Raw genomic sequence first — 115,343 nt, forward strand, 5'->3', positions numbered from 1 at the left:
GAACAAATTATACCACGAAAAAAGGTTTGTTTTTAATGGCTAATGTTAAAGATTTAGGTTTTATCTGGTGGCGCAGCAATACCCAGCGTACTACGATAAATCGATCGAAACTGATTGAAAACCTGGAAAATAATCAATCGAATACCAATCAGGAAATAAAGGATATCTTTTTACTGGCAGAGCAACCTAAGAAGTTTTTGGCCCCTACCAACGCTAAACTGGATGTTTATATGTCTAAACGTTATGGTTTTTACAAACCCGCATTGGCCGCTTCTAAAAACCTGTTTTACAAAGGTGGTGATGTTGCTTTTGTAAATACTTTCATTGCCAACAATTTTTCAGGAAGCGTAACACCTTTGTATAATTTAAACGGTGTGTTTATGGTTGGCCTGCAAGGCAAATACCAAACCCCTAATTTCGAACTGTTTTTAGGTACCGATAATTTAGTTGCAACCAGTTTCCAAACCCTCGGAACACTTAAAAATGATGCTACTGTAGGTAGCGGACCTAATGGCGCCTCTTTTTATATGGGTGTAGGCATTAAATTTGGCAATGTGGTTAACCATCCACAATTTGCTGATGTGATACCGGGAATTAATGACAAAAGTGACGGTGGTAGCTTCTTTAAAAGCCTGTTTTCGATTTTTAAGAGAAAATAAGCTTAACCCTGCGCCTGTTGCTTTTTAGATTGGGTAACCACAAAATCTTTCAGGTAAAAAGGCTCAAAATAAGCTACATCTTCAAAATTACCTTTATCGAAGGCTTGACTGGCTAATTTCGACATGTATGAGGCAGAATTAAAATTAGCGGCATCGAACCTTGCATTTGGATGAGTTAAAACTTCAGCGCATTTGGCAGCTCCGTCGCCCAAAAAGGTAATGGTTTGTTGCGAAAGGAAGTCGTTAAAACTCATTTCGTCGATAATTTTAGCTTCAGTTGGCAATAATATATTTAATAAAGGATCAAAAACTGTAGTGTAAACCTCCATCCTTCGGGCATCTATCATCGGACAGATGAAACCTGAATAATCAGGATTTTCAGACAAGAAGCCCGCAGCCATCATTTCTAAAGTTTCAATGGCGATCAAAGGTTTATCTAAGGCATAACAAAGTCCTTTGGCGGTAGAAACACCGATCCGCAGACCCGTGTAAGATCCCGGGCCTTTACTTACGGCGATGGCATCCAATTCTGAATAATTTAATCCAACAGTTTTAATTACCTCATCTATAAACAGCGTTAAATTTGCCGCATGCAGGTTTTGACCTTGCTCTTCTTTAAATGAAATTGTTTCGCCGTTAACAGATAATGCCACAGAACAAAATGCTGTAGCCGTTTCTATTTGAAGTATTTTAGCCATAGGGCAAAGATATAGTTTTTAGTCTGAAGTCGGCAGTCCGAAGTCTGGAGTCCATTAAGGAATTTAAATAATTAACAACAAATATTTCGTTAGTGATTTGCTTTACCAATGAACTAATGACCTGTGAACCAATAAGCCTCGCTATGGAACCGGATCATGCCCGTGTTTACCCCAGGGATGACAACGGCCAATGCGTTTTAACGCCAGCCAGCCACCTTTAAACGGACCGTGTTTTTTAATCGCTTCTATGCCGTATTGAGAGCAGGTTGGTGTAAAACGGCAATTTGCGCCAAGCATAGGTGAAATGGCGTACTGATAAATTTTGATCAAACCTAAAAAGAACCAGCCGAAAATTTTATTGATGAATTTCATTGGGCTGGATTAAATTATGGAAACGCTTGAAGGTAGCGATCAGTTTTTTCTCGATAAAGGCAAATTCATATTTATCCTTACCAACAAACTGGATGGAAAACAAAAGCAATCCTCTATCGGTAGGTAGTGGAAGGTATAATTTATCTTGTTTATTTAAGCGATAAGCTTCGCGGATGCGGCGTTTGAGCAAATTACGGTCAACTGCCCGTTTATATCTCTTTTTAGGAACATTGATGACCACCTGGGCCTGCACATCAGCCGGTTGATCGACAAAAAGATAGGAAACCCTAAAAGGGTATAATAAAAAAGAAGAACCGTTTTTAAACAACAGGTCTAAATGTTTCCTGCTGCATAACCGTTCTTCTTTCCTGAATGTGTACATATATTTTTGATTGATAACTGCAGATTTTGATCTGCCAATTCCGGGTTAATGGAAAAGCAATCAAAAATTATGCTTTATGCTTGCGTTCGTCAGAAACTGTTAATCTTTTTCTTCCTTTAGCACGACGTGATGCTAATACTCGTCTGCCGTTAGCTGTTGCCATTCTTTCGCGGAAGCCGTGTTTGTTTCTTCTCTTTCTTTGCGAAGGTTGGTATGTTCTTTTCATGACTGTATATTATCTATTGTAAAATTAAGAGGTGCAAATATAAAGCGATTTCTCTACAAATGCAAGAGTGATTAATTATTATTTTTTCTATTTAATGCAAATGTAAAAAATCTTTTGAAAAATAAGGCCAATGGTTCGTTTATAAATGATTGTTTTTAACGAAACGTTCTTACGGAACGAAAATATGCCTATTGCATTTTTTCTACCTATGATTCGTTCCAATGGAACGAAATAAGCAATTCTTCTTTTTTACAATCCCAACGCCGCTTTCAGTTTTACATAGCCAGTTTTACTAACCGGCAACCAGATATCCGATTTTAACAACACCACATAGCTATCTTTCTCTTTTAACTCTATTTTGGTTACCTGTGCCAGGTTAATAATATAAGAACGGTGTATGCGGATAAACTGGCCGGTATCAAGCGTCTGTTCGAAATAGGCCATGGTTTTATTTTTGAAGAATATACCATCAACCGTGCTTAATTTCACATAATCATCATCTGCTTCCAGATAATTGATATCGGCAACTGGAATAATTTTGATTACACCATCTTTTTTAACCACTACCCTATTGTTTTGGGCCGGACTTAAGGCTGCTGCATCTAAAACCGCTTCGGTATTTTCTGTCTGGTTTAATTTGTTCGGTAGCTTTTTAATGGCTGCATCAAAACGCGATTTATCAATCGGTTTAAGCAGATAATCTACAGCATTAACCTCGAATGCCTTAATGGCGAACTCGTCGAAAGCTGTTGTAAAAATTACGGCAGGTTTATCTTCCACGAGTTCGAGCATTTCGAAACCGCTTATTTTGGGCATCTGGATGTCCAGAAAAATCAAATCGGGTTTATGTAGGGTAATTGCTTTTAATCCTTCAAATCCATCGCCACATTCGGCTACAATCTCTATTTCTGCATGATCTGAAAGGTAATATTTTACAATATCTCTTGCTAAAGGCTCATCGTCAATTAGTATTGTTCTGATCATTTTTTTGTGGAATTTTTAGGGTGGTAATATATAAATTATTTGCTTCAATATCGGTCTGTAACAGATGTGTATTCGCAAACAAAAGATATAACCTGCGTTTGATGGCACTCAAACCAAATCCGGTTCCTCCGGCAGCCTTCATTTCAGGATCGAATGGGTTTTGTACCCTTAGTTGTAAAATATTATGTTCTACCGTAACATCTACCTTAATCGTAATCCCGGCTGAAGTATTGTAAAGCCCGAATTTAATCGCGTTTTCTACAATAGGCTGCAATAAGGTTCCCGGTAAGCAAAGGTTTAAAGTATCTTCAGCTACGTTTACTTCAATATTTAACCTATGGCTAAACCTTACTTTTTCGATATCGAGGTACAACTGGATATATTCCATTTCTTCCTCAACCGACACCCATAATTCGTCATCGCGCTTTAAGGTTCCACGGAGGAAAGAAGCCAGTTTCGTAATCATCACCCCTGCCTCTTTCGGGTTAACCATGGTGAGGGCAAATACTGAATTTAAGCTGTTAAAAAGAAAGTGTGGCTGTAATTGGTGCCTTAATTTGTTCAGTTCGGCCTCTTTTGCCAGACTTTTTGCTGCAGAAAGCCGCTCGTGTGTTTCCGACTGCTCCTCCAGCCTATACCATAAAATATTGGCAAGGGCACACCAGGCCAAACACATAAAAGAAATCAGTCCGCGGAAAGCAAAAGAGAAATTATAGAAATCTTTGTACTCTTTATAATCGGCAAATATATAGAGCATTGAATATTTAGCGACATAAATAATTACAAATGTGAGGGCAAGGGTAATAATGAGTACATACAGGATCCGCTCATTTTTAGGCTGGTAATAACCCAGCATATTGCTGATCCCAATACAGGCCAAAGCCAATAAAAAATTATTGATCAGACTATCTGTTACAGATATCCACCATGAAAAATTTACCACATAATGCAATCCAATGCCACACAATACAGTCCACACTATTGCTAGTGCAAGCGATGTTTTTTGTATCTGTGGAACGGATAAAGGTCTAGTTGTCAAAACGGTTTTTGATTAGTTAATGATTTATTGCGGTGTTTTAGCTTCTCCAGGTACTTGTTTACCGATTTCGGTTCAACAATTCTCGAACTTACTTCAACACCATCAGCAGGTTCTTCAACTGCCGATATTCCTCCTACACCTATAAACTTCCATACTACCTTATCGCCTTTACAGTTATCAAACGGCGGATTAAAGTGTACGGCATTCAATTTTGCCTTATCTAAGGCCTGGGCTATGTCTTCTGCCTTTATTAAACGCGTTTGCTCATTAAACTGAGGCGTGTGCTTTCCTTCACCACAAATTACCTGATAGATACAATTTACTGCAAACCATTTCATAGGCGATGTTTATTATATGTTTAGAAACTTTTGATCTCGATCCCCCCAAATAATGCGGTACCATCCAAAATCAATGTTTTTGTCATTTCTGACACGGGCATTAAATGAGACCTTTTATCTTCTACACTACCAAATAATGCAGTTACGTTCGACTTTATAGCCCAGTTTTGCGGAACAATTAATTTAATCCCTCCAAAAACAGCAGTTACGTCGAGCGATACTGTTTCAGGAAAATCGGCCTGGGTCATCACGATATCAGCTCCACCAAAAATTGCCATAATATCACCTCCTTTGAAGTTTTTGGAATAAACCGTTTGCGTACTTCCGCCAAAAATGGCTGTTACATCAATAATGTCGTTATTATTTGCCGTTTTATCATCAGTTGCTCCCTCGAAATCAAATTTTGCTTTTTTCCTGTCTTTACGTCTCCTGCCGAATAATTCTGAATCTTTTGGCCTGAAGATCAAAAACCCACCGATTATCACCAAACCAACACCTAAAGCGTATTTGGAAGGATCAAAATCAAGATTCATATTATCCAAAGTATTGTAAGCACCGACTAAAATCAGGATTAACCAGGCTACACCTTTAAAGTTACGACGAACGCCGATAAATACACCAATTAAGATTAAAAAATTAGACCAGCTTAATATCCATCCAGGGATATCTAAATGCATGTTATTTAATAAAAGTGCGATCCCGATGATTGCTATGATGAAACCACTTAAAGCCCTCCCAGAATTTTTAGTGTTGTTATTATCGTTATGATTGAGATTATCCATGTGTGTAATATTTAATAATCCAAAAGTATGGATAAGTGTTTATGCATAATATATACCAGGCGCAAGAACTGGGTAAAAGGCGGTAAGTAGCGTTATTTTATCGGTGAAAATTATTTTCTTATTTTGAGACCATGAAATTTTTCCTATTAATGTTGGGTTTAAGCATTTCTTCGGCAGTATATGCGCAGGAAATTAGCAATCATTACAAAATATATGATGTAAAAAAGCAAAAAACCGTCACAATTGATGATATCGTTTCGGATATGAATGTTAATGATGTACTATTTTTTGGTGAAGACCATAACGATTCCATCGGGCACTACCTGGAGGCCGAAATATTTAAAAAACTCAACATTGCATATCCACAAAAAACGGCCTTGTCATTAGAAATGTTCCATACTGATGTACAACCTGAAGTAGATGAATATTTAGCGGGGCTGATTTCCGAAAAGAATTTCATTAAAGAAGGAAGGGCCTGGGGGAATTACAAAGATTACAAACCTTTGGTAGAATACGCCAAACAGCACAATTTGAAAGTGATTGCGGCCAACGCTGCAACCCGATACAGCAATGCGGTTACCATGGGCGGATTAAAAGCCCTGGAAAACTTCCCTAAAACGTCATTTAACTTTTTACCGCCATTACCAATCGATACTGCTCGGGGCAGGTATTATGACAAATTTATAGAAACTTTAGGTGGCCATAACATGGGCTCAATGAAGATTTACCAAACTCAAAATTTATGGGATGCTACCATGGCCTGGTCGATAAATAAATTTACGAAGGCAAATAAAGGAATAAAAGTTTTACAACTCAACGGCCGTTTTCATAGTGATGAAAAACTGGGTACTTTGGCCCAACTGGCGCGGGTCAATCCAAAATTAAAAATCCTGAATATCTCATCCTTTTCTGATGCAAGTTTTTAACAGCCCGGATTGGGACAAATTCAAAAAGCTGGGCGATTACATTATTATTACCGACCCTTCGGTAAAAAGAAGTTATTAAAAAAGCTCCGCAGTTGGGATCAGTCTGCGGAGCTTTTTTATTATGCTTTTGCTTTTAATAAATCTCTGATTTCGGTTAAAAGCACTTCTTCTTTTGTCGGTACAGGAGCTACAGCTGGAGCCGCTTCTTCTTTCTTTTTCAAATTATTGGCTGCTTTAATAATCAGGAAAAGAACCAACGCAACAATAATAAAGGAAATTACCTGCGAAAGGAAATTACCATATTTAATAGCCGTACCTGCAATGGTAAGTTTACTGAGGTCTTCTAATCCTGCAGCCTTTAATGCAGGACCCAAAACTGCGGGGGTAATAATGTCTTCAACCAATGAGCTTACAATCTTACCGAAAGCTGCACCAATAATTACACCGACAGCTAAATCGAGTACATTTCCTTTAACTGCAAAATCTTTAAATTCTTTTACAAATCCCATATTTTTTTAATTTTAGTTTATTTATTCACTAAAATAGCAAACATTAAATTCAATCCAAACGTTTAGCAAATAATTTTAAAAAACCGAACATATCGATAGCATTTAGATCAATTGCAAAGAATATCTGAAATCTATTGTTTATTTTTGCCCCATTCTTTTATATTTAATATGCTAAAGCAACACCTACAACAAAAATTATTACAAAAGTTATCACCACAGCAAATACAGTTTATCAAACTGTTACAGGTGCCAACTGTTGCTTTAGATACGCGGGTAAAAGAAGAACTTGAAGAAAACCCGGCACTTGAAGACCCGAGTTTAATGACGCAGGACGAGCCTAAAAGCGAGTACGACGATTTAAATGATGGTCCCGACGATTACGAACAGTCATCAGAAGACACGAGTATGGATGAATTTAATGTGGATGATTATCTGCAAGACGATTCTACCAACGACTATAGCACCAATTACAACAATGGAGATGACGATGAGGAGAAGAAAGAAACCCCAATCGCCATTGAAAGTACATTTTTCGAAAGTTTACAGGAACAATTAGACCTTATTCCCCTATCCGACCAGGATTTTATTATCGGTAAACAGATTATCGGCAGTTTAGACGATGATGGTTATTTACGCCGTCCGTTAGGCTCTATGATCGATGATCTTGCATTCTCTCAGAATGTAATGGTGGAGGAAGAAGATGTATTGGAGATGTTAAAACTGATCCAAAGTTTTGATCCTCCAGGCATTGGTGCAAGAGATTTAAAAGAATGTTTGCTTATCCAGTTGAAAAGGAAAGATCCGGGCAATCCCATTATCATTAAAGCAATGAATGTGGTAGAAAACTACCTGGACGAGTTTACACGCAAACATTATGATAAATTAGAAAAAAGCTTAGGTTTAGATAGCGAAGAATTGAAGGAAGTGGTAAATGAAATTCTGCGTTTGAACCCGAAACCGGGCGATGCCAACCAGGTGACTACTAAACAGATGCAGATTATCCCTGATTTTCATATCAGCAATAACGACGGCATACTTATTTTAACGTTAAACTCGAAAAATGCCCCAGAACTTAAAGTAAGCAGATCTTACCAGGAAATGTTCGAGCATTACGATAAAGCTTCATCAAAAGATAAAAAACTGAAAGAAGCCGTTCAGTTTGTAAAACAGAAACTAGATTCGGCGCGTTGGTTTATCGATGCGATTAAACAAAGACAGCAAACTTTGTTAAAAACGATGAACGCCATTATGCACTACCAGTACGAATATTTTTTAACGGCTGATGAGCGTAAAATGCGTCCGATGATTTTAAAGGATATTGCCGATAAAATCGATATGGATATTTCAACCGTATCGAGGGTGGCAAACTCTAAATACGTACAGACCGAATTTGGTACTTTTCTGCTTAAATCTTTCTTCTCGGAAGCCATTCAAACCGAAAATGGTGAAGAAGTTTCGAATAAAGAGGTTAAAAAAATATTGGAAGACTGCATTGGCAACGAAGATAAACGCAAGCCGTTAGCTGACGAAAAATTAACCGAAATATTGAAAGAAAGAGGTTATAACATTGCCAGAAGAACCGTTGCCAAATACCGCGAGCAAATGAATATCCCTGTAGCAAGGTTAAGAAAAGAACTATAATTCAGTTGGCAGTTTACAGTTAGAAGTTTACAGTTGGTTAATTACTACTAAAAGTATAGATCTGCTTACCACGGCATAAAACTAGCCACTGTAACTATAGAATTGCCGACTGAAAATTGCCAACTATCAACTGAATTACCACATTTTAATATACGATGGCACTTTGTAAACGTTATTGAGCAATACGCCCAACACAATTTCGTGACTGCCATTACTTACCTGATTTAATTGAGAAGTAGTAAAATCGTAAGAATAAGTTAAGTTAACCATTTTGCCGATATTAAAACCGGCCATTGCGGCAAAAGAATCATCTTTACGATAACTTCCTCCCAACCAGACTTTATCCTTAAAGGCCAGTTTCATGTTTAAATCAAAAGAAACAGGTGCCGGCGATACATATTTTACCATTATCGAAGGGATAGCTGAAATCTCGTCATCTACAAAGAATTTATAACCTCCCGTAGCAAAATAATGCGGTGCTTCTTTACCTAAATTATAGGTATTATCGCCTGTAAAACTTAATTTTTGTGGCAAAATCTGCTGTACCGATAAACCTGCGAATACCCGTGCACCGTACAACCATAAACCGATACTTAAATCGGGTTTTACCTGGTTAATCAGTGCCCTGTTCATAATCGGATCAATCGGGGTATCAAAAGTAAGTGCATTAACATCCAATGAAATACTCGAAATCCCGGCAGCAACACCTGCCGATAGATTAAAATTATTACTCAATTGTAAATGGTAAGCATAGGTAACATTAGCATCCAATCGCTTGATAGGTCCGGTTTTATCCAATACAGCCGTTACCCCCATTCCATGGTGCGACGGCGACGACATATAGTTCTGCATATAATTCCGGTCCATTGGATTACCCGTTTGCTCAGGAAAAGAGGTCAGCGCATTGCTCCATAACTGGTTATCGCCCAACGCCCAATTTGCAGATACAAAAGACGTTTGAGGGGCATCGGTAATACCCGACCATTGTTTACGGTAACCGGCTTTAAAATCTAGGTAATTTTCAATGCCTGAAAGTGCAGGATTTAAGAGGTACTGGTTAAAAATATATTGCGTGTACTGTGGTTTTTGCTGCGCAAAACCATTAAAAGTTATAAAAAGCGTAAATATAGCTATGATCTTTTTCAATTCTATCTGATTATTGTGAGAGGTCCTGTTATAGTTTTTCGTCCGTTTTGCGGATTAATAATGTAGTAATAAACGCCAACCGGAAGCGGTTCATTCTGGTAAGTTCCATCAAAGGGAACTTTATACCCTTTGCTAGAAAATACTTTAAGTCCATTTCTATTGAAAATATCCACAGTAGCCTTAGGATATGATTCTAAATATTTGATAATCCAGGTATCGTTTACGTTGTCGCCATTTGGTGTAAAGGTATTGGGTGGATTTAACATCTGCAACACTTTTACCAAAACTTTAGAAGTAGCTGCACAACCATCGGGCTGAGTAGTTGCCGTTAAGGTATATTCGGTATCCTGTTCGGGCGAGGCAATAGGGTTTAACACATTCGTTTTGTTTAATCCGGTTGCCGGCGACCATTCGTATTTTAAATTGGTTCCTTCAGCAGTTGCAGGGATTTCGATCTGTCCTCCAGCCAAGATGTAGATTAAATTACCAGCATCGGCTACCGGCGATTTGTATACTATTATATTCTTACTGATTGAAGAAGAGCATTCATTACCTCCCTTAAAAGTATAAGTGATCGTATGTTCCCCAACCCCAGCAATTTTAGGGTTAAAGGTCCCGTCAGGCTTCATGCCATCCCCAGCATATTCGCCACCACCTCCGGTTACTTCTTCTTCGGTTTTCTGCCTCGCCTGTGTAATGAGTACTGTTCCGTCGGCTTCACAAACAGCAGGCATATCATCAAACTCCAATTGCGGCTCTGGTTTTACGGTAACTGGTTTATCTACGGGTTTAAAACAACTTTCACCTGAATAAGCCACAAGCCTAACATTAAAGCTACGATCTGTGGTACCTCCAAAAGTATTGTACTGAATCTCTATATCGCTGTCATCGGGATAAGGAATGGTTTTATAAATGCTGGTTTCATTTGGATAGTCCCTATAAATCTCAATTTTCGTAATCTTGCCCGCAAAAGTAGTTGATGTATTTTTTATGATAATCTTATCGCTTACACAAACGTTATTTTTTACAATATCAAAATCGGCAGTTTTAACCGCCCCATTAACCGTAAACGTGAGCGTTTTTGACATTTCACAGCCATCTCCATTTTTAACAATTAAAGCCACACCATAATCACCAGTAACAGTAGGTGAAAAAGAACCGTCAAAATCAGTTGAGGTTGCTACAGTATTATTATTAAAGGTAAAAGTCCACTGAGCGGTTAAATCAGTAATGCTCCCATCTGCATTTTTAGAGGTATTTTTAAATTTGGCTACGCCATCATCCAGGCAAAAATCAGGAAGGATAAAATCAGCTTGCTGAGGATTGATTATGATTACCGTTTTAGATTTCACCTCACTTACACATCCTTTATCACTTACGGTGGTTAAAGTAATGGTATAAGAACCTGGGGCACCATATTGATGAACAGGAATTTGATTGGTATCATCAGCAGAACCGTCGCCAAAATTCCAGGTCCATTTTACAATTTTTCCCGGATTTTCTATCGTTGATTTTTCAATTATTTTGATCGGTTTGCCGGTGCATAATCCACTTACTTCAAAATCGGATACCGGTTGAGGATTGATCAGAATAGGATATTCTTCAGATACGTCAGAACATTTAGAATCAGTTGTAGCCGTTAAAATTACTTTAAATGATCCCGCTTTTTTAAAAATATGAACCGGGTTTTGTTCTGTTGAAGTTTCCCCATCTCCAAAATCCCATAACCATTGTGTAATACTCCTCGAATCGGAATTGGATTTACTTTGATCGGTGAACTGGGTACCACTGGCCTGACAACCTGTTTCAGGGACCACCGCAATAGCCGAAGGTTGATTATCAACCGTAAAATCAGCAGTTAATTCTTCAACATTCCCACATTCATCTGCAGTAGGCTTGGTGGATATTACCTTAAACTGGTAATCCCCAGGCTGATCATATTTAATTTCTTTAGGGTATAAATAGGTATAATAAACAACTTCGTTATTGGTAAACGTACCCTGAGCAGTTGGTGTTGTTTCAGTTATTGCACCATCACCATTATGTACATCCCAAATTAATTGGGTTGGTTGATAGGGCAGATTAATTTTTAATTTTATGATTTCGCCTAAACAGCCGCTGGTTACATTCTTGCCCGTAGCCTCATTTAATGGCTGAAAAGTGAAATTCTGAATATTTGCACCAGCGAGATAGGCATAAGATTCAACAGAGCCATAACCATAGGCAATAGCTGAAAAACCACCTGCAGCAGATAAGCGGTGCTGTGCCTGCTGACTTAAACTTACATCAACAATTGCATAACTATACTCGCCATTTATCGCAACAAAATTTGAAACAGGATTTCCATCTAAGCGAAATGAGGGAATATCAGCAGTTTTAATGATTACATTAATAAAAAATTTATTGATGTTCGTAATCACATTATCAAGCCTAGAATAAACAGTAATATTACTTAAAGTCTGTTCAACCGGGTTAAGTACCGTTATTTCTGGATCACCAACATAGGGATCATTTGCGTTTGGTGTTGTCCGGTTATTTAAATTACAGGTTTGAGAAGTTTGATACTGGGCAACCGAAATAGGTTTATTGGCCGATATGACATTAGCCGAAGTAGAAAAAAAAGTAACGATCGAACCCTTTTTATATGGATTACTCAATGTAGAACCATTAGCATCTGTAGTGCTGCCATTTACAGTTAAAACCGTATTATCTTCTGAAACGATTACCCGAAAAACATCCGTATTGCCATGTGTTGTATTGTAAAAAGGTGCAGTTACAAAGTTTTTTCCCCATGCCGTAACCGGAAACAGCTGCTGATAAAGGTTATCGCCACCACTTGGATTTCTGCTACTTCCCTGCTCACAAAATGATGCCCAGGTATTGCCAGAATAAACCGCAATAGATTTACATCCCTTAGTAGATTTAATGTGGCTACCTGATAAATCATTTGTAGCCTGATATTGATAAATCTCACCCTTATTTAATGTTTTTGTAAAGGTTTGATTGGCCTGGTGAGCCGCGTTGCCACTTGTAGGCGTGATTTCTATTTCGGTATCATCATCTACAGCAATGATGGTAAATTCTGCATAATTGCCATTAGTATTAGCGCTTTGATAACTATAAGTATAATACTCTTTACCTAAAGTATTGGTAGGAAGTACCATAGTACCGCCAGTACGGGCCTGATAGGCAATTACACTATATAAAGAAATTGGATTATCGCTTGTGGTTACATGAATAGCCTTATTACTTTCTATCACATCATTTGTACCGATGTAAGCATCGCTGGTGGCAACATTCGGATCAATAATTACGGGCAAACAGGTATTGGCAGGAATTGTACCTGACGAAACCACATTATTACCCACAGTAACCTGGTATTTAGTTGCCCTATCGGCAGATAAGAATAAAGTTAATCGTGTTTTTTTTCCATCAACATGCCCGGCATATGTTACATAAAAATCTTTTCCCTTGTTGGATGTATTTTGTGCATAAGATAAAGATGATGCAAAGAGCAAAAAAAATAAAACCAATAACCAACGCCTGTTCATTACTTATCAGCTTATTTTGAAAACGTTATACATGTTTGTTTGATAATAGATATGCAATATACCATTAATCAAATCACATGGAAAAAAATTAACATTTTTTAGGGAAGAAAATCGCGTTTCGTGTAATAAACTATAGAGAGTGGTGTAAAAATTTTGAAGAACTTAATATTATTCCTATCAGATTAAAGAATAAATATTCAGTTATTGCCTTCGTCGGATTGATCACCGCTTCCGTATTTTTCTGAGAAATCTTTTGCTTTTTCGTCGGCGATGCTGTTGTTTTGATCTTCAGGCTCCAGATTTTCATCCAAACGATCATTCCAGTTGTTCAATCCTTTTTCAGGATTTTTTTCGTTTTCTTTAATGAAATCGGATTTTGATTTGGCCTGATCGTGTTTTTGATTTTCCATTGTTGAAGTGTATTTGAACTAAAAACAGATCCGGTAAGCAAATGTTTTATAAACAGCAATTATTTAACAGGAGGCTCATTTTTGGCATCTTTAAATTCCTTTACGCTCTTCCCTATCCCCCGCATTAATTCAGGTAGTTTCTTACCACCGAAAATCAACAGGATTACCACACCGATCAAAATAATTTCTATTGCAGACATAATATTAATTTTTGTACAATATAGGTAGAAAAGTTCATTGGTTTATTAGTTCATTGGTCACTAGTTCATTAGTAACTTCAAACTGCCAATTGTAAAACGGTTATGGTTAATTGTTTAAATCGGTTAATCGATGTAAAACGCTCAACTCAAAAGCCAAAAGGTTAGTTGTTGGATCTGATAGCTATTGGATCAGAATTGTAAAATGCAACAAGAAAAGATCTCTACTACTTTATCATAAACAGACTCTATTAGCACTTCCGTCATCCGATAGCTATCGGATCCCGCGCAGGCGGGAATCTTAAAGCGCATGCTCGTAGCGATCATTGTAAGATTGCTTCCCCGAAATTCGGGGTAGGCTGTCGCTGAAAAAGCCTTCTCGCCATGACAATTCTTCGCAGCCTGTCACTTCGCTAAAATCCTCTGATATCCATATTAATTTTTATAAACAAATTAACCTTTAGGATGATATATCGCTTTGAACAAATATCCTTTAAACACTAACCGCTGGCGCCAATCACTCACCGCCTACACCAAAAGCGCATCCAGTTTCCTTGTTTTAATTTTTGGTACGGCACCATGGCGCATAAATTCTGCAAAGCCTTTTAACTGTTTAATTGATTTAATGGCTTCATACCCCTCGTATGTTGTTCTTATTTTGTTCAGTAACATGGTATCCGTTTTAAACAGATCACTTTCAACCAATAAACCCTTATCCAAAAATTTCTTGATCAGCTCTGCTATTTTCCCGTTGGCATAAAGATGGAGCGGCAATTTAAATACTTCGTTGTTCAGCTTTTCGAATGCCTCGTTAATCCATGCTACTTCAGCTTCATTATTAACCGCAATTTTTCCGTCTTTTAAAACTACAGCAGTCAAAAATTCGCGTGCCCGCTGACGTGAAATAATGCCACCATGAACGCCATCACGCAGGGTATAATCTAAACGATCGGCACAAAGTGCGGGTAAAGACTGCTCTAAAATATCGAACGTACCATAAAGAATCTGATTGATGTTATAGCCATATTTTAATAAAACATCTGGAATTTCAGATTTACACAAAATTTCGGCAAAAACTTTTTCATGGTAATCTTCATCCGTATTGCCGAAAACATAATCGCCCACATGAGAAAAGGCAGTATGCGAAATATCGTGCAATAAACCGGCAATCTGCTCAAGTTCCGAACCACCCAGCATTCTGATCAACATGGTTACCCCAATGGCATGCTCCAAACGCGAATGGGAAATATCAGGGTTAACCAAAAATATCGCACCACTTTGATGTATTCCCGCTAACCTTTTTAAAGCGTCAGTATCTAACAGATCAGAAAACACTTCTGGCAATTCCATTTTGCCATATAAAAAATCATTTAACTGGATCATATTATCTTGCTTTAATTAGGGAACAATCGAACACAAAAATACTAATTATTTTAGTTTTATTTAAAATAATTATCCACAATTCAATCAGCTTAAAACTAAGTAAATTAGTCAAAAACCAACTTTCAAATATTTTGAAAGCTATTATTACATTTTTATGATCGACAAAAAAGCCGCGTTGAAAACAAGCAAATAAATTAAACGTTATACTTGTAAAAAACAGCTATATGGCAACCGCTCAACAAATCAGAAAAGCATATTTAGATTATGTTTTAACCAACAATGAAAAACCAAAATCGGTTTATGTTTTCGTCAAAAAGCTTAAAATTACCGAGGCGGATTTTTATCAGTTTTTTTCTTCTTTCGAAAGCATAGAGAAAACCATCTGGTTCGAACTTACTTTCGAAACGATCAGTAAAATCAAAGAACAGGAAGTTTGGCTACAGTACACTGCCAGGGAAAAAATGCTTTCTTTCTTTTACAGCTATCTGGAAAACCTGAAAAACGAAAGAAGTTTTGTGATCTATAGTTTAAAAAATCACCGTGGAAAATTTTCTACACCAGATGTACTCGCAGGAGTAAAACCGATTTTCGAAAACTTTGCACAGGAGATTATTGATGAAGGTTTAGACAGTGGTGAGCTTGCTGAACGCCGTTTTTTAACTAAAAGATATAAAGATGCGTTGTGGGTCCAGTTTGCTTTTATTGTTAATTTCTGGATCAATGATGACAGCGAAGGTTTTGAAAAAAGCGACGAAGCGATAGAAAAAGGGATCAATGTTACTTTTGATCTTTTTCAGCACTCGCCAATCGATAACTTATTAGAATACGGCAAGTTTTTATCAAGAAATGGCAAGCTTGCAGATAAGATGAGGTTTTAAGGATTAGATGAAAACACAAAAAAGTATTCCGACTACGAAGGTAGAGCGTTCAGCGAAATTTGTTAAAACCGGTATCCAGATCGGCGGCAATTACATCAAACATTATTCTAAAAAACTGTTCAACCCCGAAATGGACCGCGAACAGCTTAATGAAGATAATGCGACCGATATTTATAAATCGCTAAGCGAATTAAAAGGCAGTGCCTTAAAAATTGCACAGATGCTGAGCATGGATAAAAATATCCTGCCAAAATCTTATGTAGATAAATTTACCCAATCGCAGTACAATGCCCCGCCCCTTTCGGGTCCGCTGATTGTACGCACTTTTACCAAGAATTTCGGTAAAACACCAGAAAAGATTTACGACAGCTTTAACTTAACATCAAGCAATGCGGCTTCCATTGGCCAGGTACATCAAGCTACACTTAATGGTAAAAAACTTGCTGTTAAAATTCAATACCCTGGCGTGGGTGATAGCATTTCTTCTGATTTAAAGCTAGTGAAACCTTTTGCCTTCCGTTTGTTGGGCATGTCTGAAAGGGAACTGAGCATTTACATCAAAGAAGTTGAAGAACGTTTATTAGAAGAAACTGATTATGAACTGGAAGTGAGGCGTTCGATCGAGTTTTCTGAAGCCTGTAAAAATCTCGATCATGTGGTATTTCCTAAATATTATCCTGAATTATCCGGAAAACGGATTATTACCATGGACTGGGTTGAGGGTCTACATTTAAAGGAATTTTTGCAAACCAATCCTTCACAAGAGCTAAGGAATAAAATCGGGCAAGCATTGTGGGATTTCTATAATTTCCAACAGCATGAATTAAGAGCGGTACATGCCGACCCACATCCGGGCAATTTTATGATTACTCCGGACGAAAACCTTGGTGTAATTGATTTCGGTTGCATTAAAGAATTACCAGATGATTTTTATCAGCCGTTTTTCTCTTTGATCTCAACCGATGTGATTAACGATAAAAATAAAACCATTGATGCGTTTAGGAAACTAGATATGATCCATGCAGACGATTCGCCTGAGCAGGTTGAGTTTTATTATAAATCGTATCGTGAAATGATCAGTTTGTTTGCCAAGCCTTATACCAGCTCAACATTTGATTTTAGCAAGCCTGATTTTTTTGAGCAATTGTATATGTATGGCGAAAAAATTTCGAAAATGCCGGAATTTAAACAGGCACGCGGGGTAAAACATTTTATTTATGTAAACCGGACAAATTTTGGGTTGTATACTATTTTACATGAGCTGAAGGCAACGGTTAAAACGGATACTTTTAAGCCTCATGTTAGTCTGTAAGTCGTCATTTCGACCGCAGTGGAGAAATCTTTAAGTTAAATTGATATTAATATTTCCAACAGATTTCTCCATTTCGCTATTTCGATCCGATAGCTATCGGATCGAAATGACGATTATCTTATTAAATACACTTTAAACGTTTTTCTTTACCACATCAACCATATGATCGATGTCAAATGGTTTTTCGATATAATCATCGGCATTGCAATCTTCTGCCTGTTGGGGTAAGTTATTTGATGTTGAGGTTAACACGGCCGATACATCTTCTGTTTCAGGATCAGATTTAAGTGCTTTAATGACTTCTGATCCTTTCTTTTTCCCCTTGATGTGATCATCAACAATTACCAGGTCAGGTTCAATTTCATCTATTTTTTCTATCGGTTCAGTTGTTAACGATGCGGTAACATCGAAACCTTCCTCTTCTAATACCTGGTCCATAATATCTAAGATATCTTTATTATCCTGAACAAGTACAACCTTTTTCTTCATAAATAAGCAGACTAAAATCTGTTTAAAGATAAATAAAAAGAATAACGGAATAATGGATCTTAAAATATTTTACAATTCAAATGTAAATGTTGCAGGTTTTCGTCTTGAATTAAAGCCTGTTGGTCGAGTATTACCCATTGATTGTATAAAAGGCTTAAATGTGCTGCAACGTTTTCCAATTGATGGCGTCTTATCTACAAAACATAAACAAAAATACTTAAACATTTAAATAACAATTAATTAACATTTAATTTTTAAATAAAAATATTATGAAAACCTCAATCAAAACCCTAATCGCAACATCCTTAACAGCAATCGTTTTATCTTCTGCTGTATTTACAACAAGTGTATCGGCAACTGAAAAAGAGCCTGTAACGATTTCTAAAATATCGGCTTTTAAAAGAATTTCTGTAAAAGGAAATGTAGAGCTTACTATTATTCAAAACAATAACCCAAGTGTATCTTATACTGACGATAACACCGGAACTGCAAAAATTATGCAGGATGGTGATAATTTAAAAATCACCTCGACCAGCACCGATAAAACTAAATTAACTGTTTATGTAAACGATATTTACAGAATAGAAGCTTCAGAAAACGCAGTGGTTAAAACTGAAGGGAAATTAAGAACAAAATACTTACAGATCTTTTTAAAAGGAAACGCACATGCCGAAATCAATACGAGCACTGAAGGTTTGTACACTGTAATTGCTGATGAAGCGGATTTGAAATTAAGCGGCTCTACCGATAACCATACTTTGGTAATGGGTAACTCGCAAAAATTAACGATAGACAGGTTTGCAGCTCTAAAAACCAACATCAGTTCAGTAGAAACAATTGCGGTAGAAAAAGAAATTGCAGCAATAAAATAATATAAAACACATAAATGAAATAAGGCTTTCTGATCGGATCAGAAAGCCTTTTGTTTTTAAATTTGTTCTAGATTTCGAATTTCTTTAGTTCAAATTTCATTTTCTGCTGTTTCCGGTTTACCTGCAATTCAATATTATTTTTGGCTAAAACGCGCAACTGTTGTGTGATCTGATCAACTGAAATGGGATTAATCTGGTTAATCGTAATTAATTCATCACCTGTTCTTAAACCGGCTTTATAGGCCAGGCCTTTCTCGTCTACATGCGTAATCTTAAATATTGATCCATCTTGCACAAAACCTAAACCCAGGGCATATAATGGCACCATTGGCATTGAAAATGTTTTATTTGGCGAAATGGCAATATAAGCCAGGTTATAGTTGAATGTAAAGTTGAACCTGCCAAGTAGCGACATGCCCAATAAACCATGGCGATCGAAACCATAAGCTGGTTGTTCTTTTGGTAAGTCTAAAGAGATTGCGGGGTTGTTTAGGCTAGCACCAGCGATAGTAATGGCATCAATGGTACCCATTTCAGATTTGCTTACATTACCGCTCAGGTCCATAGCGGCTGATGCCATTTTATTTTTCATCTTATCAGTTAAACCATTGGTATAGGCATTTAAAAAATAATTGCCCGAAATGGCACCAGCTGCTCCAGTATCGAAAAGCAAGCGGGTTTTATATTCAATTCCATCCACTTTAAGATTTGCTTCAATTTTTGGAATATTATTGGTCAGTTTTACAGGAAGAAGACTTTTTCCGTTCGCCTCCAAATAACCAAAATTATAGATGCTCATCTCACTATTATCTAAATTGATGGCTACCTGATAATCTTTTAACAAATCAAAACCTATAATACCGTCCATCGGGCGACCGATAACCTTTTGCAGACCTTTTAAATCTGCTACCACAAGTTGCTTCCCTTTTACATTTAATCCACCGATGGTTAAATCCAAAGTATCTATGGTTTTAAACTGGCCGCCATTTCCAGCGGTTTTAATATCTATTGCTTGCTGGTTTACTTTTAAACCTAATTTCTTTGCTACATCTTCACTTAAAGAGGTGGCTCCAGCACCACTATCAAACATAAAGCTGTAAACTTCGCTACTTCCTTTAATCTTCACTTCAATAAACATTAAGGATGAGGAACGCTTAATGGCTGTTTTAGAAAGTAATTTAGCTGGCTGCAACTCTTGTCCAATAGGATCTGGCATACCCATTAGCTGTTCAAAATGACCAATGCGATCGAACATTAAATAATTGTTCATCCTTACCCAGGAAATCATTTTTGGGCCTTGATGCGGAACCGCAATCTGCCTCGCATAAATGCGGTTGTTTTTTTTAACAATGTTTTCGTAATAAACGGTATCCAGAATTACCGGATTGATTACCTGTGGCAATACATTGGTTAAATCGCGGTCGCGATATTCGGCAATGTGGAAGGTTTCATCCAATACCGTAGCAATATCTTTTACATTGTGTTTTTTCAGGTTCTGTCCGAACAATTGCAATGCATATTTTATCTGAACATCAGTTGGTTCCTGCTGGGCAAAAACTGCTTTAGTAATCAGGAATAAACTTATAAATAATACTTTTTTCATTTTATTTGGTTGATTTTGATTGTTGATCGGCCAGTTTTAATGCCTGATAAGCATTTACAATTCCGCCAGAAACCGATATATGCTGTAATTTTTGCTTTCCCTGCCATTCTTCAGGCACAATGGTTACCGTTTGCATTAAAATACTTTTTACTTCTGTAGCAGATAATTTTGGGTAATATGAACGCAGTAATGTAGCTACACCACAAACTACAGGCGAAGCCATACTGGTACCATGCATACCTGAGTAAGTATTGCCAATACCAGTTGAATAGACATCAAAACCCGGGGCAAAAAGATCAACTGACTTTTTTCCGTAATTGGAAAAGCCCATAATCTCACCAAAAGGACTTGTAGCGCCTACCGTTATTACATTTGTTGCTTTTTTCCCGTTTGCATAAAACTGCGAGGGGTAAAAAACATATTGATCGGTATCTTCGGTAAAATTACCACCTCCACGAACAATTAGCACATCTTTCTTTTCGGCATATTTAATGGCATCATCTACCAGTTGTTTTTGAGGTGAAAGGCGTTTCCCAAAGCTCATATTAATTACCGTGGCACCATTATCAACGGCATAACGGATTGCTTTTGCTACGTCTTCATCGTATTCATCACCTTGTGGTACCACCACTCGGATGGGCATAATTTCTATATTGTCGGCGATACCATCCATGCCAATACCATTACCCCTAACTGCAGCAATGGCTCCTGCTACATGGGTACCATGATCGGAATTTTTAAAACTCAATTGATTGTTGCCCCAGTTTTGTCCGGGTTTTAATCCGGCCATCACCACAGCCCTGCCATCTTTTGATGAAGAAACAAATTGTGATTGAAGATTATTCTCTGCACTGTTTACCATAAATGGCGAAATTTTATAAAGCACATTTATAGGAAGATCTGGACTGTATTTACTGGCCTGTGCACGCATTTTTAACAGTTCGTACATTAAAATGAGTTCTTTATCTTTTTCAAATTCAGGTTTTGTATCGTACAAATTTTGAATGGTAACTACTTTATTTGGAAACGTTTTTTTAAAATACCGGTCAATTGAATCAACCTTTGCGGCTAAATTTATTGCGGCTTCCAATGAACGTTTTGATTGAGCCAAAGCCGATTTACGCTTTACCAGGTTAAAGTATTTTTTATCGGCAGCCTTCAGTTTTGTGGTATCGATATGTTCGTAAAGTTTACTTAAACGCAAATACTCACGGTCATCTTCACTGGTTGCAAATTCGATATTGGTTTTACCATCGGCACTGCCTAAAAAATTCCAGCCGTGGATATCATCAATATAACCGTTATCATCGTCATCGATACCATTGCCTGGAATTTCCTTTTTATTGGTCCAGATGATTGATTTTAAATCTTCATGGTCGATATCTACACCAGCATCAATTACTGCAACAAGCACCTTTTTAGCTGTTTTGCCTTTAAGAATTTCGGCATAAGCCTTATTTGCCCCGATACCATACACGCTATCCTTTTCGAAAGAGAGCATGTGCCAGTTTTGGGGATGATGCGTAAATAAATCCTTCTTTTTCGAATCCGTTAAGCCTTTATTTTGCTGAGCGTTAAGGCAAAGCGGTAGCATGAAGACCCCAAAAAGGCCTAATAATTTTTTCATCTTTAATGATTTTGGTTCTTTTAAATCTTTGGAGCTTATTTAGATTTTAAGGCAGTTTCAAGTAATTTTTCAAATGCTGGTTCTGATGCCTGTGGCGCATGATCTTCGATGATTTTCCCTTCCTGATCAATTAAAATATATCTGGGAATACCTGTAATGTTATATGCTTTTTCGAAGGCTGAAGCCTTTTCATCGCCTGCATGAAGTTCTATACCGTTCATGCTTTTCGATTTAAGGAAATTAAGCCACTTATCTTTTGATTTTGAATTATCAGTAGAAATGGAAACGAACACAACATTTGGATTGTCTTTATATCTATCGCGAAGTTTCAAAAAATAAGGTAGTGAGTGCATACAGGGAATGCACCAGGTTGCCCAAACATCTATCGCCACAACTTTGCCTTTAAAATTGCTCAGGCTTACCATTTTACCAGTTGCATCAGGAATAGAAAAATCTGGCGCCACTGCATTTTTTGAAACCTTACTATATTTTTCGCGTAAATCGCTGAGGTTTTTCTTTACTGCGGGATCAGTGCTTTTTTCCATTGCGGCAAGCATTATTTTATCCAGATAAGCATCCCAACCACTTATCGAAAGATGGTAAATGATAATCTGACTCAATTGTTCGTTAATCAATCTTTCATTACTTACCTGTTTAACTAGAAGTTCCATTTTTCCAACAGAACCATTATCAGCTAAATCATCTTCTTTAATATCTATACCCTGGCTAACTTTCAGAAAAGTATAATAGTTGGTCACAAATGATCTCAATCCGATCGCTTTTAATGAATTTACAGCAGGATTATTCAGCGAGATTTTATCGAGAATATTGTAGTAACTTTTATCAACTTTAGCGGCCTGATGATTGCGTAAATATTGTAATTTCACTTCCATATAGCGCATATCGTTGTAAAAACGCGCAGTTGAAACCAAACCCGGTTCTTTAGATTTGCTGATTAATTTTACCTCATTTGAATACTGCTGATCGATATCTTTGATGGATAGCGTTTCTTTTTTTTCTTTAATTAAATCTGCCCAGGCTACATGAATCTCATTAATCAACAAGTTATCAATTTCTGATTTTCCTTTGATTTTGATATTGCTTTCTACCAGCATCGCAGGGGTGGCAGCTTTTTGATCTGCTGGTCCGCCGATTACAAATGCACCCGACTGACGGGCTGGTAAAACAATATCCAGATGCTGGTTTGGCAAAACGTAAACCGGAAAATTATCAATGCAGTAAACCAAAGCTTCATTTGTGGGGAAATCCAAAGTGAATTTCCCGTTTTCATCAAACTTTAGTGATTTAAAAAGTATCCTGCCCTTTGCAGAAAAAGCCTCCACAAAAAAACCTGAAGATTTTTCATTTGCTCCTATCCTGCTTCCACTAATGGTAGCAGAAAATGCAGAACCAAAGAGAAATATTAAAAGTAAACTCAATAATTTCGTTTTCATAAGCCATTAAATTACACCTGCATTGCCTATGGCCTGCAAATCGATATTGTATTTAGTTTTATAATAGTTAATGATGATATCGTATTTCTTTTTGATCAATCCGGCAGTATCATTTGATGGCTTTAAAATGGTGGCATCTAGTTCGGTCTTAGTTTTTGAAGTAATTAAAGCGATATAGGACAGAAAATCTCTTGTCGGCCGGTTATCTTGAAGGGAAACAACATAAGAGACATAACCATAAGTATAAAAATTGATTGCTGTAACGCCAGTTTGAGTGTAATTGGTTACCGTTAAAAAATCTGCAGGAATATCAAGTTTTCCGCGACTGTTTATAAAGTTAAAAAATTCTACATGCAGGTTATTTACATAGGTTTTTTTCTGGGCATCTGTCATACTATCAAACGAAGCAGAGAAGTTATTCAGGGTGATTTGGTTATAGCTCGATAGCACCGTGTAAGTTGTTGTTGGGGTTATTTTGCTTCTTAAATTTTGTCCAAGCAAAACTTTAAATGGCAAATTGGTTTTCAAAAACCCATCAGAATAATAGTTTAACCAATTCTTTTGTACAAAGCTTAACACCTTACCTACGTAAGCTTCATCTGCAATGTCTACAGCGTAATTGCTGCCAAAATTCGATGAGCTATAAACGGGTGTTGCACCAAAATCTATAGCACTAAATTTATACAGGAAAAAGGAGCCGTATTTTTTGTTCAGTTCAACTAAAGCAGGATCGTAATCGTGGTTTCCCTGTGGTAATTTATATTGCACTTCGATATCTGATGGTGCTAAAGCCGCTTCTTCTTTATTACATCCTATAAACACTAAACAAAGTGCGAATAGAAAGCTTAAATGTTTTAATGTTTTCATCTTCTTTATTTTCATGACTATGGATTTTGAATCAAATTTGGGTTTCTGCTTAGCGCCTCTGTTGGGATGGCCAAAGTATATCGTGCATCATTTTTCTGAAGCGTTTCTACCTGCGAGGAACCGGATGTTAATTGAAAGTTATGCTTTAACTCGGGCATTCCCCATCTACGCAAATCGAACCAACGGCTATCTTCTAAACACAGTTCTCTTCTTCGCTCCGCCTTATAAAAGGTATAAAGTTCTTGAGGGTCTGTTATCGTTACCGGTACATAAGCCGAAGTAGTAATCCTGTTCAACCTTAGTAAATTAATATCGGCTAAAGCTTTGCTCACGGCTGATGCATCACCCGCCAATGCCTTTTGTATATAGGCCTCTGCCCTGTTGAGGTAAGCTTCTGCAGTACGGAACGCTTTTCCATTGGTATTACCAGCTACAAATTTTGCCGATCGGCCTTTGTAAGTATTAATGGTAGTGGTAAGATAAACAATACTGGTAAAGCTATATTTAAGCCTTAAATCGGAATTTGCGTAGCTATTTCCCAGGTCATCCGAAACAAAATATGCAGCTTTAGCTACAGATTGTCCTCCGCCAAAAGGCATTATCGATAATTCTGCATTAAAACCATATCCCCAGATTACCTCTGGTGATGAAACTGCAGATGAAATACCGAAAGTGGCCGTTGCGATTTCATTCATCTGTTTCAACGAAGATTTCTTCTGCAATGTAGCGTCAGCATATCTTATACAGGCATCCCAATTGCCCATATATAAATAAATACGTGACAAGAGAAACCTTGCAGAAGTTCCGTTAAATTTGTAGATGTGGTTTCCGGTACCATTGGCATCCAAAAGCGGAATAGCCTCCAAAAGATCCTTTTCTATTTGACTGTATACTTCCTTAACAGTAGATCTGCCTACCGGTTGGTCGGTAACTGCTGCCGTTAAGATTAAAGGCACACCAAGATCAGTTTCGGGGTTGGCGTTTGCACCATAATAAGGTTTTCCAAAATAGTTCACCATCATCAGGTAATAAAAAGAACGTAAGGCCAAAGCTTGTCCGCGGAGGTTCTGCTTTTCTGATTCTGTTCCGTTCACCTGGTCTACATAATCGAGCACAACGTTGCAACCTTTGATCCGCGCATAATAGTTATACCAAATATTTGAGTTTGTGGCCGTATTTTCTACCAACCTATCAATCATATTTTTCTGCCAGGTAAAAGCAGGTGCATACTTATTTAATGCAGAAACTACTGTGGCATTTGCATTATACTCTGATTGAACATCATCGGTTAATAGCTCTGTAAAATCTGTTATAACATTATTTAGCGGATATGCTTCACCCGTCATTAACTGGTTTAATGCTGCTGTTGTGGTTGGGCGAACCAAATCCTGACTGCTTTCTTCCAAAAAGCCTTTTTTGCATGACAATACACTTATTAATAAGCAAATAAGGGCAATGTATTTTAAATATCTTTTCATAATCTGCTTGTTATATACCAATATTAAGTGATAAAGAATAAGTTCTCGGGATAGGCAGGCTATTTCCATTAACCTCAGGATCCTGTCCATTCAATCTCTTATCAGCGATATAGAATAAGTTGGAAACAGAAGCCTGAACTTGGCAGGATTTCAGTCCAATTCGTTTGATTTTATCGCTTGGTACAATGTAACCTAAGGCTAAATTTCTTAGCCGGACAAAACTTGCATCAACAATCCTGGTGTTGGAATAATCGTACAATTGGTACGGAGAATATGTTCCTGTTGACCCAGGTACCGGAATTTGGTTTAAGGCTACCGAATTTGCAGTTGGCAATGATGGTATTACAGTAAAGGCTTCATCACCAGGCTGACGCCAACGGTTGTTTAATTCTGCAGATAAATTTTGAAATGGATATGGGGCAGATGTAGTTGCCCGAATAGACGTATACAACGGTGCCAGTCTTTTTACATTGCCAGTACTGATGTAAAGAAACGTATTTAAGGTAAATGATTTATAGCGGAAATTATTGCCTAAACCACCTGTAAATTTTGGATCTATCTGGCCAGAATATACCAAAGCCTTGGTAACATCGGTTGCAGCCTCCGGATTAGTAGCCACATTTAAACTATTAAATAAGGGTCTTCCTGTTTGCGCATCCAAGCCTGAAAAATCGAACGACCATATTCCGGTGGCTGGAAAACCTTGTTTATACAAACCGCCAGAAACAGCAGCCTGCCAGCTGGTTAACGATATAGCACCAGATTCTTGAACATTGTTAACCACTTTTGCGGTGTTGAAGTTGATGCTCCAATCAAAGTTTCTTGTTTTTATCGGGAAGAAATTTAAGGAAAGCTCGAAACCTTTATTGGTAATGTCACCTGCATTAATCGGCATGGTTAACAGTCCATACTCTAATGGAATTGTTTTTTGGACAATCACATCAAAACCTGCTTTTTTGAAATAATCAATACTACCCGAAATGCGGTTTTTAAGGAAAGCAAAATCTAATCCAAGATTTAAGGTTTTGTTGCGTTCCCAACGCAAATCTTTATAGGCCAAACTTTTGATCATTAATATCGGATCTCCTGAAATTGGATTTACGGAAGCAGCTCCGGTTGGGATCTGAGCAACAAGATCGGGACTAAAATTTTCTGCCACATTACCCTGAAAACCAAAACTTACCCTTGCAGAAAGCTGGTTTAACCAATTTAGATCATCAAAAAAGTTTTCTTCTGCAATATTCCATTTACCACCGATAGACCAAACAGGTAAAAACCTATGGTTCGCATATTGGCCAAACCGATTTGATGCATCGGTGCGGATATTGGCGTTGACCACGTATTTTTGGTTAAAATTATAAGTTGCCGTACCAAAATATGATACATAATTAGAAACCCGATCGGTAATGGTTGGAATGGCATTTTGAAGTAAACTATTTACAAAAGTAACGCCGGTATTCACTACAGTTGGTGGAAGTTGGGCAAAAGACTGTCCCCTATCCGGTAAATAACCATAATTGAGCTGTTTTAATCCGTCATATTTCGAACTTCGTATTTCCTGCCCAACCATTACATTTAAACCATCTTTATTTCCCCTTAAACTTTTATTAAAAGCTAAAGTATTTCTGAAAGTTGTGGTTTGGTTGCTCACGGAAAAAGAGTTGTAAATTCCGCCAACCGGTATCCTTGATGCAAGATAATCTATCGAATTAGGCACTGCAGTGCCATACTCAAAACCACGTAACTGTGTTACCGAATTTGTGCGTTCTGTAGAATAAGTTGCGCCATTGGTTTGGTTATAGCCATAACCCAATAACGATTGAAAAGTAAATAGCTTTAAAAATTTATATTCAAGGTTTGCCGATGCATTAATTGTGGCTAACTTATTGGTATTGCCACTTTCTGCCAGCTCATTTAAAACATTGTATTTGAAGGCTCCGGCGCCAGTGTTTGGACTGGTATAAAAGTAAGGTAAACCATCATCGCCGTAAGCTGGGATTGTTCTACTGGTATTAAAAGCATAATTAAATGGATCTACCCCATAAAAACCATCAGTTTTACTTTTTGCTCCATTTAACTTAAAGCCAACTTTAAAATGATCGTTCAGTGTGCTGTTAACATTAACCGATGCCGTATAGCGGTTTTGTTCGTTTCCTTTGGTATTACCCCTATCATTTAAGATACCAATGGAAGTATAATAAGTTGTTTTATCAGAACCACCAGATAAACTTAAACTGTGTGTTTGACTAACCGGTGCCTGAAACAACAGGGCAAACCAATCGGTATTATTGGTTTCGAGTTTATTAACGCCGGCAACAAACTGTTCCTGCGTAATTTTCTTATCAAATAAATCTGCAGATAAACCTTCGTAAGAAACTGGATCTGGTGTAACTTCAAATTGTAATCCCTTTGCATAAATCTCTCTGGAAACATCGATCCTTTCTTTCGAATTCATCAGGTTAAACTGTCCATAATTTGGTCTTGCTGATGTAGTAAAGTTGGTAGAATAGTTAATTGAGGTTTTACCAACCTTACCTTTTTTGGTCGTAATTACAATTACCCCATTGGCTGCCTTAACGCCATAGATAGCTGTGGAGGTAGCATCTTTTAAAACGGTAATGTCCTGAATATCGTCAACATTTAAAAAGGCTACTGTACTGCCTACCAAATTTTTAATGGCATCGTCAGAACTTCCCGGGGTTAGCGAATTAAGCTGCTGGTAATCGAAGGGGATTGGGTCTTCCTGAATAATTCCATCAACTACCCAAACTGGTTCCTGGTTACCCAATAACGTAGATGAACCACGCACCCTTATCTTTGGTTTCGAACCTACCAAACCCGATGTGTTGCTTACCGCAACACCTGGCAATTGTCCCTGTAATAATTTATCGATCTGGTTGGTACCGGCAACTTTAATGTCTTCCATTTTAACTGAAGCAATAGAACCTACAAAATCCCTTTTGGCGATGTTCTGATAACCAGTAACCACTACATCATCAAGCCCCTGTGCCGATTCTTCAAGTTTCATATTCATCACCAGAAACTCAGTTGTGGCATTTACTTTAACAGCTTTAATTTCTGATTTATAACCTACATATTGATAACGTATGGTACTATTATCGTTAACCAAAAGCACATAATTTCCATTTTCATCAGATGAAGTGGCATTTTGCTGCCCGATTTCCTGAATCGAAACACCTGGTAATGCGATATTCTTTTCATCAGTAATTTTACCCGTAAGCCTGATCTTTTTCTGGGAAAGTGATGGCCCGCCTGATGTTGAAACGGCTTTAGTTTTAAAGATTACCACATCCTTGTCGATTACAAAAGTGATGTCTGTTCCGTTTAAAAGAGCATTTAGAACAACACTTAAACTTTTGTTTTTTAAGGATACCGTTACGCGAGGGTTTTTATCCAACTGATCGGCGTTGTAAAAGAACTGCATTTTCGCCTGCCTGCTCACCTGTTTAACCGCATCAGATAGTTTTGCGTTTTTAACGCTAATGCTGATGTTGGCTGCGGTTTGTGCTTGTAGGGATGGGTTAAAAATTATAATCGCACAGAGTGTTGCACTTAAAATTTTCGTAAAAAGGCGGAATTGAGGCGAAAAATAATTTTGTAAATATTTTTTCATTTAGTTTTGAAATAGTTTGGTTGATTTTTTGATTCTGGTTTGGTTAGATGTTTCGTTTAACGTTGATCTACATATATCCTCCTGTTTTTAATGCTGAACCTCACACCACCGGTTTGTTCGATAATGTTTAGTATTACTTTTATATCACTATATCTTTCAATCTCTCCAGAGAAATGAATCTTTTTAATCTTTTCCGCCTGGAAATCTACATCGTAATCGTACCACAAGCTCAATTGAGCCATTACTTCATCAAGCGTTGCTTCTTCGAAAACAATTTTTCCGTTTGCCCAGGCCACATAAGGCAATACATCTACATCGGCTTTACTTAAAGCATTGGTTTGTGCATTAAACACAGCCTGTTGGTTTGGCGCTAAAATGATGCTTTGGTTATTTGCAGATTTAGCTTCAACTTTACCCTCTACCAAAGTGGTACGAATTGTTTTGGTATAAGTATTTACATTAAAGGTTGTTCCCAGCACTTTTACATCCATACCGTTTGCATGCACAATAAAGGGTTTGCTCGGATTCTTGGCCACCTGAAAATAAGCTTCTCCTTTTTCTAAATACACGTCTCTACTGTTTGCCGCATTTATATTTACCGGGAAACGAAGTACCGATGCCGAATTGATCATTACCGTTGTTCCATCAGCTAATGCCAGTTTATATTCAGCTCCTCTCGGGATAATCAATTTGTTAAAAACCTGTGCCCCATCATTGACCCCATTTTGTTTATAACTCAATAATGTTTTGTCTTTATTGGTAATACTTGTTCCTGCAACTTCTGCTAATTTTTGGTTCACGCCCGAAAGTTCAACCGAACGGCCATCAGATAAAACTAAAGTAGCCCTGTTATGATTGGTTGGTTCCAGTTTTGCCAAATTCAGTACTACCGGTTCGTTATTTTTAAGGTAATAGAAAACTCCACCTGCCAATATTAAAATCGGCAATAAAATCGCAGCAGCATACCTTAACAAGTTTGGCATCAGTTTTACTTTTTTCGACCCTAAATTTGGTTGCAACTTATTCCACGCTATATTTTCATCCAACTTATTAACCAACGCAGTGGCCTGTGCCATCATTTTATCAGTTTGCAATGCCTCAATCAATTCTTTTTCCTCAATCGTTAACTGATCGAGCAAATATTGATCTGGTAATTCATTGTTATTTAACTGTCGGATCACTTTAATCCAGGTGTTTTCTATTGCGTTCATTTTCATAGATAGGTTATTGTATAGTATAACTTATGTTAATTTAGGGTGACAGCAGTATTAAAAAATTATTAAATAATTTTCAAACAACTGATTATCAAAGAAATAAATTTTATATTTTGATTAGAATTTTCCTTTACCTAAAAGGATGGCAATAAAAATTACCGAAAGCGGATCTTCAGCAGCCTTGGCTTTTAAGAAAGCATAAGCCCTTTTCATTTGTGTTTTAACAGTATTAACTGAGATGTTATTGGCTTCTGCAATGGCGGCATAACTTAAACCATCAACCACATATTGCAGAAATACTTTTTTGCGTTCATCAGGCAAAAGATTAACCAGGCCCAATACTTTTTCGTCAGCAGTTTCTTTTAACAACAAAGCTTCTTCCTCTTCCAGATAATCGGTTTGAATGGCCAATGGGGTTTGCTCTGTTAGCTCCACCGCATTGGGTAATTTTTTAAGAAAACTTAACGAAAGGTTTTTAACGGCTCGGGTAGCATAGGATTGAAATGAGGTTTCAATCTGAATATCGTTTCTTCTATTCCAGAAATTGATAAAAAAATCCTGAACAATATCTTCGGCAGCTGCTTCATCTTTAAGCATTTGATAGGCCACAAGCACTAAAAACTTGTAATGTTTCTTAAACAAGTTCTCAAATGAGGCTATATCAGAGTATTCTGCCAATTTAATTAAGAATAAGGATGATTGATAAGGAATTCCATCGTAAAATTAGTTTAAAACTTGGCAAAAAGAAATATAGAGATGAATTTAGAATTATTATTCGCGGAGTTTAAATTATTTTGCCACGGAAACACAGAAAGCACGGAGTAATTGATGAGTCCCTTTCATTTTTGTCATCCTGAGTGCAACGAAGGATCTTTATTTATGCAATTGGATTATGTTTCATCGCTTTCAGATTCTTCACTGCGTTCAGAATGACAGGAAAATGGAATAACAATCGAACTCGGTGTACTTTGTGCCTTCTCTCTGCTCCCTCTGTGGTTAAAAACAAAAAAATCCCCTGGCTTTTACCAGAGGATTTAATTAGTAACATCACCCTGATCCGATAGCTATCGGATTTATTTCAGGGTCTTTATAGTATGACGATTATTATCGCTGCAACACTTTAGCGATTTCTTTCTCAATAGATTTCAACTCTTTTGGTTTAAGCTTTTTAGCGGCATCAGGCTTAGTTGCAGTCTTATTATCTAAGTATTTTACACCTACCCTCAAAGCCTTCAACCCAGAAACACCTTGAAGTTCATCTAGTTCCAATTGCTCTAAATCGTCGTTTAAATAACCCTGAACCTGCATGTACTTGATATACTCCGTATATTCCTTAGCTTCTTCAGGATTGAAATATACCATCGCAATTTTATGTGGCTGCGTTAAACGTTCGGTAGTACCTTTAATCAATACTTTATCGATGCGTTTTTTCACCACTTCATAGCGGATGTTATAAGCACCTTCTACATCAAAACGGCGTTCATCGTTCCTAAAGCTGATATCGATCGCATTAGAGTGGATGAAAATCAACTGTGTAGTTTCCAATGAACGTGGCATGTCACTAATCAGTCCTTTTGATAAGCGTGCAATATCCACCATGGAAGTTAACTGCCACAAACGGATATTTTTTAAATACAACAAATCAAAAGGTTTATCTGGCGCAATTTCCTGACCGATATAAATGTCGTATTCTACCCCATCTGTTCTGAATTTAGCAAAATAACAAGGATACGAAGCCTGTAAATTTGCCTGTGATTTTTCCAGATATTGACTTACTTGAGTATTAATCAACTGCATTGAAACTTCCAGCTGACGGCGGTTTGCAAAAGCTGCACCGGTTTCAGGAACAATAACTTCGAAGTAACGGTCTACAAATTCGGCGGTTGCCGGATAATTACCTTTTATGATCGATAAAAACGGATAAACCTCCATTTCTAAAAATTCGTTCAGTTTATTTTCCTCGTTTGAAGAAGCAAAATTTCCGATCTGCTTGATCCAATCCTTACAGTTGAACAAAAGTTTATCAGTAAGCTCTAAAGAAACATGTTTACGGATAGATTTCAAGGTATCAATCAAACTATTTAACTGAACTTCCATATCATCCTTTAAAGCTTTGTTACGCTCTATGGTCGAATTACGGATATCAATTGCACCGAATAAGGGATACATGTGTTTAAAGGTAATCGTTTCAATTTCCTTTAATTTCTGGTTTCCATTATTCTGAAGGAAGTGCCAAACAGCTTCGTTAAATTTCCATTGCACAGAAGGTTGCAAAGCGGTAAATTTATCCATCAACACCTCATCCATTTTGGCATCAAACTCTTCGATACTGTATTGGAAAAGCTGACCGATTAAAGGCATTGCCGGACGCAATCTCGACAACAATTTATCATCAACCAATACTTCTTCTTCTGAATAAACCTCTAAAACACCAGCCAACTGGTTGTTGTAATAGATTGGCAATACAGAATAAGAACAAACCCCTGCCGCTTTTAAAACCCTTAAAAATGGATCTTTACTGATCTGATCATCATTAATGGCACTTACAAAAATTGCCCTCGGGTTTTCTTTGTATTTTTCTACCAGCGAATAAAAAACTTCCTCTTCCAGATTGGATGATTTAGCCGAATTGATCAGCATGCTCTGCGAAAACTCCTGATTATCGAAAACCAGTTTGTTGTTAACGGTTAAAAATGGCATTAAACCAAATTCGACCTTTCCGTTACCGCTCAAAGTTTTTAAAGCATGTATAACGTGCTTGTAAGCCTCCGTTTGATAATTATGATCAACCAGTGCATCGCGGATACCATCAATGGCATGCTGCAGCGTAACATCTGTTATAGAGATGATGCTGAAACCTTCGAAATGAAAATTGCTTAATGGCAAATGTTCTACCAAATATTCCAGCTCGGTTTCGCTCTGAAAATGCCTGCCCAGTTCTTCGAAATTAAGTTCAGGCAAATCGCCTTTATGCAGGATATCTACAAATTTGGTATCCGTTTGGATATTGTAGTACTGCGTAAGCTTGGTTTCGGGATTGATATGGGCATAAATAATCTCGTTTTTTAATACCGGGGTAAAATTATAAAACCGGCCCAAAATAACATTGTAGATAAATTTAAGCTGTTTTTTCTCAACCGGCTCGTTATCTTTCGTTACTTTATTTTTAGGATCGTGATCCTTAAAAAATTTATAGAATGCGTTGGTACTGAAGAAAATCTGATCAGGAATTGGGGTGCTTAAAGCCCAAAACAAATCATCTTCGTTATCCATTAAAGGTGTTAGAATGGTGAAAATCAATTCTAAAGTATCTTTGTATTTGGATAATTCTTCGGCACTGATGTTGCCAAGCAGCACATCGTCTTTTTCAATTTTTTGAAGTAAAAACCTGTAAAATTCAGACTTTACAGATTTTTCTGTTTTCAACCTGCCTTTTAAGTACTCCACAAGGGGGCGGAAAGACAGAGAAGATTCTACCTGGCAATGTATACATTCGTTTTTATGTATCTGTATTACATTGGTATTCATTGTATAAGTTTTGCTATAGTGTAAAAATTATAGTTATCTGTTTAATTACTAATTCATTGCAAAGATACACACTCGTTAAAGCAATGTTCGTCTGCTGAACGTAATAGTTGGATATTACATCTATAAATATGTTACACAAATTTAGTACCTAAAGTTAAGGGATACGTAAGGATACCAGCCATCAGAGGAATGTCCCATCACAAATCGCACAACTGTGAGTGATGCCGGCGCGAAATAAACGCCCCCCCCTACACCGTGGTGCCATATTGTTGATGCTTCGTCACGTTTCCACACCCTGCCCACATCATAAAATCCCAATAAGCCAATTTGTCCGGGTAAAACGTAGCTTACCAAATCTCCAAGCTTAGCCCTTAGCTCTAAATTGTTATAAAACATGTGTTCGCCGGCAAACCTAAACTGGCGATAACCTAGCAAATTACCCTGTCCACCGAGATAAAGTGCCTGATAAAACGCTGGTTTACCAACGGTTACCCCACCGCCAAAACGGTCTGCCAAAATGAAGTTTTTTCTGCCATCGAGGTTTTTATACAGGGCGATACTGGCTGTAAACTGTCCGTAAGAATTAGAATATTGATTAACGCCTTTATAACCCAGGAGTTTAAAATCTACATAACTACCCAAAGTTGGCAAAAGATCATTATCGCGGGTATTATTGGTAAAATTGATAAATGCACCGGCAAACATCTTTTCGTTGCGAACCGTTAATGAATCGGCCGAATGTAATAGGGATGGATTTTCGATAAATCTTCCGTCGTTATCTTCCTTATTGTACTTATAATATTGCCATGATGGTCCAACACTAAAACTGGATTTAGGGCGACGCCACCTGATTGCGGCATCAACCTGATAGAGGTTGTAACGTGCGCGATAATACCTGATATCGTCCCCATGCTCATCAAAGTGCGTTTCGTTGCCCAGTCCGAAAAAATTCTGTGTATTGTTTGGGGCAAAAGCATCTGCTTTTACCACAATATCGCCTTTACCCAAAGCTTTTAACCATTCGCCTTTATAATTGAACCTAAACGCTTTGGTAGAGAAAGAATGAAGAAAGGAAACGGTTTGCGAATTGCCATAAGGCTGTTTCCTGAATCCGGGATTGGTTTGTTTGTAGATTAAACCCAATAATACTCCATCATCCTGATTGTATCCGGCATTTAATAACCACGAGTTGCGGCGGTACATATCTTTTGGGATATAACTGAAATTCGAGGTATCGTTAGAGATTATTTTTCTGATCTTATCCGCATCTTCGCCATTGTAAGTGGCTTTATCTTTTCTGCCATATAGCCTTACTAAACTGTTACTATTGGCAAAATCGTACACTTTATTTCCTTTACCACCAATAATCCTGATTTTAATGTTCGAATTTTTATTGTTCAGGATCAAACTATCGTTACCGTTGTGCATATACACCCTGATCTCTTTGGTTACTTTTGAATCAAATTTTCTGTCGAAGAGTTCGTCTTTGATATTCCCTTCCTTTGAAATTTTATTGATTTTCACGCGTAAACCATTGTCATCTGCATCGGTGATCTGGATCAGCTCATTTTTATTCGTCACCTCGATATCCACAATTCGGTTAAAGAAATGATAATACTGGTTCATGAGTTTCGGCAAAGTGGCAATCCTGTTGCGCATTTGGGCCAAAAATGCATCATGATGCAATGAATAACTAGGTTCAGGCAATTTTTTCAATGCTTTTTCGAAAACAGCATCGTTATAATTTGCACAAAAATCTTTTACAATCTGATCGAATTCTTTTTCATCGATATTGGCTGTCCAACGGCTGCTGATTTCTCTTCCTTCCCATAAGAACCAATTAATGTTCTGGATGCCACGTTCGTAGCCCTGCATCATAGGTAATAATGAAGATGACTGCGTATAACGTTGCAAAAAACCATCTGATCTGAAAAATACCTGGTCACGGTCTCTCGGAACCGGCGAATAAACAGAGCCATCTTTGGTTTTGGTTTCTTTCCAGCGCCATTGATCTTCGTGCCTGTCCCAATCGCCTAACAATACATCAAATGCCCTGGCCCTTACCCATGCCGGACCATCCAATTTGTTATCGTTATCGTCAGTCAGTTTTTTATCCATTTTAGGAGAACTGTCTGATTCTCCGGTCGGTTCACGTTCTTCGAATAAACATAAAGTATTGGCAAAAGCAGGCTCAAATTCGCCGAGGTTATCATCAGGAGAAACCCAGCCAATAATCGGGTTACTGTGCGCAATACCACCTGCTTTGGCCAGTTCGGGCACAACGAGGGCCGAAAACGGGTGCTGTGCCGACATGTTATCTTTAATTACATCTTTGGCAAAAGTTTCGCGTAAGGCAGCGGGCAAAAGTACTTCAGGGTATTTTTCTACACTGCGCAATACATATTCTTTACCATTTTTATCTTCTAAGCGTAATGAGCGCGATTGGTTACCGCCACCACGTTGGGTTGCTTTTAAACCACCCATCATCTGAGAAACCCGCAGCACAGGAACCTTTGTTCTTTCGGCATATTCTTTACGGTAATTTTCGCCAAAAACATAACGGTGGAAACGGCCAACGCTATCATACTCTGGTTTAATGCGAACCGTAATACTGTCTGCTGTAATAGGTTTATCCCTGTTACGCACTTTTTGAGGGATGGCCTCAAACTTTTTGATATAACTGTAAACACGTTTAACACTGGTATCCGAATAGATGTAGTATTCGTAGCGCATATCATTATTTTTTAACTGATCGGCTACTACATAACCTTGTTGCATTTCGTGGAAAAGAGAGGTTTTACCCTCCTTATTGGGTGATACTTTTGAACCAGAGCCACTGATGATCTGCAATTGTTTTCCTTTTATTAACTGAAGTCCATGCTCATGTCCGGCAACATAGGTTACGTTTGGGTAATCACCGAATACACCGGTGATGGATTTGATCATATCCCGGTAAGCCGGATGGTTTAAATCCTCAGGGCTTAATAAAGTGGAGCGTAACAAAGGATAAACAGAGCCTAAAACAGGCAGAGGGATGTATAGGTTTTTGTTTAATGAGGTTAATGGGAAAAGGTGGTTCCTTAAATTGAAATAACCCCCATGCGGACCATAACTCTGAAACGGATGGTGCGAAGCCAAAAGGATCACTTTATCCTTATTTTCTTCAAGCAACTGCTCCATTTTAACCAGAACCTCATCTTTGGTACGGCAATCGCATTCGCCGTTAGGGTTAGCTTTATTATATGGAAAAAGCCACCATTCACTATCGTAGGCTATAATGGTTAATTTATCGGTTAATTTAATGGCTACAGGATCAGGGCATCCATTTTCAGGGATTAATTTTAACAAAGGGTCATTTTGGGCAGCAAGGTAATCTCCCTGTGCTTTAATTTTAGCAAGGCCTTTTGGTCCGGATTTATCCCAGTCGTGGTTACCTGGTACAAAGTAAACCGCTGCCCCCATTTTACGCATGGGTTCGAACTGTGAGCGTAAGATTTTTTTGGTTTCTTCTTCTTCTATACTTCCCGGCAAACCCATTCCGGTTGGGTAAATATTATCACCCAGATAAACTACGGTTGTTTTTTTAGGCAGAATCTGCTTGGCCGCATTTTTAAGATCCTGCATCTGGGCGGGGTTCATCTCTCCCGCATCGCCAAAAAGAATTACGCGGTATTTTACATCATCCTGCGCAAAGGCAATGTAGTTGATTAAAAATAAGATGGTAAAAAGGGTAAATCTTTTAATCATAGTGCAGCATTTGTATAAAGATAGTTATTTTAATTTTTTTGAGGTTTTTTAAGTTAAGAATCTCTTTTTATTATTAAAAAAGCATCCTTAACTACCTCAACTCCTTAATGGTCAAAGAAATTTACAATAAGTTGAAACCTCACCATTAAGAAGTTAAGGATATTAAGTTTTTATTATAATAAGTCGTTATGCTAAAATAAATCACAAATAACAGACTTGATAACCAGGTCGTTATTGCGGGGCACTAAGCAATCTTACCACTATGGCTACCAGCAAATGAAAGATTGCTTCCCCGAAAAGCGGGGCAGGCTGTCGGCTGAAAAAGCCTTCTCGCAATGACTATCTTTTCCAGCTTAGCGTGATGAGTAGCTATACCAATTACTTTTTCAACTTAAATAACAAAATATTACCGGCGGCCAGGGTTCCGCCTTCGTTAGAAATGTACAGGTTGTTATCGCGGTCAAAGGCAATGCCTTCTGGTTGGTTAAATAAGCTCGGATCTAATGGTTGTGTCGTTTTAACTTTAAAATCGGCATCTGTAATCACCAATAGTTTATTTACCGATGAAAGAATGTACCACTCGTTGGTTTTTGGATTTTTAGCCAATGCTGATGGACGGAACCTTGATTTTGAGCTTCCTGATGCTTTTTCGATCGCTTTGTGAGAAAGGCTAAATTCTCCGGCTGCTGTTAATGAAGCATCATTGCCAACTTTAAAACCATAAATGCTCGATGCCTTTGCTTTAGAATCAGGTTTGCTATCTTTAGTTAACACATAAATCATGTTGTTTTTCTCGTCCGCAGCCAAGCCTTCATACTCGGCTTTGGGTACAAGATCTTTGGTTTTGGTTACATTGGTGGCTTCTGGTTTACTTAATTCGGAAATCGGGAAAGTATGCAGTTCGCCATTGCTTTTTAATACAATAAAATAATTTTTGATGATGGTTACATCTTCATAATCGCCTTTACCACCAAATTTGGTAAATTTTGATTCTTTATCGCCTAAACCTAAATGAAAAAGGTCTCCATCTTCATCCTGAATAGCAAACACTTCTTTAGGATCGCCGTTATGAAATACAATACCAGAAATTTCGAAAAGATTATGCGGCATATTGTATTTTACCGGGTTAGCCAGATCGTAGGGAAAATCAGATTTTGCTGCTTCGCCTGTTGATGATGTTGTTGTAGTTGAATCGCTTTGTTTATCATTACGGTTACCATTTACACAGGAGATGCCCAGGAAAGCAATACCAATTAAAAAGCTTGAAGTGAAGAAAATTCTATTGTATTTCATAAGGTTAAAATTTAATGTGCATGGTCTGTGTCCTCAAAGACCATCAGTAAAAGTAAAATCATGTGGCCTGTGGTGACACAGACCACGGCGACCACGGCACGTTTTATTTATTTTTCAATAACTCATAAATATCATGTTGAGAAGAAACAAGAACCTCGCCAGTTTTAACCGGAATGTTATCCATGTTTTCATCAATGCAAACGGCCTGCACATTATCATGTTTCTGGATTTCGATAATCTCTATCATTTCCTGTTTAATCTGCTCATTATAAATGGGAAAGCAAACTTCTATCCTACGGTAAATGTTGCGGTTCATCCAATCGGCCGACCCCAGGTACACGTCGTTTTTACCCAGGTTATGAAAAATAAAAACACGTCCGTGTTCTAAATAACGATCAACTATGCGGGTAACCTTGATGTTTTCGCTCATGCCTTTTACCCCCGGAACCAGGCGGCAGATACTTCTCACAATCATATCGATCTTTACGCCTGCCTGCGAAGCTTCATAAAGTTTATTGATCAACACCTTTTCTTCGAGGTTATTCATTTTAATGGTAATGCCCGAAGGTTTCCCCTGTTTGGTATGTTCGATCTCCCGATCAATCAGCTCCAGAAAAACCCGTTGCAGGTTAAACTGGGCCACCAGTAAATGTCTAAAAATAATCAGATCGGTAGAAGTCGGTTTAACCCTTTTGGCGAGAAAGATAAAGAGGAGCTCTACCTCACGCAGCATTTCTTTATTGGCCGTCATCAAAATGTGATCGGTGTAAAAAGCTGCGGTGCTTTCGTTAAAGTTTCCGGTGGCAAACAAGCCCGAATAACGCATCCTGTCGCCTGTTTGGCGTTTTACCAGGGCTACTTTGGCATGTACTTTTAAAGCGGTTACGCTGTAAATGATATCAACACCAACCTCTTTCATTTTCTTGGCCCATTTGATGTTGTTGGCTTCATCAAAACGGGCTTTAAGCTCTACTAAAACAGTTACTTTTTTACCATTTTTTGCAGCGCTGATTAAAGCATTTACAATTTTAGAATCGCTGGCCACGCGATAAAGCGTTACATAGATTTCCCTTACCTCTTCATCAATAGCCGCTTCATTAAAAAAGCGCAGCACACTGTCGTAACTTTGGTAAGGGGTATGGATAATAATGTCGTTTTTATAAATGGCTTCGGTTAAAGATCCGTCAATCAGATCTGTATTGCAGAGTTTTGGCCAGTTTTGGTTGGATAATTTTGGCGAATTCACCGGAAAGCCCATAAAATCCTTAAGATTGTGGTACTGTCCGCCTTCTATCCTATTGGCTTTTTTAAGGTTGAATAACTTTTTAAGCAGTTCGAAAACATTGGCCGGTATGCCTGGCTGATGAAGAAAACGTGTGGCTAAACCCGAATCGCGTTTGAGCAATTGTTTTTCCAGCTGTTCAGATAAACTGCCGGAATATTCGTCTTTCAGGTCGATTTCGGCATCCCTTGTAATCTTAAAACTGTAACATCCGGTAATTTCTCCTTCGGGAAAAACCCTGTCCAAGTGAAAGCGGACAATATCATCCAGGAAAACGATAAAAGTTTCCTCTCCTGCTTCTACCTTATAAAAACGTGGTAACTGATTGGAAGGAATATTTAAAATGATAGCTTCGGTTTCGTCATTCTTTTTTAAGGTAACCAGAAAATAAAGTTCGTTATTGGAAGGAAAAAAATTGGTATCCTGATTAATATGGACGGGCTGCAAAAAGGCCATTACCTGACTCAAAAAATATCTGGTTACGCTTTTCTGAATCTCTTTAGGAAAGGGCTGACCGTAGATTAAATTGATCTTATTTTCCTTAAGCTGTGGAATAATATCCAATTTGAGTACTTTCCCATAACGCTGTTGCTGATCAGAAATAAACTGATTGGCGGTATTCAGCAAATTGTCGTCGATCTGAATATCGTTATCTTCTTTATTACTCAGTTTTTCCAATGCAAGCAGCACAGGCATCCTTACCCGGTAAAACTCGTCGAGGTTGGAAGAAAATATCGATAAAAACTTGATCCTTTCTAAAAGCGGAACAGTATTACGTTCGGCTTCCATTAAAATACGCTCGTTAAATTTTAACCAGCTTAAATCCCTGTTAAAAAAAGAGGTTTCTATTGTATGCTCCATTAAAGTTTACCGTAAGCTGCGTAAGCAATTACAAATGCCAATACTGCTGCAATTAAGCCAAACATGAAAATATTATAGGCCAGGCGGATCAGTTTATATTTGCGGCCCAGCACTACGCCTTGCGAGTACACATCGGTAATGAGGGTTCCGTATAAAAAGTCTTTATCGTTCATCACCTTAATCATGCCTTCGGTATAACTTGGCAGGCTCATTTTATAAAAGTTACCAAAAAACAACAGGTTTACTTTTTTCTTGTCCATATCTTCCTGGGTAAATTCGCCTTTTGGAATGGATGGACGGGTTGATAAAATGGAAACCACCACACAGGTTAAACTTACCATCAGGAGAATAAAAGTCGGGATGATCAGGTTTCCGTGATCTTCTAAACGCCTTAATAGCAAACTCACAATTAACGATAGCATGATAGAATTTACGGTAATCAATATATGCGCCTTATTATCGGCCATATCGCTCAAACGCTGGTTATTGGCAGAAGTAATCCTGAACATGGTTTCGATCCCTTTATCAGGCCTGTCGTCTTTATCTTTTTTCTTTTTGTCTTTATCTTTGTCTTTGATAATTACCGGTGCAAAGTTTTTAGGCTCTTCAAGTTCGGTGCTGATCTCTTCCTGTGATGTTAATTTACTTTTCAGTTTTTCGATATTTTTCTGTTTCTGATCGCTCAACAACAGGTTGGCATAATCGGTATGGTAATGATGCGATTCCATAAACTGGATATCTTTTTTGCGCCATTCGAGCTTGCTGATGTCTTTTTTATAAATCAGTTCATTTTCTTTGTGCATCAGTTTTCCTTTTGCACGGAAATCGGCCAATCCTAAATGGAAAAGGTCTGCATCACAGATAATCTTATCAATTTCGTTTTTAGGTTGCTGTGGAATTTTTGTCGCCAGTATGGCGCTCTTTACACTATCGCGAACTTCCTGATTTACCTTGTGTTTGGTTAAAAAATCATCGGCCAGTTCTGCACCTTTTGCCTCATGATTTAAGGCATCTTCAAAATAGCCGGTATCGTGAAAATAGGCGGCAACGGTTACCGTGAAAAAATCCTGTTCGTTAAGCTGATAGTGATTGGCAATTTGTTGTGCCGCGTTTACAACCTCCTGGGTGTGCTCAAAATTATGATAAACCAACCGCGGATCGTTATGGGTATGGAAGTAATCGCTAACGTGCTTTTCTACATCTTCCTGCAATTGTTTATAGTTCATGAACGTAAATATGGTGGTAATAATAAGTTATTTTGGGGAAAATGCATTTTCTTAAAATCTTTTTACACTAAAATTGTTTTAATTTTTTATGATTATAAAATTACGTTAATTTTTTGATGATGGAAATAGTTGGAGTCGGAAAGTCCATAGTCGTGAGTCTGAAGTCCTTAGTCGGCGGTCTATAGTCTTAAATCAAAAAAGTCGTCATTTCGAGCGGAGTGCAACGAAGCCGAGAACCACAAAGTGCTCAGCGAAGCTAAATCTGCCAAAAGTCGTTATTGCGAGAAGGCTTTTTCAGCCGACGAAGCAATCTTTCTTGCAAGAATCACAGACAGGAAAGATTGCTTCGTCGTACCTCCTCGCAATGACGAACCGATTTAAAAAGCCGTCATTTCGACCGTAGTGTAACGTAGTGGAGAAATCTATTATGTAGGCTTCATATAGATCTCTCCGTTCCACTGCGCTTCAGTAGAGATGACGGCTGGAGTTGTATCTTATTATAAAAATAGATCCTGAAATAAATCCGATAGCTATCGGATCAGGATGACGTATTGCCTTGTATTTAAGTCTGATACAGTTAACCGATTTAAACAATTAACCGGTTAACCAACTAATGACAAATAAATTAATGCCCTTCCTCTTCTTCTGCATTTTTTACCTTACTCAGCAGATCATAAGCGCCTTTTACAGCCACTTTGGGTTTAGTTACTGTTTCTGCAAATGACACCTGAGTGTAGCCATTTTCGGCAACATCAGTCTTCACTTCCATCATGCGGTAGCGATAAGCCAGTTTAGATGCAGATTGTTCGATAAATACATATTTCTTGCCTTCAAATTCAACTATAGCGGCATCGGGCAAGGCTTCAACTTTATTGGCTCCGCTTTCCACATAAGCTTTCAGGTACATGCCCGGAAGCAGTTGGGTATCTTCTTTATCTAAATGACAATGGATCTGAACAGTACGTTCTTTGCTAATTTCGCGACCGATTAAATGTACGGTTGCCATGCGTTCTTTTTCTTCGTTGGCCAGGGTAAAGCGCACTTTTTGCCCGATTTTAAGCTTAGGCACATCCTTTTCAAACACCGTAAGCTCCGCATGTAAATGTTCGGTATCAGCAATTTTAAACAATTCATCGGTAGTGCTGGCAAAGGCTCCAATGTTCGTATTTACCTGAGTAACGTAGCCCGCCATTGGCGCATATAGGTTAAAGGTTTTTAAAATCTTCCCTTTTTCTAAAGCGGCAAAATCGATATTGATCAGTGAAAGTTTAGACCTTTGCCCCAACAAACGTGCACTAACACTCTGGTATTCGCTCCGGGCCTTTTGAAGTGCTTTTTTGGAGTTTACATTTTCTTTTGCTAATTCTTCCTGACGATCTAACTCCTGTTTCAAAAACTGTAACTGGCTTTTGTAATCCAGGTAATCCTGTTGCATCTGGATAAATTCCGGGTTTTGCATCACGGCGACCAATTCACCTTTTTTCACCCGCATTCCCTGTAACATAGAGGTACTTTTCACAATTCCTTCCAATGGTGTAGAGATGGAAACCAAACTCTGTGGGGGCAGATCGAGCATGCCGTTTACTTTGGTTGTTCCACTCAGTTCTTTTAATTCAATTTCGCCCAGGGTAATTTCGGCCAGTTTATGCTGTTCAGGCGTTAAAGTAACAATGTCGCTTTCCTCGTGAGCTGCTTCTTTTTCAGGTACTTTTTCTGCTTTAGGGCTTCCACAAGCTGTGAGGTAAACTACAACGGTTAATAAACTTAAATATTGATATATGGATTTCATGTCTTTTCTTTATAATGAGTTGAAATTTCCGGTAAGGAATTCGATGTGGTTAATACTCTGGTTAAGCTGTAATAAGGCCACCAGGTGACTTTCATAAATGCTATTCACCTGTTTCAGGTTGAGCAGGTATTCTGAATAACCGATCTCCCCATTCTGGTAGGCAATGCGGCTGTTTTTTAAAATCAATGTGGCATTGGGTAGCGCAGAGGTTTGAAAGTAGCTATAGCGATCTTTATTTTTAAGGTATTCGCGGAGTAACTGCTGATATTGTCCGGTTAACCTGCGCTCCTGCAGATCGAGATCACTGGTGGCAATATCTTTACTGATGGCCGCTGCTTTTGCCTTTGCTGAATAAGATTTATAGAACAATGGAAAGGCTATTCCTACCTGAAAGCCCTGAAAACGTTTATCCTGACCAAAATATACCTCACTGCCATTTACATTCTGAAAGCCTGTAAGCGATTGGTTAAAATAACCTAAAGTAATATCTGGAAGCGCTTTTGCCAGCTCCACTTTCCGTTGTTTATCGGCAATTACAATCTGTTGCCTGAAATAAGCCAATAGCGGATTCTCCTTTACCGAGGTGCTGTCTGATATGGGAACGATGTTTTTTTCTTTAAGGTCCTTTTCGGTTATATTTGTTGTGCTTCCCAATAGTGTAGCCAGCTGACTGTTGTAAATTTCGATATCAGCCTTGTTCTGTTCCAATTGATTTTGCACCTCTTTCAACTGGGTTTCTGCCGCTACTTTTTCTAAAAGATTACCCTCACCCGTTTTATATTTCAGCGAGGCTGATTTAACAAATCCTTTATAAATACTGTCTTGCTGTAACAGCAGTTTTTCTTTAGAATAAAGATATTGCAGATTGGTATAAACGGTTTTCACCTGATAAACCAACTCATTTTTGGTCGAAGCCACCTGAAACTGGCTTGCTTTGATCCTTTCATCGCCTAAGGCAGCATTTGCAGAGAAAAGTGTAGGAAAAGGAATGGTTTGTGAAAGGCTAAAGTTCTTGTCATTTTTAATCAGGCTGTTGTATTGGCCATACATCATCGAAACATCGGTTTTGGGCATTTCGAAAGCTGATTTCTTTAACTGTTCTTGTAAATTCACACTTAAACTGGCACTGTTAACCGCTTTATTGTTTTGTAGTGCTGATGATACCGCCTGATTTAAGCTTAAACTAGTGCTTTGTGCCTGTGAAGATGGAACCGCAAATAAAGATGTAATTAATATCAACAAACCAGCCACCGGAGCAAGTTTAACCTTTTTCTTCCCCATTTTTTCTACCCAGATGTAAAGGATCGGCAATACCAAAAGGGTAAGCAAAGTTGCAGAAAGCAAACCACCGATCACCACCGTTGCTAATGGGCGCTGCACCTCGGCACCGCTTCCGCCCGAAATGGCCATTGGTAAAAAACCTAATGAGGCCACGAGCGCCGTCATAATTACCGGACGGAGCCTGATCGAAGTTCCGGTTTTGATAATTTCCAGTGTATCTGTCATTCCTTCTTTTTTTAACCTGTTAAATTCACTGATCAATACAATCCCGTTGAGTACGGCCACGCCAAACAGCGCAATAAAACCGATGCCTGCTGAGATGCTGAAAGGCATCCCCCTCGCCCATAAAGCCAGTACGCCACCAATGGCCGATAAAGGAATAGCAGTGAAGATTAACAGGGCATGTTTAATGGATGAAAAGGTGAGGTAGAGCAATAATAAAATCAGTAACAGGGCTAAAGGAACAGCAATAGCCAGTCTTTTATTCGCGGCCTGCAGGTTTTCGAAAGTACCACCGAAGGTTGGGTAGTACCCTGGCGCAAATTTTACTTCGTTATCTATTTTCTGCTGGATTTCTTTTACAATGCTTTCTACATCCCTTCCCCTTACATTAAAACCAACGGTGATGCGCCGTTTAGCATCATCGCGCTGGATCTGGTTAGGGCCTTCTTTGTATTGGATATCGGCCAGCTGTTCTAACGGGATCTGATTGCCATTGGGAGCGGTAACGAAAAGATTTTTCACATCCTCCAGCGATTGCCTGTTTTCTTTTTCCAGTCGTACCACCATGTCAAAGCGCTTTTCGCCTTCAAATACCAAACCTGCTACTTCTCCTGCAAAACCTGAGCGGATGGCCGTATTTACATCCTCTATATTGAGACCGAACTGAGCGATCTTATCCCTATGGAATTTTATGATTACCTGAGGTAGTCCTGAGGCCTGCTCTACATAAACATCCTGAGCACCTTCTATTTTACCGGCAATTGCACCAATTTTTGAAGCATAACTGCTCAGTTTGGCAAAATCTTCTCCATAAACTTTAATTACCACATCCTGCCTGGCCCCCGTCATCAGTTCATTAAAACGCATCTGTATGGGTTGTTGAAATCCAAAGGTTACGCCGGGAATATATTGTTCGAGCTTCCGTTGCATCTTCTGTGCAAGTTCTTCCCTTGTTGAAGCGCTTGTCCAGTCGCTTTTATCTTTCAGGATGATCATGAGGTCGCAGGCTTCAACCGGCATCGGGTCAGTAGGAATTTCACTCGAACCAATCTTCCCGATTACCTCTTTTACCTCCGGAAAATTGGCTTTTAGCACTTTTGCAGCACGTGTAGAGGCCTCGATCGTCTGTGATAAACTGCTTCCGGTGAGTACCCTAGTTTCTACCGCAAAATCGCCTTCTTCTAAAGTGGGGATAAATTCGGCCCCGAGATAGTTGAAAATAATTAAACAGATTGCAAATAAAGCAAGCGCAGTGCCTACAACTACCAACCTGGCCCTGATGGCAAAATTGAGCATTGGGGTATATATCCTTTGGAAGAAAGCCATGATCCTGTCGGAAACATTCCTCCTGGTACTGATGGTTTTGTTCAGAAACAGTGCACTCATCATGGGTACGTAAGTAAGTGATAGAATAAAGGCACCAAGAATGGCAAAAGCAACAGTTTGTGCCATCGGCCTGAACATTTTACCCTCAATACCCACCAAAGCAAGGATGGGCAGATAAACGATAAGAATAATAATTTCACCAAAGGCAGCACTGTTTCTGATCTTTGAGGCCGATTCGAAAATCTCTGCATCCATTTCCTGTTGGCTTAAGCGGCCTTTGTTTTTACGGAGGCCAAGGTGATGGAGCGATGCTTCTACAATGATTACTGCACCATCTACAATCAGGCCGAAATCTATTGCACCAAGACTCATCAGGTTTCCGCTTACGCCAAAAAGGTTCATTAAACAAACGGCAAATAACATTGCTAATGGAATTACGGAAGCTACGATTAGCCCGGCGCGAAAATTACCCAACAGCAATACCAATACAAAGATTACAATCAATGCACCTTCAGCGAGGTTTTTGGCTACAGTCCCGATCGCATTGTTTACGAGTTTTGTGCGGTCGATAAAGGGCTCTATCGCCACCCCTTCAGGCAGATTTTTAGATATCTGCTCCATTCTGGCTTTCACATTGGCAATTACCTTTGATGAATTGGCACCTTTTAACATCATTACCACAGCACCAACCACTTCACCCTGATCGTTCCTCGTCATGGCGCCGTAGCGGGTAGCCGCACCAATCCGTACTTCGGCCACATTGCGGATCAACACGGGGATGCTGTTGGCATTAGTACGCACCACAATATTTTCGATATCTTCGATGCTGTTGATCAGGCCTTCACTACGGATAAAATAAGCGTTGGGTTTCTTGTCGATGTAGGCGCCCCCGGTATTCTGATTATTCTTTTCGAGTGCGGTAAATATATCGCTGATGGAAATATCCATACTCCGGAGTTTATCGGGATTGAGCGCGATTTCGTATTGTTTGAGGTATCCTCCAAAGCTGCTTACATCGGCTATGCCCTCTACCCCTAAAAGCTGCCGGCGTACAATCCAATCCTGTATAGAGCGGAGTTCGATAGCATCATATTTTTTTTCGTATCCTTTTTTGGGATGAATCACGTATTGGTAAATCTCACCCAAACCAGTGGTCAAAGGTGCAACTTCGGGCGTTCCAATTCCTTTTGGTATATTCCTTTCTACTTCGGAAAGGCGTTCGCTTACCTGTTGACGGGCCCAGTAAATTTCTACATTTTCTTTAAAAACAACGGTAACGACCGAAAGTCCAAAACGGCTAAAAGACCGGATTTCTTCAATACCCGGTATGGTGGCCATGGTCTGTTCTACCGGATAGGTTACAAACCTTTCGATATCCTCTGCCCCATTGCTGGGCGAATTGGTGATGATTTGTACCTGGTTATTGGTAATATCGGGAAGTGCATCAATTGGCAGCTGCTTTAAGGAATATATACCCCAGGCAATCAACGCCAGCATCATAATCCCCACCAGCAATTTCTGCCTGATGGAGAACTGTATTATTTTGTTCAGCATTATGGTTATAATCAAAAATTAATAAATAGCAAGATGACCTACGCTTCAGACTAAAATCCTTGCGTGGTGCAGGCTAAAATTTATGGCATTAGGCCATACAAAAAATAATGATTATATGAGTTTAGGCGGTTGCCAAACATCAACAGGCTGTTTTTTTAAATCAGAGCAGTAAAAGCCCGGGTAAGATTGCTGAAAAACAGGAACGACAACTGTAGTTGTTTTTTCAAGAGGGAAATGTTGTGCCACTGAACAGCAGGCACAGCTGCAGAACGGCGGACACATTTCGCCGCCGGCATGTTCGCCTTTGGCAGCATCGCGGTGAACAACAGTTTCGAACTGAGCGCTTGTAACCATATCATCCCTATCCTGGCAAGGCGTAATGCCCAGAAGGATGAGATAAAGGGAAAACAAAAGCACAAAGTATTTCATTGGAAGCAAATGTAATGATTATCGGGATAAAAAGGTAAAAGAAGTGAAGTCGTCATTCGTCAACAAAAAAGCCTCCAGCGGTTAAGACTGAAGGCTCTTGTTTTTCCCAAAACGCAATAATTTAATTATTTCGCGCTATTTTTTTTCTCTGTTACTTCAGCTCTGATATCCTGAGCTAAAACTTTAAGATCTTGCATTGCTTTACGTACACGTGTACCTGCTGCTGCATTTCCACCATCATAAAACTTGGTTACATCTGCCTCAACTGAAGCGATCAGATTCTGTACTTCTTTAAATTTGTCCATAATTTTTTTTCTTATCAGGATGATAGACCATCCATAATTTAATATTTATACGCTCTGCTCAACAATAAGCAGGCCGCAAAACTAATCATTTTATTTACAATCAGCTGTTACAGCCCAATAAAGACGTTTTTTTAAGCAATTTATTGCAACCAAGGATTTATTTAATGATGTTGAATTAAATCCCTTCCATTAATACTGTTTCTTCAACGGCCTGAGGTAATACCGTTTTACCCGTATTTTTTCTGGCAATGATCTGGCTTACCCTGAACAGTAAAAATATACTGAGCGCCGATATGGCCACTACTACATAACCCACCGTATTATAATGTTCGAGGGGGCTAAATTTCGTTTGTTGCACCACAATCATCCCGGCAGCTGTGGCTGCAATACCACCTGCAATTTGCTGCAATGAAGCATTAATGCTCATAAAAGCACCACGATCGGCCATATCGGGCACGGCACTTGTTAGCGCACTCGAAGGAACCATCCTGCTCAGCATCCCCATCATCATCAACACATTAAATACGAGCACCAGATAAAATGGCGTGGCTGATAAATTGGTGTATATCACACAAACAAACATCAGCCATATCGTTGCGATGGTGAAAAGTTTAAATTTGCTTACTTTATCACTTAACCTGCCGATAAGCGGCATAATCACTAATGAGCAAATGCCAGAGGTCATAAATAATATAGGCAGTTGTGCATTGGTCAAGCCGAGGTTATTCACCGCAAATGCACTTCCAAAAGGCATCATCATAAAACCGCCTACCGATAAAACTGCTGTCGCGGCAAAGCCAATACGATAATCACGTTTCGCAACAGTATGCCATAAATGTTTCAGTGCCGATTTATCGCGTTGCACCAAAAGATGCTGATTAACCGGCTTTAATTGAAGCAAAATCACAATGGCAATAATAAGCCCAAGTCCCGCTGTTAACAAAAATGGCGATTCCCAGCCCCATGCATTTGCTACGTAAATGCCAATGGGAATGCCTAATACCTGACTGGCACCAAAACCCATCTGCACGAACCCCATTACCCTTCCACGTTGTTCAAGAGCAAACAGATCGGCAATAATGGCTAACGAAATAGAGCCTATTACACCTCCAAATAGTCCGGTGATAATTCGTGCGGCTAAGAGCATTTGGTAAGTAGTGGCCAATCCACATAGAACCGTGCCGATAATAAAGCCTGAATAAAAAAAGACCAAAAGCTTTTTACGGTCGAATTTATCTGCAAAACCTGCCGTAAGCAGGCCCGATATCCCCGCACTAAAAGCATAAGCCGATACGGCTACACCAAACGCAGCTGGTTTAAGATCGAGCGATTTCATCAGCATATCGCCCAATGGCGACATGATCATAAAATCAAGTATCACGGTAAACTGGGTCATGGCCAGTATAAATACCACAATTTTCTGGTACCCCGTAAATGGAATAATATCCTGTTTATTTTTCATTTTATTTTTTCTTTTTAAGTGAGTGTACAGCATTCGAAGCCGCAACCCTTAATTAATTGTATGATGTAATTGTGTTGTAAAGAGGCAGATATAATGCGTAGCACACGGTCTTCATCATCAAGGTCGATGTTCCACTCTGTTATACCCTCTTTGGTAAAAACAACCCTTAACAGCTCTTTATCAGCGGCTTCGAGATTGGTTTTAAATAATAAGATGTGATTAAAATTTTCCATTCATAAATGAATAATTATTTAATAATATACTTCAAAAAAAAGGCTTTAGTTTTTTAAAGCCTTTACTACGCGGTCGAACGCGGCCCACAATATCTCATCGGTAATCTGAAAAGGTTTACCTCCAATACTTTTTCCCCTATGGTGAAAACGGAGCAGGGAATATAAAGGTGAATAAGCCACCGACCAATATACCTCGAAAGGCATTTCGTCCATTTCGCCCCGCTTTACTACATTGTGGATAAATGTGGTGATGTCTTTTTTAAACAGGCTCATTAAGTTTCCTTCTTCACCATTAAACATCTTCAAAAACTGATCCTGATAAGTAGAGCTGTTGATCTGATCAAAAAACTGCCCAAGCATAGGGTTTTCGATCATATAATTAAAACGGTTTCGCCATTGGATACGCAGTCCATCCTCTAACGACGCTTCCGGATCAAAATCAAGTAGCATGGCCTCTTCCATCCTCGCCCCTTCTTCCATCACGATTTTAACAATCAGATCATCTTTATCCTTATAGTACACATAAGGCGTACCCACCGATATGCCACAGGCTTTAGCCAGTTTATTGATGGTAAAACCCTCCAGGCCATATTTTACAATGGTTTCGATGGCTTTTTGTTTTACTAAAAGTTCTTTATTGATATCCCTTGTCCGCATGACCAAATTTAAACTACGACAAAACTAAATGATTATTCATTTATTAACAAATAAATCAGAAGATATTTTTGTCAATAAATGATTTCGACCTAAATAAAGCTCTTTTAAATAATTTCTAGCTCCGTTTTCCCCTGTGGAATGTAAAAAGTAAATTCGAGTTCCATTTCTTCCTGTGCTTTTTCATTTCTAAGCTTGATTACCGAACCTCCCTGTGGCGTAACCAGGCTAGCTACTTTGCCGTTACCGAATATTTTAACCTGTGCATTTGCCGGAATTGGTATCATTTTAAAGCCAGATTTTAAATCACCCAACATACTTTTTATCCTCACTTCGGTTTCTTCTTTGCTCAAATACATGGTTACCGCAGCGACCTGTTCTCTATTGGCGATCAGTTTTTTTAACTGCTCCATATCTGCCTTTGCGATCAATTCTGCTAATTTTTGATAAGCGCGGCGTAATTTATCATTCAATCCGGCAACCGATTTAAGATCAGTACCATTTTGATAAGCAGTGATGTTATAAGGCACTTCGGCATTAAAAGTAGCTGTTTGACTAAGGAAAGCTTGTTTTTTGGCTGGGTTTACCTTTTCAACAGCATACTCACCGGGAAGCTGTTCTTTAAACTCAAGGTTTTTAGCCGCATCATAAACTTTGATGGTATATTTAAAACTGGCATTTGGGTTCAATACCTTCTGCCCTTCCATTGGCAACACTTTGATGCTAATCTGCTGTTTTCCACTTTGTAAAATGGCCGAATTGATCGGGATTGTTGAAGAAGCTTGTCCAGGTAAATCAAGTGTAAATACCAATACATCATTAACCCTTACTTCGAACATGCACATAGCGGCACTAAAATCGATTTGGTAATAAGGTTGCACAGTAGCATATTCTGCCTTTTTTCAATTTTTACAGGCGCAGGATTTAAAGAAATAGGGTTTTGGGCATTGCAGCCTATCGATAAAAATATTGCTGAGAGCAATAATAAAGCAGTGATTTTCATATCAGATGGTAATTGGGTTTTGGTTTATGGAAAAAACGTGAAACCGGCTATTTTGTTTGACGATGCTATTAAATCAAAAAGGCCGCAACATCCATTGCGGCCTTTTCTTATCAACTAACTAAACCTGTATAATACTAACCAAATATTTTACACCACAAAAGTAAAGATGATATATAAAGCTGCTGTTAAGATTAAGTTAAAAGCTAAATATTTAACAGTAGTTAAAACGATGAATTTTCTGCAATCTATCAAGTTAAAAAATACAGTTTAAACAATTATTACTAACTAAAAATACAACATTAAACCAATATGTTGATTTTTATCATCAAAATAATTTCAAAATTGCCTTCAAACTGTAATATTAAACATACAAAAAGTTCGGAATTATATTTTTATATTTTATCTTTGCGCCATGAAAATTGCCAAATCAACTTCTTTTGTACTCCTTTTAACTGCCTTAATATCTTCATCATCAATCCAGGTGATGGCTCAACAAAACCAAAGCAAACTGGCAACTCCAATTGAAAACGTTGACAAAGTAAATGGCAATGCTGTAATCGAAAGATTAAGTGCACAAAAAAAGAGCCGTAAAAATGGCAATGCATCAAAAGCTGAATACATCATCAACAGAAATAATTTAACCATCATTACGTTTAACGGACTGGAATATTTTGTAAAAAATAACCGCGTTATTGGCATCCAGGGACTGGAGCTTTCTGAAGAGGTATTAGATCAGATTACTGATAAACTGGTATTATTGGATAAGGTTCAGCATGATTATAGTGAGCGTGCAGCAACTGAATATGACAACCGTTTATTCTTATTATCGCTAAAAATGCTTTCAAGCACCACAAGAGATATTGCTGCACTTGCAAAAGCAGAAAACCCATCTTTAAATGTAGAAAACAACATCGCAAAGATGCGTTTACCAAATGTAGACAGGGCTTTAGAAAACCAGGCTACTCAAACACTGGTACAGTTGAACAAATAATATTTTTCCTTTTTCGGGATATAAAACTCCAATAGATTAATCTATTGGAGTTTTTTGTTTTTAATGACTAACTTCTCTTTTGAAAAGCACAGTCAAAATGCGAGAGATCGTCATTTCGAGCGCAGCCGAGAAATCTTTAAACTATATTAAGTAAAGAGGCTGAGATCCTTCCTTCCTTCCTTCCTTCCTTCCTTCCTTCCTTCCTTCCTTCCTTCCTTCCTTCCTCCTTTTTTGTCCGATTACAAACAAGATGTTCGATATCGGGCATTTATGTTTTTAACACCAAACACAAATAACTGAATAACAAATACTTAACAATGGCACCCCTATTGTAAAGCCAGATGTAAATTATTTTTAAATGGACAAACTCATTGAAGAAGAAGTTTCTTCGAAAAGGAAGAAAAAAACCTACCTCCTTATTTTCACTGTCATAATCGCTTTAGCAATCGCCATTTGGTTTGTTCGGTTCTTTTTCAAGCCATCGTTAACCCTGGCCGATTTTACCACGGCTAAAGTAGAAACAGGCATCATCGAAAATACGATTAATGCAACCGGTGAGGTACTCCCTGAGTTTGAAGAGGTTTTAACCAGTCCGATTAATGCATCGATCAAAAATGTGCTGATGGATGCAGGCAATAAGGTAAAAAAAGGAGAATCGATCTTATCGCTTGATAAATCAGTGAGCGAAACAGATTATGGTAAACTGGAATTTCAGATGGAATCGAAAGAAAATGAGATCCGTAAACTGAAACTCGATCTGGAGAAAAGTTTTTTCGATATCAAATCAAACAACAGCATTAAACAGTTACGGATCAGTAACCTTAACGATGCGGTTTCTTCGGCAAAAAGATTGTTAAAAGCGGGCGGAGGAACCAAAGAAGATGTAGAAGCTGCAGAGCTGAACCTGAAAGTTGCCGAACTGGAAAAACTTCAGCTGGAAAACGAGATCAGGAGCAAACAGCAAACCATGAAAATCGAAATCAGGGAAGCAGAAATCTCTCTGGCCATCCAAAGGAAAGATCTGGAGGCTTTAAAACGTAAACTTGACCTGGCTGATGTAATTGCTACCCGGCCTGGTGTAATTACCTGGGTAAATAAAAACATAGGTGCGAGCGTACACGAAGGTGACGCTTTAGTGAGAATTGCGGATTTAAGTGGATTTAAAGTGGCCGGAAGCATGTCCGATAACCTGTTGGATAAAATACATAACAATATGACTGCCATTATCCGTATTGGCAATACGCAGTTACGCGGATCGGTGGTGAATATATCTCCCGCGGTAAACAATGCGATTGTTTCTTTCGACATCCAGTTGAACCAAAAAGACAGTAAAGAACTGCGCCCAAACCAGAAAGTTGATGTGTTTTTAGTTACCGCTACCAGAAACGGGGTTTTGCGGTTGGCCAATGGTCCTGCATTTAATGGCTCGAACCTTCAGGAAATTTTTGTACTGAAAAATGGGGTTGCGGAACGCCGATCTGTTAAAACAGGTTTAAGCAATTTCGATTATGTAGAAATTCTGAGCGGATTAAAAGCGGGTGAAGAAGTGATCACTTCAGACATGGGCGACTATAAAAACACGAAAACCATCACCATCAGTAATTAAAATTATGCGAATGAAATTTTTACTTATGGGTTTGTTAGCGATATTTAGCTCTAAAGGTTTCTCCTCTCAAAAAGCAGATACCTTGCAATTTACCTTACAACAGGTGGTAGAAATGGCCAAGGCTAATTCTATCGCTGCCAAGCAGGCCATAACGGTTAAGGAAACCAAATACTGGGAATGGCGTACGTTTAAATCTAATTACCAGCCTCAATTGGCCTTGCAGGGAGTTTTACCGGGTTACACCAAAACCTATACGCAGGTGCAACAACCTAACGGAACCATCCTTTTTCAGCCTGTACATTATGATAACTCATCGCTAACATTAAATTTTAGCCAAAGCATTGCCACCACGGGTGGCACAATTTATGGCACCACACAGTTACAACGCTTTGATGATTTCGACAGGAACAGCGTGCTATATAATGGTATTCCATATGGCATTGGTTATACTCAGCCCCTGCTTCAGTTTAATAATTTAAAATGGGACAAGAAAATAGAGCCTTTAAAATTTAATGAAAGTAAACAGGTTTTTATAGAAACGCAGGAAAAGATTTCCATTACAGTTACTGAGTATTTTTTCGATTTATTGCTCGCACAGGTAAACCTGAACATTGCCGATGTAAACTATACCAATACCAAACGCATTTTAACCATTGCCGATACCAAATTCGAGCTGGGTAAGATTTCGAAAAATGAGATTTTACAACTTCAGCTGGAAGTTTTAAATGCCCAAAAAGCAGTAGGAACGGCTAAACGCGATGTAGAAATTGCAACCCTGAACCTACGGAGTTACATTGGTATTGAAGGTAACGACAGGATTAAACTGGACATGCCCTCTGTAGTAGCCCAAATGACAGTGGTTGCCGAAAAAGTATTGGCCGAAGCTTTCGAAAACCGCTCGGAAGCCATAGCCTTTATCCGCCGTATGGCCGAAGCAAAAAGAGATGTAGCAAAGGCCAAAGGCGAAAACGGTTTAACCGCAACATTACGTGCCAACCTGGGATTTTCTAATGCGGCCAATAGTGCTTTTGATATTTACCGTTCACCAAAGAACCAGCAATCAGTAGAGTTACAGCTTTCTATCCCGGTAATGGATTGGGGAAGATCAAAATCGCGTACCAAGACTGCTCAGGCAAATGAACAGTTTACCACCTATGCCGTTGAGCAGGACAAACAGACTTTTAAACAACAGATTGTAACACAGGTAACACTTTTTAATATGATGAAAGAGCAAATAAAGCTGACAGATGAAGCCGAGAAAATTGCCGCCGAAAAATACAAAATAGCCAGCGAACGTTATGTATTGGGCAATTTAAGCATCACCGACCTTAGTATTGCCTTTCAGGAAAACGACAGGGCAAAACGCGATTATGTTTCGTCTCTACGCGATTTTTGGGGCGCCTACTACCAACTACGTTACCTCTCACTTTACGATTTCGAAAAAAACAGAAAAATCACCTATTAATAAATCTTAATCACTAATTATACATTATGATACGCTTACAAAATATTGAAAAAGTTTACCGTACCGATACGGTAGAAACACTCGCCATCAATGGGATCAGTCTTGATATTGCAAAAGGTGAGTTTCTTTCCATTATGGGGCCATCTGGCTGTGGCAAAAGTACACTCCTTAACATTATGGGCTTATTGGATGAGCCTTCTAAAGGGAACATTAGCATTGATGAGCAGGATATCAGCCGGTTTTCAGACCAAAAACTGGCCAAATTCAGAAACCAGAAGCTGGGTTTTATTTTTCAAAGTTATCACCTTATTAACGATTTACGGGTACTTGATAATGTAGAACTGCCCTTATTATACCGTAATTCATCGGCCAAAGAACGTAAAATGCTCGCTACCGCAGCTTTAGAAAAAGTTGGATTGAGCAACCGTTTAAAACATTTTCCTACACAGCTTTCGGGCGGTCAGCGGCAACGTGTAGCCATTGCAAGGGCCATTGTGGGCAATCCGCAGATTATTTTGGCCGATGAACCAACAGGAAACCTGGATAGTGCAATGGGAAATGAAATTATGGATATCCTCATTAACCTGAATAAAAATGAAGGTACAACCATTGTAATGGTTACGCACGATGAAAGTATGGCACATAAAACACACCGACTGGTGCGTTTATTTGATGGTTCACAAGTTCAATAAGCTAAAATTATGCTAAAAAACTACTTTAAAATAGCCATAGCTGTACTGAAGCGAAGAAAGTTCTTCACCTTCATCAGCCTGTTTGGGATTAGCTTCACACTCACCATTTTGATGGTGGTTACGGCACTCGTGGATAAAATGATTAGCCCGGATTACCCTGATTATAAAAGAGACCGCTCGTTATATATAGAAAGAATTGAAATCAAAAACTCCAAAGAAGGCTGGATGAATAGCAGTAATGTTTCAGTTTATTTTTTGGAACATTACGTAGCCACCTTAAAAAACCTCCAAAAAATGGGCATTACTTCCAGTGCTAAAGCATCAAATGCCTATGTAAACAATAAGAAACTGGTCATCAATTATCAATACACCAATGCCGGTTACTGGCATATACTCGAATATAAATTTCTGGAAGGGAAAGCATTTTCGCAAAAGGAAATAGACAATGCGGAGTTAGTGGCGGTAATATCTGAAGAAACAAAAAAGGCCTATTTTGGTGATGAAAAATCGGTTGTAGGCAAATACATTTCTGCCGACAATATCAATTACCGGGTTATTGGAGTGGTTGAAAACGTATCAGAAACCGTCCGCAATTTTAGTGGAGACATGTATTTACCTTATAGCCTTTCGAAAGATAACCGCGACAATCAAAATATAATGGGTAATTATAATGCTATTCTGCTGGCAAAAAGTAAAGCAGACGTTCCTAAACTGAAAAAGGAATTCGACCAAATGGTGAAAAAAGTGCCAATCCCCAAAGATTTTGATAAACTGTACTGTAACGCTGATCCATTTTTCACCAGCATTAGCAGGAGAATTGGAGGCGATTCGACAAATGGCGCAGTTACAAAAGTGATTACTATGGCCGGCGGATTCGTGTTGCTGTTTTTGCTGCTTCCAACCATCAATCTGGTTAACATCAACATCACCAGGATTATGGAACGTTCATCAGAAATTGGTGTCCGTAAAGCATTTGGCGCCTCCTCCAAAACATTGGTTTACCAGTTTATTGTAGAGAACATGATCCTGACCTTTCTAGGTGGATTTATTGGTGTAATCCTTTCACTGCTGGTGATTGCATTCATTAATGAAACAAATTTTCTCTCAAACATAAACCTCACTATGAATTTCTCTGTACTGTGCTATAGTTTCCTTGCCTGCGTATTTTTCGGATTGATTTCTGGCGTTTATCCGGCCTGGAGGATGTCGAAACTGAATGTAGTGAAAGCACTTAAAGCCTAAATTAAAAGATATTATGATGTTTAAACACTTATTTAAATTGATATGGAACAAAAGGAAACAGAACTTCCTTTTCCTTTCCGAAATCCTCATTTCTTTTCTGGTCATATTTGCCGTTTTTTCTTACCTCACCTATTATTATCAAAACTATTCCAAACCACTTGGTTTTGATTACAAGAGGGTTTGGTCGGTTTCGTATGGAAATCGTCAGCTCCCAAAAGACCGTGATTCGCTGGTTATTTTTTATGATAACCTCACCAAATCATTAAAGGCCATGCCTCAAATCGAAAATGTGACTTTTTCCAGTTCGAATTATCCCTACTCTGATAGTTTTATGAGTACAGGTTTAACACAAAACAGGCGGAAATTTGATCGTGTAAGTAACTTTATGGTAGGCGATGATTATCAAAAGGTATGGAATGTTCCATTGCTCGAAGGAAGGTGGTTTTTACCGGAAGATGCTGTTGGTAAAGATAAAGGCGTAATTATTAACGAAACTTTGAAAAATGAGATGTTCGGCAGCCAAAAAGCTGCAGGCAAACTGATTGGCGATTTTGACGATAAAAACAAGTTAAAAGTGATTGGCGTTGTTGCGGATATTAAAGCAAATGGCGATTTCCAGCCGGGAAACAATGCCGTGTTTAGCCGTTTAGATACAGGTTATTTAAGATGGACAGGCACACTTTTAATCAAAGTACGTCCAAATGCCGATGCAACATTCGAAAGCGGGCTTTATAAATTTATGGCAACCACCACACACAGTGCAATAGAAATACAACACGTAGATGAAATGCGTGATACGAGAAACAGACAAACCATTATTCCGATGGTTATTTTTATCATCATCGCCACTTTTCTGATCATTAATGTGGCACTTGGCTTGTTTGGTGTATTGTGGTATAATATCAATAAAAGAAAAGGAGAAATCGGTTTGCGCAGGGCCATCGGTGCAAGCGGCCGTTCGGTATCTTACCAACTCGTGCTGGAAGCAATGATATTGGCAACCATGTCGTTAATTGTAGGTTGTTTCTTTGCTATTCAATTTCCGTTGCTAAGCGTTTTCAACATTCCTGCAAGCGTTTATATTGTTGCCATGTTGTTATCTATATTATTTATCTATCTGCTGGTTTTATTCTGCTCTTTGTACCCTGGCAAACAGGCCGCAGGCATCCACCCTGCCATTGCATTGCATGAAGAATAATACTTATCTTAACTTCGCATATGATATTAATTGTTGATGACGATATAGCGGTACGAACTTCACTTTCACTTCTTTTAAAAAGCACTGGAAATGAAATTGTTACTGTAGATAGTCCGGCTCAGGCTTTTGAGGCAGTTAAAACCCAAAAGCCTGAACTTGTTGTGCTGGATCTGAACTTTTCTATTGATACCTCTGGAAAAGAAGGCATGCAGCTGCTCAAAAAAATAAGAGCCTATGATGCCGCTTTACCTGTTATTTTAATTACGGGCTGGGCCAGTATCGAACTGGCAGTACAGGGCATGAAACTCGGTGCCAACGATTTTATCAATAAACCCTGGAATAATGATTATGTACTGCAGTCGGTAGATACTTTATTGCAGCTGAACGGTAAAAAAGCAATATCCAGAAGCAGAAAAGAACTTGATAAAAAATACAATTTTAAACAAATTATTGGTGAGGATCCGGGACTGTTATCCATTCTTGAAACCATCGGACGTGTGGCCTCTACCAATGCCTCCATCCTCATTACCGGCGAAAGTGGCACAGGCAAGGAACTGATTGCCGAAGCCATCCACGAGAACAGTAACCGCATCAACAAACCATTTGTTAAAGTAAATCTTGGTGGTATTTCTTCTTCTCTTTTTGAGAGCGAAATGTTTGGCCATGTGCGTGGTGCCTTTACCGATGCCCGTTTTGACAGAACAGGCCGTTTCGAAATGGCCAATAAGGGAACCATATTTTTAGATGAAATTGGCGATCTGGAAGCCTCAAGTCAGGTTAAACTGTTAAGGGTATTACAAGATCGAACCTACGAAGTATTGGGCAGCAGCCGTACTAAAACCGTTGATACCCGCGTAGTTTGTGCCACCAATAAAAACCTGAACGAAATGGTTGCTTCCGGCCTGTTCAGGGAAGATTTGTTATACCGGATCAATTTAATTACCATCCATTTGCCTGCTTTAAGGGAACGTTCATCAGATATTCCGCTGCTGGTTAATTTCTTTATTAAGAATATGAAAGAGATTTACAACCGCCCTGATTTATCGATATCGCCGCAGGCCATGCGCTGGCTGCAACAACTGCCTTTACCCGGCAACATCAGGCAATTAAAAAACCTGGTAGAGCGTACGGTACTGATCAGCAGTAAAAACGAACTGGGCATTGATGATTTCCAATCGCAGTTAAATTTATCTCCACAGAAAAATGAAAAAGTAAAACTGCCAGGCGTAGGCACAATGACTTTAGATCAGATGGAAGCCGAAATGGTTAAACAGGCCATGAATTTTCATAAAAACAGGATTACCAAGGCCGCAGCATCTTTAGGCATTACCAGAAACGCCTTATACCGCAGGTTAGAAAAATATCAAATCCCTTTTAATGAAACTGAAGACTAAGTACATCCTTTTCTTAGTAATACTGCACCTCACCTGTCTGGTGATGAGTTATTTCATTTTTAAAGAAAATAAGCTCATTTTTCTACTAACAGAGGTATTTATTATCATTTCGATCCTCATTTCACTCAGTTTATATAAACAGTTAATTGCACCCCTCACCTATTTGCGGCAGGGTATTTCGGCCATAAAGGATAAAGATTTTAATGTTAAATTTCTTCTAACGGGCAAAAAAGAAGTGGATGAACTGGTGGATGTGTACAACCGGATGATCGACGAGCTGAGAACGGAACGTACCAAACAGCAGGAACAGCACTTCTTTCTCGAAAAACTGGTGCAAACTTCGCCAACAGGCATTATTATACTGGACTACGACGGGCATATTAAACAGATCAATCCAAAGGCAACTGAAATATTGGCCGATAATCCGAATTTGCTTAAAAACCAGCTTCAGGGCATGAAAACCGGCAGTTCTAAAACACTGCGTACCAATGGGCTGCACACTTACAAAATACAAAAATCGAGGTTTATTGATCGAGGTTTTGAGCGTATTTTCATTATGCTCGAAGAAGTAACCGCTGAGATTTTCGCCGCAGAAAAAAGTGTTTACAGCAAGGTAATCAGGATGATGGCACACGAAGTAAATAATACCGTTGGCCCGGTAAATTCCATCATCAACACCGCGTTATCACAACAAAACCTTTGGTTAAACGATGATGATGCTGCCCTGAAAAATGCAATGAAAGTGGCTGTAGACCGCAACCAGAACCTGAATGTATTTATGCGCAATTTTGCCGACCTTGTTAAACTGCCAGAAGCTAACCGAAAGAAAACAGACCTTGTGGCGTTGATCAGATCGGTATCCGAGTTAATGCATTATCCTGCAAACGAAAAAAACATCACAATTAAGATTGAACTGCACCAAGAGCCCTATTTTATCTTTGCTGATGCAGAACAGATGGAGCAGGCTTTGATCAATATTGTTAAAAATGCAATTGAAGCCATTGGAGATACAGGTTTGATAAAGATCACTTTAGATCAATTGCAACGCTCCCTCACAATTTCAGACACGGGAAAAGGCATTTCGCAGCAGGATACTGAACAATTGTTTAGTCCGTTTTTTAGCACCAAAAAGGACGGCCAGGGCATTGGTCTTACCCTTGTGCGTGAGATTTTGTTGAACCACGGTTTTGAATTTTCATTAAAAACTGTAAAACCAAACGATACACAATTCGAAATTAAATTAGCACCTTAACCAATTAAATATCAATTAATTGCTTCCACTGTATAAAAATATAAGCGCTTATATGAAGCTTAAATTTCTTATATCGTTCAAATCTTTATTGTTTGAAATTCCTGCAGTAAAGATTGCTTTAGCCAATTGTAACATTCCACATCTTTCATCATCTTATTTGGATAAAAAAAGAATAGTCGAATGAATGCAATTTCGAAGCGTAAAAAAGTACATCTGATTTTATTGGTTTTAGCTTTGGCAGCAACGGCTTGCATGGAATTGGGTTTCAGGGCTTATCTTTTTAAACATTATGGTCATGATTCTATATTGGCTGGTTCCATTCCAAATTTTATAGCGGTTGTGCTTATCACATTGATTTATACCGTGGTTAAGGGAGAAAACGAAAGTTCATTAAAAATGAGTTCAATGGGCTGTTGTATTATGGTTTTCTATGAACTTGCCCAACCACTGATAGCAGGCAGAACTTTTGATGTATTTGATATAGTGGCTTCGCTTATGGGTGGCCTGTTCGTTTTTTGCCTGCTCACCATCGTCGACCACTATTTTAAGTCTTCTCCGTTAAAACCTTAAATCGTTAATTGGAGTTCATATTCTGAAGCTTATTGCTTAAATTAACATTAAAGAAAATCAGTTCTTTTAGGGCTATGCCCGCACAACAAAAGAATAGGATATGAATACCTCAAACGTACCTTACAACTGTGTAATCTTAGATGATGAAGCCATTATGATCAAGATTATAGAACGTTATATCTCCAATATCGAAAATCTTAAATTAGTGGGAAGCTTTACAAGTCCGGTAGATGCCATGGCCGCTTTTAAACATTACCAGCAGGTCGATTTCCTTTTTTTAGACATTGAAATGGATGTTTCCGGATTCGACATTGCCCGAATGCTCAGAAACAATGTAAAATTTATCGTATTCATCAGTTCGCACAGTATATACGCCATCAGCGATTTAGTAAATGGCGATAAATTATTGGTTAAACCAGTTGATTTCAGAACATTTCACGATGCAGTAAACCAGTTAATTTCCAAAACCCGCTAAAAACAGCCCCTAAATCATCCTAAAACCCAGCCAATAAAAATCTATCCGGGCATTTTTCTTTCCAGCCAGTTAACGTATGGTTTGCAAATACAACTATTCCATTAAGCCGAAAAGCGCCTAATCCTTCACCGAATTATTTCATCCACTCATGGAGTAAAACTGCCTATTTAACTATTGTTCATTTTATCATAATCAACCTTGAAGTAAGTTTACAGCAGATCATTAAGAGCGTTGATCATCAGGCGTTAACTGTTGAAATCAAATGAGTAAGGGATGACTCTTTATTTCACACTATCTTTTTAAGATAGTACCAGTTATTGCGAAAAGAGGGGAAAAGTACAGGGATATACCAAGTACCCTCTTTTTATTAAGTTAATTGAACTGATACAGCGTCAAACATGAGCTTTTAAAGCTTTATTAGCAAAAAATATTTTTTTTATTAAAACGCAATCACTTTCTCTCCGGTTCACGGAAAAAAATGGGGAATTTTTTCCCCATTTATATTAAATTCCACACCACACTTTTATCAAAACATTAACATTACAATAAGATTTTTTTTCTATAATATGTAAAAAAGGCCGCATCCGCGGCCTTTTGTCCCTAGTGAGTTTATCTTTTTCAAGATAAACGTTGAATTGTACAATAATTAATGCAAACAAAATGCCTGTTTAATTTCTGTTGCCACTTTTTGCCTGTCTTACACCTTGGTCTCCAGTTAGGTTTAAGCGGTATACAAAAGTTAACCGATATCTTGCACCATTAGGAATGCTTACTTGAGAGACTGTAAAATCTTGTCCGGTTGTTGTAGTGGAGAATTTCCTAAGTTCGAACAGGTTGCTTACATCGAAAAGCAGGCTTGCACGGTCTTTCCAGAAATTTTGTGCCAGCCCCAGATCTATCCCATGAATGGCCTTCCTTTTACTTTGAGCAGCATCGCGCGGGCCTGAGAAATTATAACGCAATTGTACACTCGATTTACCGGGCAATTTTACCTGTGTACCAAACCTACCCGTAATGGTATGGCCAGAAAATGCAAAATCCTGACTGCTGTAAAACCCTTCCTGACGAAACCTATAGGCATTCAATTCCATGTTCATCTGTAACCATTTATACGGATTATAAAGCAGGGAAAGTTCTATACCCGATCGCTGTTCCAGGTCGATATTAACCGGAGTAGAGATAAAAAGTCCGTTTTCACGGTAACTGTAATCGATCATTAAGCCTGTTTGGTGCTGGTAATATACTGATGGATTTACGGTTAAAGTACCAAGATGAGTAAGCAATCCAAGTTCGAAAACGTCTGCATAAGAAGGATTAAGCTCAGGATTACCCACATAACGCGAATTAAAATCGGTAAGTTCGTTAAAGGGATAAAGATCGTTCAATGCCGGACGGTTAATTCTTCTGCTGTAACTCAATTGTAAAGTAGTTCCTTTTACGGCCTCGTAGCTAAGATGCACGGTAGGAAAAAGTTTAAAATAATTTTTAAGGTTATCGTAAGCATTGTTTCTATCGGCTATTTTAACCCTTGTATATTCACCCCTCAAACCAAGCTGATAGGAAAAATGGCCTGTTTTATTCCTCAGTTGTATATAACCACTCCCAATTAATTCATTATAAATTACCCCATTGTCAATGCCATCGATGGTTGCCCATCCAGTTGCAGTTTCACTCTGAGCAAGAAAATCACTGCTTACGCTTCTGTTTTCACCTTTAATACCATATTCGAGCACGGCATTACTATCTATTGGAATGGTCATATCGCTTTGCGCGGCAAAATCACGGTTAGAGCCAATTGAGCTGGTGCGGATTTGTGGCAGTTCCTGTAATGCAGGTGCCGTTTTTTGGGTAGAGAGGTTCCAATCTTTATCACTGTTCCAAAAATCATATTGCATATCTACTGTGAGTTTTTTCCCTGGTTTCTTAAAAAGTCGGGTGTAATTAAACTCTAATTGGTTATAGTTTCTCCGCTCCCACGATTCTCCATTTCTATGAAGTGCACTATCTAATCCGGCACCCATTATCGAATAATCGTAACCTAACCTTGTTTTATCATGATCTTTAGTTGCATTTAACAGATAGGCCAGGGTAATGGTATTTAGGCTATCGGGTTGATAATCTGCTCCGAAATAGGCCATTCTCCCATCATCATGGCGGTTTTCGTCCTGCCTTTGGTTAAGCAAAACCGAAGTTCCGTTCTGTCTTACCGATTGATTGGTGGTGTAAAGCCCTACATAATCCGAGAAACGTACCCCAATGGTAGAAAAAAGATTGATTTTATTGGATTTAAAATTCAAACTGGGCGAAACCCGCGTTTCATTAGGGGTACCGCCAACAAGCCTGATCTGCCCGTTAAAGCCACTTTTTTTATTTTTCTTTAATACGATATTAATGATTCCTGCAGAGCCAGAGGCATCGTACCGTGATGATGGATTGGTAATCACTTCTACCCGCTCAACCTGATCGGCAGCAACCTGCTCGAGTGCCCCACCTGCGGTTAATCCCGAACGACGGCCATTAATCAGCACCAATACACTGCTGTTTCCGCGTAAACTTATGGCACCACCCGGATCTACACTAACCGAAGGTACGCCAGAAAGCAATTCTGATACTGATCCCGATTGCGAAAGGATATCTCTCCCTACTTCGAACACTTTTTTATCGAGTTTTAAACTGATTGCCGACTTCTCTGAAGTAACGGAAACTTCTTTTAACAAAGTAGGATCGGGTTCCATCAGTATGGTTCCCAAATCGGTTGTTGTTTTTCCCTCCGCCAAAATCAATGCCTTGGTTAATTTTGCATAACCCATAAAACTAAACTGAATAGTCACTTCATTTGCACCTGAAAAGGTGAGCGAGAATCTCCCCTTCTCATCGGCCATTCCTGAAACGAGATTCTTACCTTGCCCATCAACAATAACCAGGGTTACAAAAGGGATTTCAGTTTTAGTTGAGCGTTCTTTGATCTGCCCATTTACAGTATGCTTTGGTGCCTGTGCAAAGCACAAAACCGTGGTATAAAAACTTAAGAATAAAAGCGTAACGATGTGTTTCATGCTGCAAGATTAGCATGCGGAAATACCAGATTGATAAAAAAACATGTGAACGGCTCTATATCCTTTTGAAATGCACCAACAGGGATTATCTTTATACTACTTTTGATCTATGAAACCTGTCTACTTTATGCTCTTCCTCGCTATATTATGTACTTCGTGCAAGCGGCAGGTATTTTATGATGAATTTGATCCTGTTTTTAAAACAGGCGACAGTATTAAATGGTCGGCTAAAAACCTGGATCAAAAAGGATGGAAGATAGACCGAGGTTTTACGGGTAAAAATATCTTTTGGGTAAGGGCCAATGTAAAACTGATTTCCAACGCTGGCGGGCGGTTAGGGCTTCAAGTGGATGCATTTGGCGCTTATGAAATTTATTGGGATGGTGTAAAAATCGGAAATAACGGAAAACCGGGCTCAATAAATAAACAAGAGATTCCAGGAACAGAATGTCAATATTTCCTCCTCCCCGATTCGCTTTCGCAGCTGGGTTTACATACGGTGGCTTTACGTACTACCCAATTCAGTTACCCTAAATTACAACGTGGCATAGGCCTCAAACTGGATACTTATATCAACCTGATTAAAATACCTTTGATTATCTCATCGCTGATGTTTATCATGGCCGGGGCATTTTTTATCGCCTTCTTTTATTATGCTTTTCTGTATTTCAATAGTCATAAAAGGTCTTACCCGATACTCATATTCTCGATAATCTGTCTCCTGTTCTTTTCGCTGTTGATTATGGAGTACATTAAATATTATATCGAAATCCCCTATCCGCAGTTTTTCGTCCGTCTGGAAATTATCGGATGGTTAACCTTCTCGATATCAATACTGGTTCCGCTATATTTCAGTATCCAATTCAGGCTGAAAAGGAAATTATTATTGCTTTCGGCACTGCTTTTAACCCTAGTTTCGATCTATATTTATCATTACGGACATTATGATATTTCGGCCAGATACTACAGCTTCGCGATGTGGATTACCACAATGATCATCGTTTTAGAAGCCATTTACAGAAAAGAAAAGGGAAGTTTTTTGGTGCTGGCGGGCATGCTTGCCAGCACGGTGATGAACAGCTACCTGGTTTACGATTTTGGCATTTTTATCTTTTATACTTTTATTGTATTTGCGATGCTTTATCTCCACACCATCAAAATGCGGGAAATTGAACTGGCGCACGAATCTTCGCTATTGCTTTCCTCACGTCTGCAGTTGGAGCTAATCAAAAAGAACATACAACCACATTTTATCAAAAACACGCTTACCTCGCTGATGGATTGGGTGGAAGATTCGCCTAAACAAGGGGCCGAATTTATTCAGGCACTTGCCACTGAATTCGACATCATGAACAAAATAGCTGAAGAAAGCCTGATCCCTATCCGCCAGGAAATTTCGCTGTGCCAGATGCACCTAAAAGTAATGGGGTTTAGAAAAGAAATTGCCTATCAATGGGAAGATTTTGGGATAAAGGATGATGAACTGATACCTCCGGCGATCATTCACACTTTACTGGAAAACGGAATTACTCACAATGCACCCTATCAAGATGGCACGATGAAATTCAGGCTAACATACAGTGAAGATCTACACCTCAAGGAATATGTTTTTGAAACCATTGGCGAAAACAGGGAACTTTCAGATGAGCGGATTGGTGGCGGAGGCTTTAAATACATCAGGGCAAGACTGGAAGAGAGTTATCCGGGCAGGTGGACTTTCAGTTCATCGGCATCAAACCAAGGCTGGATCAGTAAAATCACCCTTTCAGATACAACAATATGAGGATACTGATTATTGAGGATGAGGCGCGGATTGCGCGAAGAATTGAACGCATGACCAACGATTTTTTCGAAGGAAATGCTACGATAAGCATTATTGATTCGTTAAAAAAAGGAATAGATTTTTTAGAAAATGAAACAATAAACATTTTATTGTTAGACTTAAACCTTAACGGACGCGATGGTTTTGAGGTACTGAGCACCATGACATCGAGATCTTTTCAAACCATTGTGGTATCGGCCAATACCGAAAACGCACTCCGGGCATTTGAGCTTGGTGTATTGGATTTTGTACCAAAACCTTTTGACCGTGAGCGGCTCTTTCTTGCGCTCAACCGGGCGGTTAACCTAAAAAAAGAAAACAACAATTCGATCCGTTATTTATCGGTAAGGAAAACCGGAAGTATAAAGCTGATTGAGCTTGATCAGGTGGCATATATTCAAGGCGCAGGGATATATAGCGAAATCAATCTTTTAGATGGCACAAAAGAATTACATGATAAAGGACTGGATACACTTGAAAAAATCCTGCCAACCGGTTTTGAACGTATCCATAAATCTTATATTATTAATATTGTACAGGCCGATCGGATTCTGGTTTCATCTGGCAGCAGGTACAATTTACAGCTCAAAAACGGAGAAGTATTACCAATTGGGAGATCGCGTTATAAGGATTTTAGACAGCAATTTGAAAAGCATATAGATTAGTTAGTCACTATTATTAACCACAAAGACACGAAAGCACAAAAAATTATTGAACATTAAGGAATTAAGAAAATTAAGAAGTTTTTGAATGGTCCATGTATGCGATTTGTCTTCGGACTTCGGTCTCCCGACTTTCAGACTATTTTACCATTAAGAAGTTAAGAACATTAAGAAAAATTAGCTGTTGATATGCGATTTGTCTTCGAACTTCGGTCTCCCGACTTTCGGACTCTTTTACCATTAAGGAGTTAAGATCATTAAGAAAAATTAGCTGTTGATATGCGATTTGTCTTTGGACTTCGGTCTACCGACTTTCAGACTCTTTTACCATTAAGGAGTTAAGATCATTAAGATTTTTATAGGAGATTGCTATTAGTCATTGGTTTCCATCTTACATCTTCCATCATAATTGCCATTAGATTGTAAACATGCCCCATTCATACATTTTGACTAATTTATAGGAGTTTTAGACCTTTCAAGACAATACTTAGAAAACGATTTTTGCTTTCGCTTTTACACTATTCAGATGAGTGTAAACAGCGCAGTCTGCTTGCGTTCCAGCAAAGCATAAATTGTATTAAATATGTTAAAGAAAACTATAAAACCCAGCTCAAAAGGCTTCAAAACAGCTATTATCAGATTTATTGTATATGGTGTAATCATTTACCTTGCTGCCGAATTCTTAAAATGGAATGTTAAGCATGAAATGGGACAAAGCAAATTTACTGAAGATTCTGTGGTAGAAGCGGTTCAAAGTATCATCCTATTGGCCTGTTCGTTAATTTACCTGCGTGTTTCATTCAAATACAAATCGATGTTCCCACTGGCCTTTGGATTGTTTGCCTTTACATTTGCTTCGCTAATCAGAGAACAGGACGCGCTTTTAGATGAACACATTTACGACGGTGCCTGGCAAACAGCTGCATTTAGCTTATTGATATTAGCTGCGTTTCTAATTTACAGGAAGAAAGATATTTTCCTCTCCAACATGAACGATTTTGTTTCTAAATTCTCCTTCGGCATTCTCCTGTCTGGCATATTTACAACTTATATTTTTGCACGTTTATACGGGAGAAAGATATTCTGGATGGCGGTGATGGAAGCACAATATACACGTGATGTAAAAAATGTTTCGGAAGAATCTTTAGAACTTTTTGGCTATACCTTGATTCTTATAGCAAGTGTAGAGTTTTATTATTTTGCAAAGGCCCATCATATTATTGCCGTTCGTGATAACGAAGAAACCAGGAATCAACCAAATGTTTATCTTAAAGTAGGTTCGTAGAATTTCGGATTAATTACTATCATTCTGAACGCAATGAAGAATCTGCAACCGATAAACATAGAACCTATACCTCATTGCAAAAGATTCTTCGTTGCACTCAGAATGACAAGAAACTTTAATCGTCCCCTTTGCAACCATAGGTATGAAAGTTTTGATTATAAGGCACTATTAGCCACTTCACATTTTCTATCATTAACTATCAAGACACGAAGGCAATAAGAATCTTTTGTCATTTCCCTGAACCTCGTCTTCTGATTATCGGAAATTTACCATTAAGAAATCAAGAGCATAAAGAAAGGCTTTGTTTTTTGTACTGTTTGCTTAAATTTCGGACTAGCCCATCGTCCATCTTACATTTCCCGTCTTCCATCATTATTATATCCTTTTAACAAAATACCCGATAAAGTCTTTTAGTCTGGTATTCTTAACCAGATAATTGAAGCTGATGATACCAATCGCAGCACAACTTATCCCGGCAAGTACATCCAGCGTATAATGATGACTGGTATAAACGGCCGAAAACCAGATTCCAATCATTACAACAAAGAAAAAGATGTTGATCTTCCCTAACCTGTTTTTCAAACCATAATAGGCAACGATTACCGGATAGGAAGAATGAAGTGACGGCATGGCTGCAAATACATTAGAACCTTTGCTGTATATCCCCTGAAAAAGCGTGATGTTAAAATAATGATCGAACCGGGCCAAACCAGCAGTATTACCAGGAGTTTTGGCTATAAACTCAAATCCATGTTGTTGCACATACCAGGGCGGTGCTGCGGGGAAAGCATAATAAACCACAAAACCCAACAGGTTTACCCAAACAAAAGTGAGCGAGAACCGGACAAACTGCGCTTTGTTTTTAAAGAACAGGTAGGTAGCGAAAGCCAGGGGAACAGGCACCCACATCAGGTAAAAAAGGCCGGTAAGTACATCTAAAAATGTGATGCTGTTCAGTTTCCAATATTCGTTTGGTGTAAGTTTTATTCCATTATAATTGATGCCGAAAATGCTTTTCTCCAGTTCATATAAATCTTTGATGTGAACGGTATTAAACAGGTAATTCGGAAAAGCCTTCATGTAATCGAACAAGATCCAATATACAATGAAAATCGAAAAACCGAGGATAAAACGCCTTGTTCCGGCCGAGATATAAAACAGGCTGTTAAAAATAAAAATCAGCACCAGCTGATCGGTTTTGAAACCCACCAACAGTGCCGACAGCAAAAGGTAGCCGATCGAAATGGCAGTGGTGAAATACACATTACGAAGGTTATAAAAACTGTTTTTAAGCAAAACTTCTTGCTGCATATTATTTTTTATCAAAATTCGATCTGAAAATGTGATCCCAGAAAGTCCAGCTTACCCCATACCCTTTTGTCGAATCTGAATAATGGTGAAGCATGTGGTGATGTTTTAACTTTTTCCAGAAACCGCTTTTAAAATTAGCATGATGAAGTGCATAATGTACCATATCGTAAAAGAGGTAACCGATCATAAATCCCGAGAAAAATGGATAAACGGTTGTTACAGGCAATATCCAATCGAAGAGAAAGTAAAAGCCTAAAGCCATTGGGATGCTGGCAGAAGGTGGCATCACCAACCTTTTGGCATCATTGGGGTAATCGTGATGTACGCCATGAAAAATAAAGTGAATTTTCTTTCCCCACTCCACATCTGGTTCGAAATGAAAAACATAACGGTGCAGGATGTATTCGGTAATGGTCCAGATGGCCAGGCCAAGCAGAAACCAGCCTGCAAAATTTAAAACCGGCATTTGTATTTCTGCCAATGCTTTCCAAAACAGAAAACCAATAACAGGCACATAAACAATTAACGGCACATAAAACCGTACTTTAGATAAGCTTTCTAAAAAATCATTTTTGAACATCCTGATGGATGCGGTAGAATTTGAAACAAAATTCTTTTTCATTTGGTAAATTATTTTTAAGTGGTCTTTGACTGCGCTCTTTTTTCTCCTGTCATTCTGAACGCAGTGAAGAATCCCTAACCGATGAAACACGGAACCCAATCCTATATCAAAAGGTTCTCCGTTGCATCCGATAGCTATCGGATCAGAATGACAGCATGGGTACCCTCCGCTCGAAATAACGAACTGGGTGGGGACGCCACTCGCAAAACGCCATCCGCAAAACACTTAGCGCTCCCCTCCACTACACCTTTATCCTTTCAATCAATACTTTCGAAGGCTCCGAAACATCGTAACCTCTTATTTCTACATATTTTACATTTGGAAACCAGAAGGTACCTCCTTCAATCCGCAGGAATATCCGCTCCAACTGCATTTTTTTATTGTTAATCGTTGCAAAAACATGGTATTTTTTATCTGCGCCCGATTTATTCAGGTACATTGGCAGTTTTTTATGCGAGGTAAAGCGAAGTTCGAAATTACCATTGCCTAAATCTTTGCTGATAATGCCATAGGCAAATTTCCGTTGGATATAACTTAAATCTTTCTTCTCGCCATTATCTCCATAACGCATCCAAAACACATTTACAGGTTGATCTTTATTCACTACTCCGTGTTTGTCTACATTTAACTGGCAGATAATCGTATTGGTATTCGGATCACGCTGTAAATAAAACAGTTGGTTGCTGATGTCTTTTGGTGTTGGAAAAGTAATCGGCGAAGGGTCGCTTCCCTGCGCATTCGCATTGAAAGCAAGCATGCCACTTAAACTGGTCATCAAAACCAGTCCGGCAATTAAAGCGGCCTTATTATTTCCTTTTCTTTCGTTAAATTCCTGGGCTTCCAAACCTTTTTTAGCTTCCTGCAAACGTTTAACGGCTGTAATGTTGGTTAATAAAGCCATGATGGTAATTGGCAAGGTAAAAATCGACATTGTTTCAAAAACATGGAAGGATATACCCGGCACATAAACTTTATAATCGCCACCGATAAAGTGCCCGGCAACGCCACAGGCAATAGCGAAAACACCAATGGTGACCACCCGTTCTGGCCGCTGCATTAAACCACCTTTACATTCTACGCCCAAACCTTCGGCCCTTGCGCGGGTATAACTTACCATCATCGAACCAATCAGGGCGATAAAGGCAAACAAAGAACTTAAAAAGTAATGATGTGCCACGAGATAATAACAGATACCCAAAAACATAATCATTTCGCTATAACGATCGAGCACCGAATCGTACAAAGCCCCAAATTTCGAACTCATGTTCCCCAAACGGGCCACCTGACCATCGAGCATATCGAATAAACCTGCAAAAAGCACCAATGCTCCTCCCCAACCAATGTACGACATATCGCCGCGGTTTGATTTTTCGGCTCCCAGTACAAAAATGACGGCCACACCGATATTCAGGATCAATCCAATGGTGGTTACCATATTAGGCGTTAAACCTATTTTAATCAAGCCCTTTACAAAAGGATTGATTACTTTATATATGCCCTGCTGGAGGCTATCCCTTAATTTTGTTTCCATTGCATATTTTTTAAAAATCAAATTTTACCCTTGCCCTTATTCCCCATTCCGAAACCTCAGGATTGTTGAGGTAATTGAAACGTCTTACCAGATCGACCCTTAATAGTTTAAAAATATTACCTACCCCAACACTGCCTTCCATATAGGGATCATTACCCAGTGCATAAGTTCTTTGTGAACCATTTTCATAAACCGGCAATTGATATAAACCTGATTGGAAATTCGGATTATTCTCGTTTCTCAAACCGCCATATAATGCTTTAAATGATACCACTTCCCTTAATTTCAAACGTTTGAGCAAAGGCACTTTGTTAAAAAAGAAACCATTAAAATTATGGTCTATATTGATGCTCACATAATGATCACTCACAAACTCAAGGAAGTTCATCAGGTTGTATGAGTTGAGCTGATAAGCATAAGTTTGGTTGGCACGGTGAATATCTAATAACGGGAAAGGCACTTTGCCGGCAATATAACTGCCCTCCAGGGTTACATCGCTATAACCCAGTTGCGATAAATAAAAGCGTTTATCGATACTTCCCAATAAGTTATGGTAATTGTATTCGCCACCCAAAACACCTTTTAAACCTGCGGTATAGCGTAAATTAAACACCGGATAACGATCGGCAATGGGCACACGGTATATTTTTCCCTGATAAAATTTTTCATTTGGTGCATACCTTAACTGTAGTGAAACTTCGCTGGTGGTTAAGCGGTTCACCAACTGATTATTTTCATTTAGGTAACTCAATCCGCCAGCCGGAGTCTGGCTCCATTTTTTAAAGCCCAGGTTATAAGAAAAGTGGTTTTCAAACTCCTTTACATAATCTAAACGATAGAAATCGTTGTAGAGCAACATATCGTTTACTCCTCTTTTAAAGGATAATAAAAAGTTATCTTCCTGCACAAACTGGAGTTCCTGCCCTGGGATTTTGGTATCGCGTTGAAAACTGGCCCTGATGTAATTCTGAGGAAACTCGTATATAGATTTATTGTTCAGCGAATAGGTACCCGAAAGGAAAAACTTCCATTTCTCATCTTTAATACCATAAGCCACGTAATTTTCGAAATAATAACGCTTGCTCAACTCGGGCGTTGTTCTTCCTCCCACACGCAACCTTAAACCTTCTACATTGTTAAAACTGTAAAAAGTATTTACCGGGCCGATTTCGTAAGGACCCAAATTCTGATAACCTGCAAATAAAAGGGTTACGATTTTCATCGTGCGTTTAAAAGAAGGCAGATTCTGCAAGGTATCGATGTTGCCGTAAATTTTCAGCTGGTTTTTGGAGATGGTATCTAGCCTGTTTTTATCCCAGAACTGGTCGTTTCTTTTAGCAGCATCGGCCAGTACCACGGTGCTTTTTCCCTGAAAAATAGTATCGGGCAAAGCCGTATCGAACTGGTAATTTTTAAAAGTAACCGTACGTTCGCCTGTAAAGCCTATACCTTTGGTTTTACCGATACCGAAATCGGCCAATAAATTACTTTTGCTTAAGCTGTATTTACCTTTATCGTTGGCTTCAAAATCAAGGTCGATTTTAAGTGCACGCACAAAGTTGAGGTTGATGTTCTTGTTTACCCCAAATGAAGCACCGGTAACGGCATAGTGATTATCATTGGTAACATAAATCTTTCCCTCGAACAGCATATCACCAGTATTACGGGGGGTGAAAGACAGTTCTATAATTTCAGGTTTCTGTGTTTTAATGGTATCGGTAATGAAAAACTTATAAAAAGAAGGTGCACCATCGGCAATAGGACTCAAAAATTCGTTACTGATGACCGAGATATTATTTTTATAGATATCAATGTCCTGGTACATCCGGTCAAAATAAGTTTTCAACCCTTTATTATCGATGTAACGGCTATCAAATTGAACCTGTTTTTCGCCAATTACAATGGTTTTATTCTTTTCGGGGTTTTTACTGAGGTAATTATCGGCCAGTTTTTCCTGAATGTATACCGGCAACAGGTTTTTTCCACCGATTAAAGTCGAATCCTGTTCCTGAAACAAAAACTGATAATTCCTGAACATTCTTTTGTTCTTAAATTTATCCGAAACATTGCTCAGGCTGAACAGCATCTTCTCATATTGCCTGAAAGATGCGGTATTATAACTTTTGATGCGATTTTCATCTTTATGGGCTATAACCTGACGGATAAGTTCGACAGCAGGGTTATCTTTATTGCGGTATCGTACTTTTTTGCCACCCACAACAATCACCTCATCCAGGGCCCTTGCATCAGGCACTAAGGCCACATCAAATTCCTGCGTAGCAGAAGGCACAACATTTTTGAAAACGGTTCGGTAACCCACGTAATTGAAACTTAGTTCGCTCTGCGGGTTAGGCGAAACGATTGTATATTTCCCATTTACGTCGGTCTGTGTACCAATTTGGGTATCCTTAAAAAAAACGGAGACATTGGGCAGTGTTTCTTTGGTTACGGCATCGCGCACGGTTCCGGAAACTACAGTTCTTTGGGCAAAAGCATGTACCTGTACCATAAGAGCGAGTAACGGAAATAAAAAAAACGAATAGATAGGTTTCATTTAACTTGAAAAAATAAACTGCCTTTGCATGATATAATTGTAGCTGATGCCGGTTAAAACCGAGCTCACTACTTTAGCGAGTACGTAATTGAGATTAAAAAAATGGGTAAAAATAAACACGCCCGCGGTAACGATGGCCAGGTTGCCCGCCCATACTAAAATGTACCTGAATACCTGTCCTTTCACTTCTTTCGACCGGCTTTGGAAGACCCATTTACGGTTGACAAAAAAATTAACCACTCCTCCCGAAATGGTCCCGATAATGCTTGCTGCCAGGTACCATAATCCAAAAAGATTTACGGCAATGATGGTGATACCAAAATCGGTTGCTGAAGCCATTAAGGAAGATGCCTGTGCTTTTAGGAAGGTAAGCATGTATCTAAAAAAAATCAAAAACCACCACCAGCTGAAGAAGAATATTCGCATAAATTCCTGCGAGTACGTCATCGGCCATTACGCCCCAACCGCCCGGAAGCTCTTCGAGTTTGCGGATATAAAAGGGTTTAAGGATGTCAAAAAACCTAAAAAGAACAAGTCCGATAAGGGTATATTGCCATTTTAAAGGCACAAATAACAGGGTAATGCACATTCCTGCCACTTCATCAATCACTACCCTGTTATGGTCTTTTCCCCAAATCTCTTCTACCCGATCGGCACTCATCACCCCAATCATCACGATCAGCATAGTGAAAAGCACCGGCCATAAATATGGGTTACTATAGGGGCTCTGGAAAAGGTGCCAGCAGATACAGGTTGCTATTGCAGCATAAGTACCTGCACCCTTGCCGATGTACCCAATTCCCAGAGCCGTTGAAAGAAATTTGTGGATAAACACTATACCGTTTCTATCAGTTCTTCTTCGTAATCCTGACCTAAATGCGTGATCAACTCTTCACCCATGATGTAGCGTAAGGTATTCTGAAGTTTCATTAATTGTTTAAAAATGTCGTTCTCTGCTGGTACGCCAGGGATCGTTTGTGGCGATTTTAAGTAGAATGATAACCATTCTTGTATGCCCGACATATTTGAACGTTTGGCCAGATCGATAAACAAAGCAAGATCCAATACAATCGGTGCAGCTAAAATAGAATCGCGGCAAAGGAAATTGATTTTGATCTGCATTTTATAGCCTAACCAACCAAAAATATCGATGTTATCCCAGCTTTCTTTGTTATCACCGTGAGGCGGATAATAGTTAATTCTGATTTTGTGGTACATATCGCCATATAAATCCGGGTTAACTTCTGGCTTAAAGATATCTTCCAGCACACCCAATTTGGATACTTCTTTGGTTTTAAAGTTATCCGGATCGTCGAGCACTAAACCATCTCGGTTACCTAAAATGTTATCAGAAAACCAACCGTTTACCCCTAATGAGCGTGCGGCTAAACCTGGTGCTAAAATGGTTTTCATTAAAGTCTGACCAGTTTTGAAATCTTTACCTGCAATTGGCGTATCGGTTTCTTTAGCCAGCTCAATTAATGCAGGAATATCTACGGTTAAGTTTGGCGCTCCGTTAGCGAATGGAATACCTAATTTTAATGCAGCATATGCATAAATCATACTTGGCGCAATGCGAAGATCGTTGTCTTTTAAACCTTGCTCAAATGCAGCAAGTGATTCGTGTACTTCTGATGGCTCGAAATAAATTTCGGTAGAACCGCACCATACTAATACAATACGGTCGCAGTTGTTTGCAGCTTTGAAGTTCTTAATATCTTCCATTACGGCTAAAGCCAGTTCGTAACGGTTATCGATATCTTTTACATATTTACCATCAAGATTTTTTACGTAGTTTCTATCGAAAGCGGCGCGCATCGGTTTAATGGCCTGTAACTCTTCACGCACATCGCGCAAAAGGTTGGCATCCAATACACGGGCGTTTAATGCAGCTTCGTACACGTTATCTTCGTACACATCCCAGCCACCGAATACTAAATCTTCCAGATTGGCTAAAGGTACAAAGTCCTTAATTTTTGGCTCTTTTTTTTCTGTTCTTTTACCCAAACGGATAGTACCCATCTGCGTTAACGAACCGATTGGTTTTGATATGCCTTTTTTAATGGCAGCAACTCCGGCAATCATGGTTGTAGCTACAGCGCCTAATCCTGGCATTAATATTCCCAGCTTACCTTCAGCTGCTTTTACTTGTTGTTTCATGCTAATTTTTATTTAAAATCTTATAACCAATTGTTTTTTCGGTACCAGTTAATGGTTTCATTTACGCCCTGTTCTAACCCGAACTGAGGAACAAAACCAAAATCGTTCTGAATATTTTTGATGTCACAGCCCCAGTTTAAGGCGGTGAGTTCTTTTATCTTATCTACATTTAAAGCAGGGATTTTATTAAATACGCCATATAAGCGCTCCATTCCCCAAGCCAGTCCTTTAATTAACGGTATCGGTACATTTACCATTACTGTTTTTTTGCCTAAGGCTTTACTTACATAATTTGCAAGCGATGACCGGTTGTAAACGGCCCCGTCTGATATATTGTAAGCTTTACCAACTACGTCAGATGCAAGTGCTTTGATGATTACCCCAGCCAGGTCAGTAGCGTATATAAAGCTCAATTCCTGTTCCTGCTTGCCGATATAAAGTTCCAGTCCAGCTTTAAGGGTTTTAATCAGTATGAAAATATCTTTTTCACGTGGGCCATAAACCGCCGTGGGCCTGAATATGATTAAGGGCAGATTAGGAACCTGTGCCAGATAGGTTTCTGCTAATGCTTTGCTAATGCCATATTGGGTTACCGGATTCGATGCACTCTTTTCCGTCAATCTTTCATTTTTCTGCTTTAAGGGGCCCAATGCCGCCAGACTGCTGATAAATATAAATTTCTGAATGTTGTGTGTTGATTTAGAGGCTGCTACTGCTAAATTCCTCGTATATGTTGCGTTGATCTTATTGTAATCGCCTAAACTTTTTGCCTTGGTTACTGCAGCGGCATGTACGATATAATCGTATTTTTTCTCTTCGATATTTTCTTTTAACAGGTAAATCGATTCGAAATCGAGATCTAGATAATTGATCTCAAAATCTTTAAGATGATCGGCAGTTGCATTATTACGCACATTGGCATATACTTCCAACCCATTGGCCAAAGCAGCTTTAATCAGGTGATAACCCACAAAACCAGTCGCCCCTGTAATCAAAACCCGCTTTTTCATATCGCTTTTTCTAAAATCCTGTATTTGCGGTACAGTTTTCCGCCAATATCTTCAATCGGTTTATTGATCAGGTCGTTATGGTCCAATGTCCAGCTTGCCTCTGCATATTTCATTTTTTTGGCTTCAAAATGTTTGATGATCCGGCCATATAAACAGGCTTCAATCCCCATTTTACGGTATCCATCAACCACACCTAACAATAAAATACGGATACCGTCGATTTTCTTTTTATTGGCCAAAAGTTTGATCAAACCTGTTGGAAATAACCTTCCACGTTTAATTTTGATCAGAATCTGGTTGATATCCGGGATGGCCAATGCAAAACCCACAATTTTACCATGTTGCTCTGCAAGGATGCAAAATTCAGGATCGAGGATCATTTTTAAATCGTTCGCTGTATAATCGAACTCTTTATCCGTCATTGGTACAAAACCCAGGTTTTTATCCCATGCTTTGTTGTACACCTCCCTTACCGCATTACATTCTTCCTTGAATTTCTTCATGTTGATTTTGCGAAGGATGATATCATTCCGTTGCAAACGCTCCTCTATCCTGCCCATCAGTTTCACCGACCGATCGCTATAGGTGCCAGCAGTATAACGGTAAGCCCTTAAATCAACATTTTTCCTGAAACCCATTTGCTCCAAAAGCGGCAGATAATATTGGGCATTGTATGGCATCATGGCCACTGGTGGACCGTCAAAACCTTCAATCAGCAGTCCACAAACTTCGTTGGTAGAAAAATTAACCGGTCCTAAAACTTTGGTCAATCCCCTTTCCTTTAACCATTCCTGTGCCGCCTCAAAAAGTTGTTTAGCTGCCGCTGCATCATTAATACAGTCGAAAAAGCCAAAGAAACCATCCTTCGATTCGTACACTTTATTGTGATTGGTATTGTTGATCGCTGCAATACGTCCTATCACCTTGCCTCCATCATAAAGCAAAAAAAGCTGAATTTCAGAGTGTTCGTAAAAAGGGTGTTTGCCTGGAGTAAGCAGATCGCGCTGTGCAATAAATAGTTCTGGCACATAGTTTACGTCGCCGGCATACAGCTCATGCGGAAAATCGACAAATGCCGCCAATGCTTTTTTATCAGAAACCTTGATCAGTTCTCTCATGATTGGCTTCCTACTAATTCTACGTTAACGGCCTTAAATGCAGCGCTTAATTGCTCAATGGCCGTTTCAATCTGTTCGAAGCTATGTGTTGCCATCAAAGAAAACCGGATTAAAGAGGAATCGGAAGGCACTGCCGGAGAAACCACCGGATTAACGAAAACACCATTCTGCTGAAGGATATTGGTGATCATAAAGGTTTTGGTATTATCGCGGATATAAACCGGAATAATCGGACTGTTGCTGTGCCCGATATCAAAACCTGCTTCAGTTAATAGTTTTTTAGCATAAGTGGTATTGTCCCAGAGTTTATCAATGCGCTCCGGCTCCGATTCGATAATATCCAGCGCAGCAATTACGCTCGCCACAGCCGATGGCGGCATACTGGCACTAAACATTAATGAGCGTGCACGGTGTTTAATGAATTCGATGGTTTCAGTACTACCGGCAATAAAACCGCCCAATGAGGCCAGCGATTTGCTAAAAGTGCCCATTATGAGGTCAACTTCTTCGTTCAGGTTAAAATGTGAAGCCGTTCCAGAACCATTAAAACCGATTACACCAAGACTATGTGCATCATCCATCATGATGTTTGCGCCAAACTCATTGGCAATTTCGACCATTTCGGGTAGGTTAACCAGATCACCTTCCATGCTGAAAATGCCATCAGAAACAATCAGTTTAGCAGCATCTTCAGGTAAACGGCTCAATTTCCGGCGGAGATCCTGCATATCGTTATGCGCATACTTAATGGTACGCGCAAAAGCCAAACGACTTCCATCAATGATAGAAGCATGGTCGTATTCATCAAGCAAAAGGTAATCATTACGATCAAGCAAACAGGATATTACTCCTAAATTTACCTGAAAACCGGTACTAAAAAGTACAGCCGCCTCTTTGCCAACATATTCGGCCAGTCGGCTTTCCAATTCTAAGTGAATATCTAACGAACCATTCAAAAACCTTGATCCGGCACAACCTGTACCATATTTTTCGATGGCTGCTTTAGCTGCTTCCTTTATTTTGGGATGATTGGTCAACCCCAAATAGGAGTTCGAGCCAAACATGAGTACCTTTTTTCCGTTGATCACCACCTCGGTATCCTGGGCAGATTCTATCGACCTGAAATAAGGATACAATCCCTTTTCCTTTATCATAGCTGCATCCTTAAAAGAGGCAATTCTATCTTGTAATTTTTTACGCATACTGAACGTTATTGTTCTTCAGTTTTTTAAACCCTGTTCTGAAAGTCTGGACTGCGTTACGATATTGCTGTTGAAACCGGAACCGACCCTACAGATTAAAGCCGCATTAACCAAACGATTTGATAACACAATTTTAACGCGGAATTGAAGCCTAAAAAAGGTTCAAACGTGGGATATATTGGTCAAAATGTAGGATTGGCAAATTGTGACATTCAGATGAATTGACCAATTGACATTCTGACTTTTATTATAAAATAGTAAAAAAGTTAAAAACAGCCTAAAACACATTAAAAACCACATAAATAGCTGTTTTTAAACCATATACAAAACATTAATTTATTAATCAAAAACATTAAAATCAATCAGAAATTAGTCATTTTAAAAATTTTAGCTTGCAAAAATGATCGCGAACACTACATTTGCCAGTACAAAATCCGACAGATAAAGGGCGAAATCCATCCGAAAAAAGATGGCTGGAATTGGTGTGTAAAAGATGATCGTATCTGTTAAGAAATTATTAAAAAACGCTGAACGATTTTATGCAACAGACTTTACTTAATAAAACTTTTTCAGAAAAAAATCATGAGGAAGCGCTTTCATTAAACGATGGCCTGATGGCGAAAATCCACAACAGCAATGATCCACATTATTGCAGCTCGGAGCCCTTCCGCGTATCGAGTTATGCCTTAATCCTGATTACTAAAGGTAAGCTCAACATTAAGATCAATTTTGAAGATTATGTACTCAACCACAGGGATATTTTGCTGGTTTTGCCTCACTCTGTTTATGAGATTATAGATAACAGCAGCGTTTCATTTATAAGCATCCATTTTAATAAAAGTTACCTCAAAAACAAGGGTGTATTTTTTAACAGCGGCGAAACATACCGGATGTCGAAAGATATTCAGTCACATAAATTTTCATTATCAAAAGAGGAATATAACTTTATCTATTACGATATGCTGGCGCTCCATAAGAAACTTAATGTTTCGAAAGATACTCCACAGATTAAAAATATAGTGCACAACAGCTTTCTGGAACTTCTTTATGATATTTTCCTCCTTAAAAACAAACAGAAAAATCCTACTCCGTTTGTTCATAACAGCCGCACGGAACTAACGAACCGGTTTTTAGCATTGGTATCGGAAAATTTCAAAAAAGAAAAACGGGTAATATATTATGCCAATTGCCTGCGCATTACGCCCAGACATTTATCGCAGGTAGTAAAACAGGTTACAGACAGAACGGCTGGAGAGATTATTGATGAAATGGTAATCAGGGAAGCCAAATTACTGTTAACCAGCCACGTAATGAATATCTCAGAAGTTGCGATAGAACTGCGCTTTAGCAATTCTTCGTTCTTTGGCAAATACTTTAAAAAACAGACAGGAGTTACTCCTTCTGAGTATAAAATGTCGAATAATATTGCGGTTTAGGTTAACTGATGAGAAGTTAGTGATTCCTGGGCATGCCGGAATTTCGAATTGCTTAGCGAACCAATTACCAAGGCATTAAGATCCCCAATCAAGTTGAGGATGACGTAACGAGTGAAGAAATCTAATATAAATTCGTCTTTCCCACGCAAGTGGGAATCTTAAAGCGTACTGCTTGGCATTAAGACCTCCAATCGAATTGGGATGACGAAATGAGTGAAGTAATCTAATATAAATTCGTCTTTCCCACGCAGGTGGGAATCTTAAAGCGTACTGCTAAGCGTTAAGATCCCCAATCGAATTGGGATGACGAACGAGTTAAGTAATCTAATATAAATTCGTCTTTCCCACGCAAGTGGGAATCTTAAAGCGTATTGCTAATCGTTAAGATCCCAATCGAATTGGGATGACGAATGAGTTAAGTAATCTAATATAAATTCGTCTTTCCCACGCAGGTGAGAATCTTAAAGCGTATTGCTAAGCGTTAAGATCCCCAATCGAATTGGGATGACGTAACGAGTGAAGTAATCTAATATAAATTCGTCTTTCCCACGCAGGTGGGAATCTTAAAGCGTACTGCTAAGCGTTAAGATCCCCAATCAAGTTGAGGATGACGAAACGAGTGAAGTAATCTAATATAAATTCGTCTTTCCCACGCAGGTGGGAATCTTAAAGCGTATTGCTAAGCGTTAAGATCCCCAATCGAATTGGGATGACGAACGAGTTAAGTAATCTAATATAAATTCGTCTTTCCCACGCAAGTGGGAATCTTAAAGCGTATTGCTAATCGTTAAGATCCCCAATCGAATTGGGATGACGTAACGAGTGAAGTAATCTAATATAAATTCGTCTTTCCCACGCAGGTGGGAATCTTAAAGCGTACTGCTAAGCGTTAAGATCCCCAATCAAGTTGAGGATGACGAAACGAGTGAAGTAATCTAATATAAATTCGTCTTTCCCACGCAGGTGGGAATCTTAAAGCGTACTGCTAAGCGTTAAGATCCCCAATCAAGTTGAGGATGACGAAACGAGTGAAGAGTTTTGCCCGATAAAATTATTAGTAAAAAATACTACGCTGAATGCTCTTTTTTAAATTGCTCTGGGGTTAAGCCTGTGTACTTTTTAAAGAATTTTGTAAAATACGAATTGTCATTAAAATTGAGTTCGTTGGCGATCTGAGAAATATTGACCTCACCACTCACTAAAAGGCGTTTAGCTTCGAGTAAAATACGTTCCCTGATTACTTCTCCTGCCTGTGTACCGATCAGTTCTTTACAGATGGCATTTAAATGATTTGGTGTAAGGTGGAGCATTTCGGCATAATCTTTAGGCAATCTTTTCAATAGATAATGCTCTTCAACGAGGTTCTGAAAACTGCGTAACACCACCATATTATGTGTTTGAAACTGTTTTGCTTGCATCGCCGGCGAATGCTCTTCAACCAGCATCAGCAATGATAGCAGCAATACTTTCTGAAAATCTATATTTTTATGTAAAGGATCATTTACCTGGGCATACAATTGCTTGCAGATTACCTCAGCGTCATTTCTAATTTCAGCTGGGAGCTCTTTTACGTTTGAATGATCGGTCCCGGTAAAAAAGGAAAAACTGTCCAGATAATCAGGTTTCAGTAAAAAAGACTGAAAAAAATCTCGTTCAAAATTCACGATATAACCATCAACCCCTGCATCGAATTCCCAGGTATGCACCTGGCCTGGCGACATAAAATAAATTTGCCAGGGTGCTACACTATAGGTATTAAAATCGATGGAATGGCTGCCTGTACCTGAAGTAAAAAGCACAAAATGATAGAACTTATGCCGGTGAGGGAAAACGAGATTACGGTGTTTATCCAAATAGTTCTGCAACCGGTCGACCAAAATATCAGCCCGTTTATTATCCGTTAGGGTGCAAGAATCTAAAATGGGTATGAGTTTTTTCATCGCAAATTTATTGCGAATCTACTCATTTAAGAAACCTGCTCAAACTTACTGGCTTGTTTTCGCATGATTTTCTACAATGCGTGAAGGATCGTAATGCAATCCAGGGGAAAGCCAATAAAGTAATACCATTCTTGAATAGCGGTAGTTAAACGGAGAAAGTATAGCTACACCCGCAAATATCGCTAAAACGAAATACCATAAATTTTCATATACGATATCAAGTCCCAAAATATATGCTCCTACACTTATCGAAATAATTTCGGCCACATTCATCGCATAACTCACAAACATCGAAACATAAAAATAACCTGGCTCGCGCTCAAATTTTAAAGCACATACACTACACACTTCGTTCATTCTTTGAATTTTCAATCCATATACTGCTCCGGTAAAAACCGAACCCATTCTGCATCTTGGACATTTAGAGTGAATAAAACCACTCCATTGCGATACAGTATGCTTTTCCTGACTTAATTTCAAATCTGAAAATCGATTATTGGTGCTGTTTTCCATAAAAAATATCGTTTATCAAAGGTAGAAACAAACAAACACATCTAATTGTGTCAATCAACTTATTAATGGTACTATTTACTTAATCAAATGCGAAGATGACAGATTTTGATTTGTAATTTTAATTACATACATTGTAGTATTAATACTAACAACTTTAATAACACCAACAAGTTTAAAATCACCCGATACAACTATATTTTTTCATTAAGAGCTTATATAGACAGGATTTATTATAAATAAAAAATACAAAACAGTAATTAAACAAATACAACAAATTAATATAAAGATTTCAACAGAATAGCCATTACCATCCTAATCAGATCAATTTTTAACCAAATATTAAATCCCTAATCAATTATTAACCAAATTATGAGAAAACAACTTAATTATTTAAAAAAAATGGCAGGCGCAATGCTGCTGTTTACTCTGCTGGTTTCATCCTGCAAAAAGAGCGAGAAAAACGAAACTGCTATCCCCAAAGATGAAACTGCAACACCAAGAGCCTTAACACTAGTGTGGCAGGATGAATTTGATGGCAATAGCTTAAATGCATCTAAATGGAATTATGAAAACGGAAACCTGGGTGTAAATAACGAAAAACAATATTATCAAACCAGTAATGTGAGTGTTAGCGGCGGCAACCTGATTATTACCGCCCGAAAGCAATCGGTAGGCGGCCAACCTTATACTTCGGGCAGGATTAACACCAACGGAAAATTCTCCATCAAATATGGCCGGATCGAAGCACGGATGAAACTGCCCATGGTTCAGGGTACCTGGCCTGCATTCTGGATGCTAGGCAGCAACATAGGAACTGTGGGATGGCCAAAATGCGGCGAAATAGACATTATGGAACATGTAAATACGAGTAATTCTATTTTAGGCACCATCCACTGGGACAATAATGGCTATGTTTATTATAGCAATAATACCACCACTACTCCCGGCGATTACCATGTTTATGCGGTAGAATGGACTTCGACCGGCATCAGATGGTATGTAGATGGTAATTTATATGCAACAGGCAACACCACCAATAACATCAATGGTACCGACGAATTTCATAAACCGTTTTTTATCATTTTTAATATGGCTGTCGGAGGAAACCTCGCCGGACAAACGATTAACGATGCTGCTTTGCCAACCAGTATGAATGTAGATTATGTGAGGGTGTATAATATTACTTAGTGATTTAAATAGTTCTAAGAAATAATAAAAAGAGACTGTAGCGTCGTGCCTATGATCAGTCTCTTTTTATTGTGATTATTTTCAACAAAAATTCTTCCACTAATTCTTTATTCGGAATAACTGATCGAAACAAATAAGTCTTTACCATTTTAAATGCCATCCTTCTGGTCTATCCTCAATGTCTAAAATGTCAAGTCCATTTATTACGGAAAAAAGTGGTTCATCGGGAAAGTTATTAATTCTTAATAAAATGATTTGATCATCTTGTTCTGTATATAAGAATCTCTCATTAGATGTATGCTTTTCCCATACTATATTAGTATTCAATAAAACTTCAAATTTCATCTTTTTTATTACTTAATAACATTCCACAATAAGAGCTAAAGCTAATGCCTTATTTTATCTTTTTCAATTTTATAGAGGAAAATATAAAAGAAAAATAATCGTAGCTCAATCGGTTAAAAAACATGTACAGAAATGACGATCTGGATTTACTAAACAAACAAGACAGGCAATTGCAATATGCATGTGTATTGTAAAATTAAGCTTTATCCATTCTTTTCTAATCCCGTTTTAATCCTAGTATAAAATTTATGTCAGGCTTTTAAAAAAATGGCATAATCTACCCTATTGATAAGTTAATCATTGTTTTCCCGCCATATATTTGTCTTACAGATGATGAATTACCTGAGAAAAAAATTGTGGAAAAACATTTTTGGCCTGTTGATACTAGGCCTGCTTGCAACGAAATTTTTTGCATTCTCTCTGGCTACATTCTTATCTCCTGATCATACCTATGCAATAGAAAAAAGTAGCGAGGAAAATAAAGGAAAAGAAGAAGAGTCTTTTGATAAACTAAAGAAAAAACTGTTGATCTGCGATTCATCACCGGCAGCATGTTTAAACTCTTTTCCGGCAGACCAATCTCCTGCTAATAAATACACCTATCACTTTGGCCTTTGCAATTTCCCGGCGAAGAATGTTCCCACCCCACCCCCTGATGCACTTTCTTAACAACGGCTGAGTAAACATTAAAAACGCCTTTAAACATGCTTTATGCTGTGTTAATGGAGATATTATAGACTCACAATTACACCACATTTATCCACCAGTTAAATTATTCCACACCACTGGGCCATAATTTATATCGCTGAATTAATTATTAATGAAAAATCATCACGCTGCCGGCGCCCGTTCGCCATGGCAAAGATTGGTGCTTATGCTTCACCTCGAACGCAAAACCATCAACTACATTTATGTTTATGCCATATTAATTGGCTTAATTGGTCTTTCGCTTCCGCTTGGAACAAGTGCCGTTTTCAACCTGCTCTCTAACGGAGCGATGTACAGTTCCACCTACATCCTAATTGCAGTCATTCTGGTTGGTATTGTTGTGGGTGGTTTACTGCTTATCGGTCAATTAACCCTGGTCGAATTTCTTGAGCAGAAGATTTTTACAAAGGCTGCCCTCGAATTTGCTTTCCGTTTGCCAAGAATTAAAAAGAAAGCACTTGAGGGAGAGAATCCTACTGAGCTTGTCAATCGTTTTTTTGATATCCTCACCATACAAAAAGGCTTGACCAAACTACTGGTTGATATCGTTGCCGCAGCCGTATTGATATTTTTTAGCGTAATACTGCTTTCTTTTTATCACCCCGTTTTTATGGCCTTTGGCACATTTGTGCTGATTGTAATCGCCTTGATCCTTGTTTTATATTACCGCCGTGGCGTAGAAACAAGTATTGAAGAATCGGGCTATAAATATGAAGTGGTTGCTTACCTTGAAGAAATCGCTTCAGATCTGGATACCTACAGACAGAGCAATACCAAGAGAAAAGAGATTATTGAACGGACGGATAAAATCACAGCAAACTACATACAGGCCCGTAACGACCATTTCGGCATTTTGAAAAAGTTTTTCATCAGTGCGGTGGCCATGCGTACCATATTGATGGGCGCACTATTGCTTTTAGGCTCTTATTTTGTTGTAGAGCGACAAATGACTTTTGGACAGTTTGTAGCCGCTGAGGTAATTATCGTGCAGATCAGCTATGCCATTGAAAAACTGATGACCAACCTGAATACCGTGTTTGACATGATTACGGGAAGCGAAAAGCTTGCTATAGTAACCGACCTGGAGTTGGAGGAAGGAGAAATTAACCATGGCTAACACAGGAAACAACTTGGCTCAACTCCAAAACTGGGAATCACTTTCGGTACACGCCAACAGTAAAATTATAAATGCCAAAGGTCCGAAAAGACTGGGTAGAATCCTACTGTTTATCATGGCGTTTTTTGTGCTATTGTTATTCCTTCCCTACCGCCAAACCATACCCGGACGCGGCACCGTAACTGCACTTAGGCCTGAAGATCGGCCTCAAACGGTACAGAACCAGATTGGTGGACGTATTGAGCATTGGGCCGTGCGGGAAGGACAGGAAGTGAAAAAAGGCGATACCATACTCTTGATTTCGGAAACCAGCCAATCTTATTTTGACCCTGAACTCCCTACACGCCTAAACGAGCAACTCGATGCCAAAAGAGGCAATGAGACCGCTGCGGGACAGAAAATAGACGCAACAAGGGCGCAAATGAAAGCACTTACCGATGGCTTGCATTTTCAGATGAAAGCGGCCGAAAACAAAGTATTACAAGCCAGAAACTATGTAAGCATCGATAGTGCGGAACTATTGGCAGTCCAAAAATTTTATGAAACCACAAAAGTGCGTTTAGAAAGGTATGAAACGGGTTACAAAAACGGGCTTTTCTCGCTAACTGATATTGAAACGCGCCGACTTAAACTACAGGAAGATAACGCCAAAGTGATCAGTCAGCGGAATAAATTGAATAACTCTGCACAGAACTTATTAAATGCTTCCATTGAGCTCGATAATATCAGGGCAAAATACCAGGAATCGATGTCAAAAGCACAATCAGATATGAGTTCGGCCATATCCGGCAAGGCTAGTGCACAGGGAGATATTGCAAAATTACGTAATGATATTTCAAACCTCAGCATCAGGCGTGGCCTCTATGTGGTGAGGGCACCTCAAAGTGGCTTCATCGTTAAAACCTTAAAAGCAGGTATCGGCGAGAACATCAAAGAAGGAGAATCGGTAGCTACATTGCAGCCAAAATCGCCAATGGTTGCTGCAGAACTTTATGTAAGTGCAATGGATGTTCCTTTAATATTAGACACCAGCGATGTGCGTTTGCAATTTGAAGGTTGGCCATCAGTACAGTTTTCAGGATGGCCCTCGGTAGCAGTAGGTACTTTTGCAGGCAAAGTATTTTCCATCGACCGCACCAGCAGTACAGGAGGAAAATACCGTCTTTTAGTTAGCCAAACCAATCCAGTCCCAACTAAAGATGAACCCTGGCCACCTCAATTAAGACAGGGCTCAGGCGTTTATGGAAGGATTATCCTTCGATCGGTACCCCTTTGGTATGAAATATGGCGCCAATTGAACGGTTTTCCGCCAAGTTTGGATAAGGAACCTTCAACGAACACGAAAGACAAAAAATAGCTATGGAGGTTGTAAAATGAATATGTCTTTTAAAAAAATATTAATTGTACTCGTCTTAATATTGCTATCTGTTAGGATGAGCTTTGCACAAGATCCTGTTGCAAGAAAAAATATAGATAGCGGAAAAATTTTCAGCCTTGAAGACCTGCAACAAATGGTTTTCAGGTATCATCCGGTGATCAAACAGGCTGCACTATTGAGTGAATCTGCAAGGGCAAAAGTATTGCAGTCATTAGGTTATTTTGATCCGGCATTAAAGGCGGGTTTCAGCAGAAAATTATTTGGTGATACCGAATATTATAACAAATGGAACAGTGAATTGAAAATTCCGCTTTGGCTTGCCGGAGCAGATCTTAAATTGGGCTACGACCGCAATGTGGGCAACTACATCAATCCCGAAAACCGAACTGGCCAGCAGGGTTTAACTGCCATCGGTTTGAGTATTCCTTTAGGACAGGGACTAATTATCGATGCACGGAGAAGTACCCTCCGCCAATCTAAAATAATGGTTGAATATGCAGAGGCTGATCAGCTGAAAGAAATCAATGGCGTTTGGTATGGAATAGTGAAGGACTATTGGAACTGGTATTATGCCCACAAACAATTTGAACTGGTAAACGAAGGACTGGACCTGGCACAACGCAGGTTCAAAGCGCTGAGTGCACAAACGCTAATTGGCGACAAACCCGTTATCGATTCTGTTGAGGCCTACATTACGGTACAGGAACGGATGATACAAAAGGAAAAAACGGCTATTGAGCTTCAAAATGCCAGGCTGATCCTCTCTAACCACCTTTGGAATAACGAAGGCAACCCGTTGGAGCTACCAGTTGAAGCTATTCCACAAAATACAACTTTAGCCATTGGTCGCCCTAATCCCTTATTATTGGATACACTTTTGGGCCAGGCGGCTAATCAACATCCTGAACTTTTAAAACTGAAAAGCAAAGGTGAACAACTGGCGATTGAGAAAAGTTACCGTCAGGAACTGTTAAAACCTAAGCTCAATTTAATTGGTAACCTGATTTCGAACCGTACCGGTTTTAACAGCAATGTACCCGGATATTACGATTTTAACTGGAGCAATTATAAGTTCGGTATAGAGTTCGCTTTTCCACTTTTCCTTCGATCAGAACGTGGCAAACTGCGTGAAGTGAAGATCAAACAATTGGAGCTTGATTATGACATTAAGCAATATGGAAGAGCAATCAGGAACAATGTAATTACTTCATATAACGATCTCTCCGCTTATGCTGCACAGCTCGCTGTACAGGTTAAAAGCATCGAAAACCAGCAGATCCTGGTAAATGGAGAGAACCAGAAGTTTGGCCTGGGCGAAAGCACGCTTTTTTTAATCAATAGTAGGGAAACTAAACTGATAGACATGAAAATTAAGCAGGAAAGTATGGTAGCGGGTTACCAGAAAACACTGGCAGAATTGTATTATAAAGCAGGAACAAGAGAAATAATGAATTAAATATCTTAAAAAAAGATGTTTGATATACGAAAATAGGCTGTCTTAAAATGGACAGCCTATTTAATTGCGTTTTAGCCTATGTATACCTGAAACATGCGTGAGTAAACAAAATAACGAGTCCAGCTTAACGGTTATAATCCGGATCAAATTCTATAATCCATTCAATGCCATATTTATCTCTGAACATTCCGGCATAGGTACCCCATGGACTTTCGCCAATTGGCCCTTCTACTTCTCCGCCTCCTGACAATCCGTTAAATATTTTCTCTGCTTCTTCCCTGCTTTCGGCATTTACATATATTTTAGACCGGTTTTCATTCTCGCTTACCGGTCCTAAAACCCCGGGAACATCATTAGCTATTAACACATTGTTTTTGCCAAGTGGCAGGCCGATATACATAATTTTATTGGCCTCATCGTTGGCGACCTGAAAATCGGGGCCTGATAAATCTTTAAAACGGATAATTTTGGTAAACTCGCCACCAAAAACAGATCTGTAAAAATTGAACGCTTCTTCGGCATTGCCATTAAAATTGATCCAGGGATTAATTGCTCTCATGGTATATATTTTTTAAACTAAATTAATCATTGGAAGCCAGATTTTTATAATGTAGTTTATCAGTCTTGTCAATATCCTTTTAAAAACAAAAAGGAGCAGAAAGACAATGCTTTCTACTCCTTTTAGCTAACTAATAATTTGGCAACCTGTGTTATATCAGGAAGCCTTTTATATTAATATCCGGGATTATTCGGTTTAATATTTGGATTGGCATCTGCTTCCCTTTGTGGAATAGGATAAAGTTGTTTGTTATCGCTAATTGCAATATTCGAACTACTGTTATTATTTAACGCTCCTGTAATCTGAGGGCGTACAGTAACGATACCGTTCCTAAAATTATCCTGCCATTGGTGGCCTTCAAAAGCAAATTCGAAGTTTTTCTCGGTTAAAACATTTGCAAGAGTTGGTGTACCGGTATAGGCAGGCAATCCCCTCATGGTACGTACCGAAGAAAGATCGTCAGCTGGGGCAGCACCTGTAGCGGTATTTAGCTTCACATTGGCTTCTGCCCGGATAAAATACATTTCTGATAAACGTAAAATTTTAGGGCTGTACAATCCCGGAATATTATCCTGTCTGTAAAATTTAGTGGTAATGTAATCATCAGTGGTTGCATCGGTTTTAATCACCTGTGTTTTACGCACGTCAGCATCTGCATAACTATTCCTAAAAGCAGGATTTACACGAATATCTCCATAACCACCAAGCTCGCTTACATATAACTGACCATAATTATCAGAACCCAAATCCTGGAACTGGGAAATTTTTGCTGTAAAAATCTCTTCATTCTGCCCCGGGTTGGCCCAGAATATCGTACCGGCATAGCTTGATGCGGTGGTCATCGTGTAACCTGCGTTAATCACAGTGGTGGCCTCTGCAATGGCTAAAGCATTACTTGCTGCGTCACCTTTATACAGGTAAACCCGTGCAAGTAAAGCTGAAGCGGCAAATCTTGATGCCCTGAATTTATTGACAATATCAGTTGGTAAATTTGGTTTTGCTTCGGTAAGGTCCTTAATTACCTGAGCATAAACCTCTGCCACTGTATTGCGTTTTGGTTGGGTAATACCAGGGTTTAGTATAAGTGGTACACTTAAAGAAGCACCATTATTAACCGGATATGGCTGGCCAAAAATACGCGTTAAATCAAAATAGGCCAATGCCCTTACAAATTTTGCCTCCGCAATAAGCTGCGCCTTGTCTTCAGGCGTACCATCAGTTACAATGCCAGATCTGGTGATCACATTATTTGCCCTTGCAATTGCCTTGTAAATTGTATTCCAGGTACTTGCAACATCTGCATTGGCTACTGTAAAATTATATTGATACGGGGCAGTTAAACGGTTTGAATTAGCTGAAGCAATAAACATATTTGAACCTCTTAATTCAAGCATGGTAGGATAATTTCTTCCATACCAGTTTAAATCCACTATGGTGTTATAACAGCCAATGGTTGCAGCCTGTAAAGTCTGAAAATCGGTAATGGCGGTTTCATCAAGTAATGCACCGTCTGGTTGTTGGTTAAGCTCTTTCTTGCAAGAGCTCATGAAGGCACTTCCAATAAAAAGGAAAAGTGCTATGATATATATTTTTTTCATGATATTCTTAGTTAAAGTGCTTTAAAATGTTGCGTTTAAACCAAAAGTGTAGATTTTTCCTACGGGATATTTAAAAAACTCAGTTCCAGACGCATCCGTTTCAGGGTCTACTCCGGTATACCCTGTCCACGTTACAAGGTTTTCTCCCTGTCCGAAAAATGTTATTTTTTTAATACCGGTTTTGCCAAGGATGCTCGATGGCAATGAATAGGAAAGCCTAACATTTTTTAAGCGTAAATAATCGCCCTTTTCTAAATATCTCGACGAAGGGGATGACTCATTTTTATTTCCACCTGCAATTGGCTTTGGTCTTGAAACGTTATCACCAGGTTTCTGCCAAAAATCTTCACCTGCCTGCACAGAGTGGCTAAAACCACTGTTGATATAAGCTGTATTTTCTACAAAACTACGGGTCTGGTTATAAATCATATTTCCTGTAGCACCATAAAACAAGAATGAAAGTTCCAGGTCTTTATAACTAACAATGTTGGTTAAACCGAAAGTATATTTAGGTAAAGCCTGACCAATAATCCGGCGTTCTGCAAGATTGTAATTGTTGGTTGTAGTTCCATCAGCCTTAAACCATAATGGATCACCATTGGCCGGATCAACACCTGCCCATTCTCTCATGTACCAGGAGCCTACAGGAAAACCAACCCTGGTAATATTTTGGCCTATTACCAGATCCTGACCATCCTTGGTTTCATTTACCCTGTTTTTACTAAAGGAAACGTTAAAATTGGTTTTCCAGTTTACTGCTCCTTCAAGGTTGACTGTGTTAAGCGCAAGTTCAAAACCCCTGTTCTGCACCTGGCCAATATTTACCGGCATGGTAATAAAACCGCTGGTTGAAGATATTGGCAGGGAGAATAACTGTTGGTTTGTTTTTTTGCTATAATAATCAGCTTCAAGTGAAATGCGGTTGTTTAAAAAACCAAGTTCTAAACCTAAATCAAAACTCTTTGTTTTTTCCCAACGCAAATCATCATTACCCAGTTGAAAAGGTGCTAACCCCGGGTTATCATTGTAATTTACAGGCGTCCACAAAGTATAGGAAACGAAATCAAGCAGACCACTTAAATTACCTGATGTACCATAACTTGCACGTAGTTTTGCATTCGACAAAACCTTCTGCTCTTTCATAAAATCCTCGTTGATAATTCTCCATGCACCACCTACAGCGTAAAAAGTTTCGGCTTTATTGTTTTTAAAATTTGAAGCTTCATCACGGCGTAAACTCACATTCAGGTTATATTTCGATTGGTAAGAATAGGTAGCATTACCAATGTAAGATAAAATGGCCTGTGTTGAAGAACTACCACCAACACTTACTGGCAATATTGCAGCGTTCAGCGACCGGAAACGATCATTTGCAATAATCGACTTTCCATTTGCACTAACTCCCGCATTTTCTTTAAAGGAATACTCCAGCATGGCCAGGTAAGTTAAAGAGTGATCAGCGTTTGGTGCATAACTTCCAGACAAAGAGGTTTGCGTAGTATATAACTTGTTATCAATAGCAGAATCAAATAATGATCCATTCTGACCAAAACCATCAGAGGTACGCGCATCCTGATACAACTTTTGTTTTGCATTGATCCAGTCTACTGACAGGTTTTCTGATAATTTTAACCAATCAAAAATCTTCAAATCACCATATAAGCGACCCAGCGTCCTGAAGTTTTTATTGCTGTTAAAATTATATTGTGTATTGTATAAAAAGTTATCTCCTGTCAATCCAAACCAGCCTGATTCCCTACCGTTATATAATGAACCATCCGGTTTGTAAGGCGATTGAATCGGTGCTGTGGCAATATAACCTAAAATAGGGCTTCCATAACGGCTTCCATCCGCAGAAGTCAACCCATCAGAATAAGAGAGGTTTAAGTTTAAACCCATCGTAAAGCGGCTGTTTATTTTCTGTTCGATGTTCGACAAAAGGGAATATTTTTTGATCCCGGAACCAATCAGCGTACCATCTAATTTGCCTATACCACTTGAGAAATAGTATTTTGTACCTTCATTTCCACCACGGGCAGAGATATCAAAATTTGAAGATGTACCCGTCCTGAAGGCCGCATCCATCCAGTTAAAGTTGGAATTTCCACCTGCAGCAGTTAAACTACCTGGTATATCAGCATCATCAACTCCAGCATTACTCAAACCTATTTTTTCATAAGCTAAAAACTGACTGGCATCCATTAGCTTAAAATTGCCAAAATTGGCTTTGGTTTTTCCATACTGCGCTCTTACATTAAATTCAGGTGCGCCAATTTTTCCTTTTTTGGTAGTGATTACAATTACACCATTGGCTCCGCGTGCACCATATAATGCGATGGCAGATGCATCCTTTAAAACGTCAAAACTCTCAATATCATTGGGATTTAGATTGGAAAGGATATCTGTCGGGGTTACCTGGTTGCTCGCCTGTAAATCACTGTTGGTATCGGTATTAAAATCACCTCTGGCCACAACAACACCATCAATAACATATAATGGGTTATTACCTGATGAAATAGAGTTGATACCTCGGATACGTACAGATTGTACTGCTCCCGGCTGACCTGAGCCTGAAGTTACCACTACACCGGTAACACGGCCTTTTAAAAGCTCATTAGGATCGGCAACAGGTGTATCCTTAAACTGATCTGCAGATACCTTAGAAATTGCGCTCGTTGCATCTTTTTTATTCTGTACAGTATAACCGGTAACCACCACATCGCTTAAAGACTTAGAGTCGGGAACCAGTACAATGTTAAGCGGGCCAGCACCCGAAACGGCCCTACTCTGCGTAGTGTAACCAATAAAAGAAAATTCTAAAGTTGAAGAAGAAGAAGGAAGGCTGATAGAAAATTTTCCGTTAGCATCGGTACTTACACCGATCTGCGTTCCTTTTACTTTTACGTTAACTCCGGGGATAGGCGATTTGTCATCCTGTGAAGTAACTGTGCCCGTGATTGTCCTTTCCTGTGCCATTACCGATATGGTAAAAAACAACAGTATGAACAAACTTTGTAAGCGTTTTTTCATAGTTTTTTAAGATTAGATGATTAATTATTATATGGCTACAAATATACTGTCCCCTAATATTTCCTATAACTAATTTTAAAGTTTTATGACAAAACCATGTCTTTATGCTGACATATCAATTGTTGTTACTAAAATATAAATCAAATTAAACCTTGGATAAAATCAATCTTAAAACGATTTACTTCAGGTTTTATATGCTAACTTTTTCAATACCAAATTATAATGCAAGTAACTGAATCGTTACCATTAAACACTATATTTAAGGCTTTAATTAATCCCATAATTAAAGCTGTAACAGAATTATAGTTAAACACTTCAAATTGCTAAATATCACTATTTCCGACCCTCTTCACTTTTAAAGTCGGTAATGGTTTTTCCATCATAACGATACAAGCCATTAGCGCCAAACCAAATATTTCCATCATTGTCTTCTAAAATCCCAAAGATCATTGGTTTATTTGTTATTTCAGTTACAACTGGCTTTTTATCAGCTAAAGACTTTCCATCATACCGTGAAAGTGCCCAACCCTGGCCATTAGCACTTTCCATACTAGTCCAAATATTGCCTTTTTTATCTTCGTAGATATAGCCAACAAACTTCTGCGTGAAATTGGTAAACATATTGCCGTTATAACGCCAAAGGCCATCGGTTCCTCCAATCCAGATATTGCCTTTTTTATCCTTGATTATCGAACGAACATTTGCAAAAGCTTTTCCATCTTTATTGGTTATTGTTGTAAATGTCTTTCCATCATAAACGGAGATATAACCTCTTGTACCAAACCAAAGTTTTCCTGTTTTGTCTTCAATGATAACATTAACATCATTATGCATCCAACTATCTTTTGGAAGTGCGTGTTGGTAAGCTGAAATATGGACAGAGTCAGTCTGTGTGGAGGAGGCAGCTTCGATCATTTTAAAATTTTGAAAAGATTTTCCATCATAGCGGCTTGCTCCGTTTTCAGTGCCAAACCAAACATTACCGGTTTTATCTTCATAAATATTCCCAATCCGGTCACTGGCAAGCCCGTCTTTGGTCGTAAAATTCCGAAACGACTTCCCATTGTAGTAATAAACCCCGGAACCAATGGTGGCGAACCAAAAATTTCCTTTTCTATCTTCTAAAACAGAAAAAAAACGGGCCGAACTTACTTTACTTGTAATATGAGTAAAAGATTTTCCATCATATTTAAAAACACCCTCTCCTGAAGTCAACCAAATGTTGCCCTTTCGATCTTGTTTGATTGCACGAACGATGCTGTTTGGTCCATGAGAGCTGGATACCTTTTTGGTTTCATTGGTATCCTGAGCGCCATTTTTTTGTTGGGCCTGTACGGGAAAATAGCATACTCCTGCCAGCATGATCATCAGGCTGTACAAAACATTTCTTTTATTTTTCATATCTTATCTAATTGATTCAGCGAAATTACCTTGATATTTTTCGGCCTGAGCAATTTGGATTGTAAATAAAAATGTAAACTTTGTAAATAAAAACCTGACACTATGCATCTTAGCCGAAATCTCCTCTCCGGAACACGCAAATACCTGCTCGGATTGATATTACTCTCGTTTATTTCTGTAGTCTGCCTGGCTTTCAGTATAGACAGTGGCGGCGACTTTGCTACTGCCAGAAGGGAAGTTTTGCTCCGCAGGATCGGACATGAGCTACTCTTTACAGTCAGGAGACAGCACTTCGAGGGTACTACCGGTAAAAAAGATCGCAGAGAATGAATATCAAATCAGGTTTGAGAATGAGCTTACTTTTCAATCTGCCTCCCTGGTGAATACTACACGGCGTTTGTTGGCGAAAGACCCGCTCGCAGATGATTACATTGTTAACGTTATTAATTCTGCCAACTCCAGTGTAACCTATGGATACGCTATATCCAAAAATAAGAAAGACGATATTGTAACCTGTATAGGGAGAAAACAACCTAAAGCGCATTACATGATCAACATTAAATTTAAACCGACGGGCATAAATACAGCAAAGAGTGGGTACCTTTTAGGGAGCCTGCCATTTTTAGCATTTGTTGGTTTTATATTTTTGAAATCGGTTAAGCCGCGAAGAACATTAACTAAAGATCAGGATAAAAATATGGTCTCTTTGGGTTCGGCGCTGTTTGATGCAAGGAACAGGAAGCTGATCATTAATGAAAAAACAACAGACTTAACTGGAACTGAATCTCGTTTATTGCTCATTTTCGCGCTGTCTCCCAATGAGACCATAGAAAGAAGCAGGCTGCAAAAAGAGATATGGGAAGATGAAGGTGTGATTGTAGGACGCAGTCTGGATATGTTCATATCAAAACTTAGAAAAAAACTGGAATTTGATCCCAGTATCAAAATTGTTGTGATACGTGGCAAAGGATATAAACTTGAAATTAGCGCTTAAGAAGAATCTCCTCGCTACGAACTGAGCAATGGTCAAAACAGCCTTTAAATAGCCTTTAACACACTTTTTTGGCAACAAAAAACCCCTCTAAGTTATCCTTAAAGGGGTTTAAAGCAGTGGGCCCACCTGGGCTAAATTTAATTACACTGTTGATTGTTAATCAGATCGTTACAAAAACTTTTGCAGTAAACTGTGTTTAACATCTAAAATTTATATCCTAAACCAACACCTATATTAACCTTTGTTAACTTAGTTTTTGATGTCGAAGGTTGTACTGTACTAAAATTTGAAGAATACACTACGCCGTTAAATTCAGCCTTTGAATCGCTGTAATCGACGTTTCCTAATAGACAAAGACTACTGTTCAAACTATGTTTTACCCCAATTCCTAACAGATATGTAAATGCCGTAGTGGATTTTTCAGCTTTATTTACATAAAAATTTTGTCCATTTACATTTGTTGTCCATGTTGCCTCAGGCTCTTTTATACTGGTTGCTCCTGCCATGCCCCTAATTGTAAAATCCGTTTTATCTGAAATTGGAATCGCATAATAAATACCAGCTAAAAATACCGTCGCGTTCCAATTCTTAATAGCTACATTCCAATTGGCACCGGTTTGGGAATCGAGTATTTTTTTTGAATCAGCTTCGCTGAAATCGTTATTGTCCAGCTTTATCATAGCTTGGAGTCCAAAATTTTTAACAAGTCTATAATCGTAATTGACTGAAATGCTATAACCAGTTTTAGCATAGCCTGCCAACTCATTATTTGCATCTTTACTTGCAAAGTCATTGATGGGAACAGTCGCGCCAACATTAACACTAAGAGTGCTATTTTTTTGTGCGTAAACAATAATTTGGGCTAAACAAAGCCACATTAAGAGCGATAATTTAATTTTCATAAAAGGATTAAGGATTTATTGTATAAGATTTAATATTTGAGTGGTAATGTTTGGATCGTCGATTTCATAAGATATAGTCAAGCGCTTTCTAGCCGTTTTATTGACGAATGTGCCTTGATCCTGCACAAAATTACGATCCGGTGGCAAATCTAATTGCTGTGATAACTGTACTGTGTAGTACGTAAAAAAGTTATGTTTTAAAACGACTGAAATTTTATACAACAAATCTGTATCGATAGACTTTTTTCCAAACACTTCTTTAATATTCTGAGGGAATTTATCGATCTGACGGGCAAATTCAGCGTTTGTGAGAGCGCTAATTTTAACCTGCTTTTGGATTATTTGACCTATATGTAACTCCATTTAGCAAATTTCTAATATTTTTTATTACTGTATATCAATTAGTTATAACTAATTACATTATTTGACCTTATTAATTTTCATTATTTAATAATATTATTTATTAGTTTTGATAATACTATTTAATTATAGTAGCATAATGAATTTAATTATTTACTAATAAAAATATACAAAATGAACTCCAAAAACACAGTTAAAGAAATCCTGAATAAGCGTGGTTTTAAAGAATTTAAACCCACAAAAGAACTTTTAGAAAAACTAGGTATAAATGCCTGGCGCTTCAAAAAGATTATCGAGAATAAATTGGAAATGACTTTATCCGAATTAGCTGACTTTGCGATTTGGTTGGATGTTCCAGTTGAAGATTTGATAATGCAAAATGCAGATGAACCGCCTTCTTTTTCCCCTCTATCGTTGGCCAACTCAAATTAATCATGAGCAAACAAACTAAAACTATTTCTAATGCTTGGGAGGCGGAAGAAATAATACTTCAAATGATGGGTCAGCAGGATGAAATTAGAACCGCTAGGGATCAGGCCAGAACAAAGGCTAAAAATGCTGTCCGAGATGTACAATACCAGTTCTACATGTGCAAAGCCACAATATTAGACAACCAGTTTGTCGAGTTAAGCCAAAAAATTGATCTGGTTGCAGAATTTTTAATCGTACCGCAATGATGACACCGGCAGAATATTTAGAAAGCCAGTCAAGGTACAGGAAACTTTCACAAAGGCAATTACAGCTTGAGGCGCAAATAAAATTCAATCAGAATGATCCAGCTGCTTTAAGCCAGTTAAGAGCCGAATACAGGCAAGTGACAACAGAACTATCGAGTATTTTAATTAACAACATTGATCAATCATCAAATGGGAACTCTAACTAAACGAGAAAAACAAATTTTAGAAGATTTTGGCAATGATCCAAACTATAGAATTGAAACGAACAGTCGCGGCCAGATCGTCGCAACTCAAATAACCGATGGAAAAAGTAGTATGCAGCGGTTCATCGATGGTGAATCTTTTACTCTTTCCTCGGATGCGATTTGCTTTGAAAACATTGTTTTCAGATTTGAAGAAAAAGACTGTGTAGTGCTTAACGAGAGCGGTGCAGATAAATTGGGGGTTTTAGCTGTTTTTGGTACGGGGTTTTTATATAAAACAGGTAACCGGCCTACAACCATAATGAGTTTTAACGATGTAAACTTTTTGGAAGATGACAAATAGAGAAAAATTTATAGCTGGTCAATCATTCTTTTTAAACCAGTTACCCGAAAATGTCTTCTGTTTTGCAGATGACCTAATGTACAATCTGAATACATCAGGACAGAAAGTTTTTCATGCCAAGATCACTAAAATAACACCCCACAGCTTCACTGTGCATTCACTTGTTTTTGGCTCTCCTACAGAAGTAAAGGTTCCGTTTAAAATGATAACATTCGGAACGATGACAAATAGGGAAATTTTTTTTGCAAGAATTCCTTTCAAAGTTTCCAAAAAAGGAGAATACTATAGGTTCGAGAATTGCCCAGTAATGGCCGGTAAAATAGTATTAAATAACGGAGAACATCACTGTACAATTTATAGAATAGGCGAAGAGAGCGTAGAAGTTTCTATGGGATGGGTTGGCGGGCTTTCTACCGCGTATTTGTCGTTCAATGACCTGATTTTCTTATGAGCGCAAACAAACCGATAGACTTTTTCCGCAATTGGAACGGGAAACTTTTTTGCGAAGCTTTCAGCACTATCCGTTTGAAAAATGATCGTTACAAAATGGGTGAACGCTATGATATTACCTTAAATGATCAGTGGTGCGGTGATGCAGAAATAGTACACATTGTAGATTTTAAGCTGAACCAGATGAAAGAATCAATGTCTTACCTGGATACCGGCTTCGGTGTGAGAGAGACCATCGAACAGCTGCTCAGCATTTATGGAAACGATGTGCTGAATGAGACTTTTACCTATATCGTTTTAAAAAGACTAACCAAAGATTACCATCTAAACCTACACCTCAATGCTTTCAAACCTAATATCGATGCTGTTGTTCAGGGATAAAAACGACTTTACTTCCTCGGCGCTGCTATGGATGTTCATCATCATCATAGCACAAAAAATAACACTAACATTTTTCAATTAACGGCAAAAAAAAAGCGGCTGCACATTGGGAGTGTGCACCGCTGGTATATTTTCCAAACAAACTAAAAAACGTCATGCAAGAAACAGGCCAAAATTTAAAGTACACCATTAAAAGCCGGATCAATAAGATGCCAGGCACTCCCCGGAGTAATTCATATAAAATCTGTGCAGAACTTGGAATAAGTTTTTCAACCCTAAACAATTGGATGAACCTGGTAATAGGTGATAAATTCAGCATCCCTGTTGAAGATTTTTACAGGATCGCTGCCCAGTTGAAATGTACACCGGATGAATTATTTACTTCAAGGGACTTAATCAACAATGGCTAAAAAAACTACAAAAGAGGCTAAAGCCGCATTTATTAAAAATTCGGCATTACCTACAGAACAAAAAGAACCGGTAGAAAAAATATTGCCGGCTGATTCATATTTTGCCGAACGTATGGCGCGCCTTGGTATCAGTGATCCTAAAAAGGAAAGCTTTGCGATACCTAAAGGCGCCAATACCTTTTGGCACCCAATTTTTACACCGAGCCCTACAGACGATGTGATTATCAACTATCCGGCTTTGGGAGGTATGCAGGAAACCTATATCGATGGTGATGAAGTTAAGCCTTTTACTCGTATCCGTTACAACCCAAACAAAAACCGTGATAACAAATACGGTCAACCTGCCGGATCGGGAACACACATCTTCTTTCCGGTTGAAATCCTGGATAAGTACGAAGGTGGTTGCGAAATCGAAACGCTGGTTTTGGTTGAGGGTGAATTTAAGGCACAGGCCGGAAGTATGCACGGCCTTGACATTGTCGGATTAGGCGGGAAAGACTTATTTACTGATGGAGATAAGGATTTACATATCGATATTTTGCGCATCATAGATAAATGCAAGGTTAAAAACCTCGTTTTGCTGTTGGATGCCGATATATTTGCGCTCAATTGGGATAAAGAAACTGAACCGGATAAAAACCTATCGAGACGTTTAAACGGTTTTTGCAATACAGTTATCAAATTTCGTGAGGTTGCCAAATCAAAGGTTAAGGACTGTTATTTCGCGCACGTTTCCGAAAGGTTCCTGCACACTACAAAAGGTCTTGACGATCTGTTTTTCGACCGTCACGGTTCCGAGCCACAGATCGTTAACGACCTGTTAAAACTTAAACTATCAAAAGCATTTTTTAGCACGATCAACCTTTCTGCCGATACTATCCCCCTGATTAAAAAGTATTTTGGCCTTATCCTGCATAAAGGTGTACCGGCTGCATTCTATGGCCGTCACATGGAAGAAATCGGCGACCAGGAATTTAATTTTTTCGGCACCAGGTATAAATATTTCCCTAATGATGGGCTAAAGCTGGTTAAGGATGCCGATAGTTTTAAATTTATCCGTGTAGGCTGCGATTACTTCAAAATCATTACAGTACCAAATACGAACAAAGAGGGCGTTTTGGATACTAAACGTGTACCGTGGAAGAAAGCAGAAATTACCCAGGATTATGTACACGAAAAAGGGTTAAAAAACTTTCTTTCCACGATTGATAAATACGATGCCTTTTGCAACGTACCCGACAATACAGGCCAATATGAACCGGTTATTTCCGGTTGTTTCAACCTTTACAGTAAACTGGATCATCTGCCGGAAGCCGGTAAATGGGAAACAATCGAGGGTTATTTAAAACACGTTTTCGGGGAAGCTAAAACGCTATCCGGCTATACCAATTATGAAATTGCTTTAGATTATCTGCAACTGATTTACCTACGCCCTCGCCAAAAGCTTCCTATAGTTGCACTGGTTAACCGGTTAAAAAATACCGGTAAATCAACATTCCTGTGGCTGCTTAAAGAGATATTCCAGGCTAATTGCACATTTATCGGTAATGAAGAATTGAAAGATCATTTAAACGATGATTGGGCTGATAAATTAATCGTTGGTATTGACGAGGGATTTATTGACAAAAAAAGCGTTTTGGAGCGGTTAAAGTCAATGAGTACTGCCAGTACGATCAAGCTTCGCGGGATGTATGCGGGCAGGCAGGAAATCCCATTTTTCGCAAAATTTGTGATGACCAGTAACGATGAAGATAACTTCGCCCCCATCGATAAGGATGAGGTACGTTTTTGGGTAAACAAAGTACCCGTAATCACAAAAGATGATCCAGACTTATTGGATAAAATGATATTGGAAATTCCTGCTTTCCTTGATTACCTGCAAAATCGCACCCTATTACACAAAAAAGAATCGAGGCACTGGTTTAATCCTGCTTATCTCGATACCGAAGCAGGAAAAGCAGTCAAAAACAGTTCACGCAGCTGGGTAGAGAAAGAAATCCGTGTAATCATGAAAGATCTTTTTTTCGAATATCGTTACCACACCCTGGCTTACACCATTACCGAATTAATGGATTTGCTTAACAGTGCTAATGCCGGCGTAAAGTTCAGGAAAGCTGACGTTGTAGAACAGCTACAGGCCAGGTTCAATATGAGCAGTAAACATGCTCGTTATAGTTTCCCTGATAAGATCGATAACAAAGAAAGTACTTTATTGGGACAAACCTTTACCATTAAGCACAGCCGTTGTTATGAATTTTTTGTTGAGGACTTTTTATCGCCGGAAGAAATGCGCAAAGAGTTCAGCCAGATTTATAAAAAACATCAAATCGATGAATACCGCGAAACACGCATTCAGGAACTGGAAACGGCTGATGTCGATGATTTACCTTTTTAACCTTTAAATAAATTATATGAAAATAATCACAAGAATGGTTGAAGCGGCCATAATTGCACAGGCAAAAGATGTTTTGGCGATCAATTCACAAAAACAAGACAGCTACAAGTAATAAGATTAAAAAGCTTAGGGGGTTTGTAACATCCCAAAAAAATACAAAAAGTGGAACTGTACTCGATTACAAATTTCCTAAAAAAAGCAAAAGGAATTATTTAAGACACAAAAGCCTTGGATCTATCCAGGGCTTTCGTTAGTTAATAGGTATCCGGCTCACGTTCGGGAGTATCAGGCAAAGTTAAAATGAGTTTTTGTTCTGCCCTATCAATCTCGAAATCACAGGTAACATCATATTCACTACTGTTATCCATATCATCGCATCCGAAATAATATCCTACAACGTAATCGAACTGAATCGATCCTTTCAAGGTTTCGCTATCAAATTCAGCTTCGTCAATCTCATAGTTATCCAGTGATGGTGCACCGCCATCGCCCAAATGGGAATCTAATAGAGCCGTTTCAATCTTTTCGGTATTTTCATTTAGATGTTGTTCTAAAAATTTTTCGATACTTAATGTACCTTCTTGCAATTGGCTTATTAGCCCTTTAGTTGAATTTATTTTAATAATCATAATAACAAAAGTACCTCACAAAGTCAGATATTTAAAGGCTACTTTTGTATTTTTAAAAAATAAATTAAATGCTCATGGAAAAAACAATCAAGGATGTATTATCTGATTTCAAAGACAGACTAACAAACCCTTTCACATCATCATTTATTCTTGCTTGGTTGGTAAATAATTACCCAATAACAATTGGATTGATTTTCTACAAGCAATCAGAATTGAAAAAGGATGGCTACGGTTCATTTATAGACCTAATTAATAAACATGCCAGCTGGTGGCATATGTTAATTTTACCAATTGCAGCGTCATTGATATATACATTCGGCTTTCCATGGTTTAAGTATCTTATTCATTGGTACCGCGGATGGATAGATGTTTTAGATACTAATAACCTTAAAACGGTACAAGGGAAGGAAATAATTTTAAAAGAAAAATATGTGGAACTCCATAACCTTTATTCTGATAAATTAAACATTGCAGCTGATTTAACTGAAGAAAAATTGAGAAATTATGATGAAATCAATAAGCAAAATGAATCGATAATTGATTTAAAGAAAGAGTTATATAACTCAAAAAAACAAATAGAACAATTTGTAATGAATAATGACCGTAAGAGTGCTTTATCCAACGCTTACTGGATTTCCGGAAAGTATGCTGTTGATTATCATTCACCGGTGCTATCAAGAGAGTCTAAATTCGGCACAGAATGGATACTTACCAGAGATTCTGTCACTATATTAGGAACATTGTACAAGTATGAAGGTTTTACGGTCAATCCTGAAAATAATAACTTAGTTTTTTTTGTGCCTGATTTAAAGGTGAATGATGGCAGCAAGATTGATCAACTATTCAGTTTTAAATTTAATGATAAAAATTTACTAACCTTAACTTCAAATTCCGCAAGCATTGGATTAACTTTAAGAAGAAACGAAGAATAAATAAAAATGCCTTGACTGATCCAGGTTTTTAACCGTTTTTTCTATGTCGGAAACTATAACTACCAACGGATCAATCTGCTGCCGTGCCGTAAAGTCCGTTGCTTTAAAAAATGCCTGCAACCATTGTAGTATTTAACCATTTGCTGAAAAAACGGTTATCAATCATAACATAAACAACTGTTTCGCTAGGTATTAGATCTAAACAAACAACTTTAGCCACCTCGCCAAAGGATGCTTTAATATTCTTTTCTGGATATTGTTAGGCTCTTTCTCATAACATCAACTTAATTGAAACGGTTTGCATCGCTTTCGTTACGCCTTTCGTAGCTGTCGGAAAAAACGCATCTAAACCGTGAAGCTGATTTTTCATCAGCTGAACACCTTATTTTTTATTTTGCAAACCGATTATTTTTTTTTCGTCGCCCCCCTCTGTTGTGATGAGAGAGGTGATATTGAAACGATTTTTTTTGTGCAACAAAATAATATTTTGTTTAAATATTTATTATTCCTCATTTATATTAAAATTCTGTTACTTTTTGTTACAGCTAGAAAAAAATAGATTTAAAGGTAAATTAAGAGGCAATATTTGTAGCAAAATGTAGCAAAATGTAAAAATTGGAAATTGTATTTTGTTACATTTTGCTACAGTGCTGAAAGGCCATTTTGTTACAAAATGTTTTAAAAAATGGTGTTTTGCTACACTTTGTTACAGAAAAAATAGGTTTAAATATCTGAAAACGCAGTTTGTAACAAAAATCAGGTTGTAGCAAAATAAAATCACAGTTCTATTTAAATCGCTTTTTCTCTTTTTTATCAGGTTTTCCCGTTTGCATAAATTTCGATGTACAAAATTTTGTTCGGTCATTTTTTTTAACAGGTTATTCAAGATCGTTTCTAACACCGTTTACATAGTATCATCTTTGTATATCAGCACTCCCAATGCTGAACCAAACATACTAAAAAACTAATGTCTTTAACCGAAAACACAGACCAAATTCCTGCTGCAACTGCTGTTGAGCAAAAAACCGATCCGTCTGCTGTACCTGTTCCGGTGCCAGCTGCTCAAACGGCGGTACCGGAAACGGTTAAACAACCCCGAAATCAGCATTTAAAAAAACCTGATGCTAAAATCTTACAGATAGGTGGCCGTTGTACGCCAGAAGAATTTGTATTTCTTAAAAACGTAATTGCGGCCAATGGCTGTACCGATATCGTCCGTTTAATGCTGTATTCAATTAAACTGCATGAAAACGATGTGTTTTCAAGCTTCAAAATAGAGTAATGACAAAGGTAAAACACAATCCAAAGGTGCCGAAACGGCTAATCAACCAGGTAAAAAAAGCAATCGCAGAAACAAAGATGGAAAACAACCAAAACCCCGAAAACAATAACCAGGAATTAATTATCCTGGAAGATCAGAACACAAAACTTATCGATGTTACCGATATGGTACCGGTAGATAAAAACGAACTTGAACAGTTAATTGCCCAGAACTTAGGGCAGAAAGAAGAAATAGGCGCTTTGGTGGGCTTGTTCTTAAATTTCATCCCTCTATTTAAGGATGGTGTTAACCCTTTATCATTGGTTTCACTTATTCCAAAACTGATAAGTGATCCAAAAATCAAAAACCAGGTTGCTGCAATATTCCCGATCATCGAAAAATATAGCTCATAATGGAAAGTGTAGATTTAGGGAATGTCCTGAGTAAAAAAGTTCAGGTAACCCCGATTACAGTATTGGATGAACCCGCTAGTAATCTAGTGATGGACGATCCTGCACCGGTCGAAATAATCGAACCCGAAGTGATAGAGGATCGCTCAGAACCTGAACACGGTTACATGCTGCCTGAACATATTGCCGAAACTATAGTTAACTGCCTGGATGGGCTACAATCATGGATCATTCCAATTGCACGTAAAAAAATGATTTTTACAGATCGTGAATTGGAGTTATTGCAAACGATGGATACTACCGGCGGTACTGTCTACCCCAAAAATAGCCCCGAAAACACGGTTATGGATAAGCTTTTGAAACATAAAGAGGTTATCAAAATCATCCCCTTTGATGAAGGCGAAAAAAGTAGGTTGGTCGCATCCACTGCTCGTTATGCAGAAACTACCGAAATGAAGGTTAGCCCATTATCGGGATTGATGCTTGCATACGGTGAAGTTTTCTTAAAAAGGGCAGCAATATTCGTAAACGACTAAACAAACAACCATGAATAAAAGATTTATTATCGGTGCAGCACTTTCTGCATTAATGTTCGGCGGAGCCGGTGCATCTGCTGCAACCAACTCTGTCGGAACTTATAAGGAAATGAAATCTGGAGCGATTGAGACCAGACAGCAAAGGCACCAACGCGTAGTGTTTCAAGGTGGCGGTCTAGACTTAATAGAACACGGAGCGCCAGGCTTATCACCAAAAGCTTACGGGATGCTAGTTGGGAATGGTGGTAGTAAACGCAGCAATAGGTTGCGATACAGCCACAATGCCAAACTAAAAAGACGGTGCAAGAATTAATTTATCAATCAATAATTGGGCTTTTGTTAGGGATAATTTTGGGTTCAATTGTCTTAGACAGGGATTAGTCATGGTTTTAGCATTAACAATTTTTGCCGTTTTCATCTTTGCCCTGATATTCTGGGATGATATTATGATCGTACATAGCACCTGGGGATTAAGAAATTTCATATACGATCACCTTTACAACCTGTATTCGGTACTTATAAAAATATTTAATTTATGAAACGATTACTTTTTGGCGCCATAGCTGGTTTTGGCGTTGCGGCTGTCTTTCTTCCCAGGATGATCCGCAATATTTTAACTGAAAACAGGCTTTTAAGTGACAATGCCCACATCGAACGCCATAAAAAAACAATCGCAACAATCACCAAAAACAAACTAACTGATGAAGACTACAGAAACCGTTATCCCCACAACACTTAAATCTTTTGGCCTGGAATGGTGTCTACAGGGTGAATTTTCCGATTTAGACGAAATGAATGCCAATAAAGCTAAATGGGTTGAAATTGGACATAAGGCTATGGTTAAGAAAACGAACAGATTGTACGTAACCAGGTTCAGGCAATAATGGAAAGGGATTTACATTATAGCGCTATCGTTGTAGGCCGCAAAGGCGTGGGAAAAAGCACCTTTCTGGCAAAAACTGCATCGCAATATCCTACAGAATCGAAGGTGCTTATTATCGATGTAAACGGATCACCGGCTTATAATAGTTTTAAAACGATAGAACCTAATCAAGTTAAACTATTCAGACGTGGACACGCAAAACTTTTGGGAACTCCGACCGATGAGACACTGGAGATAATCGCAAAAGATTTCAATGGTGGATTAATTGTTTTCGAAGATGCAACCAAATATATTTCGGGAAATGTTAGGCCTAGTATAAAGGCCTTTTTGGTTGATCACAGGATGTACCAGTGCGATCTTATATTTGCCTTTCACTCACTTAAACGTGTACCTCCTTTTTTCTGGGAGATGATCAGTTTTTGTACCTTGTTTAAAACAGCAGAGGTTTTCGACAAAACATTCAAAAACCGTATCCCCAACTATGAAAACATTAAAAAAGCTTACGATAAAGTAGCTGCATCAAAAGATATCCGGTATAATCTAACCATCGAAACATTAGTTTAATCAACATGGGTTCAGAGCCTCAATTTACTGTTAAAGCATATAGTAAAAAGGAACTGCAAGCACTTTACAATGTCACTGCAAAAACCTTTCGTGCCTGGATTGAACCTATTGTGGATTTAGGCAGCTATAAAGGCCGGAAATACACACCGGCACAAGTGGAAAAATTAGTATATCATTTAGGCAAACCATAAAAATATGCAATCTTCAAATAACTATGAAAACACCTGACAACGATCTTTTTGGCAAAACGTTTTTCACTGCAAAGCTAAAAGATTCCGATGATTGGATATGTGGGTTTTACACGCGTGATAAGGATGAAAACAGAAGTCCGGCGATAATCAACCCAGATGATGGTGCCGTACACCACATTAAACGCGAAACTCTGGAAATGTATATAGGCGGCGACAACTTCATGAAAATGTGATAAGCTACAATCTCTTAAAAAGCTCCCAAAAATCGGGGGCTTTTTTTATGACCAAAACATCCCTTTAATGCCTTTGCATTCAATTGAAAACACATAAGTTCCCGTACTGTTACCCAGGGTTTTAGGTTGGCGTAAACTTGTAATCAAATAAGCAAAAAACTCAAACCAAACACTTAAAAAATGGGACTTTCCATCGACAAAAAACAGGCCGCAACAATTGTAGTGGCAACGGTTGTAGCCGCCGTTATTATTTTTCTCCTTAACAAATGGCTGGTAAAAAAAGTAACAACCGCAAACGGTGAAACTGCCAGCTTCGTAGGCCATCCATCAGTTGGTTATATCTAGGCCAAAAACCATTCATTTCTAAAAAAAACAGACAAACTAAAAAATCACAAACACTAAAAAAATGAAAAAGAATATTTTTGGCGGTAAAGCCGCTCTTGCCTTCGCTGATCCACGTTTCGTAAACCACAACTATAAATCTGCCGAAGATTTAGAGCGTGAAGCCGGTGACCTTTCTAATTTCCACGGTGGTGGTATCGGATATGTGGGTCAAGGTGACCAGTTTCTCGATTTCGCCGGTAGCGGTGTTTCCCTGGCATCAGCTGCAAGGAATGCAAAACCGTTCATTATTACTTTCACCAATGCCAACGCGGCACCACGTGAAGTTTTGATCTGCCCTGGTCTAATCCGTAATGCTGTAGGTTTAATGGTAACAGGTGCTTTTAACGATACATCTGGCAATGCCGGTCTTTCTGCTCAATCAGGTTCACCTGGTCCTGTCGAGTTTTTCAACGCATTTATCGATAAATTCCCATCGGTGGTAAGCGGTATTAAAATCGCAACCCAGAATCTGGCACAGATGGATCAGGCACTCACGCTAGTAAAAGAATCTCCTTTCCAAAACCACTCATCGAAAGTGATCACACCAGGTATCTACGCAAGTGAAGGAAACTTTAACACAGCTATCTTAACGATCCCTGAGCCGTTTTATTTAACTAACGAACACAAAGTTAGGTACACCGTTTTAGGTAGCACAACTGTTGTTATTACCTTTATGATCGGTGTATCATTGAATATCTCTAAAGCTTTGCGTTCGAAAGTGGAGACTGCAAAAACCAATATTGAAAACGCAGGTGGTGCAGCTGTAGTTTCTAAATTTATCGGGTAGTAAATCCTAAATGGATACCGCAATAATCAAAATAGTTGCGCAGGAGCCACAGAGCGTTGCGCAACTATTTAACCTTTACGGTTACGATATGCCGGTAACACCTCGTAACCTGCAAAACCTGTTAAAACGTTACGGAACAGAACCCTTACCGATCAGTAATGCCACCGGTGATGAAAAACCAAAGAAATCCTTTGCAGAAATCATGAACATGGTAGCAAGTGGCACACAGACACTTGCAAAGGTGATTTCAGCAGTAAAGGGTAATCCAACTAACATCGTAAATGGCCAAAATGTAAGTGTTTCGGTTGATGGAAATCAAAACGGCGCTACAGAGAGGGTTTTCGGCATAGACCGCAAACTGTTTATCATACTGGCAATACTGTTATTAATTCTCGTAGGTGTTCTACTATTCCGTAAAAAACAATGACAGGCTGGGCAAAAGGGATAACAAAAATAACCAGGGTAGCCGATTTAGGCGCTACACCTGCAAGGGTAAACCGCCGTACCGGTGAAATGTTCGTAAGTGTCCGCCACATGAAAGCGATGCCAAAGGAACATAGGCTGTTTGTAATGCTGCACGAAAAAGCACATGTAGAGCTGCAAACTACCGACGAAGTAACTGCTGATGCAAAAGCTTTCAAAGAATACGCCGATCTGGGCTATTCCTTGAATCAATCGGTAAAGGTATTGACCAGTGTACTTAACGAGGAAAACCCCGAACACCACTGGCGCATGTATCTACAGCTACAGCGGGCGAAAGCTTACGATTACGGCCATTACGGCAACAAGAAAATTTATAAAAATGGGTAACACATCTTTATTGAGCAAGAAAAAAAGAGAGGCCAAAAATCAATACGGCCTATCTAATACACCATTCGGAAAGGTAATGTCACCAGAGGAAGCGCAAGCAACGTTTGCAGCGAATCTGCCGACTTCTGCCGAGATCATTGCAAATGGCCCATTGTACAACCCGATGAACCTTCCCGAAGCGGAAGTAAAAAAAATGAACGCTTTGGGCGTTACAGCTGTCGGCGCGACAAACATCATCACAGCGAGTGAAGATGACGACGACGAAAACGGAGATACAAACGCGTTTTACTACGATGACAATAATATTTTTTCGTTCACAGGCGATAAAAATCGTGGTAAAAAACCAAGCGCCGACCTATCAAAGCTACCGGCAACAAAAATGAGGGTAGCAAAACCAAATGTTAAAGTTTTGTCTGATAAGGATGGTAACGATTTCGAATATTTGGGGCAATGGAACGGCGATCTTTCGTTTTTGGATGAAGTTGTCAAAAATATTGCGCCACCTCCGGCGGGATCATTTCTTTATCGCAAACCGAGCGGCGCAAGATTGGCCGACAAAATCAAAATGGATTATTACATCGGCCTCGATCCTGACAAATCCGATTTCTTTATTGGCCTGCAAGGAAATCAAATGTTTAAGCCGATAGGACATAAGTTTGTGAATGAACCCGAAATAAGCAATTTTTCATTCGGCAACGCTGGTATTCTGGGTAATAATACAATTGCTCCAATGGGGCAAACATTCGGTTTCACTCCATACAATGGTAAGCAGACTCCTTATAAGGTAAGTTCTATGAATACCAATTTCGGGAATCTATCCTATTCAAACAATATCAAACCGGTTGGTTTAGGTGCATTTTATAATCCTGTGGCTATCGGGAATCCGTTAAGCTTCAATGCTGCTGGAAAGCCCAAAACGAGTGATCCGACGGAGGAGACCAGTAACGGTACACCAGGCACAGGTTTTGAAAAGGTTGCCAACGGTATCGCCGCTATTGCTACTGCCGGTGCAGCTGTTATAAATGCGGTAAAAAGCAATAGGCAGCCAAACCTTTCTGTAGGAGCAAGTAACGGCGATTTAGCTGGTTACATTGCATCACAAAATGCAGGTGGTGGCTTTGGATCAGGTGGTTTTGGCGGATTGGGTACCGGTGGTTTTGGCGAAACTGAATATGGTAGCGATGGTGAATCTTACCAGACACTGCCTAACGGACAAAAAGTTTTAATCACCTCTAACGGATCGAAATCTAATACACTCCTTTACATCATTGCGGCAATCGCGGTAGCTGGATTAATCTTTTACTACATCAAACAAAAAAAGAAACCATGACAGCGCCAAAATTAACCGATCTGAACAAGTTTATACTTCCGGTGATCCTTTTAGGTGTTGTGGTTTATTTCATCTGGAAAAACGGCAAAAAAGCAGGGTTAACCATTATTCCAGATGTTCCGTACATCGATGATCAGGGGGTAATGACAAAAAACTTCAATCCGAATACACTGGCTGAAGAACTGTTTGATGTCATGGACGGTCTATTCACATTAAGCGGAACTAAAGACGCAACATTTAGAAAGCTTTACGAATTACCTACCGACAATATGGTTATCGCCGTTTACAATGCCTTTAACACAAAATATGGCTCGAAAGGCAGTGGATCATTAACCAAATGGATTAGCGACGAAGCATACTACAACTATGGCCTCGGATATAAAGACAAAGCTATTAAACGCCTCAAAAGTTTAAGATTACAATAATTAAGAACCTTTTAACAAAAAATCAAAATGTCAAACAACACAAAATACCTGATCATTGCTGCTGTAGTAATTGCAGCCGGTTATTTCCTTTGGAAAAAAT

The 115,343-nt window shown here is 38.7% G+C and carries 108 protein-coding genes (1 of these 108 only partly in view); 50 read left to right on the plus strand and 58 right to left on the minus strand.

The features are described from left to right. On the plus strand, positions 1–659 hold the final stretch of the coding sequence (locus U859_RS0106685; RefSeq protein WP_025142646.1) for a DUF5723 family protein. The gene continues 754 nt to the left of window position 1, outside the view; 659 of the gene's 1,413 nt are visible here — the last part of the coding sequence; its start codon lies beyond the left edge, outside the window; the stop codon is at positions 657–659. A 2-nt stretch (positions 660–661) separates the two neighbouring features. Here the strand turns inward: U859_RS0106685 and tsaB are convergent, their stop codons facing one another. From tsaB to U859_RS0106720, 8 genes are all read right to left on the minus strand, one after another. Beyond that, the gene (tsaB, locus tag U859_RS0106690) at positions 662–1,357 is read right to left on the minus strand and encodes a tRNA (adenosine(37)-N6)-threonylcarbamoyltransferase complex dimerization subunit type 1 TsaB (protein ID WP_025142647.1); all 696 of its coding nucleotides are present in this window, start codon (positions 1,355–1,357) and stop codon (positions 662–664) included. A 141-nt stretch (positions 1,358–1,498) separates the two neighbouring features. Beyond that, positions 1,499–1,729 (minus strand): membrane protein insertion efficiency factor YidD, encoded by a 231-nt coding sequence (gene yidD / locus U859_RS0106695; protein ID WP_025142648.1) that lies wholly within the window; start codon positions 1,727–1,729, stop codon positions 1,499–1,501. After that, positions 1,713–2,111 carry a ribonuclease P protein component gene (locus tag U859_RS0106700; RefSeq protein WP_025142649.1) on the minus strand — a complete coding sequence of 133 codons (399 nt, stop codon included), beginning with the start codon at positions 2,109–2,111 and terminating at the stop codon, positions 1,713–1,715. Before U859_RS0106700 ends, yidD begins: the two co-directional genes overlap by 17 nt. Positions 2,112–2,178: 67 nt before the next feature. After that, a complete protein-coding gene (rpmH, locus tag U859_RS31570) occupies positions 2,179–2,337 on the minus strand; it encodes a 50S ribosomal protein L34 (RefSeq protein WP_010601723.1) in 159 nt (52 codons plus the stop codon). Positions 2,338–2,586: 249 nt separating this feature from the next. Continuing rightward, the gene (locus tag U859_RS0106705; RefSeq protein WP_025142650.1) at positions 2,587–3,321 is read right to left on the minus strand and encodes a LytR/AlgR family response regulator transcription factor; all 735 of its coding nucleotides are present in this window, start codon (positions 3,319–3,321) and stop codon (positions 2,587–2,589) included. Then, entirely contained in the window at positions 3,299–4,360 is a 1,062-nt protein-coding gene (locus U859_RS0106710; RefSeq protein ID WP_025142651.1) for a sensor histidine kinase, read from the minus strand. The genes U859_RS0106705 and U859_RS0106710 overlap by 23 nt, the downstream gene beginning before the upstream one ends. Further along, the gene (locus U859_RS0106715) at positions 4,357–4,698 is read right to left on the minus strand and encodes a DUF4288 domain-containing protein (protein ID WP_025142652.1); all 342 of its coding nucleotides are present in this window, start codon (positions 4,696–4,698) and stop codon (positions 4,357–4,359) included. Before U859_RS0106715 ends, U859_RS0106710 begins: the two co-directional genes overlap by 4 nt. A 20-nt stretch (positions 4,699–4,718) precedes the next feature. After that, complete coding sequence (locus U859_RS0106720; RefSeq protein ID WP_025142653.1) at positions 4,719–5,480, minus strand: LiaF transmembrane domain-containing protein; 762 nt, start codon at positions 5,478–5,480, stop codon at positions 4,719–4,721. Positions 5,481–5,611: 131 nt separating this feature from the next. Between U859_RS0106720 and U859_RS0106725 the strand changes: the two genes are divergently transcribed. Next, positions 5,612–6,406, plus strand: a complete 795-nt coding sequence (locus tag U859_RS0106725) for a ChaN family lipoprotein (RefSeq protein WP_029985531.1) — start codon at positions 5,612–5,614, stop codon at positions 6,404–6,406. A 119-nt stretch (positions 6,407–6,525) separates the two neighbouring features. Here the strand turns inward: U859_RS0106725 and mscL are convergent, their stop codons facing one another. After that, a complete protein-coding gene (gene mscL / locus U859_RS0106735) occupies positions 6,526–6,915 on the minus strand; it encodes a large-conductance mechanosensitive channel protein MscL (protein ID WP_025142655.1) in 390 nt (129 codons plus the stop codon). A 168-nt stretch (positions 6,916–7,083) separates the two neighbouring features. Here mscL and rpoN point away from each other — a divergent pair, with 168 nt between their 5' ends. After that, entirely contained in the window at positions 7,084–8,556 is a 1,473-nt protein-coding gene (gene rpoN / locus U859_RS0106740) for an RNA polymerase factor sigma-54 (protein WP_025142656.1), read from the plus strand. A 135-nt stretch (positions 8,557–8,691) separates the two neighbouring features. Here the strand turns inward: rpoN and U859_RS0106745 are convergent, their stop codons facing one another. The 5 genes from U859_RS0106745 to U859_RS0106765 form a co-directional block, all read right to left on the minus strand. Beyond that, the gene (locus U859_RS0106745; RefSeq protein ID WP_025142657.1) at positions 8,692–9,702 is read right to left on the minus strand and encodes a type IX secretion system membrane protein PorP/SprF; all 1,011 of its coding nucleotides are present in this window, start codon (positions 9,700–9,702) and stop codon (positions 8,692–8,694) included. 2 nt (positions 9,703–9,704) lie between these two features. Continuing rightward, a complete protein-coding gene (locus U859_RS0106750) occupies positions 9,705–13,253 on the minus strand; it encodes a T9SS C-terminal target domain-containing protein (RefSeq protein ID WP_025142658.1) in 3,549 nt (1,182 codons plus the stop codon). Positions 13,254–13,450: 197 nt separating this feature from the next. After that, positions 13,451–13,663: a hypothetical protein gene (locus U859_RS0106755; RefSeq protein ID WP_025142659.1), complete on the minus strand. Its 213-nt coding sequence runs from the start codon at positions 13,661–13,663 to the stop codon at positions 13,451–13,453. 59 nt (positions 13,664–13,722) lie between these two features. Continuing rightward, the gene (locus U859_RS31575) at positions 13,723–13,863 is read right to left on the minus strand and encodes a twin-arginine translocase TatA/TatE family subunit (protein WP_084153034.1); all 141 of its coding nucleotides are present in this window, start codon (positions 13,861–13,863) and stop codon (positions 13,723–13,725) included. Between the two features lie 525 nt (positions 13,864–14,388). Then, entirely contained in the window at positions 14,389–15,243 is an 855-nt protein-coding gene (locus tag U859_RS0106765; RefSeq protein WP_029985532.1) for an HD domain-containing protein, read from the minus strand. A gap of 224 nt (positions 15,244–15,467) precedes the next feature. Between U859_RS0106765 and U859_RS0106770 the strand changes: the two genes are divergently transcribed. Further along, on the plus strand, positions 15,468–16,121 hold the full coding sequence (locus tag U859_RS0106770) for a TetR family transcriptional regulator C-terminal domain-containing protein (RefSeq protein WP_025142661.1): 654 nt from the start codon (positions 15,468–15,470) through the stop codon (positions 16,119–16,121). Positions 16,122–16,128: 7 nt separating this feature from the next. After that, complete coding sequence (locus tag U859_RS0106775; RefSeq protein WP_025142662.1) at positions 16,129–17,433, plus strand: ABC1 kinase family protein; 1,305 nt, start codon at positions 16,129–16,131, stop codon at positions 17,431–17,433. 132 nt (positions 17,434–17,565) lie between these two features. Here U859_RS0106775 and U859_RS0106780 read toward each other — a convergent pair whose 3' ends face one another. Continuing rightward, positions 17,566–17,922, minus strand: a complete 357-nt coding sequence (locus U859_RS0106780) for a two-component system response regulator (protein WP_025142663.1) — start codon at positions 17,920–17,922, stop codon at positions 17,566–17,568. Between the two features lie 52 nt (positions 17,923–17,974). Here U859_RS0106780 and U859_RS31945 point away from each other — a divergent pair, with 52 nt between their 5' ends. Together U859_RS31945 and U859_RS0106790 are read left to right on the plus strand one after the other, a co-directional pair. Continuing rightward, a complete protein-coding gene (locus U859_RS31945; RefSeq protein WP_162799886.1) occupies positions 17,975–18,151 on the plus strand; it encodes a hypothetical protein in 177 nt (58 codons plus the stop codon). A 40-nt stretch (positions 18,152–18,191) separates the two neighbouring features. Then, positions 18,192–18,794 (plus strand): GIN domain-containing protein, encoded by a 603-nt coding sequence (locus tag U859_RS0106790; RefSeq protein WP_025142664.1) that lies wholly within the window; start codon positions 18,192–18,194, stop codon positions 18,792–18,794. Between the two features lie 67 nt (positions 18,795–18,861). Here U859_RS0106790 and U859_RS0106795 read toward each other — a convergent pair whose 3' ends face one another. The 21 genes from U859_RS0106795 to U859_RS0106895 all read right to left on the minus strand — a co-directional run bounded on the left by U859_RS0106795 (position 18,862) and on the right by U859_RS0106895 (position 52,702). Next, positions 18,862–20,397, minus strand: coding sequence for a pepsin/retropepsin-like aspartic protease family protein (locus U859_RS0106795; RefSeq protein WP_025142665.1), 1,536 nt, complete (start codon positions 20,395–20,397; stop codon positions 18,862–18,864). 1 nt (position 20,398) lies between these two features. Then, on the minus strand, positions 20,399–22,024 hold the full coding sequence (locus U859_RS0106800) for a S8 family serine peptidase (protein WP_025142666.1): 1,626 nt from the start codon (positions 22,022–22,024) through the stop codon (positions 20,399–20,401). A 35-nt stretch (positions 22,025–22,059) separates the two neighbouring features. Beyond that, entirely contained in the window at positions 22,060–23,478 is a 1,419-nt protein-coding gene (locus U859_RS30950; RefSeq protein ID WP_025142667.1) for a TlpA family protein disulfide reductase, read from the minus strand. A gap of 6 nt (positions 23,479–23,484) precedes the next feature. Beyond that, the gene (locus tag U859_RS0106810; RefSeq protein WP_025142668.1) at positions 23,485–24,345 is read right to left on the minus strand and encodes a putative zinc-binding metallopeptidase; all 861 of its coding nucleotides are present in this window, start codon (positions 24,343–24,345) and stop codon (positions 23,485–23,487) included. A gap of 17 nt (positions 24,346–24,362) precedes the next feature. Then, entirely contained in the window at positions 24,363–25,823 is a 1,461-nt protein-coding gene (locus tag U859_RS0106815; RefSeq protein WP_025142669.1) for a RagB/SusD family nutrient uptake outer membrane protein, read from the minus strand. Between the two features lie 10 nt (positions 25,824–25,833). After that, positions 25,834–29,457, minus strand: coding sequence for a SusC/RagA family TonB-linked outer membrane protein (locus U859_RS0106820; protein ID WP_025142670.1), 3,624 nt, complete (start codon positions 29,455–29,457; stop codon positions 25,834–25,836). Between the two features lie 56 nt (positions 29,458–29,513). Further along, positions 29,514–30,668: a FecR family protein gene (locus U859_RS0106825; RefSeq protein WP_162799887.1), complete on the minus strand. Its 1,155-nt coding sequence runs from the start codon at positions 30,666–30,668 to the stop codon at positions 29,514–29,516. Between the two features lie 120 nt (positions 30,669–30,788). Beyond that, the gene (locus U859_RS0106830) at positions 30,789–31,349 is read right to left on the minus strand and encodes an RNA polymerase sigma factor (protein ID WP_025142672.1); all 561 of its coding nucleotides are present in this window, start codon (positions 31,347–31,349) and stop codon (positions 30,789–30,791) included. Positions 31,350–31,775: 426 nt separating this feature from the next. Beyond that, positions 31,776–34,199: a GAF domain-containing protein gene (locus tag U859_RS0106835; protein ID WP_025142673.1), complete on the minus strand. Its 2,424-nt coding sequence runs from the start codon at positions 34,197–34,199 to the stop codon at positions 31,776–31,778. A 141-nt stretch (positions 34,200–34,340) separates the two neighbouring features. Continuing rightward, positions 34,341–37,946, minus strand: coding sequence for a BamA/TamA family outer membrane protein (locus U859_RS0106840; RefSeq protein WP_025142674.1), 3,606 nt, complete (start codon positions 37,944–37,946; stop codon positions 34,341–34,343). Positions 37,947–38,324: 378 nt separating this feature from the next. Further along, positions 38,325–39,239, minus strand: a complete 915-nt coding sequence (locus U859_RS0106845) for an SdiA-regulated domain-containing protein (protein ID WP_025142675.1) — start codon at positions 39,237–39,239, stop codon at positions 38,325–38,327. Positions 39,240–39,342: 103 nt separating this feature from the next. Beyond that, positions 39,343–41,382, minus strand: coding sequence for a polyphosphate kinase 1 (ppk1, locus tag U859_RS0106850; protein ID WP_029985539.1), 2,040 nt, complete (start codon positions 41,380–41,382; stop codon positions 39,343–39,345). Beyond that, positions 41,382–42,608 carry a Pycsar system effector family protein gene (locus U859_RS0106855; protein ID WP_025142676.1) on the minus strand — a complete coding sequence of 409 codons (1,227 nt, stop codon included), beginning with the start codon at positions 42,606–42,608 and terminating at the stop codon, positions 41,382–41,384. The genes ppk1 and U859_RS0106855 overlap by 1 nt, the downstream gene beginning before the upstream one ends. Positions 42,609–43,233: 625 nt before the next feature. Next, positions 43,234–44,397 (minus strand): efflux RND transporter periplasmic adaptor subunit, encoded by a 1,164-nt coding sequence (locus U859_RS0106860; RefSeq protein ID WP_025142677.1) that lies wholly within the window; start codon positions 44,395–44,397, stop codon positions 43,234–43,236. 9 nt (positions 44,398–44,406) lie between these two features. Then, a complete protein-coding gene (locus tag U859_RS0106865; RefSeq protein ID WP_025142678.1) occupies positions 44,407–48,780 on the minus strand; it encodes a CusA/CzcA family heavy metal efflux RND transporter in 4,374 nt (1,457 codons plus the stop codon). A gap of 111 nt (positions 48,781–48,891) precedes the next feature. Beyond that, complete coding sequence (locus U859_RS0106870; protein WP_025142679.1) at positions 48,892–49,209, minus strand: DUF6660 family protein; 318 nt, start codon at positions 49,207–49,209, stop codon at positions 48,892–48,894. A gap of 125 nt (positions 49,210–49,334) precedes the next feature. Next, entirely contained in the window at positions 49,335–49,514 is a 180-nt protein-coding gene (locus tag U859_RS0106875) for a hypothetical protein (RefSeq protein ID WP_025142680.1), read from the minus strand. Between the two features lie 175 nt (positions 49,515–49,689). Continuing rightward, positions 49,690–50,976 carry an MFS transporter gene (locus tag U859_RS0106880; RefSeq protein ID WP_025142681.1) on the minus strand — a complete coding sequence of 429 codons (1,287 nt, stop codon included), beginning with the start codon at positions 50,974–50,976 and terminating at the stop codon, positions 49,690–49,692. Between the two features lie 14 nt (positions 50,977–50,990). Further along, positions 50,991–51,209: a hypothetical protein gene (locus U859_RS0106885; protein WP_025142682.1), complete on the minus strand. Its 219-nt coding sequence runs from the start codon at positions 51,207–51,209 to the stop codon at positions 50,991–50,993. A 45-nt stretch (positions 51,210–51,254) separates the two neighbouring features. Continuing rightward, a complete protein-coding gene (locus tag U859_RS0106890) occupies positions 51,255–51,866 on the minus strand; it encodes a TetR/AcrR family transcriptional regulator (RefSeq protein ID WP_025142683.1) in 612 nt (203 codons plus the stop codon). 104 nt (positions 51,867–51,970) lie between these two features. Beyond that, positions 51,971–52,702 carry a hypothetical protein gene (locus tag U859_RS0106895; protein ID WP_025142684.1) on the minus strand — a complete coding sequence of 244 codons (732 nt, stop codon included), beginning with the start codon at positions 52,700–52,702 and terminating at the stop codon, positions 51,971–51,973. Positions 52,703–53,278: 576 nt separating this feature from the next. Here U859_RS0106895 and U859_RS0106910 point away from each other — a divergent pair. After that, positions 53,279–53,857: a hypothetical protein gene (locus U859_RS0106910; RefSeq protein WP_025142686.1), complete on the plus strand. Its 579-nt coding sequence runs from the start codon at positions 53,279–53,281 to the stop codon at positions 53,855–53,857. A gap of 136 nt (positions 53,858–53,993) precedes the next feature. Here U859_RS0106910 and U859_RS32465 read toward each other — a convergent pair whose 3' ends face one another. Then, complete coding sequence (locus U859_RS32465; RefSeq protein ID WP_262496785.1) at positions 53,994–54,125, minus strand: hypothetical protein; 132 nt, start codon at positions 54,123–54,125, stop codon at positions 53,994–53,996. Between the two features lie 90 nt (positions 54,126–54,215). Here U859_RS32465 and U859_RS0106920 point away from each other — a divergent pair, with 90 nt between their 5' ends. The 9 genes from U859_RS0106920 to U859_RS0106960 all read left to right on the plus strand — a co-directional run bounded on the left by U859_RS0106920 (position 54,216) and on the right by U859_RS0106960 (position 63,751). Further along, positions 54,216–55,463, plus strand: coding sequence for an efflux RND transporter periplasmic adaptor subunit (locus tag U859_RS0106920; protein WP_025142687.1), 1,248 nt, complete (start codon positions 54,216–54,218; stop codon positions 55,461–55,463). Positions 55,464–55,473: 10 nt separating this feature from the next. Next, positions 55,474–56,928 carry a TolC family protein gene (locus tag U859_RS0106925; protein WP_240183022.1) on the plus strand — a complete coding sequence of 485 codons (1,455 nt, stop codon included), beginning with the start codon at positions 55,474–55,476 and terminating at the stop codon, positions 56,926–56,928. Positions 56,929–56,954: 26 nt separating this feature from the next. Continuing rightward, positions 56,955–57,620 carry an ABC transporter ATP-binding protein gene (locus tag U859_RS0106930; protein ID WP_025142689.1) on the plus strand — a complete coding sequence of 222 codons (666 nt, stop codon included), beginning with the start codon at positions 56,955–56,957 and terminating at the stop codon, positions 57,618–57,620. A 9-nt stretch (positions 57,621–57,629) separates the two neighbouring features. After that, positions 57,630–58,862: an ABC transporter permease gene (locus U859_RS0106935; RefSeq protein ID WP_025142690.1), complete on the plus strand. Its 1,233-nt coding sequence runs from the start codon at positions 57,630–57,632 to the stop codon at positions 58,860–58,862. Positions 58,863–58,875: 13 nt separating this feature from the next. Then, complete coding sequence (locus U859_RS0106940) at positions 58,876–60,060, plus strand: ABC transporter permease (protein WP_240183023.1); 1,185 nt, start codon at positions 58,876–58,878, stop codon at positions 60,058–60,060. A gap of 20 nt (positions 60,061–60,080) precedes the next feature. Beyond that, positions 60,081–61,454 carry a sigma-54-dependent transcriptional regulator gene (locus tag U859_RS0106945; protein ID WP_025142692.1) on the plus strand — a complete coding sequence of 458 codons (1,374 nt, stop codon included), beginning with the start codon at positions 60,081–60,083 and terminating at the stop codon, positions 61,452–61,454. Further along, positions 61,438–62,706 carry a sensor histidine kinase gene (locus U859_RS0106950; RefSeq protein WP_025142693.1) on the plus strand — a complete coding sequence of 423 codons (1,269 nt, stop codon included), beginning with the start codon at positions 61,438–61,440 and terminating at the stop codon, positions 62,704–62,706. The genes U859_RS0106945 and U859_RS0106950 overlap by 17 nt, the downstream gene beginning before the upstream one ends. Positions 62,707–62,886: 180 nt before the next feature. Further along, positions 62,887–63,276: a hypothetical protein gene (locus tag U859_RS0106955; RefSeq protein ID WP_025142694.1), complete on the plus strand. Its 390-nt coding sequence runs from the start codon at positions 62,887–62,889 to the stop codon at positions 63,274–63,276. A gap of 100 nt (positions 63,277–63,376) precedes the next feature. Further along, a complete protein-coding gene (locus U859_RS0106960) occupies positions 63,377–63,751 on the plus strand; it encodes a LytR/AlgR family response regulator transcription factor (protein ID WP_025142695.1) in 375 nt (124 codons plus the stop codon). 668 nt (positions 63,752–64,419) lie between these two features. Here the strand turns inward: U859_RS0106960 and U859_RS0106965 are convergent. Beyond that, positions 64,420–66,807 carry an outer membrane beta-barrel family protein gene (locus U859_RS0106965; RefSeq protein ID WP_025142696.1) on the minus strand — a complete coding sequence of 796 codons (2,388 nt, stop codon included), beginning with the start codon at positions 66,805–66,807 and terminating at the stop codon, positions 64,420–64,422. Between the two features lie 109 nt (positions 66,808–66,916). Between U859_RS0106965 and U859_RS30315 the strand changes: the two genes are divergently transcribed. The 3 genes from U859_RS30315 (at position 66,917) to U859_RS0106980 (ending at position 70,576) form a co-directional block, all read left to right on the plus strand. Further along, positions 66,917–68,590: a histidine kinase gene (locus tag U859_RS30315; RefSeq protein WP_115684141.1), complete on the plus strand. Its 1,674-nt coding sequence runs from the start codon at positions 66,917–66,919 to the stop codon at positions 68,588–68,590. After that, positions 68,587–69,294 (plus strand): LytR/AlgR family response regulator transcription factor, encoded by a 708-nt coding sequence (locus U859_RS0106975; RefSeq protein WP_025142697.1) that lies wholly within the window; start codon positions 68,587–68,589, stop codon positions 69,292–69,294. Before U859_RS30315 ends, U859_RS0106975 begins: the two co-directional genes overlap by 4 nt. A gap of 580 nt (positions 69,295–69,874) precedes the next feature. Beyond that, positions 69,875–70,576, plus strand: a complete 702-nt coding sequence (locus U859_RS0106980; RefSeq protein WP_025142698.1) for a hypothetical protein — start codon at positions 69,875–69,877, stop codon at positions 70,574–70,576. A 375-nt stretch (positions 70,577–70,951) separates the two neighbouring features. Here the strand turns inward: U859_RS0106980 and U859_RS0106985 are convergent, their stop codons facing one another. The 10 genes from U859_RS0106985 to spt form a co-directional block, all read right to left on the minus strand. Continuing rightward, entirely contained in the window at positions 70,952–71,887 is a 936-nt protein-coding gene (locus tag U859_RS0106985) for a phosphatase PAP2 family protein (RefSeq protein WP_025142699.1), read from the minus strand. Between the two features lies 1 nt (position 71,888). Next, positions 71,889–72,509: a sterol desaturase family protein gene (locus U859_RS0106990; RefSeq protein ID WP_025142700.1), complete on the minus strand. Its 621-nt coding sequence runs from the start codon at positions 72,507–72,509 to the stop codon at positions 71,889–71,891. A gap of 241 nt (positions 72,510–72,750) precedes the next feature. Continuing rightward, entirely contained in the window at positions 72,751–74,040 is a 1,290-nt protein-coding gene (locus U859_RS0106995) for a DUF4833 domain-containing protein (RefSeq protein WP_025142701.1), read from the minus strand. 10 nt (positions 74,041–74,050) lie between these two features. After that, a complete protein-coding gene (locus U859_RS0107000) occupies positions 74,051–76,594 on the minus strand; it encodes a DUF5686 and carboxypeptidase-like regulatory domain-containing protein (RefSeq protein ID WP_025142702.1) in 2,544 nt (847 codons plus the stop codon). After that, a complete protein-coding gene (locus U859_RS0107005; protein WP_025142703.1) occupies positions 76,595–76,969 on the minus strand; it encodes a GtrA family protein in 375 nt (124 codons plus the stop codon). 4 nt (positions 76,970–76,973) lie between these two features. Continuing rightward, positions 76,974–77,429: a phosphatidylglycerophosphatase A gene (locus tag U859_RS0107010; protein WP_240183024.1), complete on the minus strand. Its 456-nt coding sequence runs from the start codon at positions 77,427–77,429 to the stop codon at positions 76,974–76,976. Beyond that, positions 77,429–78,754, minus strand: a complete 1,326-nt coding sequence (locus tag U859_RS0107015) for an inositol-3-phosphate synthase (RefSeq protein ID WP_025142705.1) — start codon at positions 78,752–78,754, stop codon at positions 77,429–77,431. Before U859_RS0107015 ends, U859_RS0107010 begins: the two co-directional genes overlap by 1 nt. Before the next feature lie 20 nt (positions 78,755–78,774). Further along, the gene (locus U859_RS0107020) at positions 78,775–79,764 is read right to left on the minus strand and encodes an NAD-dependent epimerase/dehydratase family protein (RefSeq protein ID WP_025142706.1); all 990 of its coding nucleotides are present in this window, start codon (positions 79,762–79,764) and stop codon (positions 78,775–78,777) included. After that, a complete protein-coding gene (locus U859_RS0107025; protein ID WP_025142707.1) occupies positions 79,761–80,882 on the minus strand; it encodes a hypothetical protein in 1,122 nt (373 codons plus the stop codon). Before U859_RS0107025 ends, U859_RS0107020 begins: the two co-directional genes overlap by 4 nt. Further along, the gene (gene spt, locus U859_RS0107030; RefSeq protein WP_025142708.1) at positions 80,879–82,084 is read right to left on the minus strand and encodes a serine palmitoyltransferase; all 1,206 of its coding nucleotides are present in this window, start codon (positions 82,082–82,084) and stop codon (positions 80,879–80,881) included. The genes U859_RS0107025 and spt overlap by 4 nt, the downstream gene beginning before the upstream one ends. A 539-nt stretch (positions 82,085–82,623) precedes the next feature. On the opposite strand from spt, the gene U859_RS30955 reads away from it, so the two are divergent. Further along, entirely contained in the window at positions 82,624–83,520 is an 897-nt protein-coding gene (locus U859_RS30955; protein ID WP_025142709.1) for an AraC family transcriptional regulator, read from the plus strand. 1,067 nt (positions 83,521–84,587) lie between these two features. On the opposite strand, the gene U859_RS0107040 is transcribed toward U859_RS30955, so the two are convergent. Together U859_RS0107040 and U859_RS0107045 are read right to left on the minus strand one after the other, a co-directional pair. Then, a complete protein-coding gene (locus tag U859_RS0107040) occupies positions 84,588–85,460 on the minus strand; it encodes a helix-turn-helix domain-containing protein (protein ID WP_025142710.1) in 873 nt (290 codons plus the stop codon). A gap of 45 nt (positions 85,461–85,505) precedes the next feature. Continuing rightward, a complete protein-coding gene (locus U859_RS0107045) occupies positions 85,506–85,973 on the minus strand; it encodes a hypothetical protein (RefSeq protein ID WP_025142711.1) in 468 nt (155 codons plus the stop codon). Positions 85,974–86,342: 369 nt separating this feature from the next. Between U859_RS0107045 and U859_RS0107050 the strand changes: the two genes are divergently transcribed. After that, positions 86,343–87,161, plus strand: a complete 819-nt coding sequence (locus U859_RS0107050; RefSeq protein WP_025142712.1) for a family 16 glycosylhydrolase — start codon at positions 86,343–86,345, stop codon at positions 87,159–87,161. 141 nt (positions 87,162–87,302) lie between these two features. Here U859_RS0107050 and U859_RS0107055 read toward each other — a convergent pair whose 3' ends face one another. Continuing rightward, positions 87,303–87,506 carry a hypothetical protein gene (locus U859_RS0107055; RefSeq protein WP_025142713.1) on the minus strand — a complete coding sequence of 68 codons (204 nt, stop codon included), beginning with the start codon at positions 87,504–87,506 and terminating at the stop codon, positions 87,303–87,305. Between the two features lie 330 nt (positions 87,507–87,836). Here U859_RS0107055 and U859_RS0107060 point away from each other — a divergent pair, with 330 nt between their 5' ends. From U859_RS0107060 to U859_RS0107075, 4 genes are all read left to right on the plus strand, one after another. Further along, positions 87,837–88,175 carry a hypothetical protein gene (locus U859_RS0107060; protein ID WP_162799888.1) on the plus strand — a complete coding sequence of 113 codons (339 nt, stop codon included), beginning with the start codon at positions 87,837–87,839 and terminating at the stop codon, positions 88,173–88,175. Between the two features lie 151 nt (positions 88,176–88,326). Continuing rightward, the gene (locus U859_RS0107065) at positions 88,327–89,331 is read left to right on the plus strand and encodes an ABC transporter transmembrane domain-containing protein (RefSeq protein ID WP_025142715.1); all 1,005 of its coding nucleotides are present in this window, start codon (positions 88,327–88,329) and stop codon (positions 89,329–89,331) included. Continuing rightward, positions 89,324–90,688, plus strand: coding sequence for an HlyD family secretion protein (locus tag U859_RS0107070; RefSeq protein WP_025142716.1), 1,365 nt, complete (start codon positions 89,324–89,326; stop codon positions 90,686–90,688). The genes U859_RS0107065 and U859_RS0107070 overlap by 8 nt, the downstream gene beginning before the upstream one ends. 76 nt (positions 90,689–90,764) lie before the next feature. Beyond that, entirely contained in the window at positions 90,765–92,165 is a 1,401-nt protein-coding gene (locus U859_RS0107075) for a TolC family protein (RefSeq protein ID WP_240183025.1), read from the plus strand. A 124-nt stretch (positions 92,166–92,289) separates the two neighbouring features. On the opposite strand, the gene U859_RS0107080 is transcribed toward U859_RS0107075, so the two are convergent. The 4 genes from U859_RS0107080 to U859_RS0107095 all read right to left on the minus strand — a co-directional run bounded on the left by U859_RS0107080 (position 92,290) and on the right by U859_RS0107095 (position 98,753). Next, positions 92,290–92,724, minus strand: coding sequence for a VOC family protein (locus U859_RS0107080; protein WP_025142718.1), 435 nt, complete (start codon positions 92,722–92,724; stop codon positions 92,290–92,292). Between the two features lie 173 nt (positions 92,725–92,897). Next, positions 92,898–94,322: a RagB/SusD family nutrient uptake outer membrane protein gene (locus tag U859_RS0107085; RefSeq protein WP_025142719.1), complete on the minus strand. Its 1,425-nt coding sequence runs from the start codon at positions 94,320–94,322 to the stop codon at positions 92,898–92,900. 21 nt (positions 94,323–94,343) lie between these two features. Further along, entirely contained in the window at positions 94,344–97,352 is a 3,009-nt protein-coding gene (locus U859_RS0107090; RefSeq protein WP_025142720.1) for a SusC/RagA family TonB-linked outer membrane protein, read from the minus strand. Between the two features lie 333 nt (positions 97,353–97,685). Beyond that, entirely contained in the window at positions 97,686–98,753 is a 1,068-nt protein-coding gene (locus U859_RS0107095) for a two-component regulator propeller domain-containing protein (protein WP_025142721.1), read from the minus strand. Positions 98,754–98,855: 102 nt separating this feature from the next. Between U859_RS0107095 and U859_RS32355 the strand changes: the two genes are divergently transcribed. Beyond that, the gene (locus tag U859_RS32355) at positions 98,856–99,083 is read left to right on the plus strand and encodes a hypothetical protein (RefSeq protein WP_240183026.1); all 228 of its coding nucleotides are present in this window, start codon (positions 98,856–98,858) and stop codon (positions 99,081–99,083) included. Positions 99,084–99,300: 217 nt separating this feature from the next. Next, positions 99,301–99,747, plus strand: coding sequence for a winged helix-turn-helix domain-containing protein (locus U859_RS32360; RefSeq protein WP_240183027.1), 447 nt, complete (start codon positions 99,301–99,303; stop codon positions 99,745–99,747). 203 nt (positions 99,748–99,950) lie between these two features. On the opposite strand, the gene U859_RS0107110 is transcribed toward U859_RS32360, so the two are convergent. Both U859_RS0107110 and U859_RS0107115 read right to left on the minus strand, forming a co-directional pair. Continuing rightward, complete coding sequence (locus tag U859_RS0107110) at positions 99,951–100,649, minus strand: outer membrane beta-barrel protein (RefSeq protein ID WP_084153038.1); 699 nt, start codon at positions 100,647–100,649, stop codon at positions 99,951–99,953. 15 nt (positions 100,650–100,664) lie between these two features. Further along, positions 100,665–101,012 carry a hypothetical protein gene (locus U859_RS0107115; protein WP_025142723.1) on the minus strand — a complete coding sequence of 116 codons (348 nt, stop codon included), beginning with the start codon at positions 101,010–101,012 and terminating at the stop codon, positions 100,665–100,667. 171 nt (positions 101,013–101,183) lie between these two features. Here U859_RS0107115 and U859_RS0107120 point away from each other — a divergent pair, with 171 nt between their 5' ends. The 7 genes from U859_RS0107120 (at position 101,184) to U859_RS30960 (ending at position 105,868) form a co-directional block, all read left to right on the plus strand. Further along, complete coding sequence (locus U859_RS0107120) at positions 101,184–101,441, plus strand: hypothetical protein (protein ID WP_025142724.1); 258 nt, start codon at positions 101,184–101,186, stop codon at positions 101,439–101,441. A 2-nt stretch (positions 101,442–101,443) separates the two neighbouring features. Beyond that, entirely contained in the window at positions 101,444–101,686 is a 243-nt protein-coding gene (locus U859_RS0107125; protein WP_025142725.1) for a hypothetical protein, read from the plus strand. A gap of 174 nt (positions 101,687–101,860) precedes the next feature. Further along, complete coding sequence (locus tag U859_RS0107135) at positions 101,861–102,232, plus strand: hypothetical protein (RefSeq protein WP_162799889.1); 372 nt, start codon at positions 101,861–101,863, stop codon at positions 102,230–102,232. Beyond that, on the plus strand, positions 102,222–102,683 hold the full coding sequence (locus U859_RS0107140) for a hypothetical protein (RefSeq protein WP_025142728.1): 462 nt from the start codon (positions 102,222–102,224) through the stop codon (positions 102,681–102,683). The genes U859_RS0107135 and U859_RS0107140 overlap by 11 nt, the downstream gene beginning before the upstream one ends. After that, positions 102,680–103,063, plus strand: coding sequence for a hypothetical protein (locus U859_RS0107145; RefSeq protein WP_025142729.1), 384 nt, complete (start codon positions 102,680–102,682; stop codon positions 103,061–103,063). The genes U859_RS0107140 and U859_RS0107145 overlap by 4 nt, the downstream gene beginning before the upstream one ends. A 155-nt stretch (positions 103,064–103,218) precedes the next feature. Then, positions 103,219–103,473 (plus strand): helix-turn-helix domain-containing protein, encoded by a 255-nt coding sequence (locus U859_RS0107150; protein WP_025142730.1) that lies wholly within the window; start codon positions 103,219–103,221, stop codon positions 103,471–103,473. After that, positions 103,466–105,868: a primase-helicase family protein gene (locus U859_RS30960; protein ID WP_025142731.1), complete on the plus strand. Its 2,403-nt coding sequence runs from the start codon at positions 103,466–103,468 to the stop codon at positions 105,866–105,868. The genes U859_RS0107150 and U859_RS30960 overlap by 8 nt, the downstream gene beginning before the upstream one ends. Before the next feature lie 254 nt (positions 105,869–106,122). Here the strand turns inward: U859_RS30960 and U859_RS0107165 are convergent, their stop codons facing one another. Beyond that, positions 106,123–106,455: a hypothetical protein gene (locus tag U859_RS0107165; RefSeq protein WP_162799890.1), complete on the minus strand. Its 333-nt coding sequence runs from the start codon at positions 106,453–106,455 to the stop codon at positions 106,123–106,125. A 116-nt stretch (positions 106,456–106,571) separates the two neighbouring features. Here U859_RS0107165 and U859_RS0107170 point away from each other — a divergent pair, with 116 nt between their 5' ends. The 15 genes from U859_RS0107170 (at position 106,572) to U859_RS0107250 (ending at position 115,243) form a co-directional block, all read left to right on the plus strand. Continuing rightward, a complete protein-coding gene (locus U859_RS0107170; RefSeq protein ID WP_162799891.1) occupies positions 106,572–107,429 on the plus strand; it encodes a hypothetical protein in 858 nt (285 codons plus the stop codon). 967 nt (positions 107,430–108,396) lie between these two features. Continuing rightward, positions 108,397–108,711, plus strand: a complete 315-nt coding sequence (locus U859_RS0107180; protein WP_025142734.1) for a hypothetical protein — start codon at positions 108,397–108,399, stop codon at positions 108,709–108,711. After that, positions 108,711–109,103 carry a hypothetical protein gene (locus tag U859_RS0107185; protein ID WP_025142735.1) on the plus strand — a complete coding sequence of 131 codons (393 nt, stop codon included), beginning with the start codon at positions 108,711–108,713 and terminating at the stop codon, positions 109,101–109,103. The genes U859_RS0107180 and U859_RS0107185 overlap by 1 nt, the downstream gene beginning before the upstream one ends. After that, the gene (locus tag U859_RS0107190) at positions 109,103–109,636 is read left to right on the plus strand and encodes a hypothetical protein (protein ID WP_025142736.1); all 534 of its coding nucleotides are present in this window, start codon (positions 109,103–109,105) and stop codon (positions 109,634–109,636) included. The genes U859_RS0107185 and U859_RS0107190 overlap by 1 nt, the downstream gene beginning before the upstream one ends. Before the next feature lie 10 nt (positions 109,637–109,646). Then, the gene (locus tag U859_RS0107195) at positions 109,647–109,949 is read left to right on the plus strand and encodes a hypothetical protein (protein WP_025142737.1); all 303 of its coding nucleotides are present in this window, start codon (positions 109,647–109,649) and stop codon (positions 109,947–109,949) included. Between the two features lie 222 nt (positions 109,950–110,171). Beyond that, entirely contained in the window at positions 110,172–110,375 is a 204-nt protein-coding gene (locus U859_RS0107205) for a hypothetical protein (protein ID WP_025142738.1), read from the plus strand. A 144-nt stretch (positions 110,376–110,519) separates the two neighbouring features. Beyond that, positions 110,520–111,083, plus strand: coding sequence for an ATP-binding protein (locus tag U859_RS0107210; protein WP_025142739.1), 564 nt, complete (start codon positions 110,520–110,522; stop codon positions 111,081–111,083). Positions 111,084–111,088: 5 nt separating this feature from the next. Continuing rightward, on the plus strand, positions 111,089–111,274 hold the full coding sequence (locus tag U859_RS0107215) for a hypothetical protein (RefSeq protein WP_025142740.1): 186 nt from the start codon (positions 111,089–111,091) through the stop codon (positions 111,272–111,274). Between the two features lie 23 nt (positions 111,275–111,297). After that, the gene (locus U859_RS0107220) at positions 111,298–111,507 is read left to right on the plus strand and encodes a hypothetical protein (protein WP_025142741.1); all 210 of its coding nucleotides are present in this window, start codon (positions 111,298–111,300) and stop codon (positions 111,505–111,507) included. A gap of 180 nt (positions 111,508–111,687) precedes the next feature. Continuing rightward, the gene (locus U859_RS31950) at positions 111,688–111,852 is read left to right on the plus strand and encodes a hypothetical protein (protein WP_162799892.1); all 165 of its coding nucleotides are present in this window, start codon (positions 111,688–111,690) and stop codon (positions 111,850–111,852) included. A gap of 61 nt (positions 111,853–111,913) precedes the next feature. Next, a complete protein-coding gene (locus tag U859_RS0107230; RefSeq protein WP_025142742.1) occupies positions 111,914–112,678 on the plus strand; it encodes a hypothetical protein in 765 nt (254 codons plus the stop codon). 10 nt (positions 112,679–112,688) lie between these two features. Further along, positions 112,689–113,105 carry a hypothetical protein gene (locus tag U859_RS0107235; protein ID WP_025142743.1) on the plus strand — a complete coding sequence of 139 codons (417 nt, stop codon included), beginning with the start codon at positions 112,689–112,691 and terminating at the stop codon, positions 113,103–113,105. Next, positions 113,102–113,488, plus strand: coding sequence for a hypothetical protein (locus U859_RS0107240; RefSeq protein ID WP_025142744.1), 387 nt, complete (start codon positions 113,102–113,104; stop codon positions 113,486–113,488). The genes U859_RS0107235 and U859_RS0107240 overlap by 4 nt, the downstream gene beginning before the upstream one ends. Then, positions 113,481–114,818, plus strand: a complete 1,338-nt coding sequence (locus tag U859_RS0107245; RefSeq protein ID WP_025142745.1) for a hypothetical protein — start codon at positions 113,481–113,483, stop codon at positions 114,816–114,818. Before U859_RS0107240 ends, U859_RS0107245 begins: the two co-directional genes overlap by 8 nt. Next, positions 114,815–115,243 carry a hypothetical protein gene (locus tag U859_RS0107250; RefSeq protein ID WP_025142746.1) on the plus strand — a complete coding sequence of 143 codons (429 nt, stop codon included), beginning with the start codon at positions 114,815–114,817 and terminating at the stop codon, positions 115,241–115,243. The genes U859_RS0107245 and U859_RS0107250 overlap by 4 nt, the downstream gene beginning before the upstream one ends. Positions 115,244–115,343: the final 100 nt, after the last annotated feature.

This window comes from Pedobacter jeongneungensis, from assembly GCF_000633455.1.
Lineage (GTDB): Bacteria > Bacteroidota > Bacteroidia > Sphingobacteriales > Sphingobacteriaceae > Pedobacter > Pedobacter jeongneungensis_A.

Coding starts and splice junctions, on each gene's coding strand:
- U859_RS0106725 (WP_029985531.1), top strand. CDS start 5,612: ATGAAATTTTTCCTATTAATGTTGGGTTTAAGCATTTCTTCGGCAGTA.
- U859_RS0106955 (WP_025142694.1), top strand. CDS start 62,887: ATGAATGCAATTTCGAAGCGTAAAAAAGTACATCTGATTTTATTGGTT.
- U859_RS0106825 (WP_162799887.1), bottom strand. CDS start 30,668: ATGAACGCAATAGAAAACACCTGGATTAAAGTGATCCGACAGTTAAAT.
- U859_RS0106910 (WP_025142686.1), top strand. CDS start 53,279: ATGAAAATTGCCAAATCAACTTCTTTTGTACTCCTTTTAACTGCCTTA.
- U859_RS0106920 (WP_025142687.1), top strand. CDS start 54,216: ATGGACAAACTCATTGAAGAAGAAGTTTCTTCGAAAAGGAAGAAAAAA.
- U859_RS0106880 (WP_025142681.1), bottom strand. CDS start 50,976: ATGAAAAATAAACAGGATATTATTCCATTTACGGGGTACCAGAAAATT.
- U859_RS0107240 (WP_025142744.1), top strand. CDS start 113,102: ATGACAGGCTGGGCAAAAGGGATAACAAAAATAACCAGGGTAGCCGAT.
- U859_RS0107055 (WP_025142713.1), bottom strand. CDS start 87,506: ATGAAATTTGAAGTTTTATTGAATACTAATATAGTATGGGAAAAGCAT.
- U859_RS0106930 (WP_025142689.1), top strand. CDS start 56,955: ATGATACGCTTACAAAATATTGAAAAAGTTTACCGTACCGATACGGTA.
- yidD (WP_025142648.1), bottom strand. CDS start 1,729: ATGAAATTCATCAATAAAATTTTCGGCTGGTTCTTTTTAGGTTTGATC.
- U859_RS0107245 (WP_025142745.1), top strand. CDS start 113,481: ATGGGTAACACATCTTTATTGAGCAAGAAAAAAAGAGAGGCCAAAAAT.
- U859_RS0106935 (WP_025142690.1), top strand. CDS start 57,630: ATGCTAAAAAACTACTTTAAAATAGCCATAGCTGTACTGAAGCGAAGA.
- U859_RS0107235 (WP_025142743.1), top strand. CDS start 112,689: ATGGATACCGCAATAATCAAAATAGTTGCGCAGGAGCCACAGAGCGTT.
- U859_RS0107250 (WP_025142746.1), top strand. CDS start 114,815: ATGACAGCGCCAAAATTAACCGATCTGAACAAGTTTATACTTCCGGTG.
- U859_RS0106980 (WP_025142698.1), top strand. CDS start 69,875: ATGTTAAAGAAAACTATAAAACCCAGCTCAAAAGGCTTCAAAACAGCT.
- U859_RS0107230 (WP_025142742.1), top strand. CDS start 111,914: ATGAAAAAGAATATTTTTGGCGGTAAAGCCGCTCTTGCCTTCGCTGAT.
- U859_RS0107170 (WP_162799891.1), top strand. CDS start 106,572: ATGGAAAAAACAATCAAGGATGTATTATCTGATTTCAAAGACAGACTA.
- U859_RS0107045 (WP_025142711.1), bottom strand. CDS start 85,973: ATGGAAAACAGCACCAATAATCGATTTTCAGATTTGAAATTAAGTCAG.
- U859_RS0106925 (WP_240183022.1), top strand. CDS start 55,474: ATGAAATTTTTACTTATGGGTTTGTTAGCGATATTTAGCTCTAAAGGT.
- U859_RS0107070 (WP_025142716.1), top strand. CDS start 89,324: ATGGCTAACACAGGAAACAACTTGGCTCAACTCCAAAACTGGGAATCA.
- U859_RS0107145 (WP_025142729.1), top strand. CDS start 102,680: ATGAGCGCAAACAAACCGATAGACTTTTTCCGCAATTGGAACGGGAAA.
- U859_RS0107095 (WP_025142721.1), bottom strand. CDS start 98,753: ATGAAAAATAAAAGAAATGTTTTGTACAGCCTGATGATCATGCTGGCA.
- U859_RS0106775 (WP_025142662.1), top strand. CDS start 16,129: ATGAAAACACAAAAAAGTATTCCGACTACGAAGGTAGAGCGTTCAGCG.
- U859_RS0106890 (WP_025142683.1), bottom strand. CDS start 51,866: ATGCGGACAAGGGATATCAATAAAGAACTTTTAGTAAAACAAAAAGCC.
- U859_RS31575 (WP_084153034.1), bottom strand. CDS start 13,863: ATGTCTGCAATAGAAATTATTTTGATCGGTGTGGTAATCCTGTTGATT.
- U859_RS0107210 (WP_025142739.1), top strand. CDS start 110,520: ATGGAAAGGGATTTACATTATAGCGCTATCGTTGTAGGCCGCAAAGGC.
- U859_RS0107125 (WP_025142725.1), top strand. CDS start 101,444: ATGAGCAAACAAACTAAAACTATTTCTAATGCTTGGGAGGCGGAAGAA.
- U859_RS0107195 (WP_025142737.1), top strand. CDS start 109,647: ATGAATAAAAGATTTATTATCGGTGCAGCACTTTCTGCATTAATGTTC.
- U859_RS0106965 (WP_025142696.1), bottom strand. CDS start 66,807: ATGAAACACATCGTTACGCTTTTATTCTTAAGTTTTTATACCACGGTT.
- U859_RS0106885 (WP_025142682.1), bottom strand. CDS start 51,209: ATGGAAAATTTTAATCACATCTTATTATTTAAAACCAATCTCGAAGCC.
- U859_RS0107080 (WP_025142718.1), bottom strand. CDS start 92,724: ATGAGAGCAATTAATCCCTGGATCAATTTTAATGGCAATGCCGAAGAA.
- U859_RS0107075 (WP_240183025.1), top strand. CDS start 90,765: ATGAGCTTTGCACAAGATCCTGTTGCAAGAAAAAATATAGATAGCGGA.
- U859_RS0106800 (WP_025142666.1), bottom strand. CDS start 22,024: ATGAAAAAATTATTAGGCCTTTTTGGGGTCTTCATGCTACCGCTTTGC.
- U859_RS0106855 (WP_025142676.1), bottom strand. CDS start 42,608: ATGAACTATAAACAATTGCAGGAAGATGTAGAAAAGCACGTTAGCGAT.
- U859_RS31945 (WP_162799886.1), top strand. CDS start 17,975: ATGGATCTTAAAATATTTTACAATTCAAATGTAAATGTTGCAGGTTTT.
- U859_RS0106780 (WP_025142663.1), bottom strand. CDS start 17,922: ATGAAGAAAAAGGTTGTACTTGTTCAGGATAATAAAGATATCTTAGAT.
- U859_RS32360 (WP_240183027.1), top strand. CDS start 99,301: ATGATCAACATTAAATTTAAACCGACGGGCATAAATACAGCAAAGAGT.
- U859_RS0107040 (WP_025142710.1), bottom strand. CDS start 85,460: ATGAAAAAACTCATACCCATTTTAGATTCTTGCACCCTAACGGATAAT.
- U859_RS0107000 (WP_025142702.1), bottom strand. CDS start 76,594: ATGAAACCTATCTATTCGTTTTTTTTATTTCCGTTACTCGCTCTTATG.
- U859_RS0106795 (WP_025142665.1), bottom strand. CDS start 20,397: ATGAAAAAAGTATTATTTATAAGTTTATTCCTGATTACTAAAGCAGTT.
- U859_RS0107005 (WP_025142703.1), bottom strand. CDS start 76,969: ATGCTTACCTTCCTAAAAGCACAGGCATCTTCCTTAATGGCTTCAGCA.
- U859_RS0106990 (WP_025142700.1), bottom strand. CDS start 72,509: ATGAAAAAGAATTTTGTTTCAAATTCTACCGCATCCATCAGGATGTTC.
- U859_RS0106940 (WP_240183023.1), top strand. CDS start 58,876: ATGATGTTTAAACACTTATTTAAATTGATATGGAACAAAAGGAAACAG.
- rpoN (WP_025142656.1), top strand. CDS start 7,084: ATGCTAAAGCAACACCTACAACAAAAATTATTACAAAAGTTATCACCA.
- U859_RS0107185 (WP_025142735.1), top strand. CDS start 108,711: ATGACAAAGGTAAAACACAATCCAAAGGTGCCGAAACGGCTAATCAAC.
- U859_RS0106945 (WP_025142692.1), top strand. CDS start 60,081: ATGATATTAATTGTTGATGACGATATAGCGGTACGAACTTCACTTTCA.
- U859_RS0107180 (WP_025142734.1), top strand. CDS start 108,397: ATGTCTTTAACCGAAAACACAGACCAAATTCCTGCTGCAACTGCTGTT.
- U859_RS0107060 (WP_162799888.1), top strand. CDS start 87,837: ATGATGAATTACCTGAGAAAAAAATTGTGGAAAAACATTTTTGGCCTG.
- U859_RS0107020 (WP_025142706.1), bottom strand. CDS start 79,764: ATGAAAAAGCGGGTTTTGATTACAGGGGCGACTGGTTTTGTGGGTTAT.
- U859_RS0106720 (WP_025142653.1), bottom strand. CDS start 5,480: ATGGATAATCTCAATCATAACGATAATAACAACACTAAAAATTCTGGG.
- U859_RS0106960 (WP_025142695.1), top strand. CDS start 63,377: ATGAATACCTCAAACGTACCTTACAACTGTGTAATCTTAGATGATGAA.
- U859_RS0107215 (WP_025142740.1), top strand. CDS start 111,089: ATGGGTTCAGAGCCTCAATTTACTGTTAAAGCATATAGTAAAAAGGAA.
- U859_RS0107140 (WP_025142728.1), top strand. CDS start 102,222: ATGACAAATAGAGAAAAATTTATAGCTGGTCAATCATTCTTTTTAAAC.
- U859_RS0107050 (WP_025142712.1), top strand. CDS start 86,343: ATGAGAAAACAACTTAATTATTTAAAAAAAATGGCAGGCGCAATGCTG.
- U859_RS0106875 (WP_025142680.1), bottom strand. CDS start 49,514: ATGGACAAATTTAAAGAAGTACAGAATCTGATCGCTTCAGTTGAGGCA.
- U859_RS0106975 (WP_025142697.1), top strand. CDS start 68,587: ATGAGGATACTGATTATTGAGGATGAGGCGCGGATTGCGCGAAGAATT.
- U859_RS30960 (WP_025142731.1), top strand. CDS start 103,466: ATGGCTAAAAAAACTACAAAAGAGGCTAAAGCCGCATTTATTAAAAAT.
- U859_RS0106715 (WP_025142652.1), bottom strand. CDS start 4,698: ATGAAATGGTTTGCAGTAAATTGTATCTATCAGGTAATTTGTGGTGAA.
- U859_RS0106790 (WP_025142664.1), top strand. CDS start 18,192: ATGAAAACCTCAATCAAAACCCTAATCGCAACATCCTTAACAGCAATC.
- U859_RS31950 (WP_162799892.1), top strand. CDS start 111,688: ATGGGACTTTCCATCGACAAAAAACAGGCCGCAACAATTGTAGTGGCA.
- U859_RS0106840 (WP_025142674.1), bottom strand. CDS start 37,946: ATGATTAAAAGATTTACCCTTTTTACCATCTTATTTTTAATCAACTAC.
- tsaB (WP_025142647.1), bottom strand. CDS start 1,357: ATGGCTAAAATACTTCAAATAGAAACGGCTACAGCATTTTGTTCTGTG.
- rpmH (WP_010601723.1), bottom strand. CDS start 2,337: ATGAAAAGAACATACCAACCTTCGCAAAGAAAGAGAAGAAACAAACAC.
- U859_RS0107015 (WP_025142705.1), bottom strand. CDS start 78,754: ATGAAACAACAAGTAAAAGCAGCTGAAGGTAAGCTGGGAATATTAATG.
- U859_RS0107090 (WP_025142720.1), bottom strand. CDS start 97,352: ATGAAAAAACGCTTACAAAGTTTGTTCATACTGTTGTTTTTTACCATA.
- U859_RS0106870 (WP_025142679.1), bottom strand. CDS start 49,209: ATGAAATACTTTGTGCTTTTGTTTTCCCTTTATCTCATCCTTCTGGGC.
- U859_RS0106835 (WP_025142673.1), bottom strand. CDS start 34,199: ATGAATACCAATGTAATACAGATACATAAAAACGAATGTATACATTGC.
- U859_RS0106700 (WP_025142649.1), bottom strand. CDS start 2,111: ATGTACACATTCAGGAAAGAAGAACGGTTATGCAGCAGGAAACATTTA.
- U859_RS0107085 (WP_025142719.1), bottom strand. CDS start 94,322: ATGAAAAAAATATATATCATAGCACTTTTCCTTTTTATTGGAAGTGCC.
- U859_RS0106705 (WP_025142650.1), bottom strand. CDS start 3,321: ATGATCAGAACAATACTAATTGACGATGAGCCTTTAGCAAGAGATATT.
- U859_RS0106750 (WP_025142658.1), bottom strand. CDS start 13,253: ATGAACAGGCGTTGGTTATTGGTTTTATTTTTTTTGCTCTTTGCATCA.
- U859_RS0106755 (WP_025142659.1), bottom strand. CDS start 13,663: ATGGAAAATCAAAAACACGATCAGGCCAAATCAAAATCCGATTTCATT.
- U859_RS0106860 (WP_025142677.1), bottom strand. CDS start 44,397: ATGAAATCCATATATCAATATTTAAGTTTATTAACCGTTGTAGTTTAC.
- U859_RS0106820 (WP_025142670.1), bottom strand. CDS start 29,457: ATGAAAAAATATTTACAAAATTATTTTTCGCCTCAATTCCGCCTTTTT.
- ppk1 (WP_029985539.1), bottom strand. CDS start 41,382: ATGGAGCATACAATAGAAACCTCTTTTTTTAACAGGGATTTAAGCTGG.
- U859_RS0107025 (WP_025142707.1), bottom strand. CDS start 80,882: ATGAGAGAACTGATCAAGGTTTCTGATAAAAAAGCATTGGCGGCATTT.
- U859_RS0107065 (WP_025142715.1), top strand. CDS start 88,327: ATGAAAAATCATCACGCTGCCGGCGCCCGTTCGCCATGGCAAAGATTG.
- U859_RS0106865 (WP_025142678.1), bottom strand. CDS start 48,780: ATGCTGAACAAAATAATACAGTTCTCCATCAGGCAGAAATTGCTGGTG.
- U859_RS0106765 (WP_029985532.1), bottom strand. CDS start 15,243: ATGATCCAGTTAAATGATTTTTTATATGGCAAAATGGAATTGCCAGAA.
- U859_RS0107110 (WP_084153038.1), bottom strand. CDS start 100,649: ATGAAAATTAAATTATCGCTCTTAATGTGGCTTTGTTTAGCCCAAATT.
- U859_RS0107120 (WP_025142724.1), top strand. CDS start 101,184: ATGAACTCCAAAAACACAGTTAAAGAAATCCTGAATAAGCGTGGTTTT.
- U859_RS0107190 (WP_025142736.1), top strand. CDS start 109,103: ATGGAAAGTGTAGATTTAGGGAATGTCCTGAGTAAAAAAGTTCAGGTA.
- mscL (WP_025142655.1), bottom strand. CDS start 6,915: ATGGGATTTGTAAAAGAATTTAAAGATTTTGCAGTTAAAGGAAATGTA.
- spt (WP_025142708.1), bottom strand. CDS start 82,084: ATGCGTAAAAAATTACAAGATAGAATTGCCTCTTTTAAGGATGCAGCT.
- U859_RS0106845 (WP_025142675.1), bottom strand. CDS start 39,239: ATGAAATACAATAGAATTTTCTTCACTTCAAGCTTTTTAATTGGTATT.
- U859_RS0107150 (WP_025142730.1), top strand. CDS start 103,219: ATGCAAGAAACAGGCCAAAATTTAAAGTACACCATTAAAAGCCGGATC.
- U859_RS30315 (WP_115684141.1), top strand. CDS start 66,917: ATGAAACCTGTCTACTTTATGCTCTTCCTCGCTATATTATGTACTTCG.
- U859_RS0107220 (WP_025142741.1), top strand. CDS start 111,298: ATGAAAACACCTGACAACGATCTTTTTGGCAAAACGTTTTTCACTGCA.
- U859_RS0106895 (WP_025142684.1), bottom strand. CDS start 52,702: ATGTTCGAAGTAAGGGTTAATGATGTATTGGTATTTACACTTGATTTA.
- U859_RS0106985 (WP_025142699.1), bottom strand. CDS start 71,887: ATGCAGCAAGAAGTTTTGCTTAAAAACAGTTTTTATAACCTTCGTAAT.
- U859_RS32465 (WP_262496785.1), bottom strand. CDS start 54,125: ATGCCCGATATCGAACATCTTGTTTGTAATCGGACAAAAAAGGAGGAA.
- U859_RS30955 (WP_025142709.1), top strand. CDS start 82,624: ATGCAACAGACTTTACTTAATAAAACTTTTTCAGAAAAAAATCATGAG.
- U859_RS0106950 (WP_025142693.1), top strand. CDS start 61,438: ATGAAACTGAAGACTAAGTACATCCTTTTCTTAGTAATACTGCACCTC.
- U859_RS0106810 (WP_025142668.1), bottom strand. CDS start 24,345: ATGAAAACATTAAAACATTTAAGCTTTCTATTCGCACTTTGTTTAGTG.
- U859_RS30950 (WP_025142667.1), bottom strand. CDS start 23,478: ATGAAAACGAAATTATTGAGTTTACTTTTAATATTTCTCTTTGGTTCT.
- U859_RS0107115 (WP_025142723.1), bottom strand. CDS start 101,012: ATGGAGTTACATATAGGTCAAATAATCCAAAAGCAGGTTAAAATTAGC.
- U859_RS32355 (WP_240183026.1), top strand. CDS start 98,856: ATGCATCTTAGCCGAAATCTCCTCTCCGGAACACGCAAATACCTGCTC.
- U859_RS0107205 (WP_025142738.1), top strand. CDS start 110,172: ATGAAACGATTACTTTTTGGCGCCATAGCTGGTTTTGGCGTTGCGGCT.
- U859_RS0106770 (WP_025142661.1), top strand. CDS start 15,468: ATGGCAACCGCTCAACAAATCAGAAAAGCATATTTAGATTATGTTTTA.
- U859_RS0106995 (WP_025142701.1), bottom strand. CDS start 74,040: ATGGAAACAAAATTAAGGGATAGCCTCCAGCAGGGCATATATAAAGTA.
- U859_RS0106815 (WP_025142669.1), bottom strand. CDS start 25,823: ATGAAAAGATATTTAAAATACATTGCCCTTATTTGCTTATTAATAAGT.